This is a genomic window from Corynebacterium sp. 20-84 (assembly GCF_053479455.1).
The window spans coordinates 55,844-170,255 of sequence record NZ_JBRBCB010000002.1 but is presented as its reverse complement, the minus strand read 5'-3'; the positions used below and the strand labels follow the sequence as shown (position 1 = coordinate 170,255).

The following is a 114,412-nucleotide window of genomic DNA, read 5'->3' as shown; positions in this document are numbered from 1 at the left end:
CCTCCACATCGAAAGACCCAGGCGGCCGGCAGTGCACGCAGGCCGCCCCGCCCACGGCCGGGTGGAAAGCATGGTGCGGTCCCCTCCTGCCGCATTGCGCGCAGTTGAACAGGCTCAATCCCCAACCGGAATGCGCCGTCGCCCGCAGGATGAACGCGTCGAGCACCAAAGCGGGAAACTGCGTGTCCTGGAGAGACTCGAATGCTTTCCCAACCTCATTGAACAAGAACTCGTCCGCCTCGTCGGCGTAGCTGAGTTTCTCCGCCGCCTCCATCACGGCGCACGCAGAGGTATACCGGTCGAAGTCGTCGATAATGCCACTCCCGTAGTACGCCACTGTGTCCGCCTGGGTGATGGTGGCCAGATTCCGCCCCGGATACAGCTGCACGTCGATGTCAACGAAGGGTTGCACGCGTGAGCCGAAGCGGCTCTTTGTTTTCCGCACGCCTTTGGCGACAGCTCTGACGAGACCATGTCCTTTGGTCAGCAGCACCACGACGCGGTCGGCCTCACCGAAGTCGTAGGTGCGCACCACGAAGGCGCGATCGCGGAAGCTTGGTTTAGAAGCCAAGGCGCCCCAAATGCTTCGGGTCGGACTGCCAGTTCTTCAGCACCTTGATGCGCAGATCCAGATAGACGTTCTGGCCCACCAGATCCATGATCTGCTTCCTCGAGCGCTGGATGATGCCGCTCAATCTCCGGCCGTCCCTGCCCTCGATGATCGCCTTCTGGCCTGGGCGTTCGAGGTACAACACCGCGTAGATTTTCGTCCTGGTGTTGCCGCGGTCATCTGTCTCTGGAAGCATTTCATCGATCTGCACGGCCACCGAGTGGGGCAGCTCGTCGCGCAGCCCTCGCAGTGCTTCCTCGCGGATCAGCTCGGCGATTCGGGTCTCGATGTCCTCGTCCGTGATGTGGCCTTCCGGATAGAACCGCGGCCCTTCTGGAAGATTCTTTGCGAGCACATCCAACAGAACATCCAACTGAATATTCTCGGTCGCCGAGACCGGAACGACGTCGACATTCTCATTGCCGGTCGCTTCGACCAGCATCTCGTGCAAACGGACCAGCTGCTCACCCACCTGGTCTTTCCCAACTCGATCAAGCTTCGTCACGATGCCCACGATCGGTGTGTCCGGCTTGGTCTTCATCACCGCGTCGAGGATCCAGCGGTCGCCGGGGCCGATCTTCTCGTTCGCCGGAATAGTGATCCCGATGACGTCCACGTCCGCGAAGGTGTCCTTGACCACCTCGTTGAGCCGCTCGCCCAAAAGAGTGCGGGGGCGGTGCAACCCGGGGGTGTCCACCACGACGATCTGCGCGTCCTCGCGGTTCACGATGCCGCGGATCGGGTGGCGCGTCGTCTCCGGCTGGTCCGCCATGATGGCGATCTTCTCACCCACCAGCGCATTCGTCAGCGTCGACTTACCGGTATTCGGGCGCCCGACAAAGCTGACGAATCCGGAGCGAAAGTCTTCCGGGGTGTCGGTGAACTGGGAAAAGTGGTCCATGCCTGCATATGGTACTGCCACGAAACTGTCTTCCGGCTCCACGATGAGGTCCTGTCGCTCGACTAATGGCAGTCCGGCAAAGCTGTTGTCCAGTCGCGTCGTCTTCTGCGCTGCCACGACCATCCCGTACAAGGAGCTCGCAATGTGCTCGAGGCGGTCTTTCGGGGTTTCGTCGATAAGCGCCGTGTACATCGCTGCCGCGAGGTCTCCCGCACCGACGACATTGCCGCCGATGCGTGGCGTTTCCACGTACCAGGCAAAATCACCATCGATGTCGAGCATGCCGATCATGTCCGGATCGCCCGTGTCCACGCTCGTGATCAAGGCCCTCCCCTTCAGGGAGCGCGCTGCCTCAATCGTCTCCTCGATCGTGCTCAGCTCTTGTCCGGTGAGCAGCGCTAGCTCCCACTGGTTCGGGCAGATCGCGTCGGCGAGCGGAATGATCTCGTCTTTGAAAATGCCGGGAATATCGTCGTCGACAAAAGACCCCACCTTCGCATTACCGATGACCGGGTCGCACACCCATTCCGCATTCGGATTGGCGTGCTTGATCTCTTCTACTGCCTCGACGATGACGGAGGCAAGAGAAGAGGAGCCCAAATACCCCGTCAGCACTATGTCGACATCCGGGTAGGCGAAACTCATCCCGTCGAGAACATCCGCGACGTGCTTCGGCGGGATCTTCGGCCCACGCCACGACGGGTACTCGGTGTGGTTGGAGAAATTGACGGTGTGCACCGGCCAGACCTCGTGGCCGAGCCTCTGCATGGGAAAGACGGCCCCGGAATTGCCCACGTGGCCGAAAGAGACTGACGATTGGATCGAGAGAATATTCACAGCGCTTCAACCTCGATCTGCATCTTTTCGAGGGCAACACTTGCATCCCACGATTCGACATAGTGGCCGACAAACAGCGCGAATGCGACGTCGCGTGCGTGCTTTAACGGCGCCGACCACTTTTTCTCACCGACTACCGCGATCATCTCGTTCTCCGACATTGCCAGAATCGTCGACGGGCCCAGAGCCGAGTCGAGTTCTTCCATGCTCACCGCGACGACATCCGCCACAGCCGCAAGCTTCGTATCCGTCACCGCACCGCAGCAGTACACCGCATCCGGGTTCAGCTCCTTGACCTGCGCGACCGTGTCCACGACCACGTCGACGAGATCACTACCGATATCCCCGGACAGCACCACGTCGACGTCTTTGAGCGCCCCGCGGTCGTTGATGCCGGCGATCACTTCACGGATATCCTCAGCCGGAATGACCGGTCCCCTCCACGCGCCATAGCTAGTGGGGTTGGAGAGGTTCGCCGTGTGCACCGGCCACACCTCATGCCCGAGCCGCTGCAGCGGGTAATCACCGACACCGCCGTAGGCAACAGCCGGTCGGATGGAGAGGATGTTCTTCATGCACCTATTGTGCACCGTCACCGAATGTGTCCTTGACGAGGGTCCGCTCGGGTACGTCGATAAGCACGGTGCGCACCTTCACGCGTCCGCGGCGGTCGTGTCCGCCTTCTGCGGTGTAGCGTAATCCGTCGACTTCCACATAGGACCCCGGCAGCGGAACGCGCCCCAGCTCGTACGACAGCAAGCCCGCCACCGTCTCGACGTTGTCCGTGATCTCCTCGTCGAATTCGAGCTCGTAGTCGATCTCGTCATCGAGAAAATCAACGAGGTCGTCGAGAGGCAACCGCGCCTGCGCACGGTAGGTGCGGTCCAGAACTAATTCGATTGGCGCCTCTTCATCCGCATCGTATTCGTCGGCGATCTCGCCCACGATCTCCTCGAGAATGTCCTCCATGGTCATCAGGCCCGCAATACCGCCATATTCGTCGACGAGCACCGCGATATGCGTCTGGTCTCTTTGCATCTCCGCCAGCAGATCGTCCAGTGGCTTCGAGTCCGGCACGAATTTCGGCTCGCGCATCAGATCGGACACGCTCACCCCGCTGCCTCCGTCGGTGCGGTTGTAGGTCCGCTCCACGATGTCCTTCAGGTAGATCACGCCCACGATGTCGTCGACGCTCTCCCCGATCACCGGAACGCGCGAATGGCCCGAGCGGATCATCAGGTTCGCCGCCTGTCCGGCGGTCTTCTCCGCCTCGATCCACACCATCTCCGGGCGTGGCACCATCACCTGGCGCGCATGGGTGTCGGCCAGATCGAAAATATTCTGGATCATGCGGTGCTCGACGGTTTCCACCACGCCCTGCTCTTGAGCCATATCGACTGCTTCGCGCAGCTCGACATCGGTGGCGTACGGATTCTCCAGCGCCTCCTCGCCCGGGGTGACCAGGTTGCCGATCCAGATCAGCAGCTTCGACAACGGCCCCAGCACGACATAGACCACCGTCAGGATCTGCGCCGCCCGCAAAGAGATCGAGTACGGGTTCAGCTTGCCGGCACGCCGCGCGATCACACCGATCACGCCGAAGCGCATGAGCGTGACCGCCACGATCGCTGCCGTGATCGCCCAACCGTGAGATGGAATCGCATCCAAAGCAGCCAGCAGCGCGAACACCGCCGCCAACGTATCCAGCACGGTCTGGATCAGCGCGAGCAGACCCAAGTGGTTCGGCCGCGCATCGACGACACGCAAAAGTGACGGAGCGCCCCCGACATCGTCTTTGACCATCGATTCCACACGAGCCCTCGAGATGGGCACCAGCGCGGACTCGAGCATTTTGATCACGCCGGCCCCCAGCAGGGAGACCAGCGAGATCAACAGGTAGGTCACCCAGAGGTCCACTACTCGCCCCGCTTTTCGACGAGCCCGTCAAGCTCCTCACGGTCCGCCGCCGACGGGAATGCGTGCTTTCCGTCCGGCTTCGGCTGGAATTCAATGCCGCGGGCCGACAGATCGTCATACCAGTCAGCGAGAATCTCATTCTGCAACGCGAACATTTCCCGCTCGTCCGCCGGGGTGGCGTGGTCATATCCGAGCAGGTGCAAACACCCATGCACCGTCAGCAGCGCCATCTCGTGGCCGAGCGAGTGCCCAGCCGCATCCGCCTGTTTCCGGTCGTAGGCAGGACACAAAATGATGTCCCCCAGCATGGAAGGACCAACAGGCGTTGCATCCGGCCGGCCGGAACCGGGCGTGAGCTCGTCCATCGGGAAGCTCATCACGTCGGTGGGGCCGGGCAGGTCCATCCAGCGCACGTGTATATCCGCCATCGTGTCGGTGTCCACGCAGGTGATGGTCACCTCGGTGTCTGGGTGGACATCCATGGCGGTCAGGGCGAACGAGGCGACGTCGACAAGCATCTCCTCGTTGACGTCTGCCTCCCCGGACTCGTTGAGGACCTCGATGCTCATTGCTCATCTCCCTTATTTTGTGCGTCACACCGGTCGTAGGCGGCGACGATCCGGCTGACCAGCCTGTGCCTCACAACGTCCTTCGCGCTGAATTCCTGGAAGTGAATGTCTTCGACATCCCGCAAAACTCGGCGTGCCACCCTCAAACCGGACACGACTCCCCGTGGCAGGTCCACCTGCGAGATATCACCCGTGACCACCATCTTGGAGCCAAAGCCCAAACGCGTCAGGAACATCTTCATCTGCGCCGGCGTCGTGTTCTGCGCCTCGTCCAAAATCACGAAAGCATCGTTCAGCGTCCGCCCGCGCATATAGGCGAGCGGAGCAACTTCAATGATCCCTGCCTCCATCAGCTTCGGAATCATCTCCGGGTCGAGCATGTCCCGCAGCGCGTCGTAGAGCGGGCGAAGATACGGATCGATCTTGTCGTTCAGGGTTCCCGGCAAGAACCCGAGCTTCTCGCCTGCCTCCACCGCCGGGCGCGTGAGAATGATGCGCTTGACCTCTTTGGCCTGCAAAGCCTGCACTGCCTTCGCGACCGCCAAATATGTCTTACCCGAGCCCGCCGGGCCGATTCCAAACACAATCGTGTTCTCGTCGATCGCGTCGACGTACTCTCGCTGCCCAGCCGTCTTCGGGCGAATGATCTTCCCGCGGCGCGCGACGATCTCCTGCCCGAGAATCTCCGCCACGGATTCAGGCATGTCCGTTGCCATGATGTCCACTGCGTGCGTCACGGCATCAGACGTGATCACGATGCCGCGGCGCGCCATCGCTTCCAGCTCGGAGAGCACGCGGGAGGCATGCGCCACCTTGTCTACCGGGCCGCGCAGCATCACTGAACCGCCGCGCGCGAAGAGATCCACACCCAAAAGATCGTTCAGGGTGCGCAGATTCCCGTCCGTGACGCCCAAAACAGACTGCGCCAATTCAGGGTCGAGCTCATAGGAGCTTGAGACCAGTTCTGCCATGCGGTTCACCCTACCAGCGGGAAAGTGCCCCAATGGCACTCAATCCAGCGAATGCCGCCGACGCCGTGCGCAGCACTTCCGGCCCCAGCTTCACTTTCACAGCATTCAGCAGCTCCAGCTCGTCTTCACCGATTCCGCCCTCAGGGCCGACAATGAGGAACAGCTTATCGACGTCAAAATCCACCTCACCGATCCCCTTTGTCGCATCCTCATGGAGAACGAGAGCCGTTTCTCCCTGAATCAGCTCCGCCAGCTGATTCGTCGTCACCGGCTCATGCACCTTAGGGATCCATGCCCGCCTCGACTGCTTCGCCGCTTCCCGCGCAGTCGACTGCCACTTCTCCACATTCTTGGCCACCTTCGCGCCCTGCCACCGCGCGATAGTCCGGTGCGAGATCCACGGAACAATCACGTCTGCCCCGCCCTGCGTGGCTAAATCGACGGCGAGCTCCGCCCGCTCCGATTTCGGGATGGCTTGGACGACGATCACTTCCGGCCTCGGCCTCAAAACATTTTTCAGTTCGACGACACTCCCGAAAAGCTTGTCCTTTCCAGAAGTATTCGTCACCTCGACTTCAGCCACAGTCCCCCGGCCGTCGATAAGCGCAATGCTCTCGCCGGCCGTGATCCGTTTGACCGTGACTGCATGCCGCCCTTCGGCGCCGTCAAGCTTTCCCGAGGCCGGGTCGTCCGCGATGAAATACGGCAGGCTCATTAGAAGCGGAACCGGTCTCGCAGGCGGGAGAAGAAGCCCTCGTCCTGGCCTGCCTCTTCCTCGACGAATGCTGACCCATCGTGCGCGTCGCGCAGCTCCTCGAGGCGGTGGCGCTGATCCTTGCTCAAATCAGTCGGAATGACCACCTGGACGTGCGCGATCATGTCGCCAGCGCCCTCCCGGCGCAGCCGCGGCATGCCCTCGCCTCGAAGAACGATCTCCTCCTCAGGCTGCGTGCCTGCCGGAATATCGATCGTCGTGGTCTCACCAGAGAGATCTTCGACCTCCACCGACGTTCCCAGCGCCGCGTCGAACATCGGGACATTGACTTTGAGGTGCAAATTATCGCCCTCGCGGACGAAGACCGGGTGCGTTTCCGTGTCCACCTCGACGTACAGGTCGCCCGCCGGGCCGCCGCCGTGCCCGACCTCGCCCTGGCCTGCCATACGGATGCGCATGCCACCGACGATGCCCGCCGGAATCTTCACCGAAATATCCCGGCGCGAACGCACGCGCCCCTGGCCACCGCACTTCTGGCACGGATCCGTGATGATCTCGCCGAAGCCAGAGCACTTCGGACACGACGTCGTCGTCATGATGTTGCCAAGGAAAGACTGCTGGACCTGCTGCACCTGGCCCTGGCCACCGCACTCGTCGCAGGTGACCGGCTTGGACTCCGATTCGGAACCTGTTCCGTGGCAGTGCTCGCACAGGATCGCCGTATCCACCGTCACGTCCTTGCGCGTACCCGAATAGGCTTCCGCCAGCGAAATGGTCGTCCGCAGCAACGCATCGTTGCCCGGCTGCACGCGGGACTTGGGGCCGCGTCCAGCACCGCCGCCAGTGTCTCCGAAGAACGCCTCGAAGATATCCCCGAAGCCAAACCCGCCCTGCGGACCAGCTGCACGTCCCTGCTCCATGGGATCGCCACCGCGGTCGACGATGCTTCGCTTTTGCGGGTCCAGCAGCACCTCCTGGGCCACGGAAATCTCACGGAATTTCTCCGCGGCTTCTTCCGTGTCGTTCACATCGGGGTGGTACTTGCGCGCGAGACGTCGATAAGCCTTCTTGATCTCCGCGTCCGTCGCACCCTGGTCCACTCCGAGAATGCCGTAATAATCGCGAGCCATCTAAAATCCTTTGTTGCTAAATCTGTTTTCGTCTACATGTCCGGTAATGGTCAGCCGCCCTCTTCACCGAGGATATTGCTGATGTAGTGCGCCACGGCAGCGACTTTACGCATCGTACCGGGGTAATCCATATACGTCGGCCCAAGAACGCCGAGCCCGCCGAGCGTCTCGCCCGAGGTGCCGTACCCAGATGTCACGATGCTCGCCTTCGACAGCTCCTCGTCCTCGTTCTCCTGGCCGATCACCACCGAGACATTGCCCAGCTCCGGCAAGTTGGTCAAAAGCTTCAGCACGACCACCTGCTCCTCGAGCGCCTCCACGACGCTGAGGAGGTCCGTAGTTTTCGGCACCAGGTTCGCAGCTCCTGCAATGAGCACTCGGTCGCTCGGGTTTTCCACCAGCGTGTCGATGAGCACCGAAATCGCCCTGTTCAGCGGGTCTGCAATATCGTTCGGCGCTTCCTTCGCGAGGATCACCAGGGAGGTCGATGCATCCGCCATTGTTTTTCCAACAAGCGCCCGGTTGAGCAGGTCACGCAATTGAGCAAGAGCTTCGTCGCCGATCGGGGAAGCGAGCTCGACATTCCTCTGGTCCACGCGTCCGTTGTCGGTGATCAGGACGAGGAGGAGCCGCGTCGGCGTCAGAGCCACCACCTCGCAGTGCTTGACCCGCGAGACCGCCAACGTCGGCAGCTGCACCACCGCCGCCTGGTGAGTGAGCTGCGCCAAAAGATGCGCCGACCTGCGCATCACGTCTTCCAAGTCGACGCTCGATTCCAAGAACTCCGAGATCGCCCGTCGTTCAGGCAAAGAAAGCGGCTTCACATCGTTGATCGCATCGACAAAAGCCCTGTAGCCCTTCTCCGTCGGCACACGCCCGGAGCTCGCGTGCGGCTGCGCGATGAAGCCCTCCGCTTCCAGCACCGCCATGTCATTGCGGATTGTCGCCGACGACACATTGAGTTTGTGCCGCTCCACCAGCCGCTTCGAACCGACCGGTTCCTGGGAGGAGATATAGTCCGCAACGATCGCGCGCAGCACTGCCTGCCTGCGCTCGCGTGCGACACCCGCCATACTTGGCACTCTCCTTCCTCGACTGCTAAGTCACGAGTGTAGCGCCCTCGCTACTCCGCGGCCAAGATGTCCGTGATCACCCCGTCGATCAGCAGTCTGCCCGCATCGGTCGCGAAAATCCGTCCCGCTTCTTCCGCGAGCACACCACCGCGCGCATGCTTATCGACGACCCCTTGAGCTCCCCCGCCAATCCATTCCCTTGGAATCCCTTCCTTCAGACGCAGACCCAGCATGATCTTCTCGAAGTGCTCTTCTTCGTCCGAAATCGTCTCCGTGCCGTCGATCGGAAAAGCATTCTCGGCGAGCATCTGCTCGTATTTCTCCGGCCGCTTCACATTGAAATACCGGAACCGATCGACATATCCGTGCGCTCCAGGACCTGCGCCCCACCAATTGCCTCCCTGCCAATACAGCAGGTTGTGCCGGCATTCCCCGCCCGGCTTCGCCCAATTCGACACCTCGTACCAGTCAAATCCAGCCCCTTCGAGGCGCTCCGCGATGATCTCGTACCGGTCGGCGTACACATCTTCTTCCGGTGCTGGCAGTTGACCTTTCCTGATCTTCCGCGCCATCGCTGTGCCGTCCTCCACGATGAGGGAATAGGCAGACACATGGTCTACCTCCGCGCTGAGCACAGCATCCAGGGATTTTCGCACATCATCGTCCGTCTCCGTCGGGGTGCCGTAGATCAGGTCCAAATTGACATGCTCGAAACCGGCCCTTTTGGCCTCTTTCGCCGCCTCCACCGCACGCCCCGGCGTGTGCTGGCGGTCCAGCACCTTCAACACCGGCGTCGACGCCGACTGCATTCCCAAGGACACCCGGTTGAACCCTGCCTCCTTGAGTCCCTCGAAATAAGCCGGGCTCGTCGATTCCGGGTTCGATTCTGTGGTCACCTCTGCGTCTGTGGCCAACCCGAAGGTGTTTCTGATCCGTGCCAGGATCCGTCCCAAACCATCTGCCCCCAACAGAGACGGAGTGCCGCCGCCGACAAAGACCGTTTCCGCCGTCCGGCCCACTTTTTCTGCCGCCAGCTCCAGTTCCTTTTCAAGCGCGACGAGATAGGCCTCATACGAGCTTTCCGTCTCGCTCGGCGTGTACGTATTGAAATCGCAGTAGCCGCACCGGGTCGCACAGAACGGAACGTGGACGTAGACACCGAATCCTTTGGTCATAGAGGTCACTTTAAGATCCCTGTGGATTTCGATCACATTCTTGCCGCCTCAAGCACAGAAACCCCAGATCAGATTTGGTTGAGCCGGCAAGCACTCGGTCTATATCCACCCGCTAGGCGCCGCGCCGCGACCGCTTCGCCGCCACCTTCGCCACGATGGCATCCACGCGGGCACGCTCCTCCAAGAATTTCGGCGGGTTAGACCCTCGCATCGCCCGGGTGAACCCGGGGTGCTCAGCTGCCACCGCATCGAGCCAGCCGTCCACGGCCGACTCCACCAGTTCACCCACCCGCGCATACAGGTGCGGAAGAGAAACCGCGGCGAGGTTCTGCGCCACCATGTCGGTCTGCTCGAGGGTGTAGTCGACCACTTCCTCGAGGTGCTGCACGATCAGGTCAGTCCTTTGGGTGCACACTTCCGTCATCGCTTTCACCGGGGAAGGCGAGCTCAACGGAAACAGCTCGAACAGTCCGACCGCGTCGAGTGGCTCCGGCTCCGGCAGCCGCTCATTGGCGGGCAGCGCCGCAGAGATGGACCCAGCCTTCACACCGGAAACGAGCGCCTGGCGCAGACCGATCAGCTCGCCGACCACGCGGCGAGCATCAGTGCGGGCATCGTCGACGATCTCGGAGAACTCGGCCAGGCAGTCGTCGGTAAGCTCCCCATCGTAATCCGCGATGGCCTCAGCAATGTGCTCGATGTACTCCGCAACCTCGTCGCCGATGTTGTAGACCTCTTGGGTCAATTCGCGGTGGCGCAGCGTCGCGGCAGTCCGGTGCACACTGGCCCCCTTCAATTCGAGTCACATTATGGCGTTCGAGCGTTGACTCTAGGCCACAGCTTCACAGCGTTTTGTACGGCGCGCCGAGACCTACCCGTAAAGCTTCCGCATCTGGTGCGCGAAGTGGTCCATCACCACTGGACGCTTCACTTTCAGCGTGGCCGTGAGCTCGCCGTCTTCTTCGGTGAGGTCGCGGGGAAGAATCCGGAATTTCTTGATCTGTTCCGCCCGACTGACCGAAGCATTCACGCGGTTCACCGCATCCTGCACTTCACCGCGCAGCTCAGGCAGCTTGGCCAATTTGTACGTCGGCATGTCCAGCCCTCGCTGCTCTTTCCAGCGCACCAGCGCATCTTCATCGAGCGCGATCAGCACGCCGATGAACGGCTTTCCGTCACCCACCACGACCGCCTGGGAAATCAGCGGGTCCTGCCGGAGCATTTCCTCGAGCGGCTGCGGTGCGACATTCTTTCCGCCCGAGGTCACCAGAATGTCCTTCTTGCGGCCGGTGATGGTGATGAAGCCATTCTCGTCGATTTCACCGAGATCGCCGGTGTGGAACCAGCCGTCGATAAGCGCTTCTTTTGTTGCTTTCTCGTTCTGCCAGTACCCGACGAAAATCCCGTCGCCCGAAAAACAGATCTCCCCGTCTTCGGTCGTCTTGGCGGAATAACCGAACATCGGCTTGCCCACGGACCCGATCTTCGCGTCTTTTCCGAAATTCACGGCGGCCGCCGACGCAGTCTCCGTCAGCCCGTACCCTTCATACACGGGCAGCCCGGCCCCACGGAAGAAATGCCCAAGCGGAACGCCCAACGCGGACCCGCCCGAAATTCCGTACTGCACATTGCCACCTAGACCTGCGCGGATTTTCGAGTACACGAGCTTGTCAAAGAGCTTTTGCTTGAGCTTCAAGCTTATCGACGGCCCCTGTTTTTCCATCGCCTTCGAGAACTCAATGGCAGTCTTCTCGGCCTCTTTGAAGATCCGTGCACCGATCGCTGAGCCGTCCGATGCCTTCACGTAGGCGGCATTGCGTGCCTTCTCGTACACGCGTGGAACGCCCAACACCACGTCCGGCTGCGCGCGCTGGAATTCCGCCGCGATCGTCTTCACATCCGACCAGTGAGTCTGCAACGTGCCCGAAATCGTCGCGAGCAGGTGCACCGACCGCGCCATCACGTGCGCGAGCGGCAAATAGGTGACCATCTTCGTCCCCGGTCCTGCGATCTTTCCGATCGGGTGCTGCTGCAGGCCACGCACTTGGAAGATCCAATTCAGGTGGGTGATGATGCAGCCTTTGGACCTTCCCGTCGTCCCCGACGTGTACACCAGCGACGCGATGTCGTCATGAGAAATACTCTTGATTCTCTCGTCCAGAATCTCATCGCCGACCACTTCCCCGGCGCGTTCCAAGTACCCAATCGCGTCCTCGTTGAACAGGAGAATCTGTTTCAAGTCCGTCTCGGTGAGGTGCTCGAATTTCACGCCGTGCTCGTGCGTTTCCCCGATCGCGAGCACCGCGCCTGAATCCTCCACGATCCACTGGATCTGGTCAAGCGAGCTCGTTGGGTAGATCGCCACCGTTGTCGCACCGGCCGCCATGATGGCGAAATCGATGACCGCCCATTCATAGCGCGCCCCCGACAGCAGCGCGATTCGATCGCCTTTCTCCACCCCAATACCAATGAGACCTTTGGCGACGCGGCGCACATGCGCGACGAATTCCGCCGCCGTCACATCGACCCAATCATGCTCACCGGGGCGAGAAAACAGGACGATATCCGGACTCTTCTCCGCAGTAGCCACCAGTGCCGAGTAGCAATTCTCGTCGGGAGCAACCTCAAATCCAGCAGGAACAGTGAATGTGGTCACGAAAAGCCTCCTTTACGGCAAATACTTTCTGCCTACAAAGTACTTGCCACGAAGGAGGCTCGTGGGCGTTTTAGCGGTACATGCGCTCGATCTGCTTCTCGAAGTTCTCCATGACCACCTTGCGCTTCACCTTCAGCGTCGGAGTGATCTCGCCTTCTTCCTCGCTCAGGTCGCGGGTGAGAATGCGGAATTTCTTGATCTGCTCGGCGTGGCTGACGGTCTTATTCGCCTCGTTGACCACGTTCTGGACGGCTGCGCGCAGCTCGGTCGTCTTCACCAGTTCCTTCAGAGGACGGTCTCCCAGACCGTTATCCGCCTGCCAACGACGCAGCTCGTCCTCGTCGATGGTGACCAGGAGACTGACAAACGGCCGGCCGTCGCCCACCACGACCGCCTGGGAGATCAACGGATCGGAACGCATGATGTCTTCCAGCGGCCCAGGCGAGACATTCTTGCCGCCGGCGGTGACGATCAGGTCCTTCTTGCGGCCCGTGATCTTCACATAACCCTCGTCGTCGATCTCGCCGAGGTCGCCGGTCACAAACCAGCCGTCGACAAGCGCTTCGTTCGTGGCTTCCTCGTTGTTCCAGTAGCCCTTGAACACACCGTCACCCTTGAAGCAGATTTCCCCGTCCTCGTTGATCTTGACGGAGTAGCCGTTATTCGGCTTGCCGACGGTGCCGATCTTCGTGCCGCCCGGGTAGTTCACGCAGGCAGCCGCCGCCGTCTCGGTGAGGCCATACCCCTCGTAGATCGGAATGCCCATGCCGCGGAAGAAGTGGAGCAAATCAGTCGAAATCGCGGATCCACCTGAGATGGCGAGCTGAGCCTTGCCGCCAACAGCCTCACGCAACTGCTTGTACACCAAGCGGTCGAAGATCTTGTGGCGCACACGGGAACGAAGCGAAAGACGCTCCCCCGAGTCCATTGCCTTTGAGTGCTCGATGGCGACCTTTTCCGCCTCGAGGAAGGTCTTCGCCTTGAATGCAGAACCTTCCGCGGCCTTGTTGTACGCGCCGTCGCGCACCTTCTCGAACACGCGCGGAACGCCGAGCAGCATCTCCGGCTCGAAACGCTGCAGCGCCAGCGTCAGGGTGCGCATATCCGACCAGTGCGCCTGGTGCGCACCGCCCATCGCGCTCGCAAGCGCCACCGAACGCGCCAAAACATGCGCCAGCGGAAGAATCGTCATGTAGTGCGTCGCGTCTTTGTCATTGATCAGATGGCCGATCTTGTTGGTCAGCAGAGCCTTTGTCTGCGATGCCCACACCAGGTGGGTGAGGATGCAGCCCTTCGGGCGGCCAGTGGTGCCCGAGGTGTACACAAGCGACGCCAAATCATCATGCTTGATATTGGCGATGCGCTCGTCGATCACGGAGTCCTCGATCTCACGGCCGTCCGTGGTCAAAGCGCCGACAGCACCCGTCGCGAACGACAGCGAACGCTGCACCTGCGACGGAGATCCTTCTAGGCGCGGAGTGCCGTCCTCGCGCAGAATCAGGTAGTCGTACAGGTGACGGTTCCGCTCGCTATCGGTGATCACGAGCTTCGCGCCGGAATCCTCCGCAATCCACTGCACCTGGTGCTCGGACGACGACGGGTACACCGGCACGCTCGCCGCGCCCGCCGCCCAGATGGCGTAGTCCAGCAGCGCCCACTCGTAGCTGGAGTCCGCCATCAGGATGACGCGGTCGCCCTGCTCCACCCCATTGGCGACAATACCTTTGGCGACAGCGCGGACCTGCTTGGCAAATTCCTCGCCCGTCACCTGCACCCAGTCGCGCCCCTCCGGGCGGGAGAAGAAGGTCTGATCAGGATGCTTCTCGCATTGGGCGAGCATCATGGTCAGACAGTTGTCTCCCGGCGCCAGCGTGAATTCAGCAGGCTTAGTGAAGACTTTGGATTCTTGTGCAGTCACGGTGAAACCTCCCTCGGTGTGGGCTATCTAACACTGACCGTACTACTGCCCCATGCGTCACCGCTCACCAGCATCAACACTTTTGACCAGGAAATCTGTGGAAGTTGTCATTCTTTGGCACAATGACGTGTTGTGGCTGATACGGAACTGCTCGAGCAACTCGCAACCGCCTACGGTTTCAGTTTGACCTACCGAGGCCAGAACAACGAGATCGTGGCTTCGCCGCGCGAGTCCCTCGTCCACCTACTCAAAGCACTCGATGTTCCGCTTTCCGACGACCCCGCGCCCGAAGAGCTCACCGAAGCCCTCCACGCGTGGCGCACCCATTGGGACACCCGCCCGCTACCCCCAGTGGTCATCGCCCGTGAGGGCCGTGAGACCTATTTCAACGTCCACGTTCCCGAAGGCGCGCCGGCGGAGGTGACCATCACTCTGGAGGATGGAACGACGTCCACCGCTTACCAGGACGAGAACTGGGCACCGCCGACTGAAGGTTGGGGCGAAGCCACCTTCCACACCCGCGGCGACCTGCCGACCGGCTGGCACACTATTCACTTGAAATCGGATGGAATCGACGAGACGTGCTCCCTCGTGGTCACTCCCCAGATGATCCGCCGCAATCTCGAGTTCCTCAACGACCCGGCATACGGCGTGATGGCACAGCTCTACTCGGTGCGCTCGAAGCATTCCTGGGGCATCGGCGACTTCCACGATCTTGGAAAGCTCGCAGAAGTCCTCGCCCGAAACGGCGCCGAGTTCCTGCTGATCAACCCCGTTCACGCAGCCCAGCCCCTTCCCCCGATCGAGGACTCCCCGTACCTGCCCACATCCCGCCGCTTCATCAACCCCATCTACATTTCGGTCGAGGATGTCCCCGAATACGAGCTTCTCGACGATGACACCCGCGAAGACATCGAAGAGTTAGCCGCCGAGTTCAAGGCCCTCAACACCTCGCCCGCATTCATTGAACGCAACGCGATTTTCGATGCAAAACTCGCCGCGCTCAACGAGCTCTTCTATGTTTTCGAAGAGTCCGGGGACCACGAGGCATTTCAGGAATTCGTCGAATTCGAGGGAACCGGATTACTCGATTATGCGCGCTGGTGCTCAAAACAGGAACTCGACATCGACTCCGACGACCTGCCCCGCTTCTACATGTGGCTCCAGTTCGTCGCCGACAACCAAAGGAAAGCTGCGCAGCAGGCAGCTATCGACGCCGGCATGTCCATCGGCATCATGACCGATCTCGCAGTGGGTGTTCACCCCGGCGGATCAGACGCTCATACTTTGCGCAGTGTCCTCGTCCAAGACGCCTCCGTCGGCGCCCCGCCTGACGCGTACAGCCAGTACGGACAGGATTGGTCCCAGCCACCGTGGAACCCGTTCAAGCTGGCAGAGAATGGATATACTCCCTGGCGCGAACTGCTCCAGACAGTCCTGCGCCACTCCGGTGGCATCCGCGTCGACCACATTCTGGGCCTGTTCCGCCTCTTCTGGATCCCGCGCATGGGCACCCCGGCCGAGGGCGCTTACATGAACTACGACCACGAGGCCATGCTCGGCATTCTGGCCCTCGAGGCCGACCGAGCAAACGCCGTCGTCGTCGGCGAAGACTTGGGCACCTTCGAACCGTGGGTCCAAGAGGAGCTGCGCGACCGCGGCGTGATGGGCACCTCCGTCATCTGGTTCGAGCATTCCCCCACCGGCCAGCGCCCCATGAACCCGCAGGAATACCGCAATCTCGCGCTTTCCTCCGTGGGCACTCACGATCTCCCACCGACCGCCGGTTACCTCTCGGGCGCCCACAACGAACTGCGCTACCAGCTCGGGCTCGTGGATGATTCCCTCGAGGAGCTCGACGCCCACGATGTCGCCTGGCAATCCCACGTGCTCAACACCGCCCGCGAACATGGATTCTTCGCCGACACTCCCCTCGCCGACACCGATTTCGACGGACTTGGAAGAGACGAACGAGGAGACGTCGACGACCTAGTCATCGCCCTGACCCGCTTCATCGCCGGAACCAGTTCAGCGTTGACCTGCACCAACCTCGTGGACATGGTCGGCGATACCCGCATTCAGAATCAGCCGGGCACGAACTCCCACCAGTACAAGAACTGGTGCGTGCCGTTGAGCGATAAAAACGGCAATGCCGTCCTCATCGAGAATCTGGAAGACATCGACCTCTTCCACAAGGTCGCCGCGGCTAGCGCTAGAACAGCCCGATAATCCCCATCACCAGCACGAGTGCGATGAGCACCCACAGTGCTTGGGTGACGCGGGAACGGGGATACTTCCTGCGCGCCTTCGGCAGTTTCATGTCCTCTTTGCGCAGGTCTTCGGGGTTAGCCATGGCTTCCTACTCTACGTCACCAGCCAGCCAGTCCACCAGCCTCAAGATACCGACGGCCACGAGCATGGCAATGGGCAGCGCAAATACCAAAACAATGGGCAGCTGCAGCCACGGACTTGCCTGCGTCAGTTCTATCATGTCGCTTAAGCTTAGGCTCCATGAGCTCTCCCGTTGAAGTGACGTGCCCTGCCGGGACTGTGATTGGAAAATCCGGAGGAGAAATCTCCTATTTCCACTCCATTCCTTTTGCGCATTTCCCCGCTCCTTTCGACGATGCAGAAATGGCGCCGAAGGGAGAACTCATCGACGCGCAAACGCCCGACCCCGAAAAAATCGCCCTCACCATCGTTGCGCCGAAAAACGCAAAGGAAGCTCCCGTCATCGTCCATATTCACGGCGGCCGCTTCGAAATGGGCGACCACGAAGATGTCGCATCGCCCGGTGAAGCGCTCGCCGAAAGCGGTGTCATTCTCGTGCGCATCGGCTACAGGAAGAAGCTTGCGGGCCTCGTTCCTTTTCGCGACGACCAGCCCCACCATTTCCGTGCCGTCGACGATGTCAATCTCGGTCTCGAGTGGGTCCAGCAAAATATCGAGGCTTTCGGCGGCGACCCCACCAATGTCACGCTCACTGGCCAATCCGCCGGCGCCGCCATCGTGTTGTGGCTCATGAGGAAAGACCACTACCGCGGCGCTTTTCGACGGGCCGTGGCCATGTCCCCCGCCTTTCCCCACAAGAATTTCCGCCAGAGGAAATCCGCCCTTCGGATTCCCACCACCAGAACGTGGCTCAATAAGGCAAAACCAGACACACTCGAGCGCGCCTACAAACGTTTGCGCCGCCGCTACCCGACAGACATGGCTTTGGGCCCCACCCCCCTGAAGCCCGAAGAAATGGCAGACATCCCTCTGGTCATTTCCTCCCATGACCAGGAATTCCAGCATCCGATCATTGGAAAACGCCTGACCAACAAGATCATTCTCCGCTGGGTCAAAGCAGTAGTCGACAACGCCCCCGGAAAAGTCTGGCACGTCCGGTTCACCGAAGGCTCAAAGCACTGCGACGAGCTATTTCCGCTTTTCGACGGCCCCCTTACCCCCTGGCTCGTCGACTATGCAAAATTCGGAAACCCCAACCTCACTGAGGAAACTGCTCTAGCTCTTCCACCAGCCACGGCGAAAAGATGAATGGAAAACTTTTGACCGCTTCCTTCAGGTTTTCCATCGAGACCCACTCAAATTCACACACCTCGTCCGGGTTCGGCTCGAGTTTTCCGTCCAATTCCGCGAAAAAGACCGGGCAAATCTCGTTCTCCACGATCCCCGACGCATCCACCGCTCGGTAGCGAAATTCGGGCAGCACCGACTCGATATTTGTCACTGTCGTGCCCAACTCTTCAGATGCCCTTCTGACCAGCGCCTCTTCGAATGTCTCGCCAGGCCCCGGGTGCCCGCAGAAACTGTTGGTCCACACTCCCGGCCACGTCAGCTTGTTCAAGGCCCGACGTGTCAGGAGAACGTTGCCAGCATCATCGAAAAGCCATGCAGAAAATGCAAAATGAAGAGGAGTGCTGGCTGTGTGCACCTCGCCTTTGCGAGCAGTTCCCTTCTCTTTTCCGTCCTCGGTGCACAGCACCACGAGCTCATCCACTAGTTGTTCAGATTCCCTTCAAAAACGACGTTGCCGATCTTGAACGTCGCGTCGTAAAGATTGCCCGAGCTCACGTCGAATGCGTACTGAACATTCATCGTCGCGCCTTTGCCCAGCGGAAAATCAAGCCCTTCAAGCTCGATGCCGGCGTCTTCCGCGCTGAGGCGGCTAGCTTTTTCTCCGCCGTCGTACGTGAGTTCAGGCTCGCCGAGCGCCTCCGGCGGCATGATGTTGTCCGAGTGGTTCTTCACCGCGACTGTGACGACGGTCCCGCCGTTCGGCGCGTAGTTGGTTCCCTGCCACTTGTAGGAGACATCCATGCCCGGGTCTTCGACGGACTCGCCACTGATTTCGTCGGTTGTGAGCGGCTCAGCGCTGTGTGTCTCGAATTCTTCCGGCTCTTCAGTCGGCGTCGCCACACCCGTGGTCGGGGTGAGCGAGCCCTCTTGGTCCACGACCTCATCATCCCCACATCCAGCGAGCAGAAGCAATGAAGATACTGCCGCGATGGTGCCAAGAGCCTTGCGCGTCATCATGAGCCTTCCCTGTCGACGAAACTTCAACACACTTTACAGTGGAGTCCGTGCAGCCACTATTTCGAGTCATCCGTAGCGCGTCCGCACTTTGGCCCTACTACGTCGGCATTGTCGTCATCTCCTCGGTCACTGCGGCGCTCCACCTTGTGTCTCCGTTCATCATTCGCGAGGCCACCGACACGATTGTCGAGGGAAAAGATCTCGACCCCATTGTGTGGCTCGCAGTCGCCCTGTTTGCGGCGTATTCCGCTAATACATTGATGCAGAATATCGGCGAATACCTCGGCGACGTCGTCTCCGCACGGATCAGGCAAACACTCTCGACGCGATATTTCGCCAAACTTCTCTCTCTGCCCCAAAGCTATTTCGACGGTCAAGTCACCGGCACGATCATCGCCCGCCTGGACCGCTCGATCATGAATATCACGCAGACGGTCCAGACCTTTTCCAACACGTTGTTGCCGATGCTCCTGCAGGTCATCGCGATCCTCGGCATCACCGCTTTCTTCTACTGGCCGCTCACCCTCCTCCTGCTTGCGCTATTTCCTATCTACCTCGCGCTGACTGCCCTGACGTCGAAACGCTGGCAGAAATACGAGAAGGACAAGAACGAGCAAATCGACCTCGCCAACGGCCGCTTCGCCGAGGTCGTCGGCCAAGTGAAGGTCACCAAATCTTTCGTCGCTGAGACCCGTGAGCTCCAAGAGTTCAGCGATCATTATGGAAAGACCATCGATCTCACTCGCCCGCAATCCCGCTGGTGGCATGGAATGGACGTTGCCCGCGGCATGGCGATGAATGCCGTCTTTTTGGGCATCTATTTGATCCTGTTCGTCCAGACCTACAACGGCCGCTTTTCCATCGGCGACATGGTCATGCTCATCCAGCTGGTCACGATGGTGCAACAACCAGTCCAGATGATGAGCTGGCTTGTCGATTCCGCCCAGCGCGCCATCGCCGGCTCCCGCGACTATTTCAAGGTGATGGACCAGCCGATCGAGGACTCCGCAAACCCCCAAGTCGTCTCCGCGACGAATTCCGCCGATGTTCCCGATCTGAACACCACGCCCACGCAGCCACTTCCTGCGGGCGAGCCGACCATCCGATTCGACAACGTCAGCTTCTCCTACGACGACGAAGAGCCCGTCCTGTCCGATATTTCCTTCTCCGCCCGCCATGGAGAAAAAATCGCCCTCGTCGGTGAGTCCGGCGGTGGAAAATCGACTCTCGTCAATCTCATTTTGGGCTTGTATCCCATCAATCACGGTTCGCTCACCATCTGCGGTAAAGACATCGACAACGCCGATATCGAACGCGTCCGCGCCTCCGTCGGAGTCGTCTTCCAAGAACCTGCGCTCTTCTCCGGCACGATCCGCGAGAACATCGCGTATGGAAACCCAAACGCATCCGAAAACGAGATCATTGAAGTGGCCAAGCGCGCCAATGCACACACTTTTATCTCGGGCTTCGCCGACGGCTACGACACCGTCATCGGCGAACGCGGTCTGCGACTTTCCGGCGGCCAAAAACAGCGCGTGGCCGTCGCTCGCGCCATGCTCAAGGATGCACCAATCCTCGTCCTCGACGAAGCGACATCAGCGCTCGACACCAAATCCGAACGCGCCGTCCAAGCCGGGCTCGACGAATTGATGAAGGACCGGACCACCATCATGATCGCGCACCGCTTATCGACGATCGCCTCCGTCGACACCATCATCACCCTCAAAGATGGAAAAATTGACGAGATCGGCACCCCCTCCGAACTCGCCGTCTCCGGCGGAATTTATTCAGAGCTTCTCGCACTAACAGCGTCGTCTTCTGCAAAAGACCGCAAGCGCCTCAAAGCCTTCGGGTTCAAAGCGTAGGTTGGGAGCCATGCAGTTCCCAGATCTTGAGACCCTCCGCGCCCGCGGCACCCGCAAGTGGACCCAATTCGGGGACGATGTTCTTCCCTTGTGGGTCGCCGAAAGCGATTTTCCCACCGCCGAGCCGGTGAAGCGAGCGATTCAGGATGCAGTGGACCGCGAGATGTTTGGCTACACCCCCGCCCACCACACGCTCGGAAACTCCTTGAGCAATTTCTATGCACAACAATACGGCTGGGCGCCTAGCCCGGAACACATTTTCCCCGTCGCCGACGTGGTGCGTGGCATGCTCTTGGGCATCCAGTACTTCACCAAGCCTGACTCTCCCGTCATCGTTCCGGTTCCCTCATATCCCCCGTTCCTCGAGCTTCCCGAGACTGCCGGCCGCGAGATGGTCGAGGTCGGGGCAAAGGACGGCCTAGACCTCATGGAAGTCGACGCCGCATTCAAAAACGGTGCTGGCTCCATCTTGCTCGCGTCGCCGAATAATCCGTGGGGCTACACATTCGACGAGGAGGAGCTCGTCCAACTGTGCAATATCGCCGCCAAATACGGCGCCCGCGTGCTTGTCGACGAAATCCACGCCCCCATCGTTTACGAAAACTCCCACCTCTGCGCCGCTAACGTCAGTGACACCGCCGCAAACGTTTGCATCACCGTCACCGCGACCTCCAAGGCGTGGAATGTCGCCGGCCTCAAGTGCGCCCAGATGGTCTTCAGCAATGAAAACGATGCAGAGACCTGGAAGAATCTCACCGGAGTAGCAAAGGACGGCACCGGCACCCTCGGCATCGTCGCCGCCCAAGCCTGCTACGACCACGGAAAAGAAGCCCTGGATGACCAAGTCAAAACTCTCAAGTCCAATCGAGATTATTTGATCGAGAACCTCCCAGAAGCCATCCCCGGTATCGAGTTCACCAAACCTCAAGCCACCTACCTCATGTTCCTCGATTTCAGAGGCACTGCGATCAAGGATGAAAAACCAGCTGCGTGGATTCGTCGAGAAGCGAAAGTCGCACTGAATGAGGGAATCACTTTCGGCACCGGCGGTGCGCACCACGCACGTCTGAATTTCGCCACCAGCCCCGAAATCTTGGCCGAAGCACTCGACCGGATTTCGACCGCTATTGTTAGGGGCCATGGACGCGACTGACGAGCAAGGCTTCCTCATTGAGGCGGACGCCAGCAAATACGATCCCCCCACCCCCGCTCCCGGCAACGAGCCCTGGGAACGCCCCGACCCTGAGTGGTACAAAGACGCCGTATTCTACGAAGTCCTCGTCCGCGCTTTCTACGACCCAGATGGTTCTGGCTCCGGCACCCTGAAGGGCCTCGAAGAAAAGCTCGACTACCTGCAGTGGCTCGGTGTCGACTGCCTGTGGCTTCCGCCGTTCTACGATTCGCCCCTGCGCGATGGCGGCTACGATATCCGCGATTTCCGCAAGGTCCTCCCCGAATTCGGCACCGTCGAGGACTTCGTTTCGCTTGTCGACGCCGCCCACAAGCGCGGTATCCGCATCATCACCGACTTCCCCATCAACCACACTTCTGACACGCACCCGTGGTTCCAGGAGTCCCGCCGCGACCCGAACGGCCCCTACGGCGATTTCTACGTCTGGTCCGACACGCCTGCCCCGTACTCTGAAGCCCGCATCATCTTCATCGACACCGAAGAGTCCAACTGGACCTACGACCCGGTGCGCAAGCAGTACTTCTGGCACCGCTTCTTCTCCCACCAGCCAGATCTCAACTACGACAATCCACAAGTTCAAGATGCCGTCATCGATGTCATCCGTTTCTGGCTGGACCTCGGCATGGACGGCATCCGCCTCGACGCGATTCCGTACCTTTTCGAGCGCGAAGGCACGAACTGCGAAAACCTCCCCGAGACGCACGAATTCATCAAACGCGTGCGCAAGCTTTTCGACGAAGAGTACCCCGGCCGTTTCCTCCTCGCCGAAGCCAACCAGATGCCCGACGAGGTCGTCCAGTATTTCGGCGACAGCGACGAGTGCCAGATGGCTTTCCACTTCCCGGTAATGCCGCGCATCTTCATGGGAATCAGCCAGGAATCCGCGCAGCCGATCATCGATATCCTTCGCGAGACCCCCGATATTCCGGAGTCCGCCCAGTGGGGCATCTTCCTCCGCAACCACGACGAGCTCACCCTCGAGATGGTCTCGGAGGACGAGCGCGATTTCATGTACACCACCTTCGCCACCGACCCCCGTATGCGCGCGAATGTCGGCATCCGCCGCCGTCTCGCTCCTTTGTTGGGTGGCCACCGCGACCGCCTCGAGCTGGCGCACGCCCTCCTGCTGTCGCTTCCCGGTTCCCCATTCCTCTACTACGGCGACGAGATCGGCATGGGCGACAACATCTGGCTTCCCGACCGCGACGGTGTCCGCACCCCCATGCAGTGGAATGCCGACCGCAACGGCGGCTTCTCCCGCACCGATCCCGAGCGCCTCTACCTGCCGGCCATCCGCAACGACACGTACGGCTACCAAGCCATCAACGTCGAATCCCAGATGGAACGTGAAAATTCACTGCTCCACTGGGTCCGCGAGCACGTGCACATCCGCAAGCAATACAAAGCTTTCGGGCGCGGCGACTACCAGGAAGTCGAGCACACCAACCCCCAGGTTCTCGCCTTCATCCGCGAATACGATGGAGAACGAATTCTCTGCATCAACAACATGAGCTCGCTGCCCCAGCCAGTCGAAATGAACCTGTCGCACTTCGCAGGAGTCGTTCCCCGCGAGCTGTCCGGCAACATCGAGTTCCCCGCCATCGGTGAACTTCCGTGGCTAGTCACCCTCGCCCCACACGGCCACTTCTGGTTCGATATTTCCTAACTCCCCTCACAGATCATGGACCTGAAAAAGACTCGTTTTTACGGCGCGAAATCAGAAGAGATTCTGAACCAAAAAGTCGTCGCGGAGATCCCCGCCAAGAATTATGCATGGCAGATTCTCGAAGTCGACCACGGCAAAATCGACCATTATCAGGTCCTCATCTCCAACGACGAGGACATCCTCGACACCGATGAGGGCGCCCAAACGTACGTGGAGCACCTCCCCAGTTTCGGTGAAATTTCCGGGGACATGTCGGGAAAGACCGCTCACCCACTTCGAGCTGATCAGTCGAATACCTCCCTTATCGTGGACGAGAAGTGGATCCTGAAGGTCTTCCGCAAGCTCGAAACTGGATTGAATCCCGACGTCGAGCTTTTGAGCGAAATTTCCGACTGCCCGTACGTCGCCGGCGTTCGCGGCCACCTCACCCGCGATGGCCAAACCCTGGCGATGATGCAACAGTTCATCACCGACGGCCGCGACGGTTTCCAACTCGCGCTCGACCCAGGACTGGAAAGCGAGCATGAACTCGGCGCCGCCATACGGACCGTGCACGAAGCACTTTCAGACGCTTTCGGCACGGAATCAGTCTCTGGCTCCCAGATCCGCGATTCACTCAACGCGCATCTCGACGAGATTCTCACTCAAACTGATGCCCTCAATCCTTTCGAAGACAATTTGCGGGAAATTTACTCACGGGTGCCGGATGATCACGTAGACATTCAGCGCATCCACGGTGATCTTCACCTGGGTCAGACTCTCCTTTCTGATCGCTGGTATTTGATTGATTTTGAGGGCGAACCTGCCCGCCCCCTTGAACAAAGGCGGCTGCCAGATCATCCTTTGCGGGATGTCGCCGGAATGGTGCGAAGTTTCGGGTACGTGCATGCAATGGGGGGTCAGGCTGACGTCGATAAGCTGCTCGCTGGGTACGAAATCGAGCCGAATCCGATCCTGGATGCGTACATCGCTGACAAAGCTGCGTACGAAGTCGTCTACGAATCCAACAACCGGCCCGACTGGGTCGAGATCCCGTTGCGCGCGATCCGCGAACTGTCCTAATCCTCCGGCGGCGGCTCGTAGGTGGGCATGGGCTCCGGGTGGAAGGGGAAGCGCAGTCCGTACTTCTCCTCCAATTCCAGGAGTTTTTCGAGGCACGCTTCGTAGTCGAAGTCCTTCTCGAAATCATCCAGGACCTTGTGGCACTGCGCGAAGAACCTGGCGTTTTCGCGCTTGAGCCGTCTGACGTCGTTGAGCGAACGCGACCACTTCGGATTCGTCGGGGTGATCTGGCTTTCGAGCACGCTTTCCGGTTCCACTCGGGCATACGTTCCATCCGCGAAGAGCCACACGACCTCACCGGTGACCGGATCCGGGACGTAGAACGCCAGACGGTCAGTCTTCATGTTGTGGTGATGCTGGCAGAGGCAGTAGAGATTATCTGCGTTCGTCTGGCCTCCTTCGTCGTACGGGATCCGGTGATCCAGCTGGCACGACCAGGCGTCGCGGCTGCACCCCGGGTAGATACAGGTTCCGTCGCGGCCGCGAACAAAAGCTCTGACTTTCTCGGGTGCGACGTAGCCGGCAACGGTGTGAGCCGCAGCCCCTTCAAGGTCGATCACGCTGATATTGAACGAGTGGAACATTTCGGTGCCGACAGCGCCCGACCACCCGAAACCGGGAATGAACACGGGCTTGGTGGTGTCCACGCTGCCATCCGGTTTCTTCGGCGCGTAGGCGAAGATGGTGGCGGGGAGCTCGGCGGCGACGCGGCCCGTGAGGAGCTTGAGGGTCGCGTCAGAATCGGAGAGACCGTGCTTGCGCGCGGTCGCCCTGATCGAGGACTGGGCTGCAGCCATCGTCGCGTTGTCCGCGGAGAAGGTCAGACCAGACAGCCCGACTCCCGAGGGATCGGGATGGAAATCGAGCTGGCCGAAGCCAGGGGGCGTCTCCCCGCGCTTCTTCTTTTTCTCTGCGTCGAAAGCCACGGAGCAGTCCAGGGTGGCCATCAGCAGGTTGAGCTGACGGGTGACCATATACGGCGTCGGCAGCTGCTGGTTCGGGGTATCGGGCGTGAACAGGCCGACGAGGAGGTCGTCGATCTGTTCGTAATCCTCGGGAGCGGCATCATTGCCCAGCCGGTTCACTGCTTTTTCGATGGCGCACAACCGCTTGATGTCCAAGCGCTGCGTCTCATTTTGAAGGTCGCGCAGGCGGGGCAGCTGCTGGAGCGTCATGTAGGCGAACATTCCCTCCTTCACATAAGAGGGAGTCAACCCGGTGCTGATACTCACGGCAGTGACTTCCGCGTCCGCATCGTGGGAACCAAGGAACTCGTCGTTTTGTGCATATCGGCCAAAGATGGCGTGCTGTGCGCGCCGCAGATAGATGCCTGCGGTGCTGTCTGGGTCGTCGGGATTCTCGCTAGCGAAGAACGCACCGGGCGGCGGAGAATGCCCGGGCGCTTCGACTTGGGCGCTCATGGTCTGCTCCTTATCTCATCGGGATCGTTGTGGATCGCTTTCAGACGCATTTGAAACATCTGTGCGAACAGTATTGCAAACGACCTAGACACACCTCCTTGAAAGCACTCATAGTTATCCACAGATTCGCCAATACATTCGACTTCTTATCCACAAAATGCAGGTCGCATCGGAATTGGGAAGGAGGAATTTCGAACATGGACGGGACGTCGATAAGCAAATTTTTCACCCAATGGAACCCTGTTCCGCAGCATGAGATGATAGGGTGACCCCTACGATTAGTTCATTTTCCTAGGGAGGCCCAATGTCTACTGCGGTGTCTAGCGGCAACAAGACGCAGACCAGCGCGATCGTGATTACAGCGCTCGCACTCTTCTCGATGTTCTTCGGTGCCGGAAACCTCATCTTCCCGCCCATGCTCGCGGTACAGGCGGGCGAAAACTTTTGGCCGGCAATCCTCGGCTTCCTCACCACGGGTGCGTTGCTGCCCGTGCTCGCCGTGGTCGCGATCGCACTGTCCGGCTCGAATGTGCGCGACCTTGCGCAGCGCGCGGGCTCCTTGTTCGGCGTGGTGTTTCCCGTTCTCGCGTACCTCTCGATCGGCGCGTTCTATGCTCTTCCGCGTACAGGTGCCGTGTCCTTCGAGGTCGCCATCACGCCGGTGTTCGGTTGGGACAGCACACTGACCGCGGCAATCTTCAATATCGTGTTCTTCGGCATCGCCCTCGCCCTTTCTTGGAATCCGACGCGCATCACCGACACGCTGGGCAAATTCCTCACGCCGGCGTTGGTGATACTCCTGGTCGTCATGATCGGCATGGCGCTGTTCACGATGACGAACCAGCACTACACCCCGAGCGAGGATTACGCCTCCAGCGCGTACCCGGCGGGCGTCCTCGAGGGATACCTCACCATGGACTCGATCGCCGCACTGGCATTCTCCATCGTCGTCATCGCATCCCTGCGCAATAAGGGATTCGCCGAAGGTAAGCCCCTGGTTCGCAGCACCATCCTCGCTGGCCTCGGTGCAAGTATCTTGCTCGCACTGATCTACGTCGGCCTCGGTCTGATTGGCCGCGCCATGCCTGAAGCGACGCAGTACGACTCGGGGGCACCTTTGCTTGCCGACGCAGCCCTGCAGCTCATGGGCCGCCCCGGCCAAATCGTCTTCGCTCTGATCGTCGTTCTCGCGTGCCTGACCACCGCGATCGGACTGATCACATCCACCGCGGAGTACTTCTCCCAGCAGTTCGCGGGTTCGTACCACACCTGGGCCACCATTTTCGCTGTTGCCTCCGCGGTCATGGCGACGCAGGGCCTGGACTTCGTGATCGCCATCGCTGGTCCGGTCATCGGTTTCCTGTACCCGCCGGCGATCGCCCTGATCTTCGTCACCCTCATCGAGCCGCTGTTCCGCCGCCGCACACGCCTGCGCTGGGGCTTCTTCTTGCCGATCTGGGTCGCCGTCATCTGGTCGCTGATCTCCACCTTCATCAGCCTCGGGTGGGCTGCGGACGCACTGACGCCGCTGGTCGCGTGGTCGCCGATGCAGGGCTTCGATCTCGGCTGGCTGCTGCCGACGGCCGTGGCGTTCGCAATCGGTGTCGCCATCGACCTTGCTAAGCCACACGCCCCGCTGGAGATCGGCACGCAACGCACTGTAGAGGGCGAGACCCTCGAAGAAGCTGAAGCCAACCTCGCCTAACCAGAAATAAAGCGTCCTTCCACTTTGTTGCAAGGGGTGTACATTGCCCCGACTGGAAGGACGACCATGACTCCCCTATCCCTGCTGGATTTCTGCACTGTCCGAGACGACGAGACCCCTGGCCAGTCCATGGAGCGTTCCGTGGAATTGGCGCAGACGGCAGAGAAGCTGGGATATGGCCGGATCTGGTACTCCGAGCACCACAACATGCCGTCGATCGCATCGTCGTCGCCGGCGGTTCTCATCGCGCACATCGCCGCCAAAACCGAGAAGATTCGTCTCGGCGCTGGTGGCGTCATGCTTCCTAACCATGCGCCGTATGTGATCGCGGAGCAGTTCGGCACATTGGCTGAGCTGTATCCAGACCGGATCGATCTCGGGTTGGGCCGCGCACCAGGGACGGACCAAAATACGCTTGGTCGCGCTCTTCGCCGTGACCCGATGTCCGCGGAGAATTTCCCGAATGACGTGCTGGAGTTGCAAGGCTATCTCGCCGGGGATTCTGTCGTGCCAGGCGTGACTGCCGTGCCCGGGGCGGGCACGAATGTGCCTCTGTACATTCTCGGCTCGTCCATGTTCGGAGCGACGCTGGCCGCGAAGCTGGGTCTTCCCTATTCCTTTGCCTCCCATTTCGCGCCGACGCACTTGGAAGAGGCGACGACGTACTACCGCGAAAATTTCCAGCCTTCTGAGCACTGTGAAGAACCATTCGTCATCGCGGCGGTGAACGTCACCGCATCGGAGAGCGAACAGGATGCGGCGCGGCAGACAGAACTCGTGCGCCGGAAGCGCGTGAAGGCATTCCTCGGCCGCCAGGGACGGTCGTTGACCGAGGATCAGTTGGACACGGTGATGAATTCTCCGCAGGGCCACCAGATCGTCGGCATGTTGCGCTACACGGCACAAGGCACGGGCGAGCAGGTGGCGGAATACCTGGAGGGTTTCGCAGAGCACGCGAAGGCCGATGAACTGATGATTTCTTTCCAGTCTCCGACGCATGAGGAAGTACTGCATTCGATGGAAATTGTCTCCACATTTATGTAGAAGAAGAAATGCATATAAATGTTGGTTTCCAGCTCAAGCACTGTATTGTACTCACCATCTAGTGAATACTTGACAGGAGAATTACCATAGCCCGCCAACAACATCAGGAGATTGCGAACCACCTCCGCAGCCTGATCCACGACGGCACGCTCGCCCCGGGCGACCCGCTCCCTTCTGAAGCTGAGCTGTGCGAGAAATTCGATACGTCGCGCGGCCCCGTCCGCCAAGCTGTCGCAGCGCTCCGCGGCGATGGTCTGATTTCCTCCGGGCGCGGGCGGCGTTCGCTCGTTCTGGAAGCCCCGAAGTCCAACAGCTTCGACGCACTGATCTCCACCTCCTCCCTTTTTGCGGAGGCACAGCAGGAAGCGGGCGAGCGGATCCTCCGGGTCGCGCGCGAGCCCGCGTCCCAGGATGTCGCGGAGGCGCTCAACCTCCAGGTCAATGACCAAGTGGTGGAGATTGTCCGCATCCGCACGGCGAATGAGACCCCAGTCCTGTTGGAAAGGCTCGTGTTCCCACTCAAGTTCGGAGAGCGATTCCTCACGCTCGTTCCGGGCGAGCAGCCAGTGCACCAGCAGCTTTTCGACGAAGGCGTGGTCATCGACAACGCCTCCCGTACAGCAGAGGCGTCTACGGCGACACCTCGCCAGGCAGAGCTGTTGGGCATTTCCGAGGGCGACCCGGTGTGGCGACTGGAAATGCGGGCTTTCACGTTCCAGGGTGAACCCGTCGAGTACGCGGAGACTTTCTACCGGGGCGACATGGTCAAGGTCGGGCTGAGCAGTGTGAGGGGCGCGTCCATTCCGGTGAGGTTTGAGATCGCCGCAGCGCAAGAATAGCCTTTTGCTTATGAGAGCATTGGGTGCCGCAGTGGCGGTGCTGTCGGTCGGATTGCTGTCCGCATGTTCCGCGGGCAGCACAGCGTCGAATGTCGGCCGCATCGAACCGGACAGCGTAGTCGTGGGCACGACATCACCGCCCGCCTCGCTCGACTTCACCACCACGGGCGGTGCCGCGATCCCGCAGGCGCTTATGAACAACGTTTACGAGACGCTCGTGCTTATCGACGACAGCGGCCAACCCCAACCCCTCCTCGCCGAGAGCTGGGATGTCAACGAGGACAGGACGGAATATGTCTTTCACCTCAAAGACGGCGTGACTTTTTCAAATGGCGAGAAATTCTCCGCCGAAACGGCCGCGTTTTCCATCAATTATGTGCGCGAGGAATGGACGAATGGACTCGCTAAGCAGATGGACCCAGTCAAAGACGTCGAGGTGGTGGATCCACTGACATTGAAGGTGACATTGGATGCTCCGTCTAATAGTTGGTTGTGGTCGATGGGGACATTGACGGGGGCGATGATGGCCCCTGGGGGCGTCGATAAGCTAGCAACCGATCCCGTGGGGACCGGACCGTACGTGGTCGACAGCTTCGCGCTCGGCGAGTCCATTTCTTTTGATGCGCGGGAGGATTACTGGGGTGAGCCGGCGCGCCAAGATGCCGCGATCCGGTATTTCTCGGATGCTGTGTCGTCGGTGAATGCTCTGCGCGTCGGCGATGTCGATGTGCTGTGGGGGCTGCAAGCGCCGGAATTGCTGGAGACGCTTCCAAACTCTTTCGGCGTCGAGGTCGGAACGACGAACGGCGAGGTGCTGCTCAGCTTGAACAACCGGCGCGCTCCGTTCGACGACCCAGATGTGCGGAAAGCGGTGGCTTACGCGATCGACAGAGACGCGCTTAACGACGTCGTGTGGAAAGGCATGGCGAAAGACACCGGCGGTGCGCCCGTGTCCCCGAGCGATCCGTGGTTCACCGGGAAAGACTATTTTCCATTCGACCCCGACAAGGCCCGGGAGCTGTTGGGCGGCGACTCTCCAGAAGTGGTGATCACGGTGCCGTCACTTCCGTACGCCCAAGATGCGGCGGAGTTGATCTTCTCCCAGCTGAAAGACGTCGGCTTCGACGTCAAGCTCAAAACCGTGGAATTTCCGGCAGTGTGGCTGAACCAGGTCCTCCAGCAGGCGGACTACCAGTCGTCGTTGATTGCTCATGTGGAGCCGCGCGATATGCCGCAGCTGTTCTCCCCCGAGTATTACCTCGGGTTTGATTCCGAAGCTGTGCGGGATTCTTTTTCTCTCGCCGACGCGGGAACTCCTGAAGAAAATATCGAGTACATGGAGGATGCCGTCGATTCGATCATGGAAGACGCGGGCGCTGTCACGTTGGCGAATTTGCCCAATATTGTCGTCACCGCCCCTGGGGTGGAAGGCGTTGATCCGACAGTGGTCACTGACGGGATCGATCTGTCGGAGGTGACCAAACAGTGAGATCGGTCGTGCGGTTCTTCTCGATGCTCTTCGCGGCGAGCGTGATCATCTTTCTCTTGCTGAGGGCTGTCCCCGGCGACCCGGCGCGGATCGCGCTCGGTGTGACCGCCTCCGACGAGGATGTGGCGAAGCTCGCGAGCCAATTGGGCACGGATAAACCTCTGGTCCAGCAGTATTTCAATTGGATCGGCGGCATGGTGACTGGCAATTTCGGCACCTCGTTGACGAGCAAGCAGGACATCACTCCCCTGGTGCTCGACAGGATGCAGGTCTCCCTGATCCTGACGGTGAGCGCAATGATCTTGTCGATGGCGATCGCGGTTCCTTTGGGAACGTATCTGGTCCGGCGCCGCGGAAAATGGGACACGGCGATCGTCTCTGCGCTGACGCAGGTGGGGATCGCAGTTCCGAGTTTCTTGGTCGGCATTTTGACGGTGGCGGTCTTTTCCGTGTGGTTAGGCTGGTTGCCCGCCAATGGTTGGGTGCCGCCGAATGCGGGATTCTGGGATTTCTTGGCGCACCTGGTGTTGCCGGTGATCGCGCTGAGTTTGGTGCAGGCCGCCATTTTGACGCGGTATGTGCGCAGCGCCGTCAACGAAGAACTGGACAAGGACTACGTGCGCACAGCGAGGGCAGTGGGCTTATCGACGAGGCAGGCCCTGTACCGGCACGCGCTCAGGAATGCATTCCTCCCTGTTCTGACTGTGACAGGTTTGCAATTCACCACGCTGATCGTGGGCGCGGTGGTGATCGAGAAGGTGTTTGCGCTGCCGGGAATCGGCTCGATGCTGCTGGATGCGGTGGCGACCCGCGATCTGACCACGGTACAGACCTTGATGATGCTGCTGGTGGTGTTCACGCTCGCGGTGACGCTGATTGTCGATGTGCTGTACCGCTTCATCGACCCACGTTTGAGGAGGCAGGCATGAGGAAGATCATCGGCCTGGTGCTTGTGGGGATCGCGGTCTTATTCGCAGTGGTGGCGATGGTGTGGACGCCTTTCGATCCGGTGCATGCGGTGCCGGGCGAGAGCCTGCAGGGTTCGTCGCTCACTCACCTGATGGGCACGGATCAGTACGGGCGCGACGTGCTCAGCCGCGTCATGGACGGCGCGCGCACGACGTTGACTGTGGCTGTTGCGTCGGTGCTGCTGTCCGCGCTCATCGGTGTTCCGCTCGGAGTCATTGCCGGCATGAAGCGCGGCTGGACGGACGGGCTCATCATGCGGACGAACGATCTGCTGCTGGCGTTTCCGGCGCTCTTGTTGGCGATCGTGTTCACTGCGGTGTTCGGCGGCTCGATGTGGATCGTGGTGCTGGCGATCGGCATCGCCGGGATTCCGGGTTTTGCGCGGGTGTCGCGCGTTGGAGCTTTGCAGGTGATGGCGCAGGACTATGTGCTCTCGGCGCGGATCTCTAAAGTGCCCGGGTTCTTGATTGCGTGGCGGCATGTGCTGCCGAATATCACCTCGACCTTGGCAGTGCAGGTGTCGGTGGCACTGGCTCTGGCAATCCTGGCGGAGGCGGGGCTGTCTTTCCTCGGGCTCGGCACTCCTGCGCCCTATGCGTCGTGGGGCAGGATGCTGCAGTCGTCGCAGGCGTATCTGTCGACTGACCCGCACCTGGCGCTGTGGCCGGGCCTGGCGATCGCTGCGACTGTTTTGGGCTTCAACCTGCTGGGAGATGCTGTGGCTGATAGGAGGTCACGATGACCCTGGTTCACATTGAGGATCTGACGATCGACGGGATCCTGGAGGGCATCTCTTTCGATATTTCTCGTGGCGAGAGGCTGGGGCTGATTGGGGAATCCGGTTCCGGCAAATCCATGACCGCGCTGACCATCATGGGGCTTCTCGATGAAAGGCTCACTCCCCGTGGAACCGTCACTCTCGATGGCACCGACATGATCAAGTCTTTGCCACGCGTGAAAAGAAAGCTGCGCGGGAAGAAAGTGTCGATGATCTTCCAAGAACCGATGACAGCGCTGGACCCGCTGATGACGGTGGAGCACCAAGTCGCGGAGGCCTGCTCGTTGGAGAAGGCGCGGGAGCTCCTGCGGGAGGTGGGCGTGGAGCGCACTGCGAGTTACCCGCACGAACTGTCTGGCGGGCAGAGGCAGCGGGTGTTGATCGCGTTGGCCATCGCGGGCGATCCTGATCTGCTCATCTGCGACGAGCCGACGACCGCCCTGGACGTGGAGGTGCAACAGCAGATTCTGGATCTGCTCGACTCCCTTGTCCGGGAACGCGGGATGGCGCTGCTGTTCATCACGCATGACCTCGCCGTGATTCGGAAGATGACCGACCGCGTGATCGTGCTCAAGGGCGGACAGATCGTGGACGCTGACGCGGATCTCGACGATCCCCAGGTCGATTACACCGCTCAGTTGGTAAAGGCATCGAAGCCGGGTGCACCGGCAAAGATGCGCGCGACGGGCGATCCAGTCATCGAACTGAAGGATGTCACGTGGCGTCGCGGAAACACGTTGGCGCTGGACAACGTGAATCTGACGGTGCACAAAGGCGAGCGGATCGGCATTGTCGGCGGCTCGGGATCGGGAAAGACGTCGCTGTTGCGCGTCATTTCCGGGCTGAACGAGCCGGATTCCGGATCGGTGCGCGTCGACGGTGGCCTGCAGATGGTCTTCCAGGATCCGTATTCTTCGCTCAACCCGCGGCGGAAAGTACGTGATTCCATCAGGGAGGCAGGCGCGGACGAGGCGCGGGCAGAAGACGTTCTTTCCCAGGTCGGTCTGGAAGGGATGGGCCCCAGGTTCCCACACCAGTTTTCGGGCGGGCAGCGGCAAAGGATTTCGATCGCGCGTGCGGCGGCCCCGCACCCGGAGATCCTCATCGCGGACGAGCCGGTGAGCGCGCTCGATGTGTCGGTGCGTGCGCAGGTGCTCGAGCTTATCGACGACTTGGTCGTGCACGACAACGTCACACTCATCTTCGTCTCACACGACCTGTCTGTGGTGAGGCAAGTCTGCCCGACGATCGCGGTGCTGTACCGCGGCAAGATCGTCGAGACGGGCCCCACCGAAGAGGTCTGGGCGAACCCGCAGCACGAGTACACGCAGTCCCTTCTGTCCGCGATTCCGTAGGCTGAAGACATGAGCATCGTCGTTGTCGGCTCCATCAACGCAGACCTGACCATCAATGTGGAGAGGCATCCTCTCCCCGGCGAAACCCTGTTGGGCACAGGCGGCAGGATAACGCCCGGAGGCAAGGGCGCGAACCAGGCAGTCGCGGCGGCGCGCCTCGGATCCGAGGTTTTCCTCGTGGGAGCAGTCGGCGAAGATGCGCATGCGAAAGACGCGACCAATTTGCTTATCGACGCCGGCGTGGACCTCAATGCCGTCGAGATTTCCCCGAAGCCGACTGGTCTGGCGATCATCACGGTGGCGGCGGACGGTGAAAATACCGTCATGGTGGTGCCGGGGGCGAACGGGGATGTGGGGGCAGGTGTCGTCGATAAGCATGCTGCGTTGGTTGCGGGCGCGGACCTCGTCTTGTTGCAGGGCGAGATTCCTGCAGACGGCTTTGCGCGTGCGGTCGAGCTGGCTAAAGGACGCGTCGTGGTGAATCTGGCGCCGGTGATCGATGTGGACCGGAATGCGTTGAGGCGCGCTGATCCGTTGATCGTGAACGAGCACGAAGCGCAGCTGGTGCTCGGGAAGAAGTCTTCACCTGAAGCCTGCGCGAAAGAGCTGTTGCGCGAATTTCCTTCTGTCGTGGTCACGTTGGGCGCGGACGGGGCGCTGGTCGGGGGCAGCACTGGAATCGTTCGGGTCGCTTCTCCTTCCGTGACCTCGGTCGATTCTGTCGGCGCGGGCGACGCGTTCACCGGCGCGCTGTGCCACCGATTGCTCGCAGGAGACTCGCTCATCGAGGCGGCGACGTTCGCTGCGCGCGTTGGTGCGTTCTCCGTGACGCGCCCCGGCGCACAGCCGTCATACCCGGATTATTCCCAGCTAAGCCTCGAAGACTGCGCGGAATAAATCTTTTCCGTGGTTATAGATTGCATCGTGGTCCCACTCGGGGTGGGTCCAGACGGTGAGATTGCCGATCGCGGAGGCTGCCTGTTGTGCCAGGTCGATCGGAACGAACATGTCTCTTTCGAAGAGAGCGACGGTGGCGGGGACCTCGTTTTGGGCGAGCTGGGCTTCGTCGAAAAGCGGGGGCCAGTCGTATGTCTCCATCTCCTCGACCACGGCTCTAAACGGTGTTAGCGCGGGATCTTCCTCGAAATGGTGCGCGAAGAAATGGTTGCCGAGCAAATAGTAGGGCTCAACCGCGGTTGGGTCTGCTGCGAGGCGCGATTGCCCTACCGCATCCGAAGAACCGATGAGGGTCTGGTGGACGACCGGCCACAGCGGGTTCACCTCCGTGCTGATGAAACTGCTGACCTGGGCGAGAAAGTCCTTCCGCAGTCGCTTTTCGTGCTCGTAGAAAGGCGATTCGAGCAGGTTGGCCAGCATGCTGAAGCCGAATTCTGCGCCTAATGCCACCCCGATGAAGCGGAAACGGTTGGCAGAGAGCCTTTCTCCAGTAGGCAAGAATTCGTCTGTTTCTTGCAGGTGCGCGCACACTTTTCGGACGTTCTCTTCGGCATAAGGAACGGCATCGTAGAAGCTTTGGCAGCGCTTATCGACGAGCTCCAGCGTGATCTCGTTGTACTCGTCCGAGGTCCAGCCGATGTGGGGTAAAGCGCCGGTGAGAAATGCCCTTCCAAGTCCTTCCGGTGCAAAGGACAAATAGGCGCCCACACAGAGGGCGCCGAAAGAGTTTCCGAAGACGTCCCACGTTTCAAATCCGAGGTGCCGGCGCAGGTCTTCTGCATCTGCGACCACGTCCGGGCAGCGCAGTTTGGACAGGATCTCCGGGCGGATGAGGTGCGGGGTTCCCTTGTCGATCTTGCCGGAGCGGCCGGTACCGCGTTCGTCGAGAAGAAAGACCCGGTAGTGCTTCAACGCCTCCGGAATCCACCCCTGCATCACACGCGGGGCGGGGTTGCCCGGCCCGCCCTGAAGAAAAAGGAGCGGCGGAAGCGTTTCGTCTGTGTAGAGTTCCCGGGCGAACAGGGTGAAGGTGCCGAGTTCCGGCTTCGATCTATCCCACGGGACGTCGAGCTCGTGAGTTTTAGTGGACGCTTTCGGAGGGATGATCGTGGAAAACACGCTTTGAGTATAGGCGGGATTAATCCAGAGCTTTTCCATCCAGAAATTCAAATGCGTCAATCCACCTGACGTTGCCCGTGTTCGGTGGAATACGGTCAGCGGTGATGAGATAGCCGTTTCCGTTCAAGGGACGCAATTCACGCTCGAGGGTGGACGGGTCTTCGGCTGAGAGTGCGACCTGGATATTTTTGGTGTCATTTCCACGCGTGGCCACGAAGTCGATTTCCGCGTTTCGCAGATGTCCTGTCGCGACTTTGTAGCGACGTCTGCGCAGCTCGAGATAGACCATGTTTTCCAGATCGTGGCCCCTGTCGACATCCCTCGAACCGAGCAAAGCGGTGCGCAGCCCCGGGTCGACGAAATAGTATTTTCCGTTTGTCTTCAACCATTGTTTTCCCTGCGTGTCGAACCGGGGGCAGCGGTAGATGAGGTGGGCATCCTCCATCAATGCGAGGTAGCGGTCGACTGATTCGGGCGAAGAAGAATAGCCCTGGCTCTTCAAGTGGTTGCTAATCCGGTTCGTCGAAAGCGGCGAGCCTGTGTTGTCGAATATGAAACGCGCGACGCGAAGGAAGACTTCAGTGTCACGGATTTGGCCACGGGTAGCGATGTCACGGGTGAAAATCGAGTCGAAAAGACCCGAGTTGATCTGATCCGTGATGTCCGGATCCCAAGCGAGAACTGCCGCCGGAAAACCGCCGATGCGCATCCATTCTCGGTAGGACTTTTCGATGCTCTCACTGTCTTTCCTGAACCTGCGGAACTCCGCGAGGGAGAGCGGCAGCATGTGGAGCTCGATATAGCGGCCGGCGAGATAAGTCAGTGACTCTCCCGAAAACATGGTGGCATTCGACCCGGTGACGCAGATTTCCATGCCGGGATTCACGCGCAGGGAATTGATCACTCGTGACCAATCGTCCAATTCTTGAACTTCGTCGACGTGGAGATACTGCACCCCCTTCGACTCGTGCTGCTCGAGCACATACCCCAGGAAATTCTCTGGATCGCGCAGTTTGTCGTTTGCGGCATCTTCGAAATTGATGGTGAGAATTTGTTGGGGGTCCACTCCCCCGCGAACGAGATCTTCACGGTAGAGCTCGAGCAGGGTGCTCTTTCCGCATCGGCGCACCCCGGTAATAATCCGCACGAGATCGCGGTCGGTGACGCGACGCAGGAAGTCGAGATAGTTGTCTCGCGGAAAAGCTCTCATATTTTTCAGGTATACCTGAAAAACTTGCAAGAGTGGAAAGTTTTCAAGGTATACCTGAAAAACTTGCGCACTATCGCAGTGAGAACTTTTCGATGATCTCGTAGCGGGAGCCGCCGCTGCGGCCCTGCCCAAGGTGGGATTCAACGAGGCAGATCTCGTCGGCGGTGAAGTCGGGGCCGCGGTAGACGGACAAGGCGCGGACGATATCGGGGACGGCACGGCCGGTGCGGCCGATGGTGAGGTGGGCGCGCTGGCGGGGGCGGACGTCTTGGATTGGGTCGGCGCTTTCCGCCATCAGGGTTTTGAGGTTGTCGGTGTCGCCGCCGACGCCGGTCCATAGGGTGCGGTTCTCGAATGCGCCGGCGCCGGCGAGGTGCAGGTTCAGCGGCGGGTGGAACGCAACTATCTGTGCGAGGTGCGCACGGATCGCAGAGGCATCGTTGGGCTGGTCGCCGTAGAAGGCGAGGGTGAGGTGCCAATTATCTGGGTCGGTCCAGCGCATCTCCTGGCGGGAGAAATCGCGGATCGGGCGCAGCGCCGTGACAAGGTGTTCTTTCGCCTCGTCGGATGGGAACAGCGCCGCGAAGACCCGGATCATTATTCCTCGTCGGTGGACAGCGCCGCGACGAATGCCTCCTGCGGGACCGTGACGGAGCCGATGGACTTCATGCGCTTCTTACCGGCCTTCTGCTTCTCCAGCAGCTTGCGCTTACGGGAGATATCGCCGCCGTAGCACTTGGACAGGACGTCCTTGCGCAGGGCGCGGATATTCTCGCGGGCGATGATCTTGGAGCCGATCGCCGCCTGGACGGGAACCTCGAACTGCTGGCGCGGAATGAGCTCTTTGAGCTTCTTGGTCATCTTGTTGCCGTACCACTGGGCGGAATCGCGGTGGACGATGGCCGAGAATGCGTCGACGGGCTCTCCCTGCAGGAGAATGTCGACCTTGACCAGGTCGGCTGGCTGCTCGCCGGCTTCTTCGTAGTTGAGGGAGGCGTACCCCTTGGTGCGGGATTTGAGCATGTCGAAGAAGTCGAAGATGATCTCACCGAGCGGCATGATGTAGCGCAGCTCGACGCGCTCCTCAGAGAGGTACTCCATATTCTTCATCTGGCCGCGCTTGGACTGGCACAGCTCCATCGTTGTGCCGACGAATTCCTGCGGAACGATGAGCGTCATGTTGACGATCGGCTCGAAGACCTCCTGGAGCTTTCCGCCGGGCCAGTCGGACGGGTTGTGCACCAAGGACTCAGTTCCGTCTTCAGCGACGACACGATAGGTGACGGACGGCGCGGTGGAAATCAGATCGAGGTCGAATTCGCGTTCCAGGCGGTCGCGGGTGATCTCCATGTGGAGCAGGCCCAAGAAGCCGCAGCGGAAACCGAAGCCGAGGGCGACGGAGGTCTCGGGCTCCCAGGTGAGCGAGGCGTCGTTAAGCTGAAGCTTTTCCAAGCTCTCGCGCAACGTCGGGAAGTCCTCCTGGGAGACAGGAAACAGGCCCGAGTAGACCATCGGCTTGACGTCCTCGAAGCCTTCGAGTGGCTCATCGGCACCTTTATTTGCCCAGGTGACGGTGTCGCCGACACGGGTCTCGCGGACATCTTTCACGCCGGTGATGAGGTAGCCGACCTCGCCGGGGCCGAGACCTTTTGCCTTCTGCATCGTCGGGGAGACAATGCCGATTTCGAGGATGTCGTGGGTGACGCCGGTGTTCATCATGGTCACCTTCTGGCCGGATTCGAGCTTTCCGTCGATCATGCGGATGTAGGTGACCACACCGCGGAAGGTGTCGTAGACGGAGTCGAAGACCAGAGCGCGCGCGGGAGCATCGACGCCTTCTGCGGCGAGAGGCGTCGGCGGCGGGACAAGCTCGACGACCTTGTCGAGCAGTTCCGGAACTCCCTCGCCTGTTTTTCCGGAGACACGCAGGACGTCTTCTGGCTCGCAGCCGATGATGTGGGCGATCTCTGCGGCGTATTTCTCTGGATCGGCAGCGGGCAGGTCGATCTTGTTCAGCACCGGGATGATCTCGAGGTCATTTTCCATCGCCATGTAGAGGTTGGCGAGGGTCTGGGCTTCGATGCCCTGCGCAGCGTCGACAAGCAAAATCGCACCCTCGCACGCGTCGAGCGAACGCGACACCTCGTACGAGAAGTCCACGTGGCCGGGCGTGTCGATCATCTGCAGGATCGTCTGCTGCCCGTCCTTCGTGGTCCACGGCAGGCGCACATTCTGCGCCTTGATCGTGATGCCGCGCTCGCGCTCGATATCCATGTTGTCCAGGTACTGGTCGCGCATCTCGCGCGCCTCCACAACGTTGGACAGCTGCAGGATTCGGTCCGCGAGGGTGGACTTGCCGTGATCGATGTGCGCGATGATGCAGAAATTGCGGATCTGCGCCGGATCCGTGAACGTCGTCAACGCGAAATTCTTGTGTGCCATCGCCATCCCTCCTCAAAACTAAGGTCACCATACCGTGCGCTGAAGAACGAAGGGCAATCGCCATTACGCGCTAAAGTATGCGAGCAGAAAGGAGATCCGTGTGACTGACAACAACCCTTGGCTCGGCGCGCAGCCGATGCGCCGCGAATGGAATGCAACGGCGGAATTATTCCCGAAGGATTACAGTCGCTTCGTGCTACCCCAGAGTCTGTCTCAGCTGCTGAACGGCACGAATGCGCACACCTTCCGCACCTACGACGAGTTCATGCGCTTCATCGAACCTTCAGCGCCAGCGGCCCCGACGCGGAAAAGATCGATCATGGCCACCAGCCGGTTCCTGCTGGCCGGGGTCTGCTTCGTTCTCGCACTGATTGTGACGCCGATCGGCATAGCCATGTCCGGCCCGGGAGTCATCGCCACGGGCATCGGTTTCGGTGCGGCATCGGTCATTTTCGCGCTCGTCGCGCTCGGCCAGCAAGCGATCTACAGTTCCGCGCAGAAACGGCAGCTTCCGCCCCAGCAGCGGTTGGTCCAGAAATTCGGCGGGGATCCCGCGACGGCCCTGCCGGTCTTCATCGTCGACCGGCTCGCCATGACTGCCGAGGAAAATGACGTTCTCGATCAGTGCATCGGCCTCTATAACTACTGCCAGGCGAATAATTTGCCGTTGAGCGCCGACCACTGGCGGTCGCTGACCCAGCACGCGCTCGCCCAAACACGTTTTGCGCGCAACACGGATCAGCCCAAAGCGCTCACAGATTTGCGGGCAAGCATTCAGCGCCTCGAGCTTTAATTCGCTTATCGACGTCGCGTAAGCTCAGGACCATGAGATTCCTGCGGCACAAGCCGACCGCGCTGGATCAAGGGCTGCAGATCCTCAACGAGCGCATGGGCAATTCCCCCACCAGTGAGCGCCGTCGCGCCGCTCGTGCCCGCGTGATTCCCACCAAAGAAATTTCTCGCAATATTTTCTACGCCCCCGACATGGACGGCCAAGCCGAACCCGGCGAAGTGGTGTGGTTCAACGTGCCCAGCACCCCTTTGAAGGAGCGGGCAATGCTCATCGTGGGCCGCGACCGGCATGAGGTGTTGGGGCTGCTCATCTCAGCTAATGAAAATCACGCGGACGAAAAGAACTGGGTTGCCATCGGCTCCGGCGCGTGGAAACCCACCGGCGAACCCTGCTGGGTCCGCATGGACAAGACTCTCTTTGTCGCAGAGACAGATCTGCGACGCCGCGGCGCGCTTTTTCCTGCCCGCCTCTTCGAGCACATTGCCGACCATCTGCGCAAGCACTTCGACTGGGTGTAAGGCGATTTTGGGCCAGCCCCCATTGATTGCTAGGGTTTAAACGTTATTCGGCGCGCCGCACACCGCGGACAGGACCTTGGGTTCGCGGTCGCTCACAAGCTGTGGCGCTGCACGTTCCGAATGCACGTTCATTTCACATCTGAAGACTTTCAAGAGGTACATCATGGCTAATATCAAGCAGCAGAAGAAGCGCGTCCTGACCAACGAGAAGCGCCGCGTCCGCAACAAGGGCATCCGCTCCGCAGTTCGCACCGAGATCCGCAAGTTCAACGAGATCGTCGAGGGCGGCGACAAGACCGCAGCTGAGGAGCAGCTGCGCGTCGCATCCCGCAAGCTGGACAAGGCAGTCACCAAGGGTGTCTTCCACCGCAACAGCGCGGCCAACAAGAAGTCCAACATGGCTCGCGCCCTGAACAAGCTCGGCTAGAATCCAGTCCTCCGCTCACCGTTTCGGTGGGCGGATTTTTTCGTTCCGGGAACCGAAGTGACATGTTAAGTTCTCCGCCGTAATATCCCCCTCATGAAAAATCTCCGCCGCGGTGTGTGCGCTGCTTTTGCTGCCGCACTCTTGTTCGCCGCACCGGCGCAAGCACAGACTTCTTCGATCTCTTCCTACTCGAGCGGTTCGAGCCAGGCCTCTGGCATGGCGACGTCGCTGGTCGAGTCCGGCATTGGTTTCCGTTTCGTCAGCGTCGACGGCATGGTCCGCCCGTACACGGTGGTCCTGCCGCGCGGGTATAACCCGTTCCAGGCGTACCCCGTCATCATTGGTTTCGGCGGAGTGCATCACACCGCTGGCCGCACGCGTTCGTACCAGCGGCTGGAGCACGCTGCGGCTGGTCGTGCCATTGTCGTGTACCCGCAGGGAATGAATAATTCGTGGGGTGGCGCACCGTACGCGAAAACGTCGATGAAGTCCGATATCCGCTTTATTCGCGCGGTGATCGGGAACCTCGGGTCTATGCACAAGATCGACAAGAAGCGCGTGTATGCAGCGGGGCTGTCCAATGGCGGCGGCATGGCACTCGCCCTTGCCTGCCACGCTCCGGATCTCGTGGCCGGTGTCGCCGGTGTTGCTGGGGCGTATTACGAACAGACGGTGACAAATTGTGCGCCGGGCAAGGTGAAGACTCTGCTCATGCACGCGGATAACGACGACGTCGTGCACTACAACGGCGGCTCCCGCAACGGCACCCCGTACCGCTCCGTCCCGGACGTGTACGCGTCCTTCTCGAAGCGCAACGGCGACGCCGCCCGCACGGAATTTCACACGGTCAAGGGCGGCGGGCACACGTGGTTCCCGGATGCCACCGGCCGCGTGGTGCGTTTCTTCCTAGATTAGGACCCCAGTCCGATGATGCCGCGGACGAACAGGACTGTTCCGGCAAGAATGAAGAACCCGCCGGCTCCCATATCGATGTAGGGTCCGGCTCGAAATAGCCTCCGGCGCACGCGTTCAGTGGACACCAGGAGGCTGAACCCGATGAACAGCAAAAGCGCGGGGAACCAGAGCGAGACGATCACTATGGCGGCTGTCCCCATGCCCGGACTCGGCGGCAAAAGTGGTGCGACGAGCGCGACGAGGAAAAGGACGATCTTGGGGTTGGAGAGATTCGTCGTCAAGCCTTTGAAGAAGCTCTCACGCATGGTGCCGAGGCGCGAAGCTGCATCGTCGAGATCGGCCGGCGGATTGTCCCGGTCCTTGAATCCCTGTCGGGCCGTGGTGTAACCCATGAAAATGATCCAGGCGCCGCCGGCGACCTGGATGAGTTCGAGCAGCCACGGGAAGGCAGTCAACAGCGCGGCCGCGCCCAGGACAGTCATGGTGATCCAGAAAAACGCGCCGAGGTAGATGCCGAGCGTCGCCGCGAGCGCATGGCGGCGCGACCGCGTGGCAAAGCGCGTGAGCAGGACGATATCCGGACCTGGCGTGGCCGCACCTGCCAGATTCACGAGGACGATCGCCGCGAGGTCCGCGAGATTCACTTGCTCATCTTCTCCACGAGATCGTCGCGTTCAAACATCTTCGCGGTCGAGATGGCGTCGGGGGTTCCGGCAGTGGGGTCGGCACCGGCGTGCAAGAGGACGTCGATAAGCGCGTCTTCTTTTTTGAACACGACGCCGGCGAGCGGTGCCTGGCCGCGGTCGTTGAGCTTGTTCACGTCGGCGCCACGCTCGATGAGGCCTTTCACGAGCTCGACGTGGCCCGCATACGACGCGAGCATGAGGAAAGAGTTGCCGTCCTGGTTGGTCATGTCCACGGCGACGCCTTGGTCGACGTAGTCCAGCAAGGTGGTGTCGCCGCCGCGCGCCATATCGAAGAGACGCGTGGCGAATTCTTGCACGTCTGCGGGAATCTCAGTCACGGTGAGGCACACTATCACGCCAACTGGGCGATGCGCCGAACAGCGTCCTCGACGGCGAATTCGGGGTCCCCGCCCTGCCCTTTCACCGTGGCATCGAGGTCCGCGACGATGATCACGGCCTCGCTGACGGCATGGCCGGACCAGTTGCGCGCGACCTGCATTGTTTTCTTCGCGACAAACGGGTGCATCCCTACCGTCCGCGCGATCTGTTCGGGGTTGCCGCGGGTCTGGTACAGCTTCGCGATGTCGCCGACTTTGTTCGCGAGCGCCGCCGCGATCGCGACCGGGCTGATGCCGAGCTGCAATGCTCTGCGCGTGCTGGCGAGCGCGCGGTCGGTGCGGCCTGCGACTGCCTGGTCAGCGATATCGAAGCCGGAGACTTCCGCGACACCGGTGTAGTAGGCGCGGACACTCGCGACGGTGATTTCGCCCTCAGTGTCGGCGACGAGCTGCTCGATCGCGGAGGCCAACTCGCGCAGGTCCGACCCGACCGATTCGAGCAGCGCCCCGATCACGTCGGGAGTGGGGCGGACTCCATGCCGCCGGAATTCGGCGGTGACCCAGCTCTGCCGTTCGCGCTGGTTCGGAGGATTCACCTCGTGCACGTCAGCGGCTTTGCGGAATTTGGCGACGTACGACTTGTTTCTTCCTTTACCACTGTGGACGATCACCAGCGTCATGCCCGGCGCGGGGTCGACGGCGGCCTGCAGCAGCAATTCGGTCGGTTCCTTGCCGGCCAGTTCGGTGTTGGTGACCACCACGACGCGCTCTTCGGCGAACAGCGACGGGCTGGTCGCCTGAGCGAGCTCCGATGCCGTCACGTCGCCCGCGCGGAGGGTGGATACTTCCGCGGCGGGGCCGACCTCGTCGATAATGCTCTTCGTGGCGCGCTCGGCGAGGAATTCGTCTTCACCGACGACGAAGTGGACCGGGTTGATCATGCTGGTCATTGTACGGATAGATCACGGGAATGCCGTCGGGGGTGATTGTAGGCCGGTCCCTATGTCCTTCCCGCACGATGATGACTGTGGTCCCAGGCGGTACCGTCCCAATATCCGTATCGCGTTCTACGACAAAGGGCTTTCGCTTATCGACGTCCACCCGCTCCCCCATCCCCGCGCCGAGAAATACAACGACTGCGACGACCGCGATCGTGAGCCGGGGGCGAGACGCGATGAACCCGGCGAGAATCCACCCGTAGACGACGATCGCCTGCAGTGGTTCCGCTTCGATCGTGGTGGCGGGCAGGCGCGCCCCGGTGTCGGCCACCGTGCGGATCCACCCGGCCAGTGGTTGGATGACCCAGAGCAGCGGGGCGGCGAGAAGGTGGTGGAATTGCGCGAGAATCGCTGCGGCCATGCCGAGCACAGTCACTGCTCCGACAACCGGGCTGACGAGCACGTTGGCGATGACAGCGACGAGGGAGACTCTCCCCGCCATTCCCGCGATGATGGGCGCGGTAGCCAGGTCCGCGGCAATGGCGACCGAGAGTGCTTTCCCGAGGATGTCTGGCCACCCCAAAGGTGCGAGCGCACGATAGATCAGCGGTGAAATCACCACGATTCCCGCAGTCGCTGCAGTAGAAAGTGCGAAAGCGTAGTCGACCGCCAAATCGGAGTCCACGAGCACGAGACCTATGATGGACAAGCTGAGCACGTGGATCGGCTCTGCGCGTGTGGAGGAAATGATGGCGATAAAGCCGACCAACCCCGTAACCGTCGCGCGCAACACGCTCGGTTCGGGCCCAACGAGTCCCGCGTAGACGAGCAGTGCGATTCCCGCCGCGATTGTCTGTCCGCGCAGCCCGAGCCGGCACAGCCCTGCCACGAGCAGCGCCGCAGTGGCGACGTACATGCAGTTCGCGCCGCTGACTGCGCTCAGGTGGCTCAGACCGGTGTCGATATAGGCCTGCTTTTCCTCGGGACTTTGCATCGAGACGTCGCCGAGCACCATCCCGGGGATGAGACCACGAACGTGCTCCCCCACTATCTCTTCAACCGCGGACGCGAATGTCCCGCGCACACGGGCGGCGAAAGCGGCGAATCCGGTCGGCGGGCCGAGAACGTCCACGTCACCGCTCACGGTCACCGCGCCGATACCGGGACGCGTGGATTCACCGACGCTGCCCGACACCTCGACGGCCGTTCCCGCGGGAAGGTTGTCCTCAAGGTCGTCCACGAAGACGGGAACCGGCACTGGGTAGCCGGACACGTTGACGTTCACCAGCCAATTGCCCGAATCGAGCTGTTTCGGCGCCCCGCTGACGGTACCGATGATGGTCTCCCCGAATTGCCTCGTGCGGGCGGACACGCACCGCGCCCACGCGATGGCGGCGGAGCAGGCGCCGAGACCGCCGCACAGAATCGCTTGCCCAGGCTCGCGAAGCAGGATGCAGCAAACCGAAATCACCGCCACTATTGCTAATGCCCACACCGGCCCGGCGACGATGACGGCCAATGCTGCTGCCCACACCGCGAGCGCGGGAGGCACGAGCCGAAGTTCACTCATCAGAGGCTGACCAGGTCTTTGATGGCCTCGAATTTAGCGGGACCGATGCCCTTGACATCGAGAAGCTGCTCGACGCTCGTAAACGACCCGATGGATTCGCGGTGTGCGACGATCGCGGAAGCTGTCGCCTCCCCCACTCCCGGCAATTCGGTGAGGTCTTGCGCCGAGGCGGTGTTCAGGGAGAGACCTGAACTGGCTTCTTCAGCGGCAGGAGCATCGCCGTGTGCAGGAACGACGATCTGCTGGCCGTCGGCGAGGAGCTGGGCGAGATTGAGGCTGAGCAATTCCGCCTCAGGCAGCGGTTGAGCCTGCTCAAGTGCATCGGCTACGCGCGATCCTTCGTCGAGAGTGACTAGACCGGGCTCCGCGACTGCGCCGACGACGGAGACGACTACATTCGCAGGAGGTAGATCAGGAGGCGCCTCGATTTCAGGCTCGTCGTCGCGGAGGACGAACCACCCGGCGACGAGCAGCAGGACAACGCCGACTGCCGCGGCCGCCTGTTTCGGCGGGACGGCGACCCGGGGTTTTGGGTACGACACCGCGAGGAGATCTTCCTCGCCGGTCGGGCGTGTGAGTTCGGCGAGGCGTTGCGATACGTTCATGCCGCTCACGCTAAAGCGCGGCAGCGACCTCAGGAAGCGTCCGGGATTTTTCCTGTGGATAACCGCGTTGACGCGTCACCGAACTGTGGAATTCGCCTTAGGGATAGAAGACGGACAGCCCGATCGCTCCTTCACCGGTGTGGGCGGCCACGGCGTCGGTGAGGGGGAAAAGGTGGACGGACGAGCCGTCGACAAGCGCTTCTTCCAGCATTTCCGCGAGCGTGACCGCACTGTCGTCGTCGGCGCTGTATTGCACGGCGGCGAAGACGGGCGAGCCGTCGGCGCGGTTGACGACGTGGGCGACGAGCTTCGCGAAAGCCTTCGATTGGGTGCGGGTCTTGATCGCGAGTTCGAGCTTGCCGTCATTGACGCGCAGGATCGGCTTCGTGGCCAAAAGCGCGGCGGACAGCATCGCGGTGGTCGCGGACAGGCGCCCAGATTTGCGCATATCGTCGAGTTGACGCAGGTACAGCCAGGTTTCCGACAAGGCGAGAGCACCTTCCGCGGCGGTCGCGCACCCGTCGAGGTCGGCGCCGGCGCGCGCGAAGGAGGCCGCGACGATCGCTGCCGCGCCGACGGCCATGCCCGCAGAATCGGTGTCCACGACATGCACGGCATCGTCGAAGACCGCGGACGCGCTGACCCCCGCGGACCACGTCGACGACAGACGCTTCGACAAATGCAATGCCACGATTCCGTCGTCGCCGCCGCGCTCCAACTGTCGGGCATACGCCGCGGCGAGCTCGAGGGCTGTGAGCCCGGAAGTGGAGGCCTCTTCGTTTTCCATCACATGTAGGTCGAGGACAGTGATGTCGAGCTCGTCCGCGAGCTCTGCCGGAATCCCCGCCGAAGAGTCGACGACAACGCGCACCGCCATCAGCAAGCCCCCTGATTCCACGCCTCGAGGTACCACTGCACGTCATTCCAGGAGCCGTCGCCGCCCATCCGCGGGCGCGCATAAAGTTGCGACGTATTCGTGTTATCCAGGCTTTTGAGCAGCGGATACTGAGCATGCTCGAGATCGAGCAGATTCGACGTCAACGCCGAGATCGTTCCGCCGTGCGCGACGAGCAGCACGGCAGCATCATCCCAACCGTCCCATTGCAGGAGCTTATCGACGACCGGCCTCGCCCTTTCCGCCACGTCCAGCCTCGATTCGCCTCCCGGAGGCGTCCACGCCGGGTCGTGCCTCCACGCTGCGCGGGCGCCCACGTACGCGCCGTCGACTTCCTCGTGCGTCATTCCCTGCCAGTCGCCAAGGTGCGTTTCACGCAGGCGTGGATCCAGCTCGACGTCCAGGCCGAGTTTTTCACCGACGATTTCGGCGGTGGCGCTCGCGCGGGACAGGTCCGACGAAACGATCTTCACGATTCCCATGCCCTTGACCCATTCGGCAGCGGCGTGGGCTTGCGCCAACCCGGCGTCGGAAAGCTGCGTGTCCAGCTGTCCCTGCATGCGGCGACCAGCGTTATACGTGGTCTGGCCGTGCCGCATCATGATCAAACGTCGGCTCATGAGCGCCTACATATCGTCATCGTTGCTCGGGCCCTCACCGGCGAGAGGCAGATCCTCGATGTCCTCGAGCTCACGCACGCCCGCACCGTCCGCGAACTGGCCCGGCCGCGCCGGCGGCTCGATCCCCTCGACCTCGATGAGCGGGCAATCGGCGTACAGGCGGTCCAAGCCGTAGAACTCACGCTCCGCATCGCGCTGCACGTGCACGACGAGCATGCCGTAATCCAGCAGGACCCAACGGAACTCACGGTTGCCCTCGCGGCGTTTCGGCTCCGCCCCCGCCTTGGTCAGTGCATCCTCGACTTCATCGACGATGGCTGCGACCTGGCGCTCACTATCAGCGGAAATGACGACGAAGATATCCGTGATCGCCATGACGTCCGTGACGTCGATGACAGCGATATCGCGTCCGAGTTTCTCGTCCGCGGCTTTCGCGGCGGCGATGGCCAATTCGCGGGCGGTGTCAGATGCAGTCAAACGAGCATTCCTTCTTGAGTCAGTTCTCTTTCAACCTACGCATTGTCCCACGTCGGTGTCAGTCTGGCCAGTTGGCGTACATCTCGTTCTTGGCGATGTACTGCACCACCCCGTCCGGTACTAAGTACCACACAGGCCTCCCCTGCGAGGCACGCTCGCGACAGTCCGTCGAGGAAATCGCCATCGCCGGGATCTTGATCAAGTGGGTTTTTCCGCGGTGAACCTCCGGGAGCATGTCTTCCGTGAGTTCGTAGCCTGGGCGAGTCACACCGATGAATTCGGCGAGGTCGAACATCTTCTCCCAGTCGCGCCACGACATGATCGATGCCAAAGCGTCGGCGCCGGTAATGAAGAACAGTTCGTCGTTCGGGTAGAGCGCCGCCATGTCTTGCAAAGTGTCCACCGTGTAGGTGGGTCCACCGCGGTCGATATCCACCCGGGAGACGTGGAAGCGGGGGTTGGAGGCGGTGGCGATCACCGTCATCAGGTAGCGGTCTTCCGCGTCCGAGACTTTTCGGTCGGCTTTTTGCCACGGCTCGCCGGTGGGAACGAACACGACCTCTTCCAGGTCGAAGATGTCTGCCACTTCACTCGCTGCGACGAGGTGGCCGTTGTGGATCGGGTCGAAAGTTCCGCCCATGATGCCGATGCGGCGTGGCGCCGCACCAGCTTCTTCCGGCTTTCCCTCGGTGGGAAATGCCTCCGCTGCGCTAGGCCCTGTCATAGCGAGAAAGATTTGCCCGGCAGGTAGTAAAGGATCAGACGACCAGACGGGTAGAGCTTCCGGATCAGACCTGCCAGACCGGCGATGACGCCGCCTGTCACCAACAGCGGAACGAGCCACTTGGCGACGTTCGGCTGCTGCTTATCCTCCGGTTGCTCTTTATCCTTCGGATACGCCAGACCACGGTCGGGTTCGCGCGAGGAGTCGGGGTCGGCTTTGCGGTACTGACCATCAACGAGCACGTGCAGTTCGCCGTTGATCATCACAGCGGGCGGAGCTTTTTCAACGGGCGGCTCGACGGGGGTATCCACTACCTCAATTTGGGCGTGCGCCACGGGAACAGCCAACACTGTACTTGCCAGTGCGACCGTTACCGCTACAACCATTGGCGCGAAACGCATACCGGACTTCTTTCTTTCCAAAAAGGGCCTGTGAACTGGTCTTGCCTGATTTGCTTTACAGATTCACTGGGGCATCTTTAATTAGCCCTTATTAATATCGTACCCCATCTACCCAATTACCAAAACGGTCGGCGACGACATTATCCCACCGCGATTTGAGCACGAAATAGCGGCCGTGGCTGCCGCCGTTTCGTTCGGACGCACGGAGCGTGGCGATCGACGCATCGCACACACCATCAAGCGGCAAGCAGTAGTTGGCGCGGTTGCGTGTCGCGGCAGTGGTCTTGGAGTTCAGCGGAGACCAGCCGACGAGACCGCCAGCCCCACCGCCGGCGACACCGACAGTGGCGGGGTCACCCGCCGCGGTCATTGGGTTGCCCAGGTAGACGGCGCCAGCGAGCTGACCGCGGCGTGCGATCTCACGCTCGGCATCCTGCAAGATCATCGCGCCCTGAGAGAAACCGACGACGACGTACTGCGGATGGCAGCCGGTGGTGCGCTGGTAGTTGTCGATCTGCCGGATCACGCCCGCGCGGCCCGTGCCGACAGAGTTGATGAAGTCGCGGGCGGCCTGCACGCCCATGTTCAGCATGGGCATTGCGTAGATGCCCACGAGGTTGAGTGCCTGCGCGAGCGTGCGCGGCAGTGCAGGAACGGTACCGGTGTACTCGGGAGCGAATGCCGGGTAGTACTCGGGGCCGAGGCCGAGCACCTCGACATTATTCATGAGCGATTTGCCACCGTGAGTCGCGCGGTAGCGGCTTTCGGAGGTGCGCAGGAAGGCGCGGATGTGCTCGCCCTCCCACCCGTTGGATACCCAGGGGCTCTGGGCGTAGCTGGTGCGGCCGCTATTGGGCTGGCCGGAACCGCGCGCGGCGATGACCGCGACAGCCGGGCAGGTGCGCGCTTCAGCGCGCTTCGGGGCGGCGGGGACGATGGTGGCGGTGACAGCGATGACGAGGGCGAGGACTAGTGCGAGCGCGCGACGGCGCAGGAAGATATGTGACACGGAGAGTATTCTAAACCGAAACTAATCTCGCGTCTGCCCTGTTCCTTCCAAGATCCACTTTGTGCTGGTCAGCTCGGGCAAAGCCATGGGCCCACGGGCGTGGAGTTTTTGGGTGGAAATGCCGATCTCGGCTCCCATTCCGTACTGCTCACCGTCGGTGAAGGCAGTCGAAGCGTTGATCATCACTGCGGCGGCATCGACTTCGGCGGCGAATTTCTGGCAGGTGTACGCGTTGTGCGACGCGATCGCCTCGGTGTGCCCCGACGAATACTGCGCGATATGCGCGATGGCGCCATCTACCCCGTCGACGATCTGAGCAGCGATGTCCATCGAGAGGTACTCGTCGGACCAGTCCGTCTCCGTCGCGGCGACAATTCCTTCCGCACCTAAAGCAGCGAGCTTATCGACGTCCCCATGCACCGTCACCCCCGCCCCCTGCAGTTCAGTAATGACGCGGAGTTGGTCTTCGGGGGCAAGCGCTGCGTCGATAAGCGCTGTTTCTGTCGCGTTGCACACGGAGCAGCGGCGCGTCTTTCCGTTGATGAGCATCGCGATTGCTTCGTCGAGGTCCGCGTCTTTATCGATGTAGAAGTGGCAGTTCCCTGTGCCCGTCTCGATCGCGGGCACCGTCGCACCCGTGACCACCGCATCGATGAGGCGGGCGGAACCGCGCGGGATGACCACGTCGACAAGCCCGCGCGCCGTGATGAGGTCCTGTACTGAATCGTGCGTCTCGCACGGTAGGAGCTGCACGATCTCACGCGGCAAGCCATGTTTATCTGCGACGTCCTGCAAAATCTCGACGAGCGCCGCATTCGAGTGCTTTGCCGATTTCGACCCGCGCAGCAGTGCGACGTTGCCCGACTTGATCGCCAGGCCGAACGCATCGACCGTGACATTCGGGCGTGCCTCGTAGACCATGCCCATCACGCCCAACGGAACACGCACCTGCTTCATCTGGATGCCGTTCGGCATCAGTCCGCCGCGCAGCACCTCCCCCACCGGATCCTGCAGCGACGCCACCTGGCGCAGACCGCCCGCGATTCCCTCGATGCGCGCGGCGTCGAGCGCGAGCCGGTCGATGAGCGATTCGCTCAGACCGTTAGCTTTTCCGTCCTCGATGTCCTTGTTATTTGCGGCGAGGATCTCTTCTGTGCGTGCGACGAGCTCGTCCGCCGCGGCGTACAGCACCGCGTCCTTGTCCGGCGTTGCGAGCGTAGCCAGCACTGGCGCCACCTTCTTCGCGGCGCGGGCTTTGGTCAGGACTTCTTCGCGTTCCAATACTCTCGCATCAGTCATGGTCGCCCACTGTAGTGGTTGGGCTACAGACGCGAAGCGTAATTAGAAAGGTAGTCCGCGTGAATGACGGAGCGGCGCTGGTGCGGCGGAAGCTCGTCGGTGTGCTTGCCTAGCATGCCGGTGAGTTCAGCGGCATCGTAGCCGACGACACCGCGGCCGATGGCTTGGCCGTTGGGCCCCAGAATCTCGACGATATCGCCGGATTGAAAATCGCCATCGACACCGGTGATGCCGACTGCGAGCAGAGAGGTGCCGCCGCGGGTGACGGCTTCGACGGCACCGGCGTCGAGACGCAGCACGCCTTCGGCGTCGGCGGCGTAGAGCACCCAGAATTTCCAGGCGGAAAGCTGCGATTCCGGGCGAGTGTGGAAGACGGTGCCGACAGAGGCGTCGCCAAGCGCGTCCTCGATATTCTCCGCAGACGTCAGAAGGACCGGCACACCGCCACGGGTGGCCAGGCGCGCGGCAGAGACCTTCGAGGCCATGCCGCCGGTGCCGAAAACACCGCCGTCGCCGGCAACGATTCCCTCAAGGTCTTTGCCGGAGCGGACCTCCGGGACGAACGTGGCTCCCGGTTCCTTCGGATTGCGGTCGTAGAGGCCGTCGACATCAGACAGCAGGATCAAGGCGTCGGCGGCGGTGATCGTCGCGACGATGGCGGAGAGGCGGTCGTTGTCACCGAAACGCATCTCTGAGGTGGCAACGGTGTCGTTCTCATTGACGATCGGAACCGCACCCAACTGACGCAGCTTGTCGATGGTGCGCTGTGCATTCCTCGCACGCTCGCGCACACCGGCATCGGACTGCGTGAGCAAAACCTGGCCGATGGTGCGGTTATAGCGCTCGAAGGAACGCCCCCAAGTCTGCGCCAGGTGAATCTGACCGACGGAGGCAGCCGCCTGCTTCAAGGCGAGATCTTTCGGACGGGTGGATAGTCCCAGAGGTGGCATGCCGGCGGCGACAGCACCGGAGGAGACGACGATGACATCGCCGCCGCGATCTGTGCGCGCTTCGATCGCATCCACGATGCGGTCGATCTTTTCTTGGGAGACCACGGAGTTGGAGTCCACGAGCGAACTCGTGCCCAGCTTCACGACGATCTTTTTCGCCCCCGCAATCTGTTCGCGCAGAGTCTCCGGTACTACACCCGGCATCGTCATTAACCTTGCCACCTCTCTCGGTCGGCTTCCTGCCGATCGAGCAGGTCGTCGCCGTAATCGTATTCGTCGATAAGTCCTCGACGGGCCTGCGATGCGCGCTTGCGCTCGGCTGCGGACATGCGGTCCGTGCCGCCGAGGCGCGCGTCTTGGCCGCGGCCCGCCTTCGTGGGATCGCCGCCAATCGACGGCTCCCAATCAAAGGAGATCTCCCCGATGGTAACGGTGTCTCCCTCGTTCGCGCCGATTTTCCGCAATTCTTCTTCGACGCCGGCCTTATTCAAACGATCCGAAAGGTAGCCGACCGCCTCGTCGTTCTCGAAGTCGGTCTGGCGGATCCAACGCTCCGCCTTCTCGCCGGTGACGAGCCAGCCGCCCGGGTACAGCGGGTCCGGGATGACCTGGATATCGTCGCTCTGGTCGACCGCGCGCGGGCGGATAATCTGCGCGGCTTTCTTGTCGGCGGCTTTACGAGCGACTTTCGGCTGTGCCTTGCGGGCAGCCTGGACGATCTCCCACAGCGCCCACTTGAGCTCATCGAGACCTTCGCGAGTGGCGGTGGAGATCATGTAGATCGGCCAGCCGAATGCTTCGGCGAGGTCCTCGCGCAAGAATTCCGCGAGCTCTTTCGCTTCCGGGACGTCGACCTTGTTCAAGACGATGATGCGCGGACGCTGGCGCAGGTCACCCAGACCCGAATCGCCGTCTTCAGCCTCAATCAAGTCGGCATAGGAGTCGAGCTCAGCTTCCAGCGCTTCAATATCGGACTGCGGATCGCGGCCCGGCTCAAGCGTGGCGGTGTCCACCACGTGAGCGAGCACAGCAGTGCGCTCGATATGGCGCAGGAAGTCCAAGCCCAGCCCCTTACCCTGACTTGCGCCTGGAATCAGGCCGGGAACGTCGGCGATGGTGAAGGTGTCGTGGCCGACATCCACCACGCCCAAATTCGGCTGCAATGTCGTGAACGGGTAGTCAGCGATCTTCGGCTTCGCGGCCGACAACACAGAAATCAGTGAGGATTTGCCCGCCGACGGGAATCCCACCAGGCCGACATCGGCCATGGATTTCAGCTCGAGAATCAAATCGTGCGCCTGGCCCGGCTCGCCCTTCAACGCGAAACCAGGGGCTTTGCGCTTCGCAGTGGCCAACGCCGCGTTGCCGAGGCCGCCGTAGCCGCCCTCCGCCGCCAAAAACTGGGTGCCCGGAACGACGAGATCGGCGAGCATATTGCCGTCGGCATCACGCACGACGGTTCCGACGGGTACCTCCAGCACCAGGTTTTCCCCGCGCGCGCCATTGCGGTGGTCACCTTCGCCGTTGCCGCCGCGCTTTGCCTTGACGTGCGGGCGGTACTGGAAATCCAGCAGGGTGTGCACCTGCGTGGATACCTCCAAGATGATGTCGCCGCCGTGGCCTCCATTACCACCGTCGGGGCCGCCTAGCGGCTTGAATTTCTCGCGGTGCACCGACACACATCCGTGGCCGCCGTCGCCGGCCTGGAGGTGCAGAACTGCGCGGTCGACAAACTGAGCCATCGGGGGGATGCCTGCCTTTCAGATGGGGTTTTCCACGTGGAAGCGAGTGTACGGCCGTCGATAAGCGAAAGCGCCGTGCGACCCTAGGCGGATCCACGGCGCGATCAAGATAATGCGGGAAGTTACGCGGTAGCGGACTTCTCCTCGACGACAGCGTCGTCGACCAGGCCAGCGTCATTCGCGGCCTCCAGGACCTCAGAGGAAACGCCCTCTGCGTCAGCCGGAATGATGTTGACGATGCGGCGCTTCTTCTTGATACCGAACTGCACGGAACCTGCAGCCAGAGCGAACAGCGTGTCGTCGCCGCCGCGGCCGACATTGTCGCCCGGGTGGAACTTCGTGCCGCGCTGACGGACGAGGATCTCGCCTGCCTTGACCTGCTGGCCGCCGAAGCGCTTCACGCCGAGGCGCTTGGACTCAGAGTCGCGGCCGTTCGAGGAGCTCGATGCACCCTTCTTGTGTGCCATTGTGGTTGCCTCCTAAGTGGCGTCTCGGATTACTTGATGCCGGTGATCTTCAGCGTCGTGTTGGGCTGACGGTGGCCCTGACGCACCTTGTAACCGGTCTTGTTCTTGTACTTGAGGATGTTGATCTTCTTGCCCTTGCCGTGCTCAACGATCTCCGCGGAGACGTTGACCTTGGCGAGGTCCTCGGACTTGGAGGTGACGTTTGCGCCGTCGACGAGGAGAACCGGGGTGAGCGCCACAGAATCGCCAGCTTCACCCTCGATCTTCTCGACCCGAACGAGGTCGCCTTCGGCAACCTTGTACTGCTTGCCGCCGGTCTTGACGATCGCGTACATAGCGGGTTACCCCTTTCTTCAACTCGCAACGGCGCCGGCATGCTACGGCACCGAAAACCATCGGATAAATTTAAGCGTTTCGGGGTTTACGTGGGATGTACGTCGCTACCTCGCTCGCATGCGTGTATCCGCGAAGGCGCGCCCCAAAACAGCGACTGTCAAAGACTACACCGCACCCTCGCGAAAGACCAAACTGCTTTGACTCGATCAATTCGGGAACATTTTTCGCGCCGGCCTCATTACACTGACGGAAGACACATGGTTTCACTCGGCGAAAGGAGGTCCCATCATGAACGAGTTCAATGAACCAACGGTTCTTCCGCCGTTCGGCGAGCTTTTCGCCGATTCCGCCCCCAGCGACGAGTCTCTTGCGCGCATGCTCGATGTCGCCGTCGACCCATCCACGCCGGATCCCGGCGATTCGCTCATTCCAGGTTCCGAGGAGGTCTCGCTCGACGAGTTCGACGAAGGCACTTCGCTTGACGACGGTGCTGTGGACCCGTCCGACCCACTCCCCGACGAAGAAACTGACTCTGAATTCCTCGATTCGGATCCCCTCGCCGACGATCCGGTTGATGAATCGACGCCTGAGTCGATGCCTGACGAGCCTTTGCCAGATGATTCGTCTAATGCTTTCCCCGACGATCCGTTGGCAGATTTCTAAGGAGGGATGACGTGGACCGCGAACGCGAACAGGAACTAGTGGCTCGCGCCCAAGCGGGCGACGAGAAGGCTTTCGCCGATCTCATTTACGACGCAAAGCGCCGTATGTGGGCCGTCGCCATGTCCGTGACGGGCAACAGCCACGATGCCGAGGACGCCATGCAGAACGCCATGATCTCTGCGTGGAAGAACATCGACCGGTTCCAGCCGCAGGCGCGGTTTTCCACTTGGATGTACCGCATCACGTCGAATGCGGCGCTCGAGCTTTTGCGGAAGCGCCGCGACATTCCCGACGACGATGCCGGTGCTGATACCCCCGATGCCTCTGCCCCGATCCAGCAGCGCATCACCACCACCATGGTTGTGCGTGAAGCGCTCGAGACACTCGATCCCGATTTCAAGGAGGTCCTCGTCCTGCGGGAATACGGCGGCTTGACCTACGACGAACTCGCCGCGCAGCAGGGAATTCCCGTTGCGACGGTGAAGAGTCGCCTCAACCGCGCCCGCCGCAAATTAAAGGATGCCCTCGTGGCGCAGGGCATTTAAGCCCCGGCCCTTTATCTCGTCGCGATAATCATAATGACGATGAGCAGCACTACTGCTCCGACGCCGACACCGGCCAGGAGTGGAGTGTTGCTCTTCTTTTTGTTCGGGGCACTCGGCGCAGGTCGCTGAGACATGGCAGCCATCTGTTGCGGGCGCTGCTGGGGCTGCGGTCCTTGTGGTCGTTGCGGGCGCTGCTGGGGTGGCGCGAAACCAGGGCGCTGACCTTGCGGTCCCGGCGGGCCGAAATTCGGGCGGGGAGGCATGGGCTGCCCGCCCGGACGAGGCGCGGGACGCGGCGCAGGGGTCGGGGTGGGGGCAGGACGAGGGCCAGATCCGGGCCGTGGCGCATGACCAGGAGCAGCACCAGGGGCGGGACGGGGTCCCGGGCCGAATGGGTTATCGCCGCTCTGCTTCGGCCCGCCTGCAACGGCGGACTGAGTGAAACGGCGCAGCGTCGCGACGAGGGCGCCGCGGCAGACGACGGTCTTAGGGTCGTCGAGACGCATGACGCGGCCGACCTTGCCCAGCTCATCCTGCACGTACGGGATACGCGAGGAACCACCGGTGAGGTAGATCGGAGTCGCCGGATCTTCGACGCCGGCCTCGCGGAGCACGGCGCGGGTCATGTCGGTCGCGCGCTCGATGGGCTGCGAGATGACGCTATTGAATTCGTCGCGAGTGATCAGGATGTCCTTCTCGCCCGACGGGGACGAAATGGTGATGGTCGCCGACGACGTGTCGGACAGCATCTCCTTCGCCTCACGGATATTTTCCTGCAGCGAATTCATCACGGATGCAGGGGCATTGCGCAGGGAATCGGCGAGATCCGGATCGTCGTGGTCGATCTGCTCGATCACCCAGCGGTAGACGAGATTGTCAATGGTGCGGCCGCCCAGCGAGTTATCGCCCTTCGCGGCCACGACGCGGTAGTCGCCGTTGCGCTCGGCACGCAGCACTGCGATGTCGAGGGTTCCGCCGCCGAAGTCGAAGACGACGACATGCTTGCCGACGGGAATTCGCTGCTGCGCCGCATAATGAATCGCCGCAGCACGGGGCTCAGAAATGGTGCGCAGACGGCGAATGTCCAAGCCAGTGCCACTGGCAGCATCAACGAGATTGCCCAGAGCATTGTGGGACCACCGCTCCGGGTGGGTGAAGGTGACCGTGGCGGGGTCGGTTCCCGCGTGCTGGGATTTCGCGCGCTCCAGCACCGACTGAATGATCGCACCGAAAATCTTCTGCGCCGACACATCATCGCCCTCGAGCTGGACGGTGTCATGGTCGATGAAGCGCTTCGGGGACAGCACCAGGCGGGATGGGTCGCGGCGGCCAGCGAGAAGAGCCGAGTCACCGCTGATGACTTCACCGGACTCGTCGACAAAAACGGCCGAAGGCATGAGGTTTGACCGGTGGCTCAACGCCAATGCCTCCACGGAACCACCCGCGGGACTGGTGTGCGCTGCTGCAGAGTTCGACGTTCCAAAATCAACAGCTAGGTGCCACGGTGGGGCCACAGTTTCGTCCTCCTTGTTATTTACCGGAGCCAGTGTATCGTGCCTGGCGACTTAAGGACACGATTAGCTCGCAATCTTATTCCACGCGGCTTGATACGCGACAATGAGACGCTCACGGGCATCGTCCTCCGCAGCCGACAGCGGTGTCATCGCCAATTCGCGGAGATCACCGAGCTCCCTGCGGAGAGCAGCAGTGACTTCTTCCGGCAAGGCGGTGTCTTCCAGCCCCACCTTCTGCGCTGGAGTGATGCCCTGAATCGCGGCGAGCAGACGCGGAATGAGCACGGAATCAGGCGAGTCGCTAACGGTGTTTTTAAAGCTGCGGTAGAGCATCACGTCACGCATGGCCGGCTGGGACTCAAGAATCGACTGGACCCACAGGACGTGGTCGCGGGTTTCCGGGGCATTCGCCAAAGAATCGAGGACATCAACGACGCGGACAGCGCGCTGCAGCATGGCGAAATACGGCATCGTCTGCGTGATGATGCTCGTCAAATAATCAATGCCCGAGGTCGCGCGCATCCATTCCAACAGTCCTGCTGCCCCTTGCTGCGCCGCGACACCCCGGCCGTACACCAGCCCGTACTCCCCCACCACGTCGAGCAAGTAGTCGCGGTTTTCGGAAGTGAATCCGTGCACCACGATCCCTGGGTCGTCTGCCTCGACGAAATCGATCAGGTCCTCGCGGTCCAAATGAGCCAAATCCGCCAGATCTCGGGCCACGGATTCGGTGATGCGTCCCGTCAGCGCCGACTCCGCCAGCAGCCCTGAGAGCGGAACCATCGTCCCAACGTGCCCGCCGAGCTGAGCTGCGATCCGCCCCGCATAGTGCTGCGCCATTTCCAGCGGATCGTGGTGACCGAACGCCCCTGGACCGAAGGAATCTGCGCGCGACAGGACGCCCACAGTGGTCAACGGGGTCATGCCGAGCTCGGAAAGAAACCTTCTTTCATCCTCACGCGGTGCGGAATCAGAAAGAAACACGACACAGTCGGCCCACGAGCTGGCGCGCTTGGTGTCGCGGGTGCCGTCGAGAAGCGTGCGGCGCGTGCGCGCCTCGTTTTCGACTGTGAGCGTCGCGGTGCCCGGCGTGTCGATGATGCCCAATGTCGACAACCGCGCGATCGGGATGAATTGACGCACGAAATCCACCTCATCGAGGGGCCGCTGCAAATCCGTCAGCGCCTCGCCGGCGAGCGGAATCGCCGTCACCTTCCCGTCAAGCCCGACGACCTCCGCGCGCGCCGGCGCTCCCTCGTCGTATACGCTCACCGCCATCGTGCACTCCAGCGAACCTGTCGCCGCGATCCGCGATTCCGTCAACGCATTCACCAGCGTCGACTTTCCCGACTTCAAACGGCCGATCACCGCCACGCGCGGCGGACGCGTCACCATTTCCCGAAGCTCCGAAGCCGGCGTCTCCAACTGCGGGCCGCCTCGCGCCAAAGCGTCGACGCTCTGCCGCAAAAGGACATCCAAGGCTTCGGTGTTCTGCTCGTGCACCGGATGTGGAGCATTCATCGTCGCAATCCTTCCTAGATCTGGCGGAGATGGTTCCGCAGCTCGTCGATCGTGGCCTGGAGAATCTTCTTGTTCTTCGTCAACCGCGTGATCGTCTCCTGGCGGCTCGACTCGGTCGCCCGGGCCGCGTCGCGCGCTTCCTTGATGTGGCCTTGGACCTCCTTTTGCTCCTGACGCAAATGCGAGCGGTAACGCAGCACCATCTCGGTGCGCGCCGCCGCAATCATCGTGTCCAGCATGCGCACAATAGACATACGCGTCGTCTGCACTGTTTCGCGCAGCCACTGGATCAGGTGATTCTTGCCGTTGCGAAGGGCTCGGAAACCCATGTTGATGCCCACCCAGACAGCACCGGCCAGCGGCGCAACCGGGATCACCGCGAGGAGCATGCCCGAGCCGATCATGCCCATGGTGACCATCGACGGGTCGATCAGATCCTTCGTCTTCTTCTCCACGTCGCGGCCCTTGACCTCGTCCACAGTGATGGACTCCACCGCCGCGCCCGCCACCGAGTGGACGATCTCCGGGCGGTCCGGGAACAGTTGTTGGGCGCGCTGCTTCAGCCCGGCGAGCTGCTTGTCAAGCGTGGTGCCGATAAGGTCAGTCAGTTCTGTTTCGATCTGGCTGGTGAACACCTGCGGCTTCGACCGCAGCACGCGCATTCCTTCGCTGTTGATTCGCTTCGTCCACTTATTGCGCAGCTGCTCGATGTCCCCGTCAAGCTCATCTGTGATGCGGTTGCGCATCAGCTGGATATCGCGGCTGAGCAGCTGCTCCCACTCCGAGGCGTGCTCTTTGAGTTCTTCGAGCTCTTTTTGTTCCTGCTCGAGCTTGGCCACGCCTTCCGTCGGCTCGGCGTTGACCTCGATCTCGCGGTCCGTGCGCGCGACGAGCTCTACCAGTTTCGTCGTCACCGATTCCATCGCGCTGCGCAAGCCCAGTGCCTGCGGGTTCGCCAACAGGGTGGTGATCTGGCCGCGCAGCTCGACGATGCCACTGCGTTGTGCGATCCCTGCTGCGCGCTGCGGGTCGGTGGCCGCCATGTCCACCGCGTCCATCGCTCGCAGGCTGGACACGCCGATCACGGGCACGTCCGCTCCGAGGTGCTCGCGAATGAGGCGCCTGTCGTCTTCGACAATCGCGCGCCAGCGGCGGATATTCTTGTCTGTCTTCGTCACCGCCACGACCACGGCGCCGACTTCCTGCCGCGCTTCGGCGAGAATGTCCATTTCCGGTTTCGTGATCGGGGTGGACGCATCGCACACCATGAGCAGCAGCCCGGCGCGGTGCGCTTCGCTGAACGCTGCCTGCACCGCGTGCTCATCGAGGCCACCCACACCAGGCGTATCGACGACCATCACTCCCGCCAGCGGCGGAAACTCCAGCGTCACAGCCGCAGCGGTGGCTAGGTCGTTCTCGTCGCTGCCCGCTTCCGCCCCGGCAAGCCCATCGATGGTGACGTACCGCGGCAGCTCCTCCACAGTGATCGGCTGCCGTCCCTGCCCGCGCACAAGCTGGACATCGGGCGCCGTGGGCCCTTCTCCCGCGCCCGTCAGGGAGACACGGATAGGCGCGCTTGTCGACGTCAGCACGTCCACCGGCAACAGTTCCCTTTGCCCGATCAACGCATTGACCAACGACGACTTTCCGCGCTTGATCTCCCCCACAACCACGACCGTTCCGCTGCGGAACGACGCATGCATGAGCGATTCCGCAGTCTCCGCCGCAGTGGTCTCCCCGTAACGGCGCAGAATGCTCAACGCCCGTCCCAGCGACTCCTGCGGGGTACGCCGCTGCGGCTGCTGCGGGGTCTGCGAGGGCTGCATCCGGTCTCCTTTTCAATCGATGAAGACGTGTGTTTATTCCTTGAGCACCCGAGCTTACGTGTTTTTGCGCTCGGAGTTGTCCCGAAATCCAACTAAACAATCGCACCTTAACCTGCTGTTTTCTACCGCTTGCCGAAAAGTTTCAAAATTTTCTCAGCCAAACGGGAACCTTCGACATAGGCTGCGCATTACACGGGTGACTGGACAGAACGTCAGGTCAACACAGTCCGGTGGCACCCGGGCACCACAACACGACCGCACCGAATATCGACTCACAGAAAGGTTCACATCATGTCCGACCAGAACAACACCCCGAACACCAACCAGAACAACGGCGAATTCTCCATCGTTGACCCGGAAGGCAACACCGTTTCCGGCACGATCCTGGGCGGCCAGGACACCAACTACGACGGCAAGCTCGATTCCCTCCAGGTCGACATGGACGGCGACGGCAAGGCTGAGACCCGCGTCACTGACCGTGATGGCGACGGCCGCGCTGAGAAGGTCGAGCAGGACACCGACGGCGACGGCGTCGCGAACATCCTGGCCGAGGACACCAACAAAGACGGCAAGATGGACATCATCAGCGAGGACACCAACAACGATGGCCTGATGGACACCTCCGTCCGCGACACCAACTACGACGGCATGAGCGACAAGGCTGAGATGGACACCGACGGCGACGGCCAGGCAGATGTGACCATCCGCGACACCAACTACGACGGCACCCCGGATTCCCTCTCCGTCGACACCGACGGCGACGGTGTTGCTGACTACTTCGAGTACGACACCGACGGCGACGGCGTCGTCGACTCCGCCAGCGGCACCCCGGGCGGCATGAACCAGACGCAGCGCGAGTTCCTCGAGGGCGGCGCCGCACCGGAGGGCACTGCACCGGCTCCGGAGGCAGCTGCACCGGCTCCTGAGGCACCTGAGGAGGCACCGGCTCCGGAGGCACCGGCACAGGAAGAAGCACCGGCCCCCGAGGCACCGGCTCCGCAGCCAGACGGCCAGGCAGCGGCCGCATCGTCTCCAGCTGACGGCATCGCGGTCGACCTCGACGGCGACGGCTACGCAGACGTGCTCGCTACCGACGCCGACGGCGACGGTGTCGTCGAAGAGATGCAGTACGACACGGACGGCGACGGCGTCGGCGACCTGATCGTCCTGGACACCGACGGCGACGGCCGCGCAGACGAGGAGCACCTCGACAGCGACGGTGACACCGTGACGGACTCCGCGATCATCGACACCGACGGCGACGGCATCGGCGACATCCACGCCTCCGACACCGACGGCGACGGCTACTACGACGCCGAGGAGGAGATCACCACCGATAACAGCGCGATGGACATGCCGACCACGGACGAGCTCGGCTACACCGAAGACGCTTACCAGGAGAGCTACGAGGACAGCGGCGACGCTGCCGGCCTCGACGACACCGCCACCGACTTCGCCTAAACAGCAATCAGGCCCCGTTCCCAGAAGGGAGCGGGGCCTTTTCGCATTCAGCTACCGCGACTTGCGCGTCGCACGTCGACGCCCGCGGGAGCTTTTGCTTATCGACGCCTCCCGCTTCGCTTCTTCCTGCTTTGCCCGACTCGGCTGCTTCTTCTGGTCCTGCTGGCCGGAAGTACGGCGCGTCGCCCGGCGCCGACGGCGGGAACCGCTGGTCTTCGTCGGACGCTGCGTCTTGTGACGTTCTTCGTCCCGGCCAGAGTCTTCCCGGTCAGAAGTGGAGTCTGCGGAATTGGCCGATTCGGCGAATGCTAGGGCGTCGGCCGCCTCGTCAATCGCGTCCTCGGTGGACATGTCGTCGTAATCCTTCGGATCAGGACGGTAGTCCGACACAGAATTCCCGCGAGTCTTTCGCTTGCGGCGCGGGGAACGCTCGAACTCCGCGACAGCCTCGTCGTAGGTTGTCGTCTGCTCCGTCGTCTCCGTCTGTCGCTCTTTTTGATTCTGTTCCTGATTCTGCTCCTGCTCTTGTTGGCGGCCACGGCCACGGCCGGAACCGCGGCGACCGCGGCGGCGGGAAGAGCGGCGTTTGGGCTGGTCATCGCGCTCACCGTGCTCGTCGTCAGAATCGGGTTCGGCGACGACGGCGTCGATAAGCTCTTCTGCGCTCTTATTCTTCTTGTTGCGCTTCTCCATCGCCTTCGCTGCCGGGTGTTTGCCCGGGGCATGGGTGCGGGGGGAGTCGGGATCGACGGGGTCGTCGGTAAGCAGAATGCCCCGGCCATCGCAATGCTCGCACTTGGTGGAGAACGTCTCAACGAGGCCTGTGCCCAGGCGCTTTCGCGTGAGCTGGACGAGACCGAGCGACGTGACCTCCGAAACCTGGTGGCGCGTGCGGTCGCGTCCGAGTGCTTCCTTGAGGCGGCGCAAAACGAGGTCCTGATTCTCCGGCAGGATCATGTCGATGAAGTCGATGATGATCATGCCGCCGATGTCGCGCAGACGCAGCTGGCGGACGATCTCCTCTGCTGCCTCGAGGTTATTGCTGGTCACCGTCTCTTCGAGTGAACCGCCGGAACCCGTGAACTTGCCGGTGTTAACGTCGATGACCGTCATGGCCTCCGTGCGGTCGATGACGAGCGTGCCGCCCGAGGGCAACCACACCGTCCGCGACAGCGCCTTTTGAATCTGCTCATCGACGCGGTACACATCGAACGCGTCGCGGCCGTCATTGGCGTGGCGGTCGAATTTCTCCAAGCGGTCGAGCAAATCAGGCGCGACGGACTGGACGTAGCTGTGCACGACATTCCACGACTTTTTGCCGTCGATGACGAGCGAGTCGAAATCCTCGTTGAACAAATCACGCACGACCTTGACCAAAAGACGCGGCTCTTCGTAGAGCGTGACGGGCTTGGCGCCCTTCGACTGCTTCTCTTTTTCCGCTTCTTCTTGGATCGCTTCCCACTGGGAATGCAGGCGGTTGACGTCGGCAGCGATGGCTTCTTCCGGCGCGCCCTCGGCTGCGGTGCGGATGATCGTTCCGCCCTTGCCGGGCACGACGCGGACGAGAATGTCCTTCAAGCGCTTGCGCTCCGGGGCGGGCAGCTTGCGCGAAATGCCGGCGCTGCGTCCGCCTGGGACGTACACAAGGAAGCGGCCCGCCAAGGAAATCTGCGTGGTCAGGCGTGCGCCCTTGTGGCCCACCGGGTCCTTCGTCACCTGGACAAGCACTTGGTCGCCGGACTTCAGCGCCTGCTCAATGCGACGCGAACGTCCGCCGAGACCAGCGGCTTTCCAGTCCACCTCGCCGGCATAGAGCACACCGTTGCGGCCCTGCCCGATATCGATGAACGCGGCCTCCATACTCGGCAGCACATTTTGCACGCGGCCGAGATAGATATTGCCGATCATCGACGCGTTTTCATCCGAATCAACGAAGTGCTCGACAAGCAGGCCGTCTTCGAGGACGCCGACCTGAGTGAGGGTGCCGGGGCCGTCGTGACGCTTACGTTCACGCACGACCATCGTGCGCTCGACGGATTCGCGGCGCGCGAGGAATTCCGCCTGCGAGACAACACGCGAGCGTTTGCGCTCCTCCTCGCGGCGTTCGCTGCGGCGACGTCGCTGCGCCTCAAGCCGCGACGACCCCTTGATCGCCTTCGGCTCCTCGATGTGCTCGTCCGTTGCGGTTTCCTGCGGTTCCGGGGCATCGCTTATCGACGCATCCCCCGTCCTTTTCGCCCTCCTCCGCGAACCCCGGGGCGGAGCCTTGAACACCGGCGCGTACATTCCGGTCGCTTCCTCGGGCGCCGGCGTGATCTCAGGCTCGATGTCGGTGAGCAGATCTGCCTCGACCTTTTCCTCGATTTGGCTGATCTCGTTCTCGACGTCCTTACGGACGCGGTGGCGGATCTTCTCCTCCGCCGCCGGATCGACGTCTTCTGTTTCCGCGCTCGTAGCGGTGGTCTCCTCCGTCTGAGCTTCCTGAGTTTCAGGGGCGGCCTCGAGCGTGTCGAGCACCTGCTCGGTCTCTGCCTTGCTCAGCGAGGACTGCGCGACCTTCACCAAGCCCAACTCGTTGAGCTTGACCACGAGGTCCTTCGATGTCATCCCCAGCATCTTCGCCAGGACGAACACACGAGTCTTCTCGCCGATCTGTGAGCGGTCGAACTTCTCGGGCTTTTTCGCCGCCGTCTTTTTTGCCGTCTTTTTCGCGGTTTTCTTCACAGCCTTCTTCGTCGTCTTCTTCGTCGTCTTCTTCGTTGTTTTCTTCGCCGTCGAACGTGCCCGGCGCTTGCGCGGGGTAGTTGTCTCGTCGCTGTCAGCCACGGAAATCTCCTATTCAATTGCCGCGCGCGGTACGACTCCCAGCACCGGGCGCTGGTGGAATGATTCCACCGCCGCCGCACAGTGCTGTGCACCGCCGATCGCGCGGAATAAATGTCAAGCTTATTGAGCAATCGATTGCTCCAGAGACCATTGTGGCACAGCTTGGCTGCGTCAGGGCGCGCAGGTTTCTATTCCGAGCGAACCGACAGGGACGCCCGCCTCCGCGAGGGAGGTGGCGTGTGCGCCTAGCGCTTCTCCTGGAAGCCCTGGCCAGCGACCCACGTACGAGTCACGGCGAGGCGGGCAGACGCGCCCGGGTCCTCCACGTCCGAGACACGGTAGAAGTCCATGACCACTTTGTCCTTGGAGATGCGGGCAATTCCGTAACCGTGGGAATCGAAGTCCACGTGGTTGACCCACGGGTTCGCCGAGTACATCACGCCTTCAACGAGGTGGGTGATGTGGTTGTCCTCGGGCGTGTAGGTCTTCGTGTACTTGGTCACGATTTCATCCACGTTCGGGGCCGTGATCGACGAACACACCATCTCGCAGCCGATCTCCTTGCCCTTGTGCTGCACCGAGTGAGCCCACTCGGAGTGAATGTCGCCGGTGAGGAAGAGGGTGTGGGGGGCGGTGCTAGAGAGGACGTCGAAAAGCCGTGCTCTCTCGGCGCGGAATCCATCCCACTGGTCGGCGTTGACGGCGATGCCCGCGGACTTCGTGAACTCGTCGAGCACGTCGTTCGCGGTTCGGTTGTCGGAGCTCGTCGGCGGCAGGTGACCGATCTCCATCGGCGAGACCATCACCGAATTGCCCAGCACATTCCAGGCAGTCGTCGCGGTTTCGACCTCGCCCTTGACCCAGTCGAACTGTTCCGAGCCGAGCATGCTGCGTTCCGGCGCGTCCTTGTCGCGGCCGAGCACCTTGACCGGCTCATCGCGGTACGAGCGCAGGTCCATCATCGTGAGCTTGATCAGATTGCCGAACTGGTAGCTGCGGTAAATGTGCCCGCCTTCCGACGGACGCACCGCACGCACCGGCAGCCACTCGTAGTACGCCTGGTGAGCGAAAGACTCGCGCTTCTTCCATTCGCCTTCCGCGCCCTCGGTGTGGTTCTCGGCGCCGCCCCTCCAGGAGTCATTGGCGGACTCGTGGTCATCCCACACCACGACCCACGGCACGGCAGCGTGCGCGGCCTGCAGGTGCTCGTCGGTGCGGTAACGGCCGTAGCGAACGCGGTAATCCTCGAGCGACACGATCTCGTGCGCCGGGTGATGCGGACGCGACACACCGCTCTTACCTGCATACTCGCCGGTCGGGTACTCGTAGATATAGTCGCCCAAGAAGACGACGACATCGATCTCGCCCGCGGCGGCGCGCTCCGCCATGTCGCGGTAGGCGGTGAAATAACCGCACTCGTAATTGGCGCACGATGCGACGACGAGCTTGTACTCGTCGATATCCGCCGTGAAGGCCGGCGCCGTGTGGGTCGCGCCCACTGGGGAGACCTGATCATTCCAACGGAAACGGTAGAAATAATCGGTGGCGGGCTTCAGACCGCGGGGGTCGACCTTCACCGTGTGGTCGCTCGCGGCGGTGGCGCGATGCGTGCCCTTGCGCACGATCTTGGAGAACTCACGGTCCGTTGCGATCTCCCATTCCACCGTCGCATCCTCGCCGATCCCCGACCCCGGCACAGCCTCTTTCGACACCGTCACACGGGTCCAGATGATCACGGAATCCGGCGTCGGATCACCGGACGCGACACCGTGCATGAACGCCGCGTACGGCTTCGGCTTCGGGGCCTGCGGCAAGCGTGCCGACGACAGCGACCGCGACGACGAAAGCTGAGCATTCGCAGTGGCATTACCGGCCACAGCCGCACCAGCGGCAGCTGCGGCGGAACCCGCGAGGAAGCGACGACGAGGAAGATTCTTATTAGCCATGCATAACACCTTCGAATCCGCCGTTTCGCAGCGCAAGCGGAACTCATCGGTGCCAACGAATGTTCCGCACGAATTCACAGGGAGTTCACTTGGCGTGGGTAAGCAAAAAGCCCGCACCATAACGGCGCGGGCTCGAAGCAAAGATGACTTAGAGGTTCGGGAACCAGATCGCGATCTCGCGCTCAGCGGACTCCGGAGAGTCGGAGCCGTGGACGACATTCTCGCCGACCGTCAGAGCGAAGTCGCCGCGGATCGTGCCCGGGGTCGCCTTCTCCACCGGGTGGGTGCCACCGGCGAGCTGACGCCATGCGGCGATCGCGGACTCGCCCTCGACGATGCCCGCGACCAGCGGCGCGGAGGTGATGAAGTCCACGAGCTCACCGAAGAACGGCTTGTCCTTGTGCTCCTCGTAGTGCTTCTCAGCAGTCTCGCGGTCTGCGGTGCGCAGATCCATCTCGACGAGCTTCAGGCCCTTGCGCTCAATACGGGAAATGATCTCTCCCACGTGGCCGTTTGCGACACCATCAGGCTTAATCAGAATCAGAGTGCGTTCAGTCATGGCTCCAACCCTACCGCCTGCTAGTCGACGTCGCGCACAACAGCCGCCGCAGTCTCATGGTCCGTGTTTCGGAACCACAGCTGCACCTGCCGGACCGCCGAATCCTCGCGCCCCTCGGCCTTGAGACGGCGCACGGTATCGCGCTGCTCGTCATCAAGCTCGATCGGCGCACCCTCTCGGGCACTGTATGCCCGGTACTTCTCCAGCAGACCGATGAACAGGAAAACGCCCGCCCCGACCAGAAGAAACAGTGCCACCCACTTCGGAGTGTTCATGAACGCGAGGACGATCGCGGCCAACGACAGGGCCGCGGCGAGAGCGAGAGAACCAGCTTGCATGCATCCGAGGGTACCTGGGGTGGAGCATGAAAATTAAGCAATTGCCGACGCCGGCGTTGTCGGCGTCGAACGCGACGGACTCGAGATTCCGCGCGCATTCGTCGTGCTTCAGCAGGGAGCGGAACTGACCGCCGAGGAGCTCATGGAGTGGGTCGCCGAGCGCGTCACCCCCTACAAGAAGGTGCGCGCAGTGACCTTCTTGGACGAGATCCCCAAGAACCCCACCGGCAAGATTCTGCGCAAGGACCTGCGCCTTATCCCGCTGGAGGGGTAGCTTCCCGCCGCCTCCGGGGGCAGTGCGACGCATCCCACATAAAGTCTGCGCGAATTCCTCTGTAAAGTTCTGCGACATAAGTCACAATTAAGAGTGTTATGGTTTTGCTCCACATTTCCACTGGGAGCGGAACCACACTCCGGAACCCAAGAAAAGAGGGAATCATGGCTGACAACCCAGTCCACGAGCTGCTGGACCCGAAGACCGACTACTACCAGGTATTCGCTGACATCGAGGGCGCGGACCTCGAGTGGTGGAAGAAGGCCCGCGACTTCGGTGAATTCGCCCGCCCCTACGTCAACGAGGGATGGGAAAAGGCCGAGTACCAGATCCCCGTCGTCGCCGAGGCCGGCAAGCGCGGCCTGTTCCGCGACGCCATCGAGATCGAGGGTGAGCCGCACATGTCCGTGCGTGCTGCACGCCTGATGGCTTTCGAGTTCGCGCGCACCGACGCCTCCCTCGGCACCGCTTTCGGCGTCCAGGCAGGGCTCGCGATGCAGTCCATCGCGATGTGCGGCTCCGAGGAGCAGAAGGCTAAGTACCTGAAGCCGATGTGCCACCTGGAGATCCGCGGCGCATTCGCTCTGACCGAGCCGGACCACGGCTCCGACTCCATCGCGCTGGAGACCACCGCGCAGCGCGAGGGCGACGAGTGGGTCATCAACGGCGAGAAGAAGTGGATCGGCCACGGCTCCGTCGGCCACATCGCGGTCGTGTGGGCGCGCGACACCGAAGACGGCCAGGTCAAGGGCTTCATCGTCGACCAGGATCAGGACGGTTACGAGGCGGAGACGATCGTCGGCAAGGCATCGCTGCGCGGCATCCCGCAGGCGCACATCAAGCTTAACGACGTCCGCGTTTCCGACGACCGCCGCCTCCCCGGCGCCAACTCCTTCCGCGACTGCGCGAAGGTGCTGGCTGGCACCCGCGTGTCCGTCGCATGGGCCTCCCTTGGCCTGGCGACCGACTGCTACGAGAAGGCGCTCGACTACGCGCAGCGTCGCGTCCAGTTCGGCCGCCCCTTGGTAAAGAACCAGATCATCCAGCAGCGTCTCTCTGACATGCTGCAGGATCTCACCTCCATGTTCCTCTACTGCCGCCGCCTGCTCGAGCTGGAGGAGTCCGGTGAGCTGACCGAGCAGCAGGCCGCTCTAGCGAAGGTCCACTGCACTCGCGCTGCCCGCAAGATCTCCGCTGACGCCCGCGACATGTTCGGCGGCGTGGGCATCCTGCTGGAAAACGACGTGGCACGCCACCACGCCGATGTCGAGGCCCTGCACACCTACGAAGGCACCGACACGATGCAGTCCCTGATCGTGGGCAAGTCCATCACCGGCGTCGGCGCATTCGCCGGCTAAGGCACACGCTGAAATGAGCTGCATCGCGACCGAGAATGGAAGCGGTGCAGCTTTTCGCGCGAAAGCTACAGAAAGCGAGAAAGACTCATGACTGAAGAGAACGTGACCGACGGCGTCGCCGCCCTCCTCGATCCGAAGACCGACTACTACCGCGTGTTCGCCGACGTCGACGGCGAGGACCTCGAGTGGTGGAAGAAGGCCCGCGAGTTCATGGAATTCGCCCGCCCCTCGATCAACGAGGCGTGGGAAAAGGCCGAGTACAACATCCCGGGTGTGGAGGAAGCCGCGCGCCGCGGTCTGGTCACCGACGGTATTTCCATCGACGGTGAGCCCGGCATCTCGATCCGCGCGAACCGTCTGATCCAGATGGAATTCGCGCGCACCGACGCGTCCACCGCGACCGCACACATCGTGCAGTCCGGCCTGGCCATGCGCTCGATCTCCGAGTGCGGTTCCGAGGAGCAGAAGGCGAAGTACTTGGGCCCGATGTCGCGCATGGAGATCCGCGGCGCCTTCGCGCTGACGGAGCCGGATCACGGTTCGGATTCGATCGGCCTTGAGACATCCGCACGCCGCGAGGGCGACGAATGGATCATCAACGGCGAGAAGAAGTGGATCGGCCACGGCTCCGTCGGCCACATCACGATCGTGTGGGCGCGCGATGAGGAGGACGGCGAGGTCAAGGGCTTCATCGTCGACCAGGACCAGGAGGGGTACTCGGCGGAGACGATCGTGGGCAAGGCGTCGCTGCGCGGCATTCCGCAGGCGCACATCACGCTTAACGACGTCCGCGTTTCCGACGACCGCCGCCTCCCCAATTCCCACTCCTTCCGGGACACCGCGAAGGTGCTCACCGGCACCCGCATCGCAGTGGCATGGGTGGCACTCGGCATGGCGATCGACTGCTACGAGAAGGCACTCGACTACGCACAGCGCCGCGTCCAGTTCGGTCGCCCCCTGGTGAAGAACCAGATCATCCAGCTGCGCCTGGCCGACATGCTGCAGGAAGTGACCTCGATGGCGCTGTACTGCCGCCGTCTGCTGGAGCTGGAGGAGGCCGGCGAGCTCAACGAGAAGCAGGCAGCCCTGGCGAAGGTCCACAACACCCGTGGCGCACGCAAGATCGCGGCCGACGCCCGCGACATGTTCGGCGGCGTCGGCATCCAGCTCGAAAATGACGTGGCACGCCACCACGCCGACATCGAGTCGCTCCACACCTACGAGGGCACGGACACCATCCAGTCCCTCATCGTGGGCAAGTCCATCACCGGAGTGTCCGCTTACCGCTCTTAAGGCACTCTGAATGCCGGGTCCTGCTGATGCAGGGCCCGGTTTTACGGTTTAACAGCCGAAGAGGATGCTCATGGCGCCGAACGAATGATGTGTGCGACGCACGGGTGTTCCGCGGGGTGAAACCCAGACCGGGGTGCCCCGGCGCATGTGAATACGCCCGCGTTTTCGCCGCCGCGGATCGTCGTCGTTGACGCGGTTGTGGTAGCTGCACAAGGGCGCGAGGTTGTCCAGGTTGGTCTCTCCTCCCCTGCTCCACGGCGTGACGTGGTGGATCTCGCATGTGTCTGCGCAGTGGCGGCAGAACGGCTGCGAGCACATCGGCATCGCGGCTCGCGCGAGATCCCGCTGCTTCTGGTTGGCGAAGCGGCTCAACCGGTACAGATTCACCGCGCCCTTTTGCGGGTGGAAGACCGCGGCTTCCAGCTCATTGTCGGCGGTGGCGATGAACCGGTTGAGGAATTCTGCACCCGTCATGGTCGTGCCGTCGGTAAGCCCGAGAATAACCTCGTCACCATTACCGCGGACAATATCCACGAAATCCGGCAGACCGACAAGAACGAGTGGCCGCGGTTGCGCGTGCGGGACGCCTGTAACGGGCGCACCGTCGGTGTTGCCTTCGGAGTTGCCTTCGAGGTTGCCGCGCAGCAGGTCCTCGAATCTGGACGCCATCTGGGGCATGGCGGGCTTCGAAGAATCAATGCCGTCACGCAGAAATTGCTCGGTGTCGGAGAGCAGGCGCTCGTCGGCGGTCACGGTCATGGAGCGCTTCCCCATCCGCGAGCGACCGAATTTGACGGCGTCTGCGGGCGCAGCAGGTTCCGGGTCCGGCACCAGTTTCTTCGCGCGGCGCTTCACAGCGTCGAAGGTACCGCGGCTATTCAGTAAGGAAAGGCGGGTCTTCCAGCGGGTGGAGGGATCGTCGATAAGCGAAAGGCGCGATTCGATGAACGCGAGCTGATCAATCGACAGCCCGCTCGTCCGTGCCCTATCGAGGGCTTTTCGCTGCCATTTCGTCCATTTCGTGCGCCCGAAATAGGTGTTGCTCACTGCTTCCCAGTCGCGGACGCGCCGCGGATCGAGCCCGGCGGCGAGCGCGACCTCGCGGTCGAAATCCGCGAGCGAGTCCACAACGCTGTCGGACAGCGTGCGGATCATGTCAGTGAACGTCATGATTTTCACGCTAACCGAATCCGCAACCCGTAGAAAGCGATCTTTGCGCATTATAGTGCGCAAAACCGGCACCCTGCGATCGTGCGGGGTGCCGGTTTTGTCGAGAGCCGGTTAGTTATTCAGCGGCTTGCGCGTAGTCGCCATGGACACGGCGCGGTCGTGGTTCTCCTGGCGCTGGAGCACCTCGGTGGCGGCGTCGACCTGGCGCTGGGCCAGCTCATCCTCGGTCGCGGTGCCCTCGCCGGTGAAGACCTTGGCGAGAGCCTCGCCGATGGCCTTGTCGGTCTCGGAACCGTCGGTGTAGGCCAGGGTGTCGCCAGTGAGCGGGAGCTCGGCGTCGGCGGGTGCGGAGTAGCCCTCGGCGAGCTTCTTCACCAGCTCAAGGGCGCCCTCGACGACGTGGTCCGGGGACTGGATGACTTCGTCATTCTCACGCCAGAAATCGACGTTGACAGCCGGGACCGGCTTGACGTTGAGCAGCACGCCGAACGCGGTGGCGTGCGGGTTCGGCGCACCGATCTCGACCAGGCGCTCCAGCAGGCGCACCGGGCCGGACCAGGCCGGGAAGAGGCCGACGTTGCGCTCCGGGAAGCCCACGCGGGACTCGGCGTGGATCACCGAAGCGTCGGTGTGCAGCAGCAGCTCCATGCCGCCGCCGAGGGCCACGCCGCGGACAGCGCCGACCACCGGGTACGGAGCCACACGTGCGCCGTGCAGGCCGTCGATGCCCTGCTTGATGGTGCGTGCCAGCTCCTCAGCGTCGCCCTCCGGACCGGAGAGCTTCGCCAGGGTGCCCAGATCGGCGCCGGCGGAGAAGGCGCGCTCCTCGTCGTTCGCGATAACCAGACCCTTGAGGTCCCACTCCGGCGCGTGCGTCCACAGCTCGGTAACGGCGTTGGAATTAGAGTTCATCGGGGTCTTGTAGACGAAGACACCGAAGCCGGCGTAGTCGCCGTCGGTGAGCTTGTACACGGTGGCGTCGTCGTTGCCAGCGATCTCCTCGGCGCCAGCGACGAGTTCAGCCACGCGGATGACGCCCTCGCGTTCCGGCAGGTCGGTCAGGTTGCCGTCGGTGCCGAGCACCTTGCCGTCGGCGTAGAAGCCGCCGGTCTGCTGGGCGGACTGAAGCAGGGCCGGGGCGTCGTCGATAAGCGATGCGACGAAGTCGATGCCCAGCGAATCCGCGAGTGCGAACGGGCCCTTCTTCCAGCCGTAACCGAGCTGCATCGCGATGTCGATCTGGTCGACCGTGTCCGCGATCTCCGGCGCGGTGTCGCAGCAGTACTTGATGAAGGTCGCGAAGACCTCCTTCGCGTAATCGCCCTCCGGGGTGCCCGACTCGATGAGCTCCTTCGGGTCCTTGCCGACCTCGAATTTCTCCTTCGGGCGGTAGTCGCCCGCGGAGAAGTCGTAGACCTCGTCGCGGCCGCGGTAGAAACCGGACTCCGCGGTGCGGCCGGTGAAGCCCTTGTCCAGAAGGGTTTTGAATTCGTCGCGCTCGACGATGTTGTAGTCGTGGTACGCGTCGGACTCCGGCAGGGCCTTCAGCAGCGAGCCCCAGATGCCCGGGACGAGCTGGATACCGACGTAGTCGAACAGGCCGAAGATGCCGGTGCGCGGAACGCCGAACGGCTTGCCGAACGCGACGTCCGCCTGCTCCGGCTTGATGCCGGTGTCAAAGGCGGTCTTCGCGCCAACCGCCATCCAGAAGTTGCCGATGCGGTTCGCGATGAAGCCCGGGGTGTCGCGGCAATCCACGACGACCTTGCCCATCTGGCGCTCGAGGACGTGGTGCATCTGCTCCTTGACCTCGGCGGAGGTGTCCGGCCCCTCAACGTACTCCACCAGGCGCATCACGCGCGGCGGGTTGAAGAAGTGGGTGATGGAGAAGTCGCGCTTGAACTCGTCGGATGCCTCGCCGAGCAGGACCTCCAGCGGAATGGTGGAGGTGTTCGACGACACCGGGGTGCCCGGCTTGCGGTGGGCGTCGACCTTGGCGAAGGTCTCGCGCTTGACGTCGATGTCCTCGAAGACGGCCTCGACGATCCAGTCGACCTCGCCCAGGCGGTCCAGGTGGTCCTCGGTGTTGCCCGGGGTGATCAGTTCCGCGTTCTCGGGGCGCTGGAAGCCGTGGCGCTTCAGCTGGGTGTCGATGCCCTTCTGGGCGCGACCGTTCCGCTCGTCCCCTTCAGCGCCTTCGATCGGCAGATCGAGGAGCTGAACCTTGATGCCCGCGTTGGCCATGTGCGCGGCAATGCCGGCACCCATGGAGCCTGCGCCGAGAACTGCTGCTGTGGTGATGTCTTTAGCTGCCATGTGTTTTAAACCTCCAGAATGAGTGCGATGCCCTGGCCGCCGCCGATGCAGGCGGTAACCAGGCCGTAGCCGCCGCCAGCATTCTTCAGCTGGTGGATGAGCTTGGTGGTCAAAACGACGCCGGTGGCGCCGATCGGGTGGCCGAGCGCGATGGCGCCGCCCTGGATATTGGTCTTGTCGTTGTCGAAGCCGAGCTGGTCCGCGACAGCGATGCACTGTGCGGCGAACGCCTCGTTGGACTCGATGAGCTTGATGTCGTTCAAGGACAGGCCGGCCTTGTCGAGCGCCTTCGGCACAGCGGCGACGGGGCCGAGACCCATGGTGGCCGGGTCGCAGCCCGCGACACCCCAGGAGACAATCTTGGCCAGCGGTTCGAGACCGAATTCCTTCAGGCCGGATTCGGTGGTCATGACGGTGGCGGCTGCAGCGTCGTTGATGCCGGAGGAGTTACCGGCGGTGACGGTGCCGTCCTTCTTGAAGGTCGGGCGGAGGCCGCCGAGCTTCTCCAGCGTGGTCTGGCGCGGGTGCTCGTCGGTGGTGAACTCGCCGACCGGGACGATCTGCTCCTCGAACTCACCGTTGGCGATCGCGGCGGCGGCGCGCTCCTGCGACTGCAGGGCGTACTCGTCCTGGCGCTCGCGGGAAATGTCGTGCTTCGCGGCGATATTCTCCGCGGTAATGCCCATGCCGCCGTTGCCCATCGGGTCGGTCAGCGCACCGGTGAGCCAGTCGATCAGGCGGCCGTCGCCCATCTTGCGGCCCTGGCGCATGCCCTCGACGGAGTACGGAGCCTGGGACATGACCTCGACGCCGCCGGCGAGCGACAGCTTCGCGTCACCCGTCATCAGCTGCTGCGCTGCGGAAATAATGGCCTGCACGCCGGAGCCGCAGAGGCGGTTCACACCGTAAGCGTGGGAGCTCTGCGGCAGTCCAGCCTCCAAAGCCACAGCGCGGGAGGTGTAGTTGTCGCGCGGGATCGTGGTGACCACGTTGGCCCACACGGAGGAGTCGAAGTTCTCGGCGGAGACACCGGATTCTTCGATCACGGCCTTGGCGATGTGGGTGCCGAGGTCGATGGTGGCCATACGGGACAGCGAACCGCCGAACGTGCCGACGGGCGAGCGCTTGGCCTGGGTGATGTAAATAGGCTCAGACATGGATCTCCTTCATCGTTGTGCTGGATTACACATCCACACAATTATAGGAAAGATCACAGTCGAGTTCCGCGCCTCGATCACTTTTTCTGACCGGGGTAGCACCGCTCACATTTCGCAGCGCTTATCGACGGGCCACTCGCACTTTTTACTCCTCGTCGGCAGTGCCCAGGTGCTGCGTGGTGAGGAGCCCGCGGCGCTGGCGTTCCAGGATATCGGCGCGCATCTTCACGATCAGGAACCAGACGATTCCGAACATGATGCCCACTGCCCCGACGGACCAGTGGATGAAAAAGCCGATAATGATGAGGGGGACTTGGAGGGCGACGTCGATAAGCAATGCTCCCGGGCGTCGCTGGAAGAATGCCGCAATGAAATGCGCGAACCCCATGACCGTGATGAACCCCCAGTTGAACGTGGTCCACATTTCGCCGTCGTTGATCTTGAGGATCACGGTCAGGCACAGCCAGATCGTGATCGCTTCCATGATCAGGGTGCCGGAGAGCACGCCGGATAGGCCTTTGATCGGGTCCTTGACGGGCGCGGAGCCGGGGCCGAGCGGGCCGTACTCGACGGGTTTGCGGGGCGTGCGGGACATTATTCGGGGTCCTTTCCAAACATGGCGCGGGCCTCGCCGGCAGTGACGACGGAGCCGGTGATGAGCACGCCCGAGCCGGATTGCGCGCCGACGGCTTCGAGCGCTTCTTCGGCGAGCTCGACGGCGAGCGTGTACGCGGACGGGAGGTGCTCTTCGACATGGACGCGCTCCTCACCGAAGATGTCGCGCGCGGTCTCGGCGAGCTCGTACGCGTCGGTGGCGCGCGGCGACGAGTTCTGGGTGATGACCACTTCGCTCAACACGGGCTCGAGCGCGGTGAACACGCCGACGGCATCCTTGTCGTCGAGGATGCCGAGTACGCCGATGAGGCGCGCGAAGTTGAAATCACGCTCGATCGCGGCGGCGAGGGCGTGTGCGCCGTGCGGATTGTGGGTCGCGTCGATGAACGTCGTCGGGGTGGAGCGCACGCGCTCGAGACGCCCCGGGGACACGGCGGCGGCGAACCCTTCGCGCACGGTGTCGGCGTCGAGGGGCTTCTCCGCGCCGGCACCGAAGAACGCTTCGACAGCGGCGAGTGCGACGGCTGCGTTCCGGGCCTGGTGCGGGCCGGACAACGGCAGGAAGATGTTGTCGTAGGTGCCGGACAGGCCGCGCAGCTTCAGGGTCTGGCCGCCGACGGCGACGCCGGCTTCCTCGACGCCGAATTCTTCGTCGAGACGCGCGACCGCGGTGCCGACCTCGACGGTGCGCTCCAGGATGACGCGCATCGCGTCGGATTCTTGGTTCGCGACGACGGTGACGGCTTCAGGGCGGCGCACGATGCCTGCTTTCTCTGCCGCGATCTCAGCGATGGTGTCGCCGAGGTAGTCGGTGTGGTCGAGGCCGACGGGCATGATGACATCCACGTCGGATTCGACGACATTCGTCGCGTCCCACGTGCCACCCATGCCGACTTCGACGACGGCGATCTCGACGGGGGCATCAGCGAAAGCGGCGAGCGCGATCGCGACAGTGACCTCGAAATACGACATCGGGTGGTCGCTTTTCGCATCGACCATCTCAATGAAGGGTGTGATTTCGTCGTAGATGCGCACGAAATCAGCCGGGTGGATCGGCTCACCGTCGATGCCGACGCGCTCAGTGATCGACTGCAGATGCGGGCTCGTCGTGCGGCCCACGCGCGCGCCGAAAGAGCGCAGCAGCGACTCGATCATGCGCACCGTCGACGTCTTGCCGTTCGTGCCGGCGACATGGATGACCTTGTAGGCGCGCTCCGGGTGGCCGAGGAAATCCATGAGCGGCTCGATGCGCTCAAGGCTGGGGTCGATCTTCGTTTCAGGCCAGCGCGCGAGCAATTCGCGCTCCACACGGGCGAGTTCGGCGAGATCATCCTCGCTCACGGGCCGCGGGACGGGGGCGGCGGCGTCGGGGTCGGCGGGGGTGTCGTCGATAAGCTCGTCGCCTAAATTGAGCACGAGCCCGTCTTCGTCCATGCGGATGTCGTATCCGCTCTCCTCGCGGTCCGCCACTACTTGGCCTCCGGCAGCGCGTTAAGGCGCGCGGTGACGCGCTCGACCTCTTCCTGCGCGACCTTCTGGCGTTCGCGGATCTTCTCCACGACCTCGGCCGGAGCATTTGCCAGGAAGTTCTCGTTGCCGAGCTGCTTGCCTGTGGTGTCCAGCTCCTTCTCCGCGGCGGCGAGCTCCTTTTCGAGGCGCTTGCGCTCGGCCGCGACGTCGACGGTGCCCGAGGTGTCCAGGGCCGCGTCCAGGGTGGTTTCCTTAAGACGCACTTCAATGCTTGCCGACGCCTCAAATTCCTCCCCCGGCTCCTCCACCCTCGCGATCGAGCGGATCATTTCCTCCTGGCCGACAAGGTCCGCCTTGGCGAAATCAAGGCGCGCCGGCACCTTCTGCGACGGCTTGACACCCTGGTCAGAGCGGAAACGGCGCAGCTCAGTGATCAGCGCGATCGCATCGTTGATGCGGCGCTGGGCAACCTCGTCGACCTCGGCGCCGACGTTGGTGTCCTCGGCAGTCGGCCACGGCGCGAGGCACAGGGAGTCCTTTTCGGTGAGAGCTTTCCAGAGGACCTCGGTGACGAACGGCATCGTCGGGTGCAGCAGGCGCAGGACCACGTCGAGGACACGGCCGAGGACGATCTGGGTGGTGCGGCCGCGTGCGGTCTCGCCGTCGCGCGGGATCTGGGTCTTGGCGATCTCGAGATACCAGTCGCACAGCTCGTCCCAGGTGAAGTGGTAGAGCTCCTCGTTGGCTTTGGAGAACTGGTAGTCGTCGAGAAGCTTATCGACGTTGCCCCGCACCGTTTCCAGCCTGTCCAGAATCCAGCGGTCTGCGTCGGTGAGCTCCTCGCGCGCCGGCAGCGGACCGACGGCGGCGCCGTTCATGAGGGCGAATTTGGTGGCGTTGTAGAGCTTGGTCGCGAAATTGCGGGCGGCCGCGGCGTTGTCGTCGCCGATCGGCAGGTCGATGCCCGGGTTCGCGCCGCGGGCGAGAGCGAAGCGCAGTGCGTCCGCACCGTAATCGCGCACCCAGTCCATCGGGTCGATGCCGTTGCCGAGGGACTTGGACATCTTCCGGCCCTTCTCGTCGCGGACGAGACCGTGGAGGAAGATATTGTCGAACGGTACTTCCGGCCGATCGTCCTGGCCTTGGCCCAGGACATCGGCTGTTTGGGTGCCGGCGAAGGTGCCGAACATCATCATGCGGGCGACCCAGAAGAACAGAATGTCGTAGGCGGTGACCAGCACCGTCGTCGGGTAGAACTTCTCCAGCTCCGGGGTGTTGTCCGGCCAGCCCATCGTGGAAAACGGCCACAGGGCAGACGAGAACCAGGTGTCCAATACGTCCGGGTCCTGCTCGTAGCCTTCCGGCGCCTCTCCATCAGGGCCGAGGCAGATGATGTCGCGGTTGCCGTCGGCGTCTTCCGGGCCGTACCAGATCGGGATGCGGTGGCCCCACCACAGCTGGCGCGAGATCGTCCAGTCGTGCATGTTGTCCACCCAGTCGAAATAGCGCTTCTCCAGGGAGTTGGGGTGGATGACGGTGTCGCCCTCGCGGACGGCGTCGCCGGACATGCGGGCGAGCTCAGAGACCTTCACGAACCACTGCAGCGACAGACGCGGCTCGATCGGCTCGCCGGTGCGCTCGGAGTGGCCGACGGAGTGGACGTACGGGCGGACCTCCTTGACGATTCTTCCCATCCGTGCGAGTTCTTCACGAACTCGCACGCGGGCTTCCTCGCGGGTCAGGCCGTCGAACTGCGTGCCGGTGTCGGCGATGCGGCCGGTCTTGTCCATGATGATGGGCATGTCCAGGTCGTGGCGCAGGCCCATCTCGTAGTCGTTCGGGTCGTGAGCCGGGGTGATCTTCACGGCACCGGTTCCAAGCTCCATGTCGACGTAGTCGTCGGCGATGACCTTCAGTTTCAGGTCGTCGCGGAATGGGTGGTCGAATTCTTCGCCGATGAGATGCTGGTAGCGCTCGTCATCGGGGTGGACGGCGATGGCGACGTCGCCAAGCATCGTCTCGACGCGGGTGGTGGCGACGATGAGGTGCGGCTCGTCGTCGTTCAGCGAGCCGTAGCGGATGGAGACGAATTCGCCCTCGACATCCTTGTAGACGACCTCGATATCGGAGACGGCGGTCTCCAGCACCGGGGACCAGTTGACCAGGCGATAATCCTGGTAGATCATCCCAGCGTCGAAAAGCTGCTTGAAAATGGTGACGACCGCGCGGTTGAGCCCTTCGTCCAGCGTGAAACGCTCCCGCGACCAGTCGACGGAATCGCCGATCGCGCGCATCTGCGACGTGATCGTGCCGCCGTACTTCTCTTTCCACTCCCACACGCGGGAGATGAATTCCTCGCGGCCGTAGTCGTAGCGGTCCTTGCCCTCAGTCTCCTTGAGCATGGCCTCGACCTTGGTCTGCGTGGCGATGCCCGCGTGGTCCATGCCCGGCAGCCACAGCACCTCGTAGCCCTGCATGCGCTTGCGGCGCACCAGGGAATCCATGAGTGTGTGGTCCAGCGCGTGGCCCATGTGCAGCTGACCCGTCACATTCGGCGGGGGCAGCACGATCGAGTAGGCGGGCTTGTCCGACGACGGGTCGGCCGTGAAATAGCCCTTGGCCACCCAGTCTTCGTAGATCCCCTGCTCGAGGTCCTGAGGCTCCCAGCTCTTCGGCAGGGCGTCCGCCCGGCTGACACCGATGAGCTGCTCGTTGTACGTCGCGCTAGATTCAGTCACGGTTAGACAGTGTAGCCGTCGTACCCAGCCGGGCTTCGAGGGTGTTAGAAGAGCTTGTCGGCGATCTCCGCCTCGGCGCGCAACGCCTCAATGTTGGCGTCGACGCGGGCCCGCTGTGCGTCGTCAAGCTCGAGCCCTTCGACTGTGCCCCAACGGCCGTTGATGCCGATGACCGGGAAGCCGAACACGAGGCCCTCGTCGACCCCGTAGCTGCCCTTCGAGACGACCGCGGACGTCGTCCACTTGCCCTCCGTGCCGGTGACCCAATCGCGCATGTGGTCCACAGCTGCCGACGCCGCAGATGCCGCCGACGAGCGGCCGCGCACCTTGATGATCTCGCCGCCACGCTTGGCCACACGCGGAATGAACTCGTTTTCGTACCACTCGCGCTCCACGCGGTCCGCCACGGACTCGCCGCCGACCGTCGCGTACGTGATGTCCGGGAACTGGGTGTCCGAGTGGTTGCCCCACACGACGATGTTCTCGAATGCGCTCGAGTGCTCCCCGAGCTTTTCCGACAGCATCGAGATCGCGCGGTTGTGGTCGAGGCGCATCAGCGCGTTGAAGTGCTCCGACCCGACGTCGGGCGCCGCCTTGTTGGCGATGTACGCGTTCGTGTTCGCTGGGTTGCCCACGACGAGCACGCGCACATCCTCCGCCGCGTGGTCGTTGATCGCGCGGCCCTGCTCGACGAAGATCTTGCCGTTCGCCGCGAGCATGTCCGCGCGCGACTCACCCTCGCCGCGTGGCTTCGCGCCGACGAGGAACGCCGCGTTGACGCCGTCGAAGGCCTTCGCCGGCTCGTCGGTGACCGTGATCGAGCGGACGTTGCCCAGCGCGGAGTCGTTGAGCTCCATAGCCACGCCCTCAGCCGTGCCCACGGCGTCCGGAATATCCAGCAGTGTCAGGTCCACGAGGGTCTCTGCCCCGAATACTTCGCCGGACCCGATCCGCCACAACAGCGAATAGGCGATATTGCCGGCGGCACCCGTGACGGCCACCTTGACGGACTTCGTGGGATCGAGCGGATTAGTCATTTGTTCTCCTTCGCTTTGCTCCCTCTACCCGGGTGGGCGGTACCCCCCGAATAGGCGTGCGGGCTCTCTGAACATCACCCATGCTACCCCCGTTGCACTAGGCAATTTCCACATTCTGCGCCCACCTTGTTCCGTTCATTCGGCACGGCCTACCCCATTTGGGCACGATAATAAGGACACGACAGGGCATCTGCGCCCCCGCCGTGAGCCCTTTTTCAAGCTTCAAAGGAGACGTTGTGACGGAGTCCCCGCAACCCGGCACCCAGTCCGGCGATGAGTCGGCCGACAAGGCCGACACCGCCGCGCTGGACCGCGCCGTGGACATTGCGCTGATCCATTTCGCGCAGGAAGGGTACGCCGCCACCAAGCTCGACATGATCGCGCGCGAGGCCGGCATGTCCAAGCGCATGCTGCACTACCACTTCGGCGACAAGCGCGAGCTTTACCGCCGGGCGCTCAACCGCGCGGCGTGGAGCTTCATCCCGCCTCAGGAATTCCTGGACCGTTCCTACGCAGTCCCGGTCGAGGGCATTCGCCGCTTCGTGGACGTGCTGTACAACCGGATGATCCAGAACCCGGATTCAATCCGCCTGTTTTTGCGCGAGAATCTCGATCCCGTGCTCAGCCCGGAAGAATTCACCGCCACCCGCAACGATTCGGAGGTGCTTCTCCAGATCGAACGCCTCCTGCTGATGGGACAAGACGCGGGTGCGTTCCGTCCGGGCATTTCCGCGACGGATGTCGTCGTGCTCATCGCGTCGCTGACATTCTTCCGCGTCGGCAATCACGCCACGATGGATGAATTCGGCGGCTTGAACTTGCTCAGCCCCACCAACACGGAGGGCATGCGCCGCCTCACCATTGACGCGGTGCTGACGTTCCTCACGTCGAATATCACCCATTCGGGCTACGAGTCGTACCTGACGTATTCCACGCCCGCCGTCACGCAGCCCGCAAGCCAGGAAGAGTCCAGCGAGGGCGACTACATCGCGGACACGCTTGTCGACGACATCTACGACCCCAACTACACCGACACCCCCTCCGGCGAATAGCTGGGGCCTGCCCTGTTATGCGGACTTCTTGGACTTCCGCAGCACGTATTCCGGCTCGCCGGCCCCGTTGATCACGTCAGCGTCCACCACGACCTCTTCAACGTCTTCGCGGTCGGGCAGGTCGTACATGATGGGCACCAGGGTGTCCTCCATGATCGCGCGCAGGCCGCGCGCGCCAGTGCCGCGGTCGGCGGCCTTCTTCGCCACTGCCGACAACGCGTCGTCGGTGAAGCGCAGCTCCGCACCGTCCATGGAAAACAGACGCTGGTACTGCTTGACTAGGGAGTTCTTCGGCTCGGTGAGCACGCGGACGAGTGATTCCTCGTCGAGGTTCTCCACAGCCGCCACGATGGGCAAGCGGCCGATGAACTCCGGAATCAGACCGAATTTGACCAGGTCCTCCGGCTGCACCTGCGCGAGCATATTCTGCTCCTCGCGCTCCGCTGCACTGTCGATCTCCGCGCCGAAACCGATGCCCTTTTTGCCCACGCGCTCCGCAATGACCTTGTCCAGGCCCGCGAATGCGCCTGCCACCACGAACAGGATATTGGTGGTGTCCACCTGAATGAACTCCTGATTCGGGTGCTTGCGGCCGCCCTGCGGCGGGACTGAGGCGACAGTGCCCTCAAGGATCTTCAGCAGCGCCTGCTGCACGCCCTCACCCGACACGTCGCGGGTGATCGACGGATTCTCCGACTTGCGGGAGATCTTGTCCACCTCGTCGACGTAGATGATGCCATTCTGCGCGCGGTCCACATCGAAATCCGCGGCCTGGAGGAGTTTGAGCAGGATATTCTCCACGTCTTCGCCGACGTAGCCCGCCTCCGTCAAACTCGTCGCGTCCGCGATGGCGAACGGGACATTCAGCATCCGCGCGAGCGTCTGCGCCAGGTAGGTCTTGCCCGAACCAGTAGGGCCAAGCAGCAAAATATTGGACTTGGCGATCTCGACGTCCTCGTCCTTCTTCCGCAGACTGCCCTTGTCCGTGCGCACACGCTTGTAGTGGTTGTACACCGCGACGGCCAGGGTGCGCTTCGCCGGGTCCTGCCCAATCACGTACTGATCCAAAAACGCCGTGATCTCAGACGGACGCGGGAGCTTGCCTTCCTCGCCGCTGTCCTGGGACTGGGCACCAGCCAGCTCTTCCTCAATGATCTCGTTACACAGCTCAATGCACTCGTCGCAGATGTATACGCCGCCGCCGGCGATGAGTTTGCGCACTTGCTTCTGACTCTTGCCGCAGAAGGAGCACTTCAACAGGTCGGAACTGTCTTGCGTAACTGCCATGGGGTGTTCTACTTCTCGCTTTTACGTCTTCTTGTCGGTTCAGGATCGTGCTGTGAACCCCAACGCTACCCGGTGGGGTGAACATTCCCGATGCGGCCGTTCGAACAACTCGAACACGCCACTGAGCTCTCCTTCCCACCACTATTTCAGATGGAAGCCACGCACAGTGGGAGGCCCCGCTGAGCGCCTGCACGCAGCGTCGTTTTTGGGAACAATGAAAGCATGACCACACTGCACTCCATCGTATCCGGCAACGAATCCAGCGAGAAAACCGTAGTTCTGCTCCCGTCCATCGGCACCACTCACGAGGCATGGGAGCCGCAGCTGTCAGCATTAGAAGGTGATTACCGCGTCGTGCGCATCGATCACCGCGGCCACGGCGACTCCCCCACCCCGGCCGTCGATTTGGGAATGACCACCGTCGACGACCTCGCACAGGACGTGCTCGAGACGTTGACCTCGTTGGGCATCGAGCACTGCACCATCGTCGGGCTGTCCATGGGCGGCGCGATCGCGCAGTACCTGGCTGCAACATCCGACCGCATTGACCGCGCTGTCTTCGCCTCCACCGCCACTTTCCTCGGCGGTGCCGGCAAGTGGCAGGAACGCTCCGATACCGCGCGAGACAGCGGCATGGATTCCATCGTGGACCCGACCGTGGACAACTGGTTCACGGAAGGATTCAAGGAAAGGGAGGCGGGTGTCGTCGATAAGTTCAAAGCGATGGTCGGATCCGTCGACCCCGAAGCGTACGCACAATGCGGCGATGCCCTGGCGAAGTGGGGCTTTGACGAGCGTCTGCAGGAGATCAGCGTTCCGGTACTGACCATCGCCGGCGCCGAGGATCCTTCGACTGGCCCGAAGCAGCTCCAGGAGATCGCCGCAGGCGTGACCGGTGAGGCCCAGTGCGTCGTCATCGAGGATGCCTCCCACCAAGTCGGCGCAGAACAGCCTGAGAAGTTCAACGAGGCCCTGCTGTCGTTTTTGGCGCAGTAGACTGCGGCCTATGATGTTTCGCCGTTTCGCCATCGCCAGCGCCACCCTCGCTCTCCCGCTCGCCATCGCGGGTTGCTCCGAGGACCAGGACATCGCCGAGCCGGAGCCGAGCACCTCGACTGCCAACGAAACACCCAGCGAGACGGCCAACGAAACACCCAGCGAGACGGCCAACGAAATGGCCAGCGAGACGACCGAACCCGAGTACTCGCTCGTCTCCCCCGCTGAGTTTTTGGACGAGCGCGGCGAGACTGCCGTGATCGAAATGGACAAGGCGGGCACAAATTATTTCTGCGTCCTCGGCGCAGCGTCTGTCGCGTGTTCCGCGAACCCCGATGACTCAGTGCCGAACCTCGAGGACATGCCCGGCCAACCGTGGGCTCCGTTCACCGGACGCCCAGGGGCGATCTTCGCCAGCGACGACGGTGTCTCCTGGGGCGTTCTGGAGGGCATCCCCGCAGGCGACGGTGCGCTCGCCCCGGGTGAGCGCCTCGAGCACCTCAACGGATGGTGCCAGGCCCCCGATGAGGAAAGCATCGAGTGCGGCTATAACGACGCATCATTCATCGTCACGGGGCCTGACCGTACTGTGGTCCAATAATCGGCGAATACGCTGGTCCCCGCGTTGGTCCGAGCCACACGCTAGGGTGTTGTTTAAAACAACCCCCATGAAAAGGACTTCCCCGCCATGACTACGCACACCCACCGCCGCCGTTACACCGCCGCATTCTTCGCGCTCACTCTCCCGCTCGCCGTGGCCGCATGCGGCACTGAGGATGAAACTCTCTCAGAACCGGAGATGACGTCCCCGCCCGCAGCGTCCGCCGCAGACACTACCGCGGAAGAAACTGCAGCAGCGACCACGGAAGCGGCGAAAGAAGAGACCAGCGAGCGTCCCTCGACCACCGTGTCCACCATTTACGAGACGGAGGACGAAGAGGTCGCCGCAGAAGACAAGGGCGACAAGGAAGCGGGCGCGGGAGCCGGATCCGACAAGGGGCCGTGCGAGTGGAAGCCGGTGGAAGAAGGCGAGATCGGCGAGGAAGTTTCTGACTACTGTGATGGCCGCTTCGCAAGCGTGGGCATCTACGCCACCGACCACACCGAGTACCTGTACTGGGACGGCAAGGAGTGGGCCGGGCTCGAATCGAGCGGCCAAACCTACACCGGTTTCAAGTGCTACGACGAAGCGAAGGTCGAAGAGCTCGGTTTCCCCGACGAACTGAAGCAGAAAATGATCATCTGCGACTAGCCGCCGGAAACGCGATACCCCGCCGCATCCTGGGAGGGATGAGGCGGGGCGTCGATAAGCGAATGCTTTTTACGCGTTGAGCTTGCGGTAGTCGAAGACCTGGTCGATGATGCCGTACTCGACAGCCTCCTGGGCGGTGAGGATCTTGTCGCGGTCAGTGTCGATGCGGACCTGCTCAGACGTGCGGCCGGAGTGACGGGCGAGCGTGTCCTCCATGAGGCGGCGCATGCGCTCGATCTCCCTGGCCTGAATCTCCAGGTCCGACACCTGGCCCTGGGTGCCCTGGGTGGCCGGCTGGTGGATCAGCACGCGGGAATTCGGCAGTGCAGCGCGCTTACCCGGCGCACCAGCGGCGAGAATGACCGCCGCGGCGGACGCTGCCTGACCGAGGCACACGGTCTGGACATCGGGACGGACGTACTGCATCGTGTCGTAGATCGCCATCAAGGACGTGAACGAACCGCCCGGCGAGTTGATGTACATCGTGATGTCGCGATCCGGGTCCTGGGACTCCAGCACGAGCAGCTGCGCCATGATGTCGTTCGCGGAAGTGTCGTCGACCTGGGTGCCCAGGAAGATGATTCGCTCCTCGAACAGCTTCGAGTACGGGTTGGTCTCCTTCGTGCCGAACGAGGACTGCTCGATGAAGCTCGGCAGGACGTAGCGGGAGTTGGGCATCTGGAAAGACATAGTGTTTATCTCCTCTTCTGTGTAGCTCTGCCGGTTAGTTGCTGATCGTGCCCTGGGCGCTGGAAATCACGTGGTCGACGATGCCGTAGTCCTTCGCCTGCTGGGCGTTGAACCAGCGATCACGGTCCGAATCCTTCGTGATCTGCTCGAAGGTCTGGCCGGTGTGCTCCGCGATGAGCTCAGCCATCTCACGCTTCGTCTCGGCGAACTGCTCCGCCTGGATCGCGATGTCTGCTGCGGTACCGCCCACACCTGCGGACGGCTGGTGCATCATGATGCGCGCGTGCGGCAGCGCGAAACGCTTGCCCTTGGTGCCGCCAGACAGCAGGAACTGGCCCATCGACGCCGCCAAGCCCATGCCGTAGGTGGCGATGTCGCACGGGGAGTATTTCATCGTGTCGTAAATCGCCATACCGGCGGTCACGGAGCCGCCCGGCGAGTTGATGTACAGCGAGATGTCGCGGTTCGGGTCCTCGGCGGACAGCAGCAGGATCTGCGCGCACAGCTTATTCGCGATCTCGTCGTCCACCTGCTGTCCGAGGAAGATGATGCGCTCGCGCAGCAGACGCTCGTACACCGAGTCGCCCAAATTCATGCCGGTTGCCGGAGAAGTCATCGAAGTACTCCTTTAAGTATTTTCAATCGTCGTTTCTCGCCTACGATAACGCCCCACCCTAGTTGCGGATTCCGCTAGCGGGGCCATGTTCGCTGACAGCGTAGAAGGGCAACGCAATGCGTATCGACGCTCACCCCGACGTGACAGCGAAAAACCTCCCGGCCGAGGACGATTTGTTCACACGGCTGGGAGGTTCAGAGAAGAGTCTTACTTATCTTCTTCGGTTGCAGACTCAGACTCGGTTGCGGCATCGGCGACTGCCTTGTCGGCGGCCTCTGCCTCAGCGACCTCGTCCTCATCGATCTCGCCGAAGTAGTCGTTCGGGTCGATGGAGTTGCCCTCGTCATCCTTGACGGTGGTGCGGGAGATGGCGGCGGCGAGAGCCTTGCCGCGGCGGACGTCGGCGAAGAGGTTGGCGACCTGGCCGGACTGCTGCAGCTGCATGATGAACTGGTTCGGGTCCATGCCGTAGGACTGCGCGGTGAACAGGATGTGGTCGGTCAGCTCCTGCTGGGAGACTTCCGGCTCCTCCTGGTCGGCGACGGCGTCGAGGAACAGCTGGGTGCGCACAGACTCCTCAGCCTGCTCGCGGGACTCCTTGTCGAATTCCTCGCGGGTCGTGCCCTGCGCCTCGAGCATCTGGGCGAAGGCTGCCTCGTCGTGGGCCATCTGGCCGAGGATCTGGTGGAGCTGGTTGTGAACCTGCTCGTCAACAACTGCCTGCGGCAGCTCGAACTTCGTCTGCTCGAGGGCGGCCTTGAGCACCTCGTCGCGGATGTCGGCGGCCTGCTGAGCCTTCTTGTTCTCCTCGAGCTGGCTCTTGGTCGACTCGCGCAGCTCCTCGACGGTGTCGAACTCGGAGGCCATCTGGACGAATTCCTCGTCCAGCTCCGGCAGCTTGCGCTCCTTGGACTGCTGGACGGTGACCTTGATGGTGGCCTCTTCGCCCTTGTGCTCGCCGAACTGGATCTCGGAGGTGAACTCGGCTTCCTCACCGGTCTTGAGGCCCTTGATGGCCTTGTCCAGACCCTCGATGAGGTCGTCACGGCCGATCTCGTAGGTGATGCCCTCGGTGGAGGCCTCCTCGATCTTCTCACCGTCGATGGTCGCTTCGAGATCGATGATCGCGAAGTCGCCCTTCTTCATCTTGCGGCGGGTGTCCTTGAGCTCACCGAAGCGGGCACGCAGGTTGTCGAGCTCTTCGTCGACGGCCTCGTCGTCGATCTTCAGGGCCGGCACCTCGACGGAGATCTTGGAGAAGTCGGGGACCTCAATCTCCGGGCGGATGTCCACCTCAGCGGTGAACTCGACGAAGTCGTTGTCCTCAATCTTGGTGATGTCGATCTCCGGCTGGCCGATGACCTTCAGATCGTTTTCTGCCACAGCAGACTCGTAGCGGGTCGGCAGCATATCGTTGACGACCTGCTCGAGGATGGGGCCGCGGCCAAACCGGGCGTCGATAAGCTGGCGCGGTGCCTTGCCGCGACGGAAACCCGGGATGTTGACCTGCTGTGCGATGGCCTTGTACGCCTGGTCGATTTCCGGGCCGAGCTCGTCAAACGGAACGGTCACGGTCAGCTTCGCGCGAGTGTCGCTGAGCTTGTCCACGGAAGTCTTCACGGAAATTCTCTCCTGGCTAGATTGCGGAATAGTTCAAAGTATGTCGAGGAGACTTAAGATGTCTCCTTGTCGGGGCGACAGGATTTGAACCTGCGACCCCCTGCTCCCAAAGCAGGTGCGCTACCAAACTGCGCCACGCCCCGTAGGTCATTGAAAGCGCCCGGCTGTTGACCGGGCTGGCTCACGGGAGACGATTCTAGCGTGAGCCAAAAAAGCGCCGTTTCATTGGGGGCCGGGTTACGCACGAAAAGACGCTTATCGACGCACCTTTTGTGACCGCCCCGTTACCTCCGGTATAGATTCCTGCACAAAACCTATCGAGTAAATAACAATGCTCTCGGCTTCTACTCGGAACCGTTGACCTGCCGTGAGCTGCTCATACTCTTGGAGCCATGAGTACTAGCACCGTAAAGAAACTGTCCATCGCGACAGCCACTGCGGCCCTCACTGCCGGAATGCTCGGCGCCGGCACCGCAAGCGCCCAGGAGCTGTCCTCCAACCCAGACCTCGCCAACCGATTCGCTCAGATGAGCTCCGCGCTCTTCGGCGGCGGCCAGCAGGAACAGACCGGCCTGATCCAAAGCCTGCCGGAAGGCGCCCGCCCATTGACCGCGCCCGAGGCTAGCCGCCTCAACGGCAATCTGGTCGCCCAGAAGAATGACCAGGTATCGCTCGATTTCCAGTCGCAGCCCTCCGCGCGGGGCCACCTGCGCATTGCTGACGGCTGTAATTCCGGCACCGCCAACTACTTCTTCGAGCACGACAACCGACTGACCATCACCGAGATCCTGCTGACGAAGAGGGCATGCAACCCGCCGGCGACCGCCGACTCCGATGCCCTTCTGCAGGTCCTGCGGTCCCACCCCTACCTCTACCGCATCGACGACACCACCTATGCCGTGGGCGCAGACCCGGAACATGCCATCATTTTCGACCTTCACCCCTACCAGCATTAGGAGCTGCGCTCAGCCCAGAACTAAACGAGCGCCCCGAGTATCCGACAGGATGCCCGGGGCGTTTCGCTGTGCTTCAGCAGGTCCCACAGAAAGCGGAAACCGGCCAAAAGTGGAGGGAATGACGGGAATCGAACCCGCGTCTTCAGCTTGGAAGGCTGAGGTATTAGCCACTATACGACATTCCCACGTGCGTAAACGTGCGTGAATACGCGCGAAAACGAGTGTATCCCACCGCACGGTCGACTCCAAAAATACGCCGGAAGGGAATGTCGGGAAAGCCGATATCGTTGGAGAAAGCAGTTACGGAAGGGAGCGAACATGGGATTAGTCACCTTGCTCATCATCGCGGCGGCCGTCGTAGGCACCGTCACGCTCATCGGCCGCACGCAAAATAACAGCCAACGCGCACAGGTCGACGGGGCCAATTTCGAGGACGCGCTTGCGGACGCACGACGCTGGGTCGAGCGCCTCGGCCACCAGGTGCTCACCATTTCCGGGACAGACACCGCCTCGGAACAAGCGATGGCGGACGCATCGGAACGCTATAACGCCGCCAATTCTGCGCTGACCCAGGCGCGGACCGTCAAGCAGGCTCAGCTCGCCCGCGAGTCCGCGCTCGAAGGCATGTATTACGTCAACGCCGCGCGCGAGATCATCGGATTGGCGCCCGGCCCAGAGCTTCCCGAACTTGAAGCTCAGCGCCAGGCCGGCCGCGTGAGCGAGCCCCGCAGCGCCGAATTCAATGGCGAAACCGTCCAGGCCTCCCCTTACGCAAGCAATGCCACGCCGCACTACTACCCCGGCGGCGCGGTCGCCGGCCGCCCAGTGCCCGCTGGCTGGTACTCCACTGCCTGGTGGGCACCCGCCGCGATGACTGGTGTGTGGGCGGCGAGCTCCATGATGTTCTATTCCACGATGTTCGCCGGCATGGCCACCGCAGCCAGCGCGGACAGCTTTGAGGCCGGCGGGCTAGACGGCGCCGGCGCGGATGCCGGCGACATGGGCGACGCTGGCGCGGATGCCGGAGACATGGGCGATGCTGGCGGTGGCGCTGACGATGGCGGCGGATTCTTCGGCGATTTCGGAGATTTCGGAGACTTCGGCGACGGCGGCGGCGGATTCGACTTCTAGTAGCGGATCACCAGCGCACCGGAGTTTTATCGAGCGGTTAGTCCGAATCGCGATCCCCAAAAGACCAGGTCAGATGTTACTGGTGTGACGCCAAACTGCAACGGGACTAACTTCTCCTGCGCAGCCCCCGCGGCGGTGGCGCCGACGATGGCGGCGGGCTCTTCGACGGCTTCGGGGGCTTCGGCGATTTCGGCTTCGACTAGTAGCGGATCACCAGCGCGCGTGAATCGAGCGGGCCGAGCATCGCTTCGGGGCTGAGACCGAACATCGTCCAGCGGGTTCGGGCTGCCCAGCGCAGCGCTTCTTCGGAGGAATTCTGGCGGAAATTGACCGCCATTCCATCCTGGAAGAAACGGATCTGGGTTGCGCCGGTGGGCCAGTTTTTCACCGCGGGTGTCTCCAAGAAGACGGTGTTCTTGGCAACGTCGGGGCGGTTATTGCGGCCGCGGTGAGTGTGGCCTGTGAGAACGAGCTTGATGTTGTCTTGTGCGGCGATCATGCGCTGGAGACGCATGATGTCCATGTCGCGGAGAACAAAAGCGGGGCCAGCGGGATTGGTCCAGGCTGCCTGACGCGTGGCCGGGTGGTGCAGCATGACCACGATGGGCGTTGAACGGTCCTCGTCGAAGATGGACTGGATCTGCTTGAACTGCTCGTCGGAAATCATTCCGCCACTGGTGTCCAGTTTGGTCGAGTCGATGCCCACCACGCGCGCGATCAGGTCACCACCGGCACCGCGGATATCTTCCACCCATGCGGTCTGGCGGGGCTCGAAAACGGCACCCCAGCCATCGGTGTGCTTGTCGTCGTAGGCGGGGGCGTCGGCGTACTCGGGACCGTCGGAAAGCTTGTGCGGGCGATCGTGATTGCCGCGGGTGCAACGCACTTTTCCGTTGAAGCCGTCCAACAGCTCTTTCGCCTTTGCGATTTCCCAGGGGCGCGCTTCGGAGGTGACGTCGCCGTTGACGAACAGGTGGCTAGCGCCGACGGAGTGCGCGGTGTCGATCACCGCATCGAGGGAGACCTCCGGGTACGGGCGCTCCCCCGGTAGGGAACGTGCCGGAGGCGGGAAATTGTTCATCCAGATGCCGTCGCCGTTCTCCCCAATGTGGGAGTCATTGGCGACGATAATGGTGCCCAGCATTGGCCCGGACAGACGCGACAGGGTGGTGAACAGGCGGGTACCCTCCTGCTTCCGGTTGTGCGTCGCGGCGGCTTCGGTTCCGTGAGAGGTAGCCAGGAATGCGTAGGTGGTGTCTGCACGCAAACCGGAGACCGTGAGCTGGTGGAAAAAGCGGTCGGACGGGCTTTTCACCACGGTCGTATCGGAGGGGTTGTCGACCGGCCAGACGCGGAGTTCGCCGGCGGTCGGCAGACCTTTCGGCGCTTTATCGGATGCACTCTTGGCTTCCCACGTCAGCCACGTGATCGTGGCGGAATCTTCCGTCACCGTGACCACTTGCACGTCGCCGGCAAGAAAGCGCCCGCGGCCGTTGGAGCCGATATTTCCGACGACCAGGCCGGATTCCGATGATCCGACCGACCTCCCGCCGGCAGGGCCGAACAGCTGAAGCACGGAAGATCCACTGGAAGATTCGCTACTGGATTGGGCGAGCGCGTGGGCTGGAGCGACGAGTGTCGAGCCCGCACCGATGGCGAGCGCTTTGAGCAGAGTGCGGCGGGACGTGGAAGACATACTGTGAAGAATATGCGCTCAGACTGACAGAAAAGTTAATTCCACATGGCCTTTCAGCGAACCTGGCCGGAGGCAACGCGTTCATCCCGACCAAAATTCGCGTTACCTACGCAACATTTTTGGCCAATGTGTAATGTGGCTCTCATTAGGTAGTCCGAACAATCACGGCGAGATTCAAGGAGAGTCGACAATGGCAGCAATCCAGACCCGCGTCAACGAGATGCTCGGCATCGAGCACCCGATCATCCAGGGCGGCATGCAGTGGGTCGGCACAGCCGACTTGGCATCCGCTGTTTCGAATGCCGGTGGCCTGGGCATTCTCACGTCGCTGACGCAGCCGTCGCCGGAGGACCTCGGCAAAGAGATCGACCGCATGCGGGAGATGACGGACAAGCCGTTCGGCGTGAACCTGACCATCCTGCCCACGATCACGCCGCCGCCGTACGAAGAGTACCTGCGTGTGGCTGTCGAGAAGGGCGTGAAGATCGTCGAGACGGCTGGCGCTAACCCGGCGAAGCTCGTTCCGATGCTCAAGGAAGCGGGTGTGACCGTCATCCACAAGTGCACCTCCGTGCGTCACGCACTGAGTGCGCAGGACAAGGGCGTGGACATCGTCAGCGTCGACGGCTTCGAGTGCGCTGGCCACCCAGGCGAGGACGACATCCCGGGCCTGGTTCTTCTTCCGGCAGCGGCTGACAAGCTCGACATCCCGATCGTCGCTTCCGGCGGCATCGCCGACGGCCGCGGCATGGCCGCAGCGCTCGCGCTCGGCGCGGAGGGCATCAACATGGGCACCCGCTTCCTGTGCACCGAGGAGGCTCCGGTCCACCGCAATGTCAAGGAAGCGATCGTGGAGCGCTCCGAGCTCGACACCGAGCTCATCTTCCGCACGCTGGGCAACACCGCACGCGTGGCATCCAACGAGGTCAGTCGCGAGGTCGTCGAAAAGCTCAATGCTGGCGCGCAGTTCCCCGAGGTCCGCGACCTGGTCTCGGGCCAGCGTGGCCGCACCGTTTACGAGAACGGCGACCTGGACGCGGGCATCTGGTCCTGCGGCATCGTCCAGGGCGTCATCAACGACATCCCGACCTGTGGCGAGCTGGTCCCGCGCATCGCGAACGAGGCGGCGGACATCATCACCGGTCGCCTCGCGGGCTTCGTCAAGTAGAGGCAGCGATGTCAGGCGAGCTCAAGGGCAACATCACTTCGCTTATCGACGGCGCGGTCGCCCTCATCCGCATCTCCAACCCCGCCAAGCGGAACGCTTTGGAGCCGGATTCCTACTGGTCCATCGGCGATGCCGTCCAAGCGGCGAATGCCAACCCCGAGGTGCGGTGCATCATCATCACCGGCGACGAGAAGTCCTTCTGCTCCGGCATGGACATCGAGGCATTCACCGGTGAGGGCACGGCGGAGGTCGCCGCGCACTCGCTAGGCGGCATCGAGCACATGATCGGTTCGATCACGCGCGCCGACGTGCCTGTCATCGCCGCTGCTGAGGGCGCTGTCGCTGGTGTCGGCGCATCTCTCGCCTGCGCGTGCGATCTCATCGTCGCTGCAGAATCCGCATTCATCACCCTGCCTTTCGGCCGCATCGGCCTGATGCCGGACGGTGGCGCGGTGGCGACGCTGGCGGCGTCGATAGGCAGGCACCGCACCATGCAGCTGGTCCTGTTGCAGGAGCGCATTCCTGCTGCCGACGCCGTTGATCTCGGCCTGTTCGCCGAGGTCGCGCCGACTGGCGGTGCCCTTGATAAAGCGAAGCAGTGGGCCGAAAGCTTCTCCACGTCCCCGCGCGGTGCTGTCGCTGAGACGAAGCGTGCTGTGAACCGCGTCGCGCTGACCGAGCTGCCGAACAGCATGGTCAACGAGGCCCGCTTCCAAACAGAGCTGTTGCAAAGCCCCGGCCACAAAGAGGGCGTCGCAGCATTCCTGGAGCGTCGCGCGCCGAAGTTCTAGTCACCCGCGCGGGAATAGATATAGTCGCACCATGAAGCGCTTCCCTTCCCTTCTCGCGGCGACATCCCTCACCTTCACGCTGAGCGCGTGCACGCAGGAGAACGCCGGGGAGACCATCGAGGTCACCGCATCCGATACCGAGTGCACGGTATCGGAGGACTCGGTAGAGGCGGGCACGACGACCTTTTCTGTCGAGAATTCCGCTGGCGCACCCCTCGCATTCTTCGTGCTCGCGCCCGGCGGCGGGCGCGTGTACGGCAGCCGGGACGAGATCATGCCGGGCTCATCAGCTGACCTCAAGGTGTCGCTGAAGCCCGGCGAGTACGCCACTGCCTGCAAACTCGGCTGGCGCGGACCCGATATTGGCCCGGCGCGGTTCACCGTCACTGGCGATACGGACACCGCCGCTGAAGGGTCGTCAGCAGAGCGCCTCGAGGATGCCCGCGACAATTACGTCACGTTCGCGCGCAGGGAGCTCGCTGAGTTCCTTCCCCAAGTCGAGGAATTCGCGGAAACTTACGCCGCAGGCGACGATGAGCGCGCCAAGGAGCTCTACCCCGCCGCCCGCGAGAAATACATGCGCATCAGCCCGCTGGCAGTGTCCGTCGGCGTGCTCGACGAGCGCATCAACGCTCGCGAGGAGGAGTACACCGCACAGGCCCGCGACCTGAAGGAGCGCGACCAGACTTTCACCGAGTGGCTCGGGTTTCACCGCATCGAGAAGGACCTGTGGCCGGAAGAGGATGCGGAGGTATCTGAGCCGGAGGAGCCGACCACTCCGCGCGAGCGCCGCGAGATCGCGGATGCGCTCATCGGCGATGTAGAGCAGCTCAAGGTGACGATCGACAAGTCGAATTTCATCGAATCTCGCGACATCACCATGGACACGATCATGCGCGGGGCGCTCCGCCAGACCGAGCAGCCGGCACACGATGTCCACGACGCGATCGGGGCGGTTCACGCTTCACGCGCCGTATTCGACGCGGTCAAAGACATTGCCGCCGACCGCGGGGAGGAAGGCGAGAAGCTCGTCGAAGACACCGAGGAACGCCTCGATTCCCTCCAGCGCTCCCTGGAAGATCAGGTCGCCGGAGACGCGGAGGGAGTGGACTCCACCATCGATCTCGGCGAGCTGCACGAGGACCTGACGCGCCTTGCCGACCTTCTCGGCCTCGAAATGGAGGAGCATAAGAGCTAAGGGGTGCGCTGCCAGGAGTCGTCGATAAGCGCGATTGCTCCTGCTTCCTCGAATGCGCGCAACCACCCTTCCATCGGCCACTGACCCCATTTCTCGTGGAAGACGGCAGCGTTGCGCAAGATGTCGTCGAGGTGCTCCCACGGCGGCGAAGAGACTGAGTGCCACTGGTGGAATGCGTGCGCGCCGCCGACCCACAGCAGGTCGATGCCGTGCTCGCGAAGGTTCCACGCGAAGTCAGTGTCCTCCCCGCCGTAGCCAGAAAACGCCTCGTCGAAGCCGCCGAAGGTGTCGACGATTTTCTGCCATGTTTGCGCCGTGCACGCGAAGGAGAGCGACCAGAACAGGTCGTAATTATCGGCAGCGACGATCTCGCCGGCAGGCGGGTTCGGGCGCGCGGAGTGGGGGTCCGGCCGCACGGTCCGCAGCTCCCCTTCTTTCATGTACGTCACGGGACCGGCGACAACAGCGTCCGGGTGCTCGGCGAGCGCTTTCGTGTACAGCGGGACGAGATCGCCGCCGGCGAGACAATCCGCATCGAGGAAGATAAGGACCTCGTTGCCGCGCGCGATCGCCTCAGCGGCACCACGGTTGCGGGCACGCGCGAGGTTCGGGTGCCCGCTTTCAGCGCCAGAATGCTTATCGACGTCCACAACGTGGCTTTTCGGCACTGCCTTTTCCAGCAGTGCGTGGTCCGCGAGCGCGACGGTGATGTGGTCGGTGCCCTCGGGCGCGAGATTGACCTGGTGCGTCAGGTGGCTGGCGCGGCCAGCGTTGGCGAGCGTGACGATGGCAGCTGTGCTGTCTGTCGGGTCGTCCGCGATTCGCGCGATCACCTCGGCCGCCCGGCGCGCGGACCCAGCGGTTTCCCAACGCGACCAGTCGGCATTCAGCTCGCGGGCGGCGGCGAGCACGTCTGGCCACTCCTCCGGAGCCGGAAAACTCTTGGGCACGACAGCGAGTCCTTCGCGTGCCAGCAGTGTCGCGGAGGCTTTCTGCTCGATGAACGGACGCGGCTGCGGAAGGATCACGGCCGGCGCACCCAGGTGAGCGATATCCGCAATGGAATTCTGGCCACCCGCCGCGACGACCACACCGGCGCTGGCGATCAACTCCGTCGGGTCATCGACACGGTTCTCACCGGTCAAGAAGGTGAACCGGTAGCCGGGGCAGGCGGCTTCCACGGCCTCCCAGTCCCCCGGCTCCCATGTGGACCCGCCTTGGCCAGCCATGACCACGACGTGCTGCGGATCGCGGTCGACTCCACGCGCTGCATCGGGGCGGTCGAGCAGCGTGATGCCGCCGACTGGGTGCAGGCGGTCTGAATGTGTGCGCAGATGGTCGGGCACTGGCACCCACGACGGCCAGGCGGCAATGATGGCGTCGGACTGGCGGTAGGCGAGCTGGTGGGGAGCATCGTCGCGCAAGCCGGGCATCGCCAACGTGACCACGGGGACGCCCATGAGCCGCAGGAACATGCACACCTCGGCAGAGACGTCGACATAGAACGCGGCTGGGTCATTCTCGTCGACCCAGGATGCGATCGTGGCGTAGCGTTCACGCAGACCACGATTGCCGTACGGGGCGTAGTGGAGAGTGCCTCCTGCGGTCATGGCGCGGCCGGTGTGGCCGTGCCCGGCGTCGTCGGCAAGCACGATGTCCGCGTCGGGCGCGGTGGACAAAATCACGGCCTCCCACCCGAGCTCCGCCAGTTCGCGTTGAATCCTCCGGCAGCGCCGAATGTGCCCGCTGCCGTGGTGGTGGGCATAAATGCCGACTATTTTTCTGGCTGTGCTCACCCGACCATCACCTCCCGGTAGTAATCGACGTAGCGGCGCGCCGTTTGCGTGAGACTGTGGTTGTCCACCACCCACTCCCGGACCTTGGCGCGGTCGAGGTGGAGCGCGCGATGAATCGCGCCCGCCAGGGCGACAACGTCATCCCGTTCGACGAGCACCGCCGGCGCGTCAGCGAGCAGCTCCCCCATCCCGCCGCGGTCGAAAGCCGCCACCGGTGTGCCGCACGACATCGCCTCGAATGCCACCAGGCCGAACGGCTCTTCCCAACGCGGCGTGACCACGCACACTGCATGGCGGCCGACCAGTCCGCGGAGTTCAGCGTGCGATAACTCACCGACCCAACGGATCAGCCGGCCGTCCAGGCGAGGAGCGATCTGCTCCTGGAAATACGCGTGCTCGCCCTTCCGTCCAGCGATGGTCAGGGGCAAACCGAGGAGACGGCACGCATCCATCGCCAGGTGAAGACCTTTCTCGGGAACGATGCGGCCGAACCACACCGCCCCATCGCCACCGGGGCCGAAAGCCCAGCGCCGCACGTTGACACCGTTGGGGATGACCTCGACAGGCGTGGGCATGCACCAACTGCGGGACGTGGTCGTGCTTACCGCGGCGAACCGGCCGGCCAGCTGACCTGCCGCATCGACCGCCTGCTGAATCTCAGGAAGCTGCGGGGTGTGCAAAGTCGTGAGCATCGGAAGCGGTTCGGGCGAATGCACCGACGGAAACATAGCCGGGCTCAGGCTGTTGTTGTGCACAACGTCGTACTGCTGCCCGACCAGATAGGACCTCAAGCGTAGGAAGGCGCGTTCTTCGCGCTCTTTCTCCCCCGCCGGGTACGTGGTGTCCGTGGCGTCCTCGGGGTGCGCGCCCCAGTCCACACCAGGTAGTTCGTATTCTTTGACGTTGCCGTCGGACCCTTTCGCGGCGAAGAAATCCACGTCGTGGCCCTCCTCGCGCAAAGCCATCACCATTGTGTGGCAAAACGCCTCCAGCCCGCCCGCGTACGGCTCGCGGATTGGGTACCGCGCCGGCGCCACGAACGCGATCCGCAAACGCGGGCCGCTTCGCACATCGCCTGTGGCAGGCAGCGTGATCGTCATTGCCGCGCCCCCATCTCGGCAGCCGCGGCATAGATGTCGGCGTGCACCTGCTTGATTTCGCGAAGCTGCGCATCACGGTCGCCGCGGTACGGCACCGGGTCCGCCGCCAGCAACGCAGCTGCGGCTCGTCCGGCAGCAGCGCCGTCGCCAGCACGGTACACAGCCGCAGCCTCAGGTGCGTCAGCTTGATCCGCGTAGCAGCCGCAGTCCGGCACAGCCACGCTCACATCCAGGTCGCGGCACATCTCCAGCCAGCCAGAATGCGTGCCCCGCACATACGGCAAGATGCAGACGCGGTGGCGTGCCACGGCCTTGTGCAAAGCTGCATCGTCGAGGGGGTCATGGGTGACCGTGGAGAGCCCGTCGATAAGCGAAAGCTCTGTGCGCAATTCGCGCGTGGCCGCGACGTCGTGCGCGTAGACAGTGAGGGGCACCTGCTGCGCGATCTCGCGGTAGAAATCGACCTCCGCCGCGACATTCGCGCGCAGCGACTTCATGAAGATAGCGGCATCCGCGGCAGCTTCGACGTCGGGCATGTGCTTGACGACGGCCGGGTGCCCCACCACCGTCACATCCTCACGCCCGTAGCGCTGTGCTAACGCCGCCGCGGCGCACTCGGTGAGCGTGATCACCTGCTTCGCCGCGCGCACGAGCACCCCCACATTCGCGCGGTGACGTTCCTGGTCGTCCAGGTCCGACAGGTGCGGATTATCAAGGTCGTGCACCGTGACCACGAGCGGAACCGGCAATGCGTCAACCAATTCCTGGAGCTGCTCCGGGGTGCGGTGCTCGTACCCGAAATGAATGTGCACTACATCGACATCCCGTGGCTCATCCCACCACTGCGCCTCCAACGCCGGGTGCGGCCACCAATTTCCGTTGATATCGGGATCGGGATTAAAGCTCGCGTTATCAGGCTTGATCGCCTGCGGATAGACATGTTCCGCAGGGATTGAAAGAACTTTCATCCCACCGTCCCCTCCGCCGAGCTACTCGCAAATGGCGGCCGAGGTCCACGCGGACCACGGCCGAATACCGTCCCTAATATAAACGTTTTTGCACACGTCGGCACGGGGGTCCTATTTGCACAGCTATATTGGGGCACCATGCCGTTTCTCACCGTCGTCGGGAACTGCCAAGCCGAGTCCTTGCGCCGCCTCATCTCCTCTGCCGGGGACGTCGAGTCGACGCGCATTCCCCCAGTTCATGAACTGGAGCAGGCCGATATGGAGTGGTTCGGGGAGATGCTCGCCCGCACCGATATCTTGGTCACCCAACCCATCCGGGACGACTACCGCGGCTTGCCTGTGGGCACCGCCCAGACACTGGCGCAGCTGCCCCGGGGCGCGCGCCACGTCATCGTCCCCGTCATGCGTTACGACGGCCTCATGCCCTACCAGGCCATCATCCGCGACCCAGCGGATTCATCACTGAACCCACCGGTGGTTCCGTACCACGACCTGCGCATCCTTGCTGCCGCTGCCCGGGGCGACGATCAGCCTGTCGCACACCGCCCTTTCCACGATGCCTATGTGCGCGCCGCCTCGATGTCCGTCGAGCAGATCCGCTCCCGTGAACAACGCCACGGATCAGTGGCGGTCTCCGACTATTTGGAAACCGCACCTATCTGGCACACCGTCAACCACCCCGATAACGAGACCCTGGCTGTGGTGGCCTCCCGCACCCGCGAGGCACTCGACCTGCGCGGCGACGTCGTGCTGCCGGACTACGAGATGCTGGGCGAGCTCGACGCGCCGATCGACGCCCACGCCGCCTCCGCCCTCGGCGTTACTGCTTCTGAGCGCACCTCGTGGATCCGGCGCGGCGGCGATGAGATCCCCTGGGACGAGATCGTCTCCGCTCAGCTGGATCACTACCGCGCCCGGCCTGCGCTGGTGCAGCACGGCCTTAAGCGCCATGCCGAGCGCATCGCCAACCTGGAACTGCTGGGGGCTGCGGAATGAGCCGACCGATTCACCTCGTCGTCGGGCCCGACGGGCATGTCGTGACGGAATATGCCCTCTCCCTCGCTGCGGCAACGAAGTCCGATGTGCTCCGTGAGACCGAATTCAGCAACGCGGAACTGCCCGACGGATTCATCCACACCACGTTCACCGACCACCTCTTCGGCGACAGCCCCGCTGCCGCCGTGGATAACCTCCTCACGCGTATCGGGCAGCGGCGCTTGAGCATCAGCTTCCATGACATCCCTCAGCCTGAGGAGGGCGACGAGCGCTTCGCCCGCCGCGCACCGGCTTATCTGCGCCTGGCGCGTGCCTGCAACGAATCCGGCGGCGTGGCCGTGACCAATTCAGACCACGAGGCCCGCTTCTTCCGCTCCCAGGGCATGGACGTTTCCGTGGTTCATCTGCCCATCCCGCGTGTGGAATCCACGTACGCCCCGGAGCCCGGCACCGTCGGTGTCCTGGGCTTCCTCTACCCCGGCAAGGGCCACGAGGACCTCATTCGCGCTCTTGCCGGCACCGGCTACCGCCTGCGCTTCTTGGGGTCCGTGTCGTCCGGACACGAGGAGTGGGCAAACGGTCTGCTCCGGCGCGCCACAGACGCCGGGCTCGACGCGGAGATCACCGGCTGGCTCACCGACGACGAACTCGCCGCTGAAATGGGCCGCACCGCAGTTCCTGTCTGCGCCCACAAACACTTCTCCGCTTCCGGGTCGCTGATGACGTGGCTGGGTGCCGGCCGGCGCGTGCTCGCCACCGATTCGGACTACACCCGCGAGATCGACGCTTGGCTGCCCGGCCGCATCACGCTTATCGACCCGACCGCGCCCGGCGGCTGGGCGGCCGCCATCGATGCCTTCACCAATCCCGGCCCCGCCGATCCGCCGTCGTGGACGTGGGACGACGTCGCCGCGCGGTGGAAGGAACTCTGGGAGACACACGCATGATCAGCGTCATCATCCCGCACTACAATGCCCCCGAGCACCTCGCCCGCGTCGTCGCTGCGGTACGTTCACAGGACGTCGCCGACGAAGTAGAGATCATCGTCGCCGATGACGGGTCTGACCAGGTGCCCGACGTGCCCGGCGCGACCGTCGTCACGCAAGAAGACCATGGCTTCCGTGCCGCCGCCGCGCGCAATCTCGGCGCAGCGCACGCGAACGGCGAGATCCTCGCGTTCCTCGACGGCGACACCGTCCCCGAGCCCGGTTACCTCGCCGCCGCCACGCGCCACATCAATGCGGACCCGCACGCTGTCGTCGTGGGCACCCGGCTCACGGGCCCCGAACGCGCCGAGCCCCAATGGCTTATCGACGCTTGGTCTACCACCCACCACCTCTCCTCCCCCGACGACACCTCCTGGCGCTTCATCATCTCCTCCGTGCTCACCTGCTCGAGGGAGTTTTTCGAGCGCATCGGCGGTTTCGACGGCACCTTCGTCGGCTACGGCGGCGAGGACTGGGAATTCGGGTTCCGCGCCTGGAACGCCGGCGCGACCTTCATTCACGAACCGGCGGCTGTCGCCGTCCACGACGAGGAGGACTTCGGTAGCCGCTTCCCCGATGCCGCAGAAGAAGCCCGCGTGAAGAATGTCGAGACCACCGCTCTCGCCCACCGCATCACGCACCCGATCGCCCGCCCTGCTGGGGTTCGCTTCGACACCACCGACTGCAGCGTGTATCTCACCCGCCACGCCGCATTCGACAGCCCTGGCGTGCTCGAGCTGGTGGTCAGCTCATGGCTCGCCCTCGATGCCACTATCTACCTCAACTCCACCTTTGAGATCCCCGATCTCTTCCAGGCTGATCCCCGCGTGCGTCTTTTTCCCACGACCGGCTACGGCCCCATTTCCGACCACCGCATCACGGTCGATGTCGACGGCGCTTTCCTCCTCGACAATGCCGCCTGGTTCCATCACTCGCTCCACGAGACAAACAACGGCATGCATGTGGCGCTCGCCGCCTCGACTTCCTCGACGCTGACCATCCGTACGCACCGCTCCCTTGTACTGCGCACAGGCCCGCTCAAGCTGAACGTATCCGACGCTGCCCTCGCCCAACTCGGCCTTTCACTTATCACCGGTCCGATCCGTCTCGAACGGCACTTCGCCGGCTGGTAAGAATGAGCTCATGGACCTCGACACTCTCCTCCAGCTCGAACACGATGGTTGGGATGCACTGTGCGCCCAGACCGGCGGCACTTTTTACGGCGATCTCATGACCGACGACGCGGTCATGGTGCTTGTCAACGGCATGGTCATGGACCAGCCCACTATCGCCAGCACCATGAACCAGGCGCCCGCATGGGACCGTTACGAGATCCGCGATCCCCGAGTCATCCCCCTCGGCACCGATTCCGCCGCACTGGTCTACAACGCCACTGCTGTGCGTGGCGACGACACCTTTGAAGCACTCATGACCAGCACGTACACACTTGTGGGCGGTCGCCCCCGCCTCAAGCTCTACACCCAAACCACCACGACCCACTGACCTTCAAAAGGTGCGATAGTGGGAGTATGAAAGCACTGCGCGTCATCGGGAAAGTCTTGCTCTGGTTACTCGCCGTCATTCTCGTGCTGGTACTCGTGGTCGTTGGGCTTCGCGCCTACAACGGGCACAAGTATCCGATCACGCAGTCGGCCGGCGAGGGCATGAGCGCGGATAAATCCTCATACGAGACCTCGGAGCGAATCACCGCAATCGAGGGCGAGTACATGAACGGCTTCCACTTCCACCCGGTAGAAAAGAAGCACCGCGGGGTGGTCGTAGTCTACGGCGGATCGGAAGGGTCTCCGGACTACTCCCGCGCCAAGCAGCTTGCCGACGACGGCTACGAGGTCTTGAGCCTGTTCTTCTTCGGCCAGCCGAATCAGAAACCGACCCTCGCGAATGTGCCATTGGAGCAGTTCGACGAGGTCACCGACTACGTCAAGGAAAATACCGAGGGCGACGGCCCCGTCACGGTGATCGGCACGTCGAAGGGCGCAGAATTCACCGAGCTGCTCGCGGCGAGGGGCTACCCGGTGGACAACCTGGTCGCTTTCGCACCGGCCCACTATTCGTACAGCGGCTTGGACTTCGCCGGGGGCGAGGAGCTGCCCTCATTCACCGACCGTGGTGAGACGGTGGGGTATGCGTCGTTTCGGGAGTCGTCGATAAGCGCTGGCGCGAAAATGCTGTGGGATATGGCGACGAGCTACCCGGTCTCCTACCGCCCGACGTACGAGGGCGCGGCCGGGAACGCGGCAGACGACGCGCGGATCGAACTCGGCGATTTCAGTGGAAACGTGCTGCTCTTCGCCGGCGAGGCCGACCAGATGTGGCAGGCTGAGATCGCCGCACGTGCGCTTGCCGAGCAGGGCGAGAACATCGAGGCGCACGTCTACCCGGACGCGGGGCACGCGTTCTTCCCGAATGCCGATGAGGTGCCGAACGGGTGGCAGATCATGCTCGGCGGGACGGTGGAAGGAAACCGCGCCGCCCACGACGACGCTGAAAAGATTCTGTGCGAACGGCTCGCGCAGTGGCATTCCTGATCACGCGGCTTTGGGGTGGGCGCGGAGAAGGCGACGGATATCGTCGATAAGCTTGCCTCTCATCACATCGCGCCACCCCGCGCGGATCACCGTGAGCCCTAAATTCTGCAACTGCTTCTGACGCTCGAGCTCAGCGAGCATCACGTCCGTGGGCGCTCCGTACGTGCCTTCGTACTTGAGACGCCCGTCGAACTCGACGACGAGCCACCCGTTGATCAGCATGTCAACGACCGCCCGGCAATACTCACCGAATGGCCCGGCATATTCAAACGCCACCTGAACCTCGATCTTCTCTATCTCCGGGATATTCGCCCGTAACACCGCGTCGCGGCCGATCGTCTCCAGCGGGCTTTGCGACGTCCCCGCGCTCCACCTCACCAGCCCCTCAAACCCCCGGATCCCATTAGCCCTGGGCAACATGCTTTTGATCGCATCCAGCAACCTTTCCTGCGAAATGTGCTGGTGAAAACGCAGATACTCCAACGGCACCAGCGCCTCGAGGCGTCCGTAGTAGCGGTAGATATCGAACAGCACCTGGATTGGATGCACAGTCACAATGCCATTGCGTTCTTGGACGAGATCAGGATTCAACCGTCCGCTGCGATAGATCACTTTCGGGTCTTTCGGCTGCTTCCCCGACTTCGCCCCCGACAGATACCGCAGATCTACCGTCTCCACCCACCCCAAAGTGGGAAGCCCCAGCGCGAGCGCGGCCGCTGGCCCCGTAACTGCCGCACGAGGAAAGACGGCTGCGATCTGCCGAATCTCCTCCAAGCCCAACCCCTGTTGTTTTCTGTGTTTCCCCCTCATGCTTTCCGATGATTCCTCTTCGAGGCCGGTCGCGCGAGGAAAGAGTGTCCATTTCAGTAGACATTGCCAGTGGGGTTGGCGGTGGCCGGCGCGTCGCGCGGGGCCGGCGTAGGGGAAGTTTGTCCCGTTACGCGCGGGTGGCGTAGGGGAAGTTAGTCCCGTTGCAGTTTGGCGTCACACCAGTCACAGCCGACCTGGTCTTTTGGGAATCGCAATTCGGACGGGACTAACCACTCGAAAAACGAAGGAGCTACAGCGTCTTCGGCGCCGGGATCTCCTCGGTCTCGCCGGTCTCCTCGTAACGGGCGAGGATGTCGATCCGGCGCTGGTGGCGCTCCTCCACCTGGTGGTCCGGGCCGATGCCGACGAATGCATCGACGATCGCGAGGGTCTCCTCAAGCGAGTGCATGCGGCCGCCGATGCCGATGAGCTGGGCGTTGTTGTGTTCGCGGGCGAGCTGCGCGGTCTCAACGGACCAGGCGAGAGCGCAACGTGCACCCTTCACCTTGTTCGCGGCGATCTGCTCGCCGTTGCCGGAACCGCCCAGCACGAGGCCGAGGGACTCCGGGTCAGCGACCGTCTTCTCGGCGGCGGCGATGCAGAATGCCGGGTAGTCGTCGGCGGCGTCGTACTCGTGCGCGCCGCAGTCGACGACCTCAAAGCCCTTGGCCTTGAGGTGCTCGGCAATCTCGTTCTTCCGCTCGAATCCGGCGTGGTCAGCTCCAAGATAAATACGCATGGTGCCTAGCCTACGGGAACTTCGCCGGGGCGGGTTTAGACCTGCGGTGCCTCAGTGCGGGAGCGCTTGAGCTCGAAGAAGTACGGGAAGTCCGCCAGGCCGACTGCGTGGTCGAAGAGCTTGCCGGCTTCTTCGCCTTCGGGCACGCGGGTGATCACCGGGCCGAAGAAGGCGTTATCGCCGAGCTTGAGCACCGGGGTGCCCACCTCGTCGCCGACGGCGTCCATGGCGCCCTGGTGGTATTCGCGGAGCTTCTCGTCGTAATCCTCCGTGTTAGCTACAGAAGCAAAAGAGGCGTCCAGGCCGACCTGCTCAAGTGCCTGGGCGATGATCGCGTCGTACGCGCCGAAGCCCTTCTTGCCGCCCTCGCCGCCGGGGTGCACGAGGGTGCCCATGGCGGTGTACAGTTCGTCGACCTTCTCCGGGGCTTCGTCCTTGACTTTGGCGAACACGCGCGCCGGGCCCCAGTTGGCTTCCATGGCTTTGGCGTAGTCGGAGGGGATATCGCGGCCGTCGTTAAGCACGGCAAGTGACATGGGCACCCAGTCAACCGCGACGTCGCGCACCTTCTCTACTTCTTTCATCCACCGCGACGTCAGCCAGCAGAACGGGCATGCCACATCGAACCAGAAAGTCACTTTTTGAGTCATGGCCCCAAGGGTACGTTGGTTTGCATGAAGACGAATTTGTTGCGATCCGATGCCCAGCACCGCGCCGAGCTGATCAGCGAGGTGCGCTACGACATCGCGCTGGATATCACCGGCACGGACACCTTCACCGCACGCACGACGGTGACGTTTGAATCAAAAGAGGGCGAGACGTTCTTCGACCTCGTTGCGGATAGCTTCGAGGCAACACTCGACGGCACGCTTATCGACGGCCGCGCCCTCCCCCTTTCTGCCGGCCCCCACGAGCTGGTGGTGACCTCCACCCACACCTATTCCCGCACGGGCGAGGGCCTGCATAAATTCACCGACCCGGCTGACGGCAAGGACTACCTGTACACCCAGTTCGAGCCGGCGATGGCGATGCGCACCTTCGCCTGCTTCGACCAGCCCGATATCAAGGCGACGTACGCGATCTCGGTGACTGCACCGGAACGCTATGTGGTGGTGCTCAACGAAGCTGTGGAGCGCACCGACAACGGTGACGGCACCGCCACCACCCGCACGACAATCGACTACCCGCTGTCGACCTACCTGATTTGCGTCTGCGCCGGCGAATTCGAGCGCGTCTCGGACACGTACACCTGCACCGATAACGGTGAGGAGCGGACGATCGAGCTGGGCCTGTACGCCCGCGCGAGCCTCATTCCGCACATGGATTCGGAGCGCCTGTTCACGCAGACGAAAGACGGCTTTGATTTCTATCACGAGAAATTCGGCCGCACCTATCCCTTCGGCGACAAATACGACCAGATCTTCTGCCCCGAGTACAACATGGGCGCAATGGAGCACGTCGGCGCGGTGACCTACCGCGACGAGTACGTCTTCACCTCCGAGCCGACTCCCTACCGTCTCGAGCGCCGCAACGACACGATCCTCCACGAGATGGCCCACATGTGGTTCGGCGACCTCGTCACGATGAAGTGGTGGGATGACCTGTGGCTCAACGAGTCCTTCGCTACCTGGTCCGCCGCCACAGCCCAGGTGGGCATCGGCGAATACCCTGAGGCATGGACCACGTTCGCCTCGGTGGAGAAGGCTTGGGCGTACAACCAGGACCAGCTTCCGTCCACGCACCCCGTCGCGGCAGATGCGCCGGATATCGAGACCGCCGAGCAGAACTTCGACGGCATCACCTACGCCAAGGGCGCAAGCGTGCTCAAGCAGCTCCAGGCGTATGTCGGTTACGAGGAGTTCTTCGCCGGTGTGCGCAGGCACTTCGACAACCACGCTTATTCCAATGCCGAGTTCGCCGACCTGCTCGCAGCACTCGAGGAGGCCTCCGGCCGCGACCTGTCCGACTGGGCGCAGCAGTGGCTGCGCACCACGGGCGTGTCCCGCCTCCGCCCGGATATCTCGGCGGATAGCTTCGCTGTCGTCCAAGACTCTGACGTCATGCGCACCCACCGCGTCCGCGTCGGGCTGTACTCGCTAATCGACGGCTCCGTCACCCGCATCAAGCAGGTCGAGCTCGATGTCACCGGTGAGCGCACCGAGATCCCCGAACTGGCTGGTGTGGACCACGACCTCGCCTTGGTCAACGACGACGATCTCACCTACTGCCTGATGGGCCTGACTGAGGAGCACCAGCGCTTCGCCTTGGAGCACCTCGGCGAGATCGAGGATTCCCTCGCGCGCACCCTGGTGTGGTCGTCGCTGTGGGAGTCCGTGCGCGACGGCTTCCTGCCCGCCCGCCAGTTCGTGCGATTGGTCGCCCGCTTTGCCCGTCAGGAGACCCACCCGAGTGTGCAGGAGCGTCTGCTGGCCCAGGCCACGCAGGCAGTCAAGCAGTACGTCGCCGACGACTGGCGTGCTGAGGGCATGGGGCTGCTCAACTCCGCTTTCCGCGGTGCCGAGCCGGCCGTTGTCTTCGACCGTGCCCTGGCCCGCCTTACTCCGGAAAAGGAGACGGTGGACCACTTCACCCAGCTGCTGAAGACCTCGGATAATCAGGAAACGCGCTGGCTGGCCTTGACGAGCCTCATTGCGGCAGGAGAGTTGCCGGTATCAGCTGCCGAGGATGAAAAGGACGGCTCCTCGGAGGGGGCGGTGTCGCGGTTGAGGGCGCGGGCGAGCGTCGATAAGCGATGGGCGTGGGACAAGCTGGTGAGCGAGGATCTCACCAACCTCGAATCCCGCTACCTGATGGATGGTCTGACGTTCACCCGCGAGGGGCTGGAGGGCTTGACCGACGAGTACTTCCGCGTCGCGCCGCAGCTGTGGGACCGTCTGACCAACGAGATGGCGCAGCGCACCCTCGAGGGCATGTACCCGCTGTGGGATGTCTCCGAGGAAGCGATCGCCAAGGCCGATGACATGCTCGCCAGCGATATCCCGGCCGGTCTGCGCCGCATCATCTCCGAGGGCCAGGACCGCGTCGCGCGTGCGCTGCGGAACCGGAGGGTGGACGCGCAGGCCTAAGTGGTTCGACTCTGCCCCGGGACTGCCCCCTTAGGTCCGGTGGATATACATTGCATCATTGCCACGTCAACCAAAACTGACCTGGGGTTTTACCAGCCGCGCCGGGCGCGATTGCAATCGTAATCCACCGGCCCGATCAGAGCTTCGCGAGCGCCTGCTCCAGATCGGCGATGAGGTCAGCTTCGTCCTCGATGCCGACGGAGATGCGCACCAGCGCCGGCGGGACTTCGAGGGCGGAACCGGCCACGGAGACGTGGGTCATGGTGGCCGGGTGCTCGAGCAGGCTCTCGACGCCGCCGAGGGACTCGGCCAAGCAGAACAGCTTGGTGGAGCGGCAGAACGTGATGGCCTGCTCGGCGGTATGGAAGGCGACAGAGACCATGCCGCCGAAGCGGCGCATCTGACGGGCGGCGATGTCGTGTCCCGGGTGGTCCGCAAGCCCCGGGTAATAGACGCGGTCGACTTTGTCGGAGGCATTCAGGTGGTTAGCCACGGCCTCGGCATTATCGCAGTGCTTGTCCATGCGTACGCCGAGGGTCTTCAGGCCGCGGCCGGTGAGGTAGGTGTCGAAAGGAGAGGGAATCGCGCCGACCCAGCCGAAGAAGAAGCGGAGCTGCTCCTCCAGGTTATTCAACGCATCGAAGCTGCCCGCGGTGATCGCCGAGACGCCCTCGTGCCCTTCTGTGGTGCTGCGGCCGACCACGACACCGCCGACGACGTCGGAGTGGCCGCCGATGTACTTGGTCGTCGAGTGCAGCACCACGTCGGCACCGAGCTCCAGCGGCTGCTGCAGGTACGGGGAGGCGAAGGTGTTGTCGACGACCAAGGTGGCATCGCCCTTGACCGCGGCGAGCGCCTGAATGTCGGCGATGGACAGCAGCGGGTTGGTCGGTGTCTCCACCCAGACGACCTTGGTGTTGTCCTGAATCGCGGCGGCGACCTCGTCGGTGTTCGTGATATCCACCGGGGTGTTCTCGATCCCCCACTGGGAGAAGATCTGCTGGATAAGGCGGTAGGTGCCGCCGTAGGCGTCGTTGCCGATGACGATGTGGTCGCCGGGTTTGAGCAGGATGCGCAGCAGCGAATCCACAGCCGCCATGCCTGAGGAGAATGCCACACCGTAGTCGGCTTTCTCCAGCGCGGCGACGGTCTTCTCCAGCGCCGTGATGGTCGGGTTGCCCACGCGGGTGTATTCGTAGCCGTTGCGGGTCACCGCCAGATCGTCCTGCGCGAAGGTGGTCGACGCGTAGATCGGGGTGTTGATCGGCCCGTAAAGGGAGTCCGGCTCGTACCCGGCGTGAATGGAATCGGTGTTGAATCCGGCAGACATCACAATCCTTTCTGATCTTGTTAGGCACAATAGACCAAGCGGTCCATTTTGATCAGACAGTTCGGGTTTTACATTCATGACCGCGCCGAGGGCGGCAGCGTAGGATTGGGACCGATGGACCAAAATGCTCAGACGATGTACGAGGCACTCGGGGAGGACTTCTTCCGCCGGCTTGTCAGAGGCTTCTACAAGCAAGTGCCTGACGACGATCTCCTCGGCCCCATGTACCCCGAAGGCGACTTCGCAGGAGCGGAAGACCGGCTCCGGTGGTTCCTCGTGCAGTACTGGGGCGGGCCACAGACTTTCTCCGAGCGACGCGGGGCACCGATGCTGCGCCGGCGCCACTTCCCTTTCAAAATCGGCATGAAAGAGGCGGAGCGCTGGCTGGAGCTGATGGAGAATTCACTCGACCAGTTCACCGAGGACGAGCTGCTGCCAGCCCAGCGCCACGCACTGTGGAACCACATGCAGCGGGTCGCCTACATGTTGATCAACCAGCCGGAAGACCATCCGGGAATGCGACCACAGAGCGGTAATTTGATGTAACGGCGCGGAGCTTCACACAAAGCGAAAATGTGAAAACGCCCACATATTTAGTTTTGTGAAACTACGATGGCGTCATGCCATCTACGGTCATCAGTCCTTCACAGACACTGCTCGCGGTCGTGCCACCTCTCGTGACAAGCGGGCAGATCGCGGCGCCATGCGCTGCCGTGGATATCGCCGCATTCGACCACAATGCCGAGCAGATGATCGGCAGGTCGCGGGGGTTGCCCATCCGAGTGGCGTCGAAATCGCTGCGCAGTGTGGCAGCACTGAGGCGGGCGCTGGACCACGACGGATTTCAGGGCATCTTGGCCTACAGCGTGCCGGAGGCCATCCACCTGGCGCAGGAGGGCTTCGACGACATCGTCGTGGCCTACCCCTGCGTGAACACGGCGGCGCTGAGGGAACTCGCGGCGGACCAGAAATTGCGCGAGACCATCACGGTGATGGTGGACTGCACCGCACACCTCGAGCTGATCGAGGCGGCGGCGCAGGGCGCGGGGCCCGTGCGGGTGGCCATCGATCTGGACTGCACGTTGCACCTGCCCGGCGCGGTCATCGGGCCACGGCGCTCCCCGGTGCGCACGCCGGAGCAGGTGGAGGAGCTGGCGAGGGGGATCGTCGAGAAGCGATGCCTGCGTCTTGTCGGCGTCATGGCGTACGAGGGGCAGGTCGCGTCGGTCGCTGATGCGGAATCGGGCGTGGCGGGCTCCGTGAAGCGGTGGCTGCGGCGCACCTCGATGGAGCAGCTGGCGCCGCGCCGCAAAGCGTGTATCGAGGCGGCGCGCGGATTCGCGGACCTGGAATTCGTCAACGGCGGCGGCACCGGATCGCTAGACGTGAGCGCGGACGAAGGCACGTTGACGGAACTCGCGGCCGGCTCAGGCTTCTACACCCCCGTCATCTTCGACAATTTCGCCACCGTCAACCACCGCGCCGCCGCATTCTTCATCTGCCAGGTCTCGCGCATCCCGGCGAAGGGCTGGGCGACGGTGAATTCGGGCGGCTGGATCGCCTCCGGCCCGCCCGCCGCGGACCGCGTGCCCGTGGCCGTGCACCCCGGCGGACTGAAATATTCCGCAACGGAGGGCGCGGGCGAGGTGCAGACCCCGCTCCACGGGCCGGGCGCGGACAGCGTGAGCGTCGGCGACCTCGTGTGGTTCCGCCATGCGAAAGCCGGGGAGATGACGGAGCACGTCGACGGAATCGTCGCCGTCGCCCCAGACGGGACAGCAGAAATGTGGGACACATACAGAGGAAATGGGTGGACACTGCGATGACATTCACGATCAGCAAAACTGAGGTACGCACCGGCCAGAGCTTCACCAACTGGTCGGGGTCAGTGAGCACCTCGCCGAGCGCGTTCTACTACCCCGCCACCGTCGAAGAAGTGCAGCACATCGTGCGCACGCTTCCCGCGGGCCAGTCGGTGCGCACGGTCGGCGGCGGCCACTCATTCACGCCGGTCGCCGCGGGCACTCAAGCGATGATCAGCCTGGACAAGCTCGCGGGCATCATCCGCGTCGACACGGAAACGAAACGCGTGCGCTTCCTCGCCGGCACGCGCCTGCACCGCATTCCGGAATACCTCCAGCCATTCGGGCTCGCGCTCGCGAACCAGGGCGACATCGATGTCCAGTCCGTCGCCGGCGCGATCTCGACATCGACGCACGGCACAGGCATCGAGTGGACGGGGTTCGCGGGCACAGTCACGGGCATTTCGCTTATCGACGCCTCCGGTGAGCGCCGCGACTACTCCATCGACACCGATCCGGACTTGCTTCGTTTGGTGACCGTCTCGCTGGGCGCATTGGGTGTCATCGTCGAGGTGGAAATGCAGTGTGTCGACGCCTTTGACCTGCTCGCGGAAGAAGGGGCGGAAAGCCTCGATGCGGTGCTCGATTCCTGGGAGGAACACTCCCGCGCCGTCGATCACTACGAGGCATTCTGGTTCCCGCACACTGACCGCGCGATGGTGAAGTCCAATACCCGTCTGGCGCCCGGCGCTCCGGCACCTGGCGGGGAGCCCAAGGTGCGCGGGCGGATCACCCGGTTCATCGAGGACGACTTGATCGGCAACGGTGCCTTCGCCACGGCTTTGGCTATCGCGAAGGCAGTCCCGAAGACGACCCCCATGCTAAATAATGTGGCCGCGGGCGCCATGGCGGCGAACCGCTACCGCTCCCGCGCGCACGACGTCTTCGCCACCCCGCGCCGGGTGCGCTTCCACGAAACTGAATTTGCCGTCCCCCTTGATGCCGGCCCGGAGGCCGTGCGCGAGATCCGCCGGGAGCTGGACCGCCGCAACTGGCTCATCCCCTTTCCCCTGGAGCTGCGCACCACGGCCGCCGACGATGTGGCGCTATCCACTTCCACTGGGCGGGAGTCGATGTACATCGCCTTCCACGTGCCGCGGACGATGAATCCGCACGAGTTCTTCCCCGCTATCCAGGACATTCTCAAAGCGGCGGACGGGCGCCCTCACTGGGGCAAGATGCACAATCTCGGCCGGGAGGATTTCGCGGAGATGTACCCGCGTTTCGACGAATTCTGCACCCTGCGCGAGCAGATGGACCCGACACGGAAATTCGG

At 62.6% G+C, this 114,412-nt stretch carries 105 protein-coding genes, 2 tRNA genes and 1 pseudogene (2 of these 108 cut by a window edge); 42 read left to right on the top strand and 66 right to left on the bottom strand.

Translation table 11 applies throughout. The annotated features are described in order from the left end of the window. The 13 genes from recO to ACUY2Y_RS02205 all read right to left on the bottom strand — a co-directional run. Positions 1–571, bottom strand: partial view of a DNA repair protein RecO gene (gene recO / locus ACUY2Y_RS02265; protein ID WP_448324631.1) — the 5' portion only. Its footprint begins 167 nt before the window's first position; the window shows 571 of its 738 coding nt (coding positions 1–571); its start codon is at positions 569–571; its stop codon lies beyond the left edge, outside the window. Continuing rightward, a complete protein-coding gene (gene era, locus ACUY2Y_RS02260; RefSeq protein ID WP_448324708.1) occupies positions 561–2,306 on the bottom strand; it encodes a GTPase Era in 1,746 nt (581 codons plus the stop codon). Before era ends, recO begins: the two co-directional genes overlap by 11 nt. Before the next feature lie 38 nt (positions 2,307–2,344). Next, a complete protein-coding gene (locus ACUY2Y_RS02255; protein ID WP_448324630.1) occupies positions 2,345–2,923 on the bottom strand; it encodes a hypothetical protein in 579 nt (192 codons plus the stop codon). 4 nt (positions 2,924–2,927) lie between these two features. Next, a complete protein-coding gene (locus tag ACUY2Y_RS02250) occupies positions 2,928–4,265 on the bottom strand; it encodes a hemolysin family protein (RefSeq protein ID WP_448324629.1) in 1,338 nt (445 codons plus the stop codon). Further along, entirely contained in the window at positions 4,265–4,834 is a 570-nt protein-coding gene (ybeY, locus tag ACUY2Y_RS02245; protein WP_448324628.1) for an rRNA maturation RNase YbeY, read from the bottom strand. Before ybeY ends, ACUY2Y_RS02250 begins: the two co-directional genes overlap by 1 nt. After that, positions 4,831–5,805: a PhoH family protein gene (locus ACUY2Y_RS02240; protein ID WP_448324627.1), complete on the bottom strand. Its 975-nt coding sequence runs from the start codon at positions 5,803–5,805 to the stop codon at positions 4,831–4,833. The genes ybeY and ACUY2Y_RS02240 overlap by 4 nt, the downstream gene beginning before the upstream one ends. A gap of 10 nt (positions 5,806–5,815) precedes the next feature. Then, complete coding sequence (locus ACUY2Y_RS02235) at positions 5,816–6,520, bottom strand: 16S rRNA (uracil(1498)-N(3))-methyltransferase (RefSeq protein WP_448324626.1); 705 nt, start codon at positions 6,518–6,520, stop codon at positions 5,816–5,818. Continuing rightward, positions 6,520–7,650, bottom strand: a complete 1,131-nt coding sequence (gene dnaJ / locus ACUY2Y_RS02230) for a molecular chaperone DnaJ (RefSeq protein ID WP_259900676.1) — start codon at positions 7,648–7,650, stop codon at positions 6,520–6,522. Before dnaJ ends, ACUY2Y_RS02235 begins: the two co-directional genes overlap by 1 nt. A 50-nt stretch (positions 7,651–7,700) precedes the next feature. Further along, positions 7,701–8,723: a heat-inducible transcriptional repressor HrcA gene (hrcA, locus tag ACUY2Y_RS02225; protein ID WP_448324625.1), complete on the bottom strand. Its 1,023-nt coding sequence runs from the start codon at positions 8,721–8,723 to the stop codon at positions 7,701–7,703. Positions 8,724–8,773: 50 nt separating this feature from the next. After that, positions 8,774–9,898: a radical SAM family heme chaperone HemW gene (gene hemW / locus ACUY2Y_RS02220; protein ID WP_448324624.1), complete on the bottom strand. Its 1,125-nt coding sequence runs from the start codon at positions 9,896–9,898 to the stop codon at positions 8,774–8,776. A 112-nt stretch (positions 9,899–10,010) separates the two neighbouring features. Beyond that, positions 10,011–10,679, bottom strand: coding sequence for a hypothetical protein (locus ACUY2Y_RS02215; protein WP_076599563.1), 669 nt, complete (start codon positions 10,677–10,679; stop codon positions 10,011–10,013). A 90-nt stretch (positions 10,680–10,769) separates the two neighbouring features. Continuing rightward, entirely contained in the window at positions 10,770–12,554 is a 1,785-nt protein-coding gene (locus ACUY2Y_RS02210) for an AMP-dependent synthetase/ligase (protein ID WP_448324623.1), read from the bottom strand. A 70-nt stretch (positions 12,555–12,624) separates the two neighbouring features. Continuing rightward, complete coding sequence (locus ACUY2Y_RS02205) at positions 12,625–14,472, bottom strand: AMP-dependent synthetase/ligase (protein ID WP_448324622.1); 1,848 nt, start codon at positions 14,470–14,472, stop codon at positions 12,625–12,627. 132 nt (positions 14,473–14,604) lie between these two features. Between ACUY2Y_RS02205 and ACUY2Y_RS02200 the strand changes: the two genes are divergently transcribed. Then, positions 14,605–16,701, top strand: a complete 2,097-nt coding sequence (locus ACUY2Y_RS02200; protein ID WP_448324621.1) for a 4-alpha-glucanotransferase — start codon at positions 14,605–14,607, stop codon at positions 16,699–16,701. Here ACUY2Y_RS02200 and ACUY2Y_RS02195 read toward each other — a convergent pair. Beyond that, the gene (locus tag ACUY2Y_RS02195) at positions 16,685–16,825 is read right to left on the bottom strand and encodes a hypothetical protein (RefSeq protein WP_200803293.1); all 141 of its coding nucleotides are present in this window, start codon (positions 16,823–16,825) and stop codon (positions 16,685–16,687) included. The genes ACUY2Y_RS02200 and ACUY2Y_RS02195 overlap by 17 nt on opposite strands. A gap of 6 nt (positions 16,826–16,831) precedes the next feature. Further along, positions 16,832–16,963 carry a hypothetical protein gene (locus tag ACUY2Y_RS02190; RefSeq protein WP_448324620.1) on the bottom strand — a complete coding sequence of 44 codons (132 nt, stop codon included), beginning with the start codon at positions 16,961–16,963 and terminating at the stop codon, positions 16,832–16,834. Positions 16,964–16,983: 20 nt separating this feature from the next. Between ACUY2Y_RS02190 and ACUY2Y_RS02185 the strand changes: the two genes are divergently transcribed. Further along, on the top strand, positions 16,984–18,012 hold the full coding sequence (locus tag ACUY2Y_RS02185) for a carboxylesterase family protein (RefSeq protein ID WP_448324619.1): 1,029 nt from the start codon (positions 16,984–16,986) through the stop codon (positions 18,010–18,012). Here ACUY2Y_RS02185 and idi read toward each other — a convergent pair. Then, a complete protein-coding gene (gene idi / locus ACUY2Y_RS02180; RefSeq protein WP_448324618.1) occupies positions 17,963–18,475 on the bottom strand; it encodes an isopentenyl-diphosphate Delta-isomerase in 513 nt (170 codons plus the stop codon). The genes ACUY2Y_RS02185 and idi overlap by 50 nt on opposite strands. Next, positions 18,475–19,011 carry a hypothetical protein gene (locus tag ACUY2Y_RS02175; protein ID WP_448324617.1) on the bottom strand — a complete coding sequence of 179 codons (537 nt, stop codon included), beginning with the start codon at positions 19,009–19,011 and terminating at the stop codon, positions 18,475–18,477. The genes idi and ACUY2Y_RS02175 overlap by 1 nt, the downstream gene beginning before the upstream one ends. A gap of 47 nt (positions 19,012–19,058) precedes the next feature. On the opposite strand from ACUY2Y_RS02175, the gene ACUY2Y_RS02170 reads away from it, so the two are divergent. The 4 genes from ACUY2Y_RS02170 to ACUY2Y_RS02155 are packed head-to-tail and all read left to right on the top strand — an operon-like array spanning position 19,059 to position 24,796. Next, positions 19,059–20,876 carry an ABC transporter ATP-binding protein gene (locus ACUY2Y_RS02170; RefSeq protein WP_448324616.1) on the top strand — a complete coding sequence of 606 codons (1,818 nt, stop codon included), beginning with the start codon at positions 19,059–19,061 and terminating at the stop codon, positions 20,874–20,876. Between the two features lie 10 nt (positions 20,877–20,886). Then, complete coding sequence (locus ACUY2Y_RS02165) at positions 20,887–22,029, top strand: MalY/PatB family protein (protein WP_448324615.1); 1,143 nt, start codon at positions 20,887–20,889, stop codon at positions 22,027–22,029. Continuing rightward, on the top strand, positions 22,016–23,734 hold the full coding sequence (gene treS / locus ACUY2Y_RS02160) for a maltose alpha-D-glucosyltransferase (RefSeq protein WP_448324614.1): 1,719 nt from the start codon (positions 22,016–22,018) through the stop codon (positions 23,732–23,734). Before ACUY2Y_RS02165 ends, treS begins: the two co-directional genes overlap by 14 nt. A gap of 15 nt (positions 23,735–23,749) precedes the next feature. Then, complete coding sequence (locus ACUY2Y_RS02155) at positions 23,750–24,796, top strand: phosphotransferase (protein ID WP_448324613.1); 1,047 nt, start codon at positions 23,750–23,752, stop codon at positions 24,794–24,796. On the opposite strand, the gene ACUY2Y_RS02150 is transcribed toward ACUY2Y_RS02155, so the two are convergent. Then, on the bottom strand, positions 24,793–26,217 hold the full coding sequence (locus ACUY2Y_RS02150) for an HNH endonuclease signature motif containing protein (RefSeq protein WP_448324612.1): 1,425 nt from the start codon (positions 26,215–26,217) through the stop codon (positions 24,793–24,795). The genes ACUY2Y_RS02155 and ACUY2Y_RS02150 overlap by 4 nt on opposite strands. Before the next feature lie 304 nt (positions 26,218–26,521). On the opposite strand from ACUY2Y_RS02150, the gene brnQ reads away from it, so the two are divergent. The 8 genes from brnQ (at position 26,522) to ACUY2Y_RS02110 (ending at position 35,293) form a co-directional block, all read left to right on the top strand. Further along, positions 26,522–27,922, top strand: coding sequence for a branched-chain amino acid transport system II carrier protein (gene brnQ, locus ACUY2Y_RS02145; RefSeq protein WP_448324611.1), 1,401 nt, complete (start codon positions 26,522–26,524; stop codon positions 27,920–27,922). 66 nt (positions 27,923–27,988) lie between these two features. Continuing rightward, positions 27,989–28,966 (top strand): LLM class flavin-dependent oxidoreductase, encoded by a 978-nt coding sequence (locus tag ACUY2Y_RS02140; protein ID WP_448324610.1) that lies wholly within the window; start codon positions 27,989–27,991, stop codon positions 28,964–28,966. A 65-nt stretch (positions 28,967–29,031) separates the two neighbouring features. Then, positions 29,032–29,805 carry a GntR family transcriptional regulator gene (locus tag ACUY2Y_RS02135; RefSeq protein WP_448324707.1) on the top strand — a complete coding sequence of 258 codons (774 nt, stop codon included), beginning with the start codon at positions 29,032–29,034 and terminating at the stop codon, positions 29,803–29,805. Between the two features lie 10 nt (positions 29,806–29,815). Continuing rightward, the gene (locus ACUY2Y_RS02130) at positions 29,816–31,294 is read left to right on the top strand and encodes an ABC transporter substrate-binding protein (protein WP_448324609.1); all 1,479 of its coding nucleotides are present in this window, start codon (positions 29,816–29,818) and stop codon (positions 31,292–31,294) included. Between the two features lie 23 nt (positions 31,295–31,317). Then, a complete protein-coding gene (locus ACUY2Y_RS02125; protein WP_448324706.1) occupies positions 31,318–32,223 on the top strand; it encodes an ABC transporter permease in 906 nt (301 codons plus the stop codon). After that, positions 32,220–33,005, top strand: a complete 786-nt coding sequence (locus ACUY2Y_RS02120) for an ABC transporter permease (RefSeq protein WP_448324608.1) — start codon at positions 32,220–32,222, stop codon at positions 33,003–33,005. Before ACUY2Y_RS02125 ends, ACUY2Y_RS02120 begins: the two co-directional genes overlap by 4 nt. After that, positions 33,002–34,396: an ATP-binding cassette domain-containing protein gene (locus tag ACUY2Y_RS02115; RefSeq protein WP_448324607.1), complete on the top strand. Its 1,395-nt coding sequence runs from the start codon at positions 33,002–33,004 to the stop codon at positions 34,394–34,396. Before ACUY2Y_RS02120 ends, ACUY2Y_RS02115 begins: the two co-directional genes overlap by 4 nt. 9 nt (positions 34,397–34,405) lie before the next feature. Further along, positions 34,406–35,293 (top strand): ribokinase, encoded by an 888-nt coding sequence (locus tag ACUY2Y_RS02110; RefSeq protein WP_448324606.1) that lies wholly within the window; start codon positions 34,406–34,408, stop codon positions 35,291–35,293. Here ACUY2Y_RS02110 and ACUY2Y_RS02105 read toward each other — a convergent pair. The 4 genes from ACUY2Y_RS02105 to lepA form a co-directional block, all read right to left on the bottom strand. Then, positions 35,267–36,472 carry an alpha/beta fold hydrolase gene (locus ACUY2Y_RS02105; protein WP_448324605.1) on the bottom strand — a complete coding sequence of 402 codons (1,206 nt, stop codon included), beginning with the start codon at positions 36,470–36,472 and terminating at the stop codon, positions 35,267–35,269. The genes ACUY2Y_RS02110 and ACUY2Y_RS02105 overlap by 27 nt on opposite strands. Positions 36,473–36,491: 19 nt before the next feature. Then, positions 36,492–37,682 (bottom strand): ATP-binding protein, encoded by a 1,191-nt coding sequence (locus tag ACUY2Y_RS02100; RefSeq protein WP_448324604.1) that lies wholly within the window; start codon positions 37,680–37,682, stop codon positions 36,492–36,494. A gap of 70 nt (positions 37,683–37,752) precedes the next feature. Further along, positions 37,753–38,280 carry an RNA 2',3'-cyclic phosphodiesterase gene (gene thpR, locus ACUY2Y_RS02095; protein ID WP_448324603.1) on the bottom strand — a complete coding sequence of 176 codons (528 nt, stop codon included), beginning with the start codon at positions 38,278–38,280 and terminating at the stop codon, positions 37,753–37,755. Next, positions 38,280–40,130, bottom strand: a complete 1,851-nt coding sequence (gene lepA, locus ACUY2Y_RS02090) for a translation elongation factor 4 (RefSeq protein ID WP_210572498.1) — start codon at positions 40,128–40,130, stop codon at positions 38,280–38,282. The genes thpR and lepA overlap by 1 nt, the downstream gene beginning before the upstream one ends. 94 nt (positions 40,131–40,224) lie before the next feature. Here lepA and ACUY2Y_RS02085 point away from each other — a divergent pair, with 94 nt between their 5' ends. The 4 genes from ACUY2Y_RS02085 (at position 40,225) to ACUY2Y_RS02070 (ending at position 42,777) form a co-directional block, all read left to right on the top strand. After that, a complete protein-coding gene (locus ACUY2Y_RS02085; RefSeq protein ID WP_448324602.1) occupies positions 40,225–40,917 on the top strand; it encodes a hypothetical protein in 693 nt (230 codons plus the stop codon). Positions 40,918–40,949: 32 nt separating this feature from the next. Beyond that, entirely contained in the window at positions 40,950–41,435 is a 486-nt protein-coding gene (locus ACUY2Y_RS02080) for a type II toxin-antitoxin system PemK/MazF family toxin (protein WP_210572494.1), read from the top strand. 163 nt (positions 41,436–41,598) lie between these two features. Continuing rightward, on the top strand, positions 41,599–41,862 hold the full coding sequence (gene rpsT, locus ACUY2Y_RS02075) for a 30S ribosomal protein S20 (RefSeq protein WP_259900745.1): 264 nt from the start codon (positions 41,599–41,601) through the stop codon (positions 41,860–41,862). A 93-nt stretch (positions 41,863–41,955) separates the two neighbouring features. Further along, entirely contained in the window at positions 41,956–42,777 is an 822-nt protein-coding gene (locus tag ACUY2Y_RS02070; protein ID WP_448324601.1) for an alpha/beta hydrolase family esterase, read from the top strand. Here ACUY2Y_RS02070 and ACUY2Y_RS02065 read toward each other — a convergent pair. From ACUY2Y_RS02065 to rplU, 16 genes are all read right to left on the bottom strand, one after another. Next, on the bottom strand, positions 42,774–43,421 hold the full coding sequence (locus tag ACUY2Y_RS02065) for a LysE family translocator (protein ID WP_448324600.1): 648 nt from the start codon (positions 43,419–43,421) through the stop codon (positions 42,774–42,776). The two genes, ACUY2Y_RS02070 and ACUY2Y_RS02065, sit on opposite strands and share 4 nt — an antisense overlap. Then, positions 43,418–43,750 carry an ankyrin repeat domain-containing protein gene (locus ACUY2Y_RS02060; RefSeq protein WP_448324705.1) on the bottom strand — a complete coding sequence of 111 codons (333 nt, stop codon included), beginning with the start codon at positions 43,748–43,750 and terminating at the stop codon, positions 43,418–43,420. The genes ACUY2Y_RS02065 and ACUY2Y_RS02060 overlap by 4 nt, the downstream gene beginning before the upstream one ends. A gap of 65 nt (positions 43,751–43,815) precedes the next feature. Beyond that, complete coding sequence (gene holA, locus ACUY2Y_RS02055) at positions 43,816–44,751, bottom strand: DNA polymerase III subunit delta (RefSeq protein ID WP_296144040.1); 936 nt, start codon at positions 44,749–44,751, stop codon at positions 43,816–43,818. Next, a complete protein-coding gene (locus ACUY2Y_RS02050; RefSeq protein WP_448324599.1) occupies positions 44,711–46,291 on the bottom strand; it encodes a ComEC/Rec2 family competence protein in 1,581 nt (526 codons plus the stop codon). The genes holA and ACUY2Y_RS02050 overlap by 41 nt, the downstream gene beginning before the upstream one ends. 17 nt (positions 46,292–46,308) lie before the next feature. Then, positions 46,309–46,914: a ComEA family DNA-binding protein gene (locus tag ACUY2Y_RS02045; protein ID WP_448324598.1), complete on the bottom strand. Its 606-nt coding sequence runs from the start codon at positions 46,912–46,914 to the stop codon at positions 46,309–46,311. A gap of 97 nt (positions 46,915–47,011) precedes the next feature. Beyond that, positions 47,012–47,791, bottom strand: a complete 780-nt coding sequence (locus ACUY2Y_RS02040) for a DegV family protein (protein ID WP_448324597.1) — start codon at positions 47,789–47,791, stop codon at positions 47,012–47,014. Further along, a complete protein-coding gene (locus tag ACUY2Y_RS02035; RefSeq protein WP_448324596.1) occupies positions 47,791–48,429 on the bottom strand; it encodes a histidine phosphatase family protein in 639 nt (212 codons plus the stop codon). Before ACUY2Y_RS02035 ends, ACUY2Y_RS02040 begins: the two co-directional genes overlap by 1 nt. A gap of 6 nt (positions 48,430–48,435) precedes the next feature. Then, on the bottom strand, positions 48,436–48,906 hold the full coding sequence (gene rsfS, locus ACUY2Y_RS02030; protein WP_448324595.1) for a ribosome silencing factor: 471 nt from the start codon (positions 48,904–48,906) through the stop codon (positions 48,436–48,438). 58 nt (positions 48,907–48,964) lie between these two features. Next, positions 48,965–49,630, bottom strand: coding sequence for a nicotinate-nucleotide adenylyltransferase (nadD, locus tag ACUY2Y_RS02025; RefSeq protein WP_448324594.1), 666 nt, complete (start codon positions 49,628–49,630; stop codon positions 48,965–48,967). Continuing rightward, positions 49,627–49,965 (bottom strand): hypothetical protein, encoded by a 339-nt coding sequence (locus ACUY2Y_RS02020; protein ID WP_448324593.1) that lies wholly within the window; start codon positions 49,963–49,965, stop codon positions 49,627–49,629. The genes nadD and ACUY2Y_RS02020 overlap by 4 nt, the downstream gene beginning before the upstream one ends. Positions 49,966–50,122: 157 nt before the next feature. Then, a complete protein-coding gene (locus tag ACUY2Y_RS02015) occupies positions 50,123–51,040 on the bottom strand; it encodes a hypothetical protein (RefSeq protein WP_448324592.1) in 918 nt (305 codons plus the stop codon). 21 nt (positions 51,041–51,061) lie between these two features. Continuing rightward, complete coding sequence (locus ACUY2Y_RS02010; protein ID WP_448324591.1) at positions 51,062–52,339, bottom strand: glutamate-5-semialdehyde dehydrogenase; 1,278 nt, start codon at positions 52,337–52,339, stop codon at positions 51,062–51,064. Between the two features lie 23 nt (positions 52,340–52,362). Then, the gene (proB, locus tag ACUY2Y_RS02005) at positions 52,363–53,493 is read right to left on the bottom strand and encodes a glutamate 5-kinase (protein WP_448324590.1); all 1,131 of its coding nucleotides are present in this window, start codon (positions 53,491–53,493) and stop codon (positions 52,363–52,365) included. Positions 53,494–53,498: 5 nt separating this feature from the next. After that, a complete protein-coding gene (gene obgE / locus ACUY2Y_RS02000) occupies positions 53,499–55,031 on the bottom strand; it encodes a GTPase ObgE (RefSeq protein WP_448324589.1) in 1,533 nt (510 codons plus the stop codon). Between the two features lie 122 nt (positions 55,032–55,153). Continuing rightward, positions 55,154–55,498, bottom strand: a complete 345-nt coding sequence (gene rpmA, locus ACUY2Y_RS01995) for a 50S ribosomal protein L27 (RefSeq protein WP_259900792.1) — start codon at positions 55,496–55,498, stop codon at positions 55,154–55,156. Positions 55,499–55,527: 29 nt separating this feature from the next. Next, positions 55,528–55,833: a 50S ribosomal protein L21 gene (gene rplU / locus ACUY2Y_RS01990; RefSeq protein WP_210572468.1), complete on the bottom strand. Its 306-nt coding sequence runs from the start codon at positions 55,831–55,833 to the stop codon at positions 55,528–55,530. A 289-nt stretch (positions 55,834–56,122) separates the two neighbouring features. Here rplU and ACUY2Y_RS01985 point away from each other — a divergent pair, with 289 nt between their 5' ends. Both ACUY2Y_RS01985 and ACUY2Y_RS01980 read left to right on the top strand, forming a co-directional pair. Then, entirely contained in the window at positions 56,123–56,497 is a 375-nt protein-coding gene (locus ACUY2Y_RS01985) for a hypothetical protein (protein ID WP_448324588.1), read from the top strand. Between the two features lie 11 nt (positions 56,498–56,508). Then, the gene (locus ACUY2Y_RS01980; RefSeq protein ID WP_259900802.1) at positions 56,509–57,042 is read left to right on the top strand and encodes an RNA polymerase sigma factor; all 534 of its coding nucleotides are present in this window, start codon (positions 56,509–56,511) and stop codon (positions 57,040–57,042) included. 11 nt (positions 57,043–57,053) lie between these two features. On the opposite strand, the gene ACUY2Y_RS01975 is transcribed toward ACUY2Y_RS01980, so the two are convergent. The 3 genes from ACUY2Y_RS01975 to ACUY2Y_RS01965 form a co-directional block, all read right to left on the bottom strand. Further along, on the bottom strand, positions 57,054–58,439 hold the full coding sequence (locus ACUY2Y_RS01975; RefSeq protein WP_448324587.1) for an Hsp70 family protein: 1,386 nt from the start codon (positions 58,437–58,439) through the stop codon (positions 57,054–57,056). Between the two features lie 180 nt (positions 58,440–58,619). Next, the gene (locus tag ACUY2Y_RS01970; RefSeq protein WP_448324586.1) at positions 58,620–60,077 is read right to left on the bottom strand and encodes a dynamin family protein; all 1,458 of its coding nucleotides are present in this window, start codon (positions 60,075–60,077) and stop codon (positions 58,620–58,622) included. A gap of 14 nt (positions 60,078–60,091) precedes the next feature. Further along, a complete protein-coding gene (locus ACUY2Y_RS01965; RefSeq protein ID WP_448324585.1) occupies positions 60,092–61,903 on the bottom strand; it encodes a dynamin family protein in 1,812 nt (603 codons plus the stop codon). A 291-nt stretch (positions 61,904–62,194) separates the two neighbouring features. Here ACUY2Y_RS01965 and ACUY2Y_RS01960 point away from each other — a divergent pair, with 291 nt between their 5' ends. Continuing rightward, the gene (locus ACUY2Y_RS01960) at positions 62,195–63,364 is read left to right on the top strand and encodes a thrombospondin type 3 repeat-containing protein (RefSeq protein WP_448324584.1); all 1,170 of its coding nucleotides are present in this window, start codon (positions 62,195–62,197) and stop codon (positions 63,362–63,364) included. A gap of 51 nt (positions 63,365–63,415) precedes the next feature. Here ACUY2Y_RS01960 and ACUY2Y_RS01955 read toward each other — a convergent pair whose 3' ends face one another. The 4 genes from ACUY2Y_RS01955 to ACUY2Y_RS01940 all read right to left on the bottom strand — a co-directional run bounded on the left by ACUY2Y_RS01955 (position 63,416) and on the right by ACUY2Y_RS01940 (position 69,033). Continuing rightward, a complete protein-coding gene (locus tag ACUY2Y_RS01955; protein WP_448324704.1) occupies positions 63,416–66,016 on the bottom strand; it encodes a translation initiation factor IF-2 N-terminal domain-containing protein in 2,601 nt (866 codons plus the stop codon). 419 nt (positions 66,017–66,435) lie between these two features. Then, positions 66,436–68,136 carry an alkaline phosphatase D family protein gene (locus ACUY2Y_RS01950; RefSeq protein ID WP_448324583.1) on the bottom strand — a complete coding sequence of 567 codons (1,701 nt, stop codon included), beginning with the start codon at positions 68,134–68,136 and terminating at the stop codon, positions 66,436–66,438. A 148-nt stretch (positions 68,137–68,284) separates the two neighbouring features. Continuing rightward, a complete protein-coding gene (gene ndk / locus ACUY2Y_RS01945) occupies positions 68,285–68,695 on the bottom strand; it encodes a nucleoside-diphosphate kinase (protein ID WP_210572452.1) in 411 nt (136 codons plus the stop codon). A 20-nt stretch (positions 68,696–68,715) separates the two neighbouring features. Beyond that, positions 68,716–69,033 (bottom strand): hypothetical protein, encoded by a 318-nt coding sequence (locus ACUY2Y_RS01940; protein WP_448324582.1) that lies wholly within the window; start codon positions 69,031–69,033, stop codon positions 68,716–68,718. A gap of 40 nt (positions 69,034–69,073) precedes the next feature. Here ACUY2Y_RS01940 and ACUY2Y_RS01935 point away from each other — a divergent pair. The 3 genes and pseudogenes from ACUY2Y_RS01935 to ACUY2Y_RS01925 form a co-directional block, all read left to right on the top strand. Then, positions 69,074–69,307: pseudogene (locus ACUY2Y_RS01935) on the top strand (AMP-binding enzyme); the annotation flags it as partial. A gap of 164 nt (positions 69,308–69,471) precedes the next feature. Continuing rightward, positions 69,472–70,665, top strand: coding sequence for an acyl-CoA dehydrogenase family protein (locus tag ACUY2Y_RS01930; RefSeq protein ID WP_448324581.1), 1,194 nt, complete (start codon positions 69,472–69,474; stop codon positions 70,663–70,665). Positions 70,666–70,752: 87 nt separating this feature from the next. Continuing rightward, complete coding sequence (locus ACUY2Y_RS01925; protein WP_448324580.1) at positions 70,753–71,958, top strand: acyl-CoA dehydrogenase family protein; 1,206 nt, start codon at positions 70,753–70,755, stop codon at positions 71,956–71,958. Positions 71,959–72,006: 48 nt separating this feature from the next. Here the strand turns inward: ACUY2Y_RS01925 and ACUY2Y_RS01920 are convergent, their stop codons facing one another. From ACUY2Y_RS01920 to ACUY2Y_RS01890, 7 genes are all read right to left on the bottom strand, one after another. Continuing rightward, on the bottom strand, positions 72,007–73,128 hold the full coding sequence (locus tag ACUY2Y_RS01920) for an HNH endonuclease signature motif containing protein (protein WP_448324579.1): 1,122 nt from the start codon (positions 73,126–73,128) through the stop codon (positions 72,007–72,009). Positions 73,129–73,239: 111 nt separating this feature from the next. Next, positions 73,240–75,444: a 3-hydroxyacyl-CoA dehydrogenase NAD-binding domain-containing protein gene (locus ACUY2Y_RS01915; RefSeq protein WP_448324578.1), complete on the bottom strand. Its 2,205-nt coding sequence runs from the start codon at positions 75,442–75,444 to the stop codon at positions 73,240–73,242. Positions 75,445–75,449: 5 nt separating this feature from the next. Continuing rightward, complete coding sequence (locus ACUY2Y_RS01910; protein WP_448324577.1) at positions 75,450–76,601, bottom strand: acetyl-CoA C-acyltransferase; 1,152 nt, start codon at positions 76,599–76,601, stop codon at positions 75,450–75,452. Between the two features lie 145 nt (positions 76,602–76,746). Then, a complete protein-coding gene (locus ACUY2Y_RS01905; protein ID WP_448324576.1) occupies positions 76,747–77,196 on the bottom strand; it encodes a DUF4233 domain-containing protein in 450 nt (149 codons plus the stop codon). Further along, the gene (gene folC / locus ACUY2Y_RS01900) at positions 77,196–78,650 is read right to left on the bottom strand and encodes a bifunctional tetrahydrofolate synthase/dihydrofolate synthase (protein ID WP_448324703.1); all 1,455 of its coding nucleotides are present in this window, start codon (positions 78,648–78,650) and stop codon (positions 77,196–77,198) included. The genes ACUY2Y_RS01905 and folC overlap by 1 nt, the downstream gene beginning before the upstream one ends. A gap of 35 nt (positions 78,651–78,685) precedes the next feature. After that, positions 78,686–81,424: a valine--tRNA ligase gene (locus ACUY2Y_RS01895; RefSeq protein WP_448324575.1), complete on the bottom strand. Its 2,739-nt coding sequence runs from the start codon at positions 81,422–81,424 to the stop codon at positions 78,686–78,688. A 44-nt stretch (positions 81,425–81,468) separates the two neighbouring features. Beyond that, the gene (locus ACUY2Y_RS01890) at positions 81,469–82,461 is read right to left on the bottom strand and encodes a malate dehydrogenase (protein ID WP_448324574.1); all 993 of its coding nucleotides are present in this window, start codon (positions 82,459–82,461) and stop codon (positions 81,469–81,471) included. Between the two features lie 236 nt (positions 82,462–82,697). Between ACUY2Y_RS01890 and ACUY2Y_RS01885 the strand changes: the two genes are divergently transcribed. Then, entirely contained in the window at positions 82,698–83,513 is an 816-nt protein-coding gene (locus ACUY2Y_RS01885; protein ID WP_448324573.1) for a TetR/AcrR family transcriptional regulator, read from the top strand. Positions 83,514–83,528: 15 nt separating this feature from the next. Here the strand turns inward: ACUY2Y_RS01885 and clpX are convergent, their stop codons facing one another. After that, complete coding sequence (gene clpX, locus ACUY2Y_RS01880; RefSeq protein ID WP_259902202.1) at positions 83,529–84,800, bottom strand: ATP-dependent Clp protease ATP-binding subunit ClpX; 1,272 nt, start codon at positions 84,798–84,800, stop codon at positions 83,529–83,531. 222 nt (positions 84,801–85,022) lie between these two features. Between clpX and ACUY2Y_RS01875 the strand changes: the two genes are divergently transcribed. The 3 genes from ACUY2Y_RS01875 to ACUY2Y_RS01865 all read left to right on the top strand — a co-directional run bounded on the left by ACUY2Y_RS01875 (position 85,023) and on the right by ACUY2Y_RS01865 (position 87,048). Further along, positions 85,023–85,796: an alpha/beta fold hydrolase gene (locus ACUY2Y_RS01875; protein WP_448324572.1), complete on the top strand. Its 774-nt coding sequence runs from the start codon at positions 85,023–85,025 to the stop codon at positions 85,794–85,796. Positions 85,797–85,806: 10 nt separating this feature from the next. Then, positions 85,807–86,397: a hypothetical protein gene (locus ACUY2Y_RS01870; protein WP_448324571.1), complete on the top strand. Its 591-nt coding sequence runs from the start codon at positions 85,807–85,809 to the stop codon at positions 86,395–86,397. An 87-nt stretch (positions 86,398–86,484) separates the two neighbouring features. Then, positions 86,485–87,048: a hypothetical protein gene (locus ACUY2Y_RS01865; RefSeq protein ID WP_448324570.1), complete on the top strand. Its 564-nt coding sequence runs from the start codon at positions 86,485–86,487 to the stop codon at positions 87,046–87,048. A 69-nt stretch (positions 87,049–87,117) separates the two neighbouring features. On the opposite strand, the gene ACUY2Y_RS01860 is transcribed toward ACUY2Y_RS01865, so the two are convergent. The 4 genes from ACUY2Y_RS01860 to ACUY2Y_RS01845 all read right to left on the bottom strand — a co-directional run bounded on the left by ACUY2Y_RS01860 (position 87,118) and on the right by ACUY2Y_RS01845 (position 90,117). Further along, positions 87,118–87,738 (bottom strand): ATP-dependent Clp protease proteolytic subunit, encoded by a 621-nt coding sequence (locus tag ACUY2Y_RS01860; protein ID WP_246874871.1) that lies wholly within the window; start codon positions 87,736–87,738, stop codon positions 87,118–87,120. Between the two features lie 34 nt (positions 87,739–87,772). Beyond that, positions 87,773–88,354: an ATP-dependent Clp protease proteolytic subunit gene (locus tag ACUY2Y_RS01855; protein WP_259902197.1), complete on the bottom strand. Its 582-nt coding sequence runs from the start codon at positions 88,352–88,354 to the stop codon at positions 87,773–87,775. A gap of 207 nt (positions 88,355–88,561) precedes the next feature. Continuing rightward, positions 88,562–89,974, bottom strand: coding sequence for a trigger factor (gene tig / locus ACUY2Y_RS01850; protein ID WP_448324569.1), 1,413 nt, complete (start codon positions 89,972–89,974; stop codon positions 88,562–88,564). Positions 89,975–90,043: 69 nt separating this feature from the next. Further along, a tRNA-Pro gene (locus ACUY2Y_RS01845) sits at positions 90,044–90,117 on the bottom strand. A 249-nt stretch (positions 90,118–90,366) separates the two neighbouring features. Here ACUY2Y_RS01845 and ACUY2Y_RS01840 point away from each other — a divergent pair. After that, a complete protein-coding gene (locus tag ACUY2Y_RS01840; RefSeq protein WP_448324568.1) occupies positions 90,367–90,930 on the top strand; it encodes an META domain-containing protein in 564 nt (187 codons plus the stop codon). 110 nt (positions 90,931–91,040) lie between these two features. On the opposite strand, the gene ACUY2Y_RS01835 is transcribed toward ACUY2Y_RS01840, so the two are convergent. After that, a tRNA-Gly gene (locus tag ACUY2Y_RS01835) sits at positions 91,041–91,115 on the bottom strand. A gap of 133 nt (positions 91,116–91,248) precedes the next feature. On the opposite strand from ACUY2Y_RS01835, the gene ACUY2Y_RS01830 reads away from it, so the two are divergent. Beyond that, positions 91,249–92,061: a DUF1542 domain-containing protein gene (locus ACUY2Y_RS01830; RefSeq protein ID WP_448324567.1), complete on the top strand. Its 813-nt coding sequence runs from the start codon at positions 91,249–91,251 to the stop codon at positions 92,059–92,061. 199 nt (positions 92,062–92,260) lie between these two features. On the opposite strand, the gene ACUY2Y_RS01825 is transcribed toward ACUY2Y_RS01830, so the two are convergent. Beyond that, complete coding sequence (locus ACUY2Y_RS01825; protein ID WP_448324566.1) at positions 92,261–93,757, bottom strand: metallophosphoesterase; 1,497 nt, start codon at positions 93,755–93,757, stop codon at positions 92,261–92,263. Between the two features lie 190 nt (positions 93,758–93,947). Between ACUY2Y_RS01825 and ACUY2Y_RS01820 the strand changes: the two genes are divergently transcribed. Genes ACUY2Y_RS01820 through ACUY2Y_RS01810 form a run of 3 tightly spaced genes read left to right on the top strand, consistent with a single transcriptional unit; the run spans position 93,948 to position 96,914 of the window. Next, entirely contained in the window at positions 93,948–94,925 is a 978-nt protein-coding gene (locus ACUY2Y_RS01820; protein WP_448324565.1) for an NAD(P)H-dependent flavin oxidoreductase, read from the top strand. Positions 94,926–94,933: 8 nt separating this feature from the next. After that, entirely contained in the window at positions 94,934–95,716 is a 783-nt protein-coding gene (locus ACUY2Y_RS01815; protein ID WP_448324564.1) for an enoyl-CoA hydratase-related protein, read from the top strand. Positions 95,717–95,747: 31 nt separating this feature from the next. Beyond that, positions 95,748–96,914 carry an imelysin family protein gene (locus ACUY2Y_RS01810; RefSeq protein WP_448324563.1) on the top strand — a complete coding sequence of 389 codons (1,167 nt, stop codon included), beginning with the start codon at positions 95,748–95,750 and terminating at the stop codon, positions 96,912–96,914. On the opposite strand, the gene ACUY2Y_RS01805 is transcribed toward ACUY2Y_RS01810, so the two are convergent. The 3 genes from ACUY2Y_RS01805 to ACUY2Y_RS01795 are packed head-to-tail and all read right to left on the bottom strand — an operon-like array spanning position 96,911 to position 100,778. After that, complete coding sequence (locus ACUY2Y_RS01805) at positions 96,911–98,710, bottom strand: glycosyltransferase (protein ID WP_448324562.1); 1,800 nt, start codon at positions 98,708–98,710, stop codon at positions 96,911–96,913. The two genes, ACUY2Y_RS01810 and ACUY2Y_RS01805, sit on opposite strands and share 4 nt — an antisense overlap. Further along, positions 98,707–99,810 (bottom strand): glycosyltransferase, encoded by a 1,104-nt coding sequence (locus ACUY2Y_RS01800; protein WP_448324561.1) that lies wholly within the window; start codon positions 99,808–99,810, stop codon positions 98,707–98,709. The genes ACUY2Y_RS01805 and ACUY2Y_RS01800 overlap by 4 nt, the downstream gene beginning before the upstream one ends. Next, complete coding sequence (locus tag ACUY2Y_RS01795; RefSeq protein ID WP_448324560.1) at positions 99,807–100,778, bottom strand: glycosyltransferase; 972 nt, start codon at positions 100,776–100,778, stop codon at positions 99,807–99,809. Before ACUY2Y_RS01795 ends, ACUY2Y_RS01800 begins: the two co-directional genes overlap by 4 nt. A gap of 138 nt (positions 100,779–100,916) precedes the next feature. On the opposite strand from ACUY2Y_RS01795, the gene ACUY2Y_RS01790 reads away from it, so the two are divergent. From ACUY2Y_RS01790 to ACUY2Y_RS01770, 5 genes are read left to right on the top strand one after another with little or no spacing between them, the layout of a single operon-like run. Next, the gene (locus ACUY2Y_RS01790) at positions 100,917–101,774 is read left to right on the top strand and encodes a WcbI family polysaccharide biosynthesis putative acetyltransferase (protein ID WP_448324559.1); all 858 of its coding nucleotides are present in this window, start codon (positions 100,917–100,919) and stop codon (positions 101,772–101,774) included. Next, complete coding sequence (locus tag ACUY2Y_RS01785; RefSeq protein ID WP_448324558.1) at positions 101,771–102,721, top strand: glycosyltransferase family 1 protein; 951 nt, start codon at positions 101,771–101,773, stop codon at positions 102,719–102,721. Before ACUY2Y_RS01790 ends, ACUY2Y_RS01785 begins: the two co-directional genes overlap by 4 nt. Further along, positions 102,718–103,893 carry a glycosyltransferase family 2 protein gene (locus ACUY2Y_RS01780; protein ID WP_448324557.1) on the top strand — a complete coding sequence of 392 codons (1,176 nt, stop codon included), beginning with the start codon at positions 102,718–102,720 and terminating at the stop codon, positions 103,891–103,893. Before ACUY2Y_RS01785 ends, ACUY2Y_RS01780 begins: the two co-directional genes overlap by 4 nt. 10 nt (positions 103,894–103,903) lie before the next feature. Next, entirely contained in the window at positions 103,904–104,263 is a 360-nt protein-coding gene (locus tag ACUY2Y_RS01775; RefSeq protein ID WP_448324556.1) for a nuclear transport factor 2 family protein, read from the top strand. A 26-nt stretch (positions 104,264–104,289) separates the two neighbouring features. Further along, positions 104,290–105,309: a dienelactone hydrolase family protein gene (locus ACUY2Y_RS01770; RefSeq protein WP_448324555.1), complete on the top strand. Its 1,020-nt coding sequence runs from the start codon at positions 104,290–104,292 to the stop codon at positions 105,307–105,309. On the opposite strand, the gene ACUY2Y_RS01765 is transcribed toward ACUY2Y_RS01770, so the two are convergent. The 3 genes from ACUY2Y_RS01765 to ACUY2Y_RS01755 all read right to left on the bottom strand — a co-directional run bounded on the left by ACUY2Y_RS01765 (position 105,310) and on the right by ACUY2Y_RS01755 (position 107,508). Continuing rightward, positions 105,310–106,083, bottom strand: coding sequence for a hypothetical protein (locus tag ACUY2Y_RS01765; RefSeq protein ID WP_448324554.1), 774 nt, complete (start codon positions 106,081–106,083; stop codon positions 105,310–105,312). Positions 106,084–106,369: 286 nt separating this feature from the next. After that, complete coding sequence (locus ACUY2Y_RS01760; protein WP_448324553.1) at positions 106,370–106,858, bottom strand: ribose-5-phosphate isomerase; 489 nt, start codon at positions 106,856–106,858, stop codon at positions 106,370–106,372. A 35-nt stretch (positions 106,859–106,893) separates the two neighbouring features. Beyond that, positions 106,894–107,508: a mycothiol-dependent nitroreductase Rv2466c family protein gene (locus ACUY2Y_RS01755; protein WP_448324552.1), complete on the bottom strand. Its 615-nt coding sequence runs from the start codon at positions 107,506–107,508 to the stop codon at positions 106,894–106,896. 24 nt (positions 107,509–107,532) lie between these two features. Between ACUY2Y_RS01755 and pepN the strand changes: the two genes are divergently transcribed. Next, complete coding sequence (pepN, locus tag ACUY2Y_RS01750; RefSeq protein ID WP_448324551.1) at positions 107,533–109,944, top strand: aminopeptidase N; 2,412 nt, start codon at positions 107,533–107,535, stop codon at positions 109,942–109,944. 136 nt (positions 109,945–110,080) lie between these two features. Here pepN and ACUY2Y_RS01745 read toward each other — a convergent pair whose 3' ends face one another. Then, complete coding sequence (locus ACUY2Y_RS01745) at positions 110,081–111,274, bottom strand: cystathionine gamma-synthase (protein WP_448324550.1); 1,194 nt, start codon at positions 111,272–111,274, stop codon at positions 110,081–110,083. Between the two features lie 114 nt (positions 111,275–111,388). Here ACUY2Y_RS01745 and ACUY2Y_RS01740 point away from each other — a divergent pair, with 114 nt between their 5' ends. The 3 genes from ACUY2Y_RS01740 to ACUY2Y_RS01730 form a co-directional block, all read left to right on the top strand. Beyond that, on the top strand, positions 111,389–111,820 hold the full coding sequence (locus tag ACUY2Y_RS01740) for a globin (protein ID WP_448324549.1): 432 nt from the start codon (positions 111,389–111,391) through the stop codon (positions 111,818–111,820). Positions 111,821–111,894: 74 nt separating this feature from the next. Continuing rightward, positions 111,895–113,100, top strand: coding sequence for an alanine racemase (locus ACUY2Y_RS01735; protein ID WP_448324548.1), 1,206 nt, complete (start codon positions 111,895–111,897; stop codon positions 113,098–113,100). Continuing rightward, a protein-coding gene (locus tag ACUY2Y_RS01730; RefSeq protein ID WP_448324547.1) for a D-arabinono-1,4-lactone oxidase crosses the window boundary here: on the top strand, positions 113,097–114,412 show its 5' portion. 31 nt of this gene lie beyond the right edge of the window; 1,316 of the gene's 1,347 nt are visible here — the first part of the coding sequence; it begins with the start codon at positions 113,097–113,099; its stop codon lies off the right edge, out of view. The genes ACUY2Y_RS01735 and ACUY2Y_RS01730 overlap by 4 nt, the downstream gene beginning before the upstream one ends.

Excerpts from the sequence above, each read along its gene's own strand:
- ACUY2Y_RS01810 (WP_448324563.1), top strand. The coding sequence starts at position 95,748 with ATGAAGCGCTTCCCTTCCCTTCTCGCGGCGACATCCCTCACCTTCACG.
- ACUY2Y_RS01795 (WP_448324560.1), bottom strand. The coding sequence starts at position 100,778 with ATGAAAGTTCTTTCAATCCCTGCGGAACATGTCTATCCGCAGGCGATC.
- hrcA (WP_448324625.1), bottom strand. The coding sequence starts at position 8,723 with ATGGCGGGTGTCGCACGCGAGCGCAGGCAGGCAGTGCTGCGCGCGATC.
- ACUY2Y_RS01840 (WP_448324568.1), top strand. The coding sequence starts at position 90,367 with ATGAGTACTAGCACCGTAAAGAAACTGTCCATCGCGACAGCCACTGCG.
- treS (WP_448324614.1), top strand. The coding sequence starts at position 22,016 with ATGGACGCGACTGACGAGCAAGGCTTCCTCATTGAGGCGGACGCCAGC.
- ACUY2Y_RS02110 (WP_448324606.1), top strand. The coding sequence starts at position 34,406 with ATGAGCATCGTCGTTGTCGGCTCCATCAACGCAGACCTGACCATCAAT.
- ACUY2Y_RS01825 (WP_448324566.1), bottom strand. The coding sequence starts at position 93,757 with ATGTCTTCCACGTCCCGCCGCACTCTGCTCAAAGCGCTCGCCATCGGT.
- ACUY2Y_RS02120 (WP_448324608.1), top strand. The coding sequence starts at position 32,220 with ATGAGGAAGATCATCGGCCTGGTGCTTGTGGGGATCGCGGTCTTATTC.
- ACUY2Y_RS01740 (WP_448324549.1), top strand. The coding sequence starts at position 111,389 with ATGGACCAAAATGCTCAGACGATGTACGAGGCACTCGGGGAGGACTTC.
- thpR (WP_448324603.1), bottom strand. The coding sequence starts at position 38,280 with ATGATCCGGGTCTTCGCGGCGCTGTTCCCATCCGACGAGGCGAAAGAA.
- ACUY2Y_RS02240 (WP_448324627.1), bottom strand. The coding sequence starts at position 5,805 with ATGGCAGAACTGGTCTCAAGCTCCTATGAGCTCGACCCTGAATTGGCG.
- ACUY2Y_RS01965 (WP_448324585.1), bottom strand. The coding sequence starts at position 61,903 with ATGCAGCCCTCGCAGACCCCGCAGCAGCCGCAGCGGCGTACCCCGCAG.
- ACUY2Y_RS01890 (WP_448324574.1), bottom strand. The coding sequence starts at position 82,461 with ATGACTAATCCGCTCGATCCCACGAAGTCCGTCAAGGTGGCCGTCACG.
- ACUY2Y_RS01780 (WP_448324557.1), top strand. The coding sequence starts at position 102,718 with ATGATCAGCGTCATCATCCCGCACTACAATGCCCCCGAGCACCTCGCC.
- ACUY2Y_RS01775 (WP_448324556.1), top strand. The coding sequence starts at position 103,904 with ATGGACCTCGACACTCTCCTCCAGCTCGAACACGATGGTTGGGATGCA.
- dnaJ (WP_259900676.1), bottom strand. The coding sequence starts at position 7,650 with ATGGCTCGCGATTATTACGGCATTCTCGGAGTGGACCAGGGTGCGACG.
- ACUY2Y_RS01785 (WP_448324558.1), top strand. The coding sequence starts at position 101,771 with ATGAGCCGACCGATTCACCTCGTCGTCGGGCCCGACGGGCATGTCGTG.
- pepN (WP_448324551.1), top strand. The coding sequence starts at position 107,533 with ATGAAGACGAATTTGTTGCGATCCGATGCCCAGCACCGCGCCGAGCTG.
- ACUY2Y_RS01865 (WP_448324570.1), top strand. The coding sequence starts at position 86,485 with ATGACTACGCACACCCACCGCCGCCGTTACACCGCCGCATTCTTCGCG.
- ACUY2Y_RS01830 (WP_448324567.1), top strand. The coding sequence starts at position 91,249 with ATGGGATTAGTCACCTTGCTCATCATCGCGGCGGCCGTCGTAGGCACC.
- proB (WP_448324590.1), bottom strand. The coding sequence starts at position 53,493 with ATGCCGGGTGTAGTACCGGAGACTCTGCGCGAACAGATTGCGGGGGCG.
- ACUY2Y_RS02010 (WP_448324591.1), bottom strand. The coding sequence starts at position 52,339 with ATGACTGATGCGAGAGTATTGGAACGCGAAGAAGTCCTGACCAAAGCC.
- ACUY2Y_RS01940 (WP_448324582.1), bottom strand. The coding sequence starts at position 69,033 with ATGCAAGCTGGTTCTCTCGCTCTCGCCGCGGCCCTGTCGTTGGCCGCG.
- ACUY2Y_RS01975 (WP_448324587.1), bottom strand. The coding sequence starts at position 58,439 with ATGCCTTCGGCCGTTTTTGTCGACGAGTCCGGTGAAGTCATCAGCGGT.
- ACUY2Y_RS01820 (WP_448324565.1), top strand. The coding sequence starts at position 93,948 with ATGGCAGCAATCCAGACCCGCGTCAACGAGATGCTCGGCATCGAGCAC.
- brnQ (WP_448324611.1), top strand. The coding sequence starts at position 26,522 with ATGTCTACTGCGGTGTCTAGCGGCAACAAGACGCAGACCAGCGCGATC.
- rplU (WP_210572468.1), bottom strand. The coding sequence starts at position 55,833 with ATGTACGCGATCGTCAAGACCGGCGGCAAGCAGTACAAGGTTGCCGAA.
- ACUY2Y_RS02155 (WP_448324613.1), top strand. The coding sequence starts at position 23,750 with ATGGACCTGAAAAAGACTCGTTTTTACGGCGCGAAATCAGAAGAGATT.
- nadD (WP_448324594.1), bottom strand. The coding sequence starts at position 49,630 with ATGACAGGGCCTAGCGCAGCGGAGGCATTTCCCACCGAGGGAAAGCCG.
- ACUY2Y_RS02040 (WP_448324597.1), bottom strand. The coding sequence starts at position 47,791 with ATGGCGGTGCGCGTTGTCGTCGACTCTTCGGCGGGGATTCCGGCAGAG.
- ACUY2Y_RS01985 (WP_448324588.1), top strand. The coding sequence starts at position 56,123 with ATGAACGAGTTCAATGAACCAACGGTTCTTCCGCCGTTCGGCGAGCTT.
- ACUY2Y_RS01790 (WP_448324559.1), top strand. The coding sequence starts at position 100,917 with ATGCCGTTTCTCACCGTCGTCGGGAACTGCCAAGCCGAGTCCTTGCGC.
- ACUY2Y_RS01770 (WP_448324555.1), top strand. The coding sequence starts at position 104,290 with ATGAAAGCACTGCGCGTCATCGGGAAAGTCTTGCTCTGGTTACTCGCC.
- ACUY2Y_RS02130 (WP_448324609.1), top strand. The coding sequence starts at position 29,816 with ATGAGAGCATTGGGTGCCGCAGTGGCGGTGCTGTCGGTCGGATTGCTG.
- hemW (WP_448324624.1), bottom strand. The coding sequence starts at position 9,898 with ATGACCAAAGGATTCGGTGTCTACGTCCACGTTCCGTTCTGTGCGACC.
- ACUY2Y_RS02035 (WP_448324596.1), bottom strand. The coding sequence starts at position 48,429 with ATGAGCCGACGTTTGATCATGATGCGGCACGGCCAGACCACGTATAAC.
- ACUY2Y_RS02060 (WP_448324705.1), bottom strand. The coding sequence starts at position 43,750 with ATGGCGCGCGGCGGCGACACCACCTTGCTGGACTACGTCGACCAAGGC.
- ACUY2Y_RS01960 (WP_448324584.1), top strand. The coding sequence starts at position 62,195 with ATGTCCGACCAGAACAACACCCCGAACACCAACCAGAACAACGGCGAA.
- ACUY2Y_RS02115 (WP_448324607.1), top strand. The coding sequence starts at position 33,002 with ATGACCCTGGTTCACATTGAGGATCTGACGATCGACGGGATCCTGGAG.
- ACUY2Y_RS02070 (WP_448324601.1), top strand. The coding sequence starts at position 41,956 with ATGAAAAATCTCCGCCGCGGTGTGTGCGCTGCTTTTGCTGCCGCACTC.
- ACUY2Y_RS01800 (WP_448324561.1), bottom strand. The coding sequence starts at position 99,810 with ATGACGATCACGCTGCCTGCCACAGGCGATGTGCGAAGCGGCCCGCGT.
- ACUY2Y_RS01920 (WP_448324579.1), bottom strand. The coding sequence starts at position 73,128 with ATGACGTTCACTGACATGATCCGCACGCTGTCCGACAGCGTTGTGGAC.
- lepA (WP_210572498.1), bottom strand. The coding sequence starts at position 40,130 with ATGGCGATGGCACACAAGAATTTCGCGTTGACGACGTTCACGGATCCG.
- holA (WP_296144040.1), bottom strand. The coding sequence starts at position 44,751 with ATGACCAGCATGATCAACCCGGTCCACTTCGTCGTCGGTGAAGACGAA.
- ACUY2Y_RS02125 (WP_448324706.1), top strand. The coding sequence starts at position 31,318 with ATGCTCTTCGCGGCGAGCGTGATCATCTTTCTCTTGCTGAGGGCTGTC.
- ACUY2Y_RS02150 (WP_448324612.1), bottom strand. The coding sequence starts at position 26,217 with ATGAGCGCCCAAGTCGAAGCGCCCGGGCATTCTCCGCCGCCCGGTGCG.
- ACUY2Y_RS02140 (WP_448324610.1), top strand. The coding sequence starts at position 27,989 with ATGACTCCCCTATCCCTGCTGGATTTCTGCACTGTCCGAGACGACGAG.
- ACUY2Y_RS02195 (WP_200803293.1), bottom strand. The coding sequence starts at position 16,825 with ATGGCTAACCCCGAAGACCTGCGCAAAGAGGACATGAAACTGCCGAAG.
- ACUY2Y_RS01760 (WP_448324553.1), bottom strand. The coding sequence starts at position 106,858 with ATGCGTATTTATCTTGGAGCTGACCACGCCGGATTCGAGCGGAAGAAC.
- ACUY2Y_RS01815 (WP_448324564.1), top strand. The coding sequence starts at position 94,934 with ATGTCAGGCGAGCTCAAGGGCAACATCACTTCGCTTATCGACGGCGCG.
- ACUY2Y_RS02080 (WP_210572494.1), top strand. The coding sequence starts at position 40,950 with ATGAGATTCCTGCGGCACAAGCCGACCGCGCTGGATCAAGGGCTGCAG.
- ACUY2Y_RS01745 (WP_448324550.1), bottom strand. The coding sequence starts at position 111,274 with ATGTCTGCCGGATTCAACACCGATTCCATTCACGCCGGGTACGAGCCG.
- ACUY2Y_RS01755 (WP_448324552.1), bottom strand. The coding sequence starts at position 107,508 with ATGACTCAAAAAGTGACTTTCTGGTTCGATGTGGCATGCCCGTTCTGC.
- clpX (WP_259902202.1), bottom strand. The coding sequence starts at position 84,800 with ATGGCAGTTACGCAAGACAGTTCCGACCTGTTGAAGTGCTCCTTCTGC.
- ACUY2Y_RS02190 (WP_448324620.1), bottom strand. The coding sequence starts at position 16,963 with ATGATAGAACTGACGCAGGCAAGTCCGTGGCTGCAGCTGCCCATTGTT.
- ACUY2Y_RS01910 (WP_448324577.1), bottom strand. The coding sequence starts at position 76,601 with ATGTCTGAGCCTATTTACATCACCCAGGCCAAGCGCTCGCCCGTCGGC.
- ACUY2Y_RS02045 (WP_448324598.1), bottom strand. The coding sequence starts at position 46,914 with ATGAACGTATCGCAACGCCTCGCCGAACTCACACGCCCGACCGGCGAG.
- ACUY2Y_RS02185 (WP_448324619.1), top strand. The coding sequence starts at position 16,984 with ATGAGCTCTCCCGTTGAAGTGACGTGCCCTGCCGGGACTGTGATTGGA.
- ACUY2Y_RS01950 (WP_448324583.1), bottom strand. The coding sequence starts at position 68,136 with ATGGCTAATAAGAATCTTCCTCGTCGTCGCTTCCTCGCGGGTTCCGCC.
- rpmA (WP_259900792.1), bottom strand. The coding sequence starts at position 55,498 with ATGGCACACAAGAAGGGTGCATCGAGCTCCTCGAACGGCCGCGACTCT.
- ACUY2Y_RS01905 (WP_448324576.1), bottom strand. The coding sequence starts at position 77,196 with ATGTCCCGCACGCCCCGCAAACCCGTCGAGTACGGCCCGCTCGGCCCC.
- ACUY2Y_RS01875 (WP_448324572.1), top strand. The coding sequence starts at position 85,023 with ATGACCACACTGCACTCCATCGTATCCGGCAACGAATCCAGCGAGAAA.
- ACUY2Y_RS02100 (WP_448324604.1), bottom strand. The coding sequence starts at position 37,682 with ATGAGAGCTTTTCCGCGAGACAACTATCTCGACTTCCTGCGTCGCGTC.
- ACUY2Y_RS01735 (WP_448324548.1), top strand. The coding sequence starts at position 111,895 with ATGCCATCTACGGTCATCAGTCCTTCACAGACACTGCTCGCGGTCGTG.
- ACUY2Y_RS01870 (WP_448324571.1), top strand. The coding sequence starts at position 85,807 with ATGATGTTTCGCCGTTTCGCCATCGCCAGCGCCACCCTCGCTCTCCCG.
- ACUY2Y_RS01930 (WP_448324581.1), top strand. The coding sequence starts at position 69,472 with ATGGCTGACAACCCAGTCCACGAGCTGCTGGACCCGAAGACCGACTAC.
- ndk (WP_210572452.1), bottom strand. The coding sequence starts at position 68,695 with ATGACTGAACGCACTCTGATTCTGATTAAGCCTGATGGTGTCGCAAAC.
- ACUY2Y_RS02175 (WP_448324617.1), bottom strand. The coding sequence starts at position 19,011 with ATGATGACGCGCAAGGCTCTTGGCACCATCGCGGCAGTATCTTCATTG.
- obgE (WP_448324589.1), bottom strand. The coding sequence starts at position 55,031 with ATGGCTCAGTTTGTCGACCGCGCAGTTCTGCACCTCCAGGCCGGCGAC.
- ACUY2Y_RS02255 (WP_448324630.1), bottom strand. The coding sequence starts at position 2,923 with ATGAAGAACATCCTCTCCATCCGACCGGCTGTTGCCTACGGCGGTGTC.
- ACUY2Y_RS01855 (WP_259902197.1), bottom strand. The coding sequence starts at position 88,354 with ATGACTTCTCCGGCAACCGGCATGAATTTGGGCGACTCGGTGTACGAG.
- ACUY2Y_RS01860 (WP_246874871.1), bottom strand. The coding sequence starts at position 87,738 with ATGTCTTTCCAGATGCCCAACTCCCGCTACGTCCTGCCGAGCTTCATC.
- folC (WP_448324703.1), bottom strand. The coding sequence starts at position 78,650 with ATGGACGAAGACGGGCTCGTGCTCAATTTAGGCGACGAGCTTATCGAC.
- ACUY2Y_RS01915 (WP_448324578.1), bottom strand. The coding sequence starts at position 75,444 with ATGGCAGCTAAAGACATCACCACAGCAGCAGTTCTCGGCGCAGGCTCC.
- ACUY2Y_RS01925 (WP_448324580.1), top strand. The coding sequence starts at position 70,753 with ATGACTGAAGAGAACGTGACCGACGGCGTCGCCGCCCTCCTCGATCCG.
- ybeY (WP_448324628.1), bottom strand. The coding sequence starts at position 4,834 with ATGAGCATCGAGGTCCTCAACGAGTCCGGGGAGGCAGACGTCAACGAG.
- ACUY2Y_RS01970 (WP_448324586.1), bottom strand. The coding sequence starts at position 60,077 with ATGAATGCTCCACATCCGGTGCACGAGCAGAACACCGAAGCCTTGGAT.
- ACUY2Y_RS02165 (WP_448324615.1), top strand. The coding sequence starts at position 20,887 with ATGCAGTTCCCAGATCTTGAGACCCTCCGCGCCCGCGGCACCCGCAAG.
- rpsT (WP_259900745.1), top strand. The coding sequence starts at position 41,599 with ATGGCTAATATCAAGCAGCAGAAGAAGCGCGTCCTGACCAACGAGAAG.
- ACUY2Y_RS02235 (WP_448324626.1), bottom strand. The coding sequence starts at position 6,520 with ATGAGCCTGCCGTATTTCATCGCGGACGACCCGGCCTCGGGAAAGCTT.